The sequence below is a fragment of the Streptomyces brasiliensis genome, from assembly GCF_014647875.1.
Classification (GTDB): Bacteria; Actinomycetota; Actinomycetes; order Streptomycetales; family Streptomycetaceae; genus Streptomyces; species Streptomyces brasiliensis.
Genome location: NZ_BMQA01000023.1, coordinates 1 through 112,488 on the forward strand (window position 1 = coordinate 1; position 112,488 = coordinate 112,488).

The 112,488-nt window shown below is 71.0% G+C and carries 103 protein-coding genes, 5 pseudogenes and 1 riboswitch (1 of these 109 only partly in view); of the genes and pseudogenes, 65 read left to right on the forward strand and 43 right to left on the reverse strand.

Features of this window, described 5'->3' with window-relative positions; genetic code table 11:
* The 4 genes from IEZ19_RS28355 to IEZ19_RS28370 all read left to right on the forward strand — a co-directional run.
* Positions 1-1,291, forward strand: a 1,291-nt coding sequence (locus IEZ19_RS28355; protein ID WP_189314159.1) for an FAD-binding protein, incomplete at its 5' end; no start/stop codon positions are given.
* Between the two features lie 112 nt (positions 1,292-1,403).
* Complete coding sequence (locus IEZ19_RS28360; RefSeq protein WP_189314160.1) at positions 1,404-2,150, forward strand: SDR family oxidoreductase; 747 nt, start codon at positions 1,404-1,406, stop codon at positions 2,148-2,150.
* Between the two features lie 92 nt (positions 2,151-2,242).
* On the forward strand, positions 2,243-2,890 hold the full coding sequence (locus tag IEZ19_RS28365) for a YceI family protein (RefSeq protein ID WP_189314161.1): 648 nt from the start codon (positions 2,243-2,245) through the stop codon (positions 2,888-2,890).
* Positions 2,887-3,069, forward strand: coding sequence for a hypothetical protein (locus IEZ19_RS28370; protein WP_189314162.1), 183 nt, complete (start codon positions 2,887-2,889; stop codon positions 3,067-3,069). The genes IEZ19_RS28365 and IEZ19_RS28370 overlap by 4 nt, the downstream gene beginning before the upstream one ends.
* A gap of 69 nt (positions 3,070-3,138) precedes the next feature.
* Here the strand turns inward: IEZ19_RS28370 and IEZ19_RS28375 are convergent.
* A pseudogene (locus IEZ19_RS28375) lies at positions 3,139-3,321 on the reverse strand (ketol-acid reductoisomerase); the annotation flags it as partial.
* A gap of 195 nt (positions 3,322-3,516) precedes the next feature.
* On the opposite strand from IEZ19_RS28375, the gene IEZ19_RS28380 reads away from it, so the two are divergent.
* Positions 3,517-4,131: an alpha/beta fold hydrolase gene (locus tag IEZ19_RS28380; protein WP_229840895.1), complete on the forward strand. Its 615-nt coding sequence runs from the start codon at positions 3,517-3,519 to the stop codon at positions 4,129-4,131.
* Positions 4,132-4,173: 42 nt separating this feature from the next.
* Positions 4,174-4,440: an alpha/beta fold hydrolase gene (locus tag IEZ19_RS51070; protein ID WP_229840897.1), complete on the forward strand. Its 267-nt coding sequence runs from the start codon at positions 4,174-4,176 to the stop codon at positions 4,438-4,440.
* Positions 4,441-5,311: 871 nt separating this feature from the next.
* Here IEZ19_RS51070 and IEZ19_RS28385 read toward each other — a convergent pair.
* The gene (locus IEZ19_RS28385; RefSeq protein WP_189314163.1) at positions 5,312-8,080 is read right to left on the reverse strand and encodes a helix-turn-helix transcriptional regulator; all 2,769 of its coding nucleotides are present in this window, start codon (positions 8,078-8,080) and stop codon (positions 5,312-5,314) included.
* A 526-nt stretch (positions 8,081-8,606) separates the two neighbouring features.
* Here IEZ19_RS28385 and IEZ19_RS28390 point away from each other — a divergent pair.
* Genes IEZ19_RS28390 through IEZ19_RS28405 form a run of 4 tightly spaced genes read left to right on the forward strand, consistent with a single transcriptional unit; the run spans position 8,607 to position 11,971 of the window.
* The gene (locus tag IEZ19_RS28390; RefSeq protein ID WP_229840900.1) at positions 8,607-9,236 is read left to right on the forward strand and encodes a DUF6230 family protein; all 630 of its coding nucleotides are present in this window, start codon (positions 8,607-8,609) and stop codon (positions 9,234-9,236) included.
* 24 nt (positions 9,237-9,260) lie between these two features.
* On the forward strand, positions 9,261-9,515 hold the full coding sequence (locus IEZ19_RS28395) for a hypothetical protein (protein ID WP_189314164.1): 255 nt from the start codon (positions 9,261-9,263) through the stop codon (positions 9,513-9,515).
* A 12-nt stretch (positions 9,516-9,527) separates the two neighbouring features.
* Positions 9,528-10,469, forward strand: coding sequence for an oxygenase MpaB family protein (locus tag IEZ19_RS28400; protein WP_189314165.1), 942 nt, complete (start codon positions 9,528-9,530; stop codon positions 10,467-10,469).
* Complete coding sequence (locus IEZ19_RS28405; RefSeq protein ID WP_189314166.1) at positions 10,466-11,971, forward strand: aldehyde dehydrogenase family protein; 1,506 nt, start codon at positions 10,466-10,468, stop codon at positions 11,969-11,971. Before IEZ19_RS28400 ends, IEZ19_RS28405 begins: the two co-directional genes overlap by 4 nt.
* Positions 11,972-11,998: 27 nt before the next feature.
* On the opposite strand, the gene IEZ19_RS28410 is transcribed toward IEZ19_RS28405, so the two are convergent.
* Positions 11,999-12,625: a TetR/AcrR family transcriptional regulator gene (locus IEZ19_RS28410; protein WP_189314167.1), complete on the reverse strand. Its 627-nt coding sequence runs from the start codon at positions 12,623-12,625 to the stop codon at positions 11,999-12,001.
* Between the two features lie 128 nt (positions 12,626-12,753).
* On the opposite strand from IEZ19_RS28410, the gene IEZ19_RS28415 reads away from it, so the two are divergent.
* Positions 12,754-13,893, forward strand: a complete 1,140-nt coding sequence (locus tag IEZ19_RS28415; RefSeq protein ID WP_189314168.1) for an acyl-CoA dehydrogenase family protein — start codon at positions 12,754-12,756, stop codon at positions 13,891-13,893.
* Positions 13,894-14,036: 143 nt separating this feature from the next.
* On the opposite strand, the gene IEZ19_RS28420 is transcribed toward IEZ19_RS28415, so the two are convergent.
* The 6 genes from IEZ19_RS28420 to IEZ19_RS28445 form a co-directional block, all read right to left on the reverse strand.
* Positions 14,037-15,869 (reverse strand): AMP-dependent synthetase/ligase, encoded by a 1,833-nt coding sequence (locus tag IEZ19_RS28420; protein WP_189314169.1) that lies wholly within the window; start codon positions 15,867-15,869, stop codon positions 14,037-14,039.
* 157 nt (positions 15,870-16,026) lie between these two features.
* Positions 16,027-18,303, reverse strand: coding sequence for a 3-hydroxyacyl-CoA dehydrogenase NAD-binding domain-containing protein (locus IEZ19_RS28425; protein WP_189314170.1), 2,277 nt, complete (start codon positions 18,301-18,303; stop codon positions 16,027-16,029).
* Positions 18,304-18,352: 49 nt separating this feature from the next.
* Positions 18,353-19,567 carry an acetyl-CoA C-acetyltransferase gene (locus tag IEZ19_RS28430; protein ID WP_189314171.1) on the reverse strand — a complete coding sequence of 405 codons (1,215 nt, stop codon included), beginning with the start codon at positions 19,565-19,567 and terminating at the stop codon, positions 18,353-18,355.
* 76 nt (positions 19,568-19,643) lie between these two features.
* On the reverse strand, positions 19,644-20,786 hold the full coding sequence (locus IEZ19_RS28435) for an acyl-CoA dehydrogenase family protein (protein WP_189314260.1): 1,143 nt from the start codon (positions 20,784-20,786) through the stop codon (positions 19,644-19,646).
* Positions 20,787-20,788: 2 nt separating this feature from the next.
* On the reverse strand, positions 20,789-21,814 hold the full coding sequence (locus IEZ19_RS28440; protein ID WP_189314172.1) for an LLM class F420-dependent oxidoreductase: 1,026 nt from the start codon (positions 21,812-21,814) through the stop codon (positions 20,789-20,791).
* Positions 21,814-22,968, reverse strand: coding sequence for a CaiB/BaiF CoA transferase family protein (locus IEZ19_RS28445; protein WP_189314173.1), 1,155 nt, complete (start codon positions 22,966-22,968; stop codon positions 21,814-21,816). The genes IEZ19_RS28440 and IEZ19_RS28445 overlap by 1 nt, the downstream gene beginning before the upstream one ends.
* A gap of 262 nt (positions 22,969-23,230) precedes the next feature.
* Between IEZ19_RS28445 and IEZ19_RS28450 the strand changes: the two genes are divergently transcribed.
* The 4 genes from IEZ19_RS28450 to IEZ19_RS28465 all read left to right on the forward strand — a co-directional run bounded on the left by IEZ19_RS28450 (position 23,231) and on the right by IEZ19_RS28465 (position 27,269).
* Positions 23,231-23,968, forward strand: coding sequence for a TetR/AcrR family transcriptional regulator (locus IEZ19_RS28450; protein WP_189314174.1), 738 nt, complete (start codon positions 23,231-23,233; stop codon positions 23,966-23,968).
* Between the two features lie 81 nt (positions 23,969-24,049).
* Positions 24,050-24,559 (forward strand): DUF4334 domain-containing protein, encoded by a 510-nt coding sequence (locus tag IEZ19_RS28455; protein WP_189314175.1) that lies wholly within the window; start codon positions 24,050-24,052, stop codon positions 24,557-24,559.
* Positions 24,556-25,647 carry an NAD(P)-dependent alcohol dehydrogenase gene (locus IEZ19_RS28460; protein WP_189314176.1) on the forward strand — a complete coding sequence of 364 codons (1,092 nt, stop codon included), beginning with the start codon at positions 24,556-24,558 and terminating at the stop codon, positions 25,645-25,647. Before IEZ19_RS28455 ends, IEZ19_RS28460 begins: the two co-directional genes overlap by 4 nt.
* Before the next feature lie 458 nt (positions 25,648-26,105).
* Positions 26,106-27,269 (forward strand): TetR/AcrR family transcriptional regulator, encoded by a 1,164-nt coding sequence (locus IEZ19_RS28465; protein WP_189314177.1) that lies wholly within the window; start codon positions 26,106-26,108, stop codon positions 27,267-27,269.
* Between the two features lie 127 nt (positions 27,270-27,396).
* Here IEZ19_RS28465 and IEZ19_RS28470 read toward each other — a convergent pair whose 3' ends face one another.
* The 3 genes from IEZ19_RS28470 to IEZ19_RS28480 all read right to left on the reverse strand — a co-directional run bounded on the left by IEZ19_RS28470 (position 27,397) and on the right by IEZ19_RS28480 (position 30,691).
* Positions 27,397-28,605, reverse strand: a complete 1,209-nt coding sequence (locus IEZ19_RS28470) for an oxygenase MpaB family protein (RefSeq protein WP_189314178.1) — start codon at positions 28,603-28,605, stop codon at positions 27,397-27,399.
* Between the two features lie 667 nt (positions 28,606-29,272).
* The gene (locus tag IEZ19_RS28475) at positions 29,273-29,944 is read right to left on the reverse strand and encodes a flavin reductase family protein (protein ID WP_189314179.1); all 672 of its coding nucleotides are present in this window, start codon (positions 29,942-29,944) and stop codon (positions 29,273-29,275) included.
* 48 nt (positions 29,945-29,992) lie between these two features.
* The gene (locus tag IEZ19_RS28480; RefSeq protein ID WP_189314180.1) at positions 29,993-30,691 is read right to left on the reverse strand and encodes an SDR family NAD(P)-dependent oxidoreductase; all 699 of its coding nucleotides are present in this window, start codon (positions 30,689-30,691) and stop codon (positions 29,993-29,995) included.
* 88 nt (positions 30,692-30,779) lie between these two features.
* On the opposite strand from IEZ19_RS28480, the gene IEZ19_RS28485 reads away from it, so the two are divergent.
* The gene (locus IEZ19_RS28485) at positions 30,780-31,664 is read left to right on the forward strand and encodes a helix-turn-helix transcriptional regulator (protein ID WP_189314181.1); all 885 of its coding nucleotides are present in this window, start codon (positions 30,780-30,782) and stop codon (positions 31,662-31,664) included.
* Positions 31,665-32,066: 402 nt separating this feature from the next.
* Here the strand turns inward: IEZ19_RS28485 and IEZ19_RS28490 are convergent, their stop codons facing one another.
* On the reverse strand, positions 32,067-33,707 hold the full coding sequence (locus IEZ19_RS28490) for a fucose isomerase (RefSeq protein WP_189314182.1): 1,641 nt from the start codon (positions 33,705-33,707) through the stop codon (positions 32,067-32,069).
* Positions 33,708-33,933: 226 nt separating this feature from the next.
* The gene (locus IEZ19_RS28495; RefSeq protein ID WP_189314183.1) at positions 33,934-35,412 is read right to left on the reverse strand and encodes an FGGY-family carbohydrate kinase; all 1,479 of its coding nucleotides are present in this window, start codon (positions 35,410-35,412) and stop codon (positions 33,934-33,936) included.
* Between the two features lie 301 nt (positions 35,413-35,713).
* On the opposite strand from IEZ19_RS28495, the gene IEZ19_RS28500 reads away from it, so the two are divergent.
* The 4 genes from IEZ19_RS28500 to IEZ19_RS28515 are packed head-to-tail and all read left to right on the forward strand — an operon-like array spanning position 35,714 to position 40,040.
* Positions 35,714-36,760 carry a glycoside hydrolase family 172 protein gene (locus IEZ19_RS28500; RefSeq protein WP_229840904.1) on the forward strand — a complete coding sequence of 349 codons (1,047 nt, stop codon included), beginning with the start codon at positions 35,714-35,716 and terminating at the stop codon, positions 36,758-36,760.
* A 43-nt stretch (positions 36,761-36,803) separates the two neighbouring features.
* Positions 36,804-38,228, forward strand: coding sequence for an ABC transporter substrate-binding protein (locus IEZ19_RS28505; protein ID WP_189314185.1), 1,425 nt, complete (start codon positions 36,804-36,806; stop codon positions 38,226-38,228).
* Positions 38,225-39,190 (forward strand): carbohydrate ABC transporter permease, encoded by a 966-nt coding sequence (locus IEZ19_RS28510; RefSeq protein ID WP_189314186.1) that lies wholly within the window; start codon positions 38,225-38,227, stop codon positions 39,188-39,190. The genes IEZ19_RS28505 and IEZ19_RS28510 overlap by 4 nt, the downstream gene beginning before the upstream one ends.
* A complete protein-coding gene (locus IEZ19_RS28515; protein ID WP_229840907.1) occupies positions 39,180-40,040 on the forward strand; it encodes a carbohydrate ABC transporter permease in 861 nt (286 codons plus the stop codon). Before IEZ19_RS28510 ends, IEZ19_RS28515 begins: the two co-directional genes overlap by 11 nt.
* 67 nt (positions 40,041-40,107) lie before the next feature.
* Here IEZ19_RS28515 and IEZ19_RS28520 read toward each other — a convergent pair whose 3' ends face one another.
* The 4 genes from IEZ19_RS28520 to IEZ19_RS28535 all read right to left on the reverse strand — a co-directional run bounded on the left by IEZ19_RS28520 (position 40,108) and on the right by IEZ19_RS28535 (position 46,316).
* Positions 40,108-41,118 (reverse strand): LacI family DNA-binding transcriptional regulator, encoded by a 1,011-nt coding sequence (locus IEZ19_RS28520; protein WP_189314187.1) that lies wholly within the window; start codon positions 41,116-41,118, stop codon positions 40,108-40,110.
* 159 nt (positions 41,119-41,277) lie between these two features.
* Positions 41,278-43,668, reverse strand: coding sequence for an ATP-binding cassette domain-containing protein (locus IEZ19_RS28525; protein ID WP_189314188.1), 2,391 nt, complete (start codon positions 43,666-43,668; stop codon positions 41,278-41,280).
* Positions 43,669-43,994: 326 nt separating this feature from the next.
* Positions 43,995-45,509 carry a glycerol kinase GlpK gene (gene glpK / locus IEZ19_RS28530; protein WP_189314189.1) on the reverse strand — a complete coding sequence of 505 codons (1,515 nt, stop codon included), beginning with the start codon at positions 45,507-45,509 and terminating at the stop codon, positions 43,995-43,997.
* A 39-nt stretch (positions 45,510-45,548) separates the two neighbouring features.
* A complete protein-coding gene (locus tag IEZ19_RS28535; RefSeq protein ID WP_189314190.1) occupies positions 45,549-46,316 on the reverse strand; it encodes an IclR family transcriptional regulator in 768 nt (255 codons plus the stop codon).
* Positions 46,317-46,543: 227 nt separating this feature from the next.
* Between IEZ19_RS28535 and IEZ19_RS28540 the strand changes: the two genes are divergently transcribed.
* Entirely contained in the window at positions 46,544-46,933 is a 390-nt protein-coding gene (locus tag IEZ19_RS28540; protein ID WP_308429014.1) for an ATP-binding protein, read from the forward strand.
* Here the strand turns inward: IEZ19_RS28540 and IEZ19_RS28545 are convergent.
* The 5 genes and pseudogenes from IEZ19_RS28545 to IEZ19_RS28565 all read right to left on the reverse strand — a co-directional run bounded on the left by IEZ19_RS28545 (position 46,902) and on the right by IEZ19_RS28565 (position 54,408).
* Complete coding sequence (locus IEZ19_RS28545; RefSeq protein WP_189314192.1) at positions 46,902-48,251, reverse strand: PP2C family protein-serine/threonine phosphatase; 1,350 nt, start codon at positions 48,249-48,251, stop codon at positions 46,902-46,904. The two genes, IEZ19_RS28540 and IEZ19_RS28545, sit on opposite strands and share 32 nt — an antisense overlap.
* A 126-nt stretch (positions 48,252-48,377) precedes the next feature.
* A pseudogene (locus IEZ19_RS28550) lies at positions 48,378-49,137 on the reverse strand (IclR family transcriptional regulator).
* Between the two features lie 67 nt (positions 49,138-49,204).
* A complete protein-coding gene (locus tag IEZ19_RS28555) occupies positions 49,205-51,676 on the reverse strand; it encodes a SpoIIE family protein phosphatase (protein ID WP_189314193.1) in 2,472 nt (823 codons plus the stop codon).
* Between the two features lie 81 nt (positions 51,677-51,757).
* Positions 51,758-53,830 (reverse strand): SpoIIE family protein phosphatase, encoded by a 2,073-nt coding sequence (locus IEZ19_RS28560; RefSeq protein ID WP_189314194.1) that lies wholly within the window; start codon positions 53,828-53,830, stop codon positions 51,758-51,760.
* A gap of 149 nt (positions 53,831-53,979) precedes the next feature.
* Positions 53,980-54,408, reverse strand: coding sequence for a MarR family winged helix-turn-helix transcriptional regulator (locus IEZ19_RS28565; protein ID WP_189314195.1), 429 nt, complete (start codon positions 54,406-54,408; stop codon positions 53,980-53,982).
* Positions 54,409-54,474: 66 nt separating this feature from the next.
* On the opposite strand from IEZ19_RS28565, the pseudogene IEZ19_RS53605 reads away from it, so the two are divergent.
* From IEZ19_RS53605 to IEZ19_RS28585, 4 genes and pseudogenes are all read left to right on the forward strand, one after another.
* Positions 54,475-54,885: pseudogene (locus IEZ19_RS53605) on the forward strand (PaaI family thioesterase); the annotation flags it as partial.
* Between the two features lie 63 nt (positions 54,886-54,948).
* A complete protein-coding gene (locus IEZ19_RS53610; RefSeq protein WP_189314262.1) occupies positions 54,949-55,299 on the forward strand; it encodes a VOC family protein in 351 nt (116 codons plus the stop codon).
* Between the two features lie 103 nt (positions 55,300-55,402).
* Complete coding sequence (locus tag IEZ19_RS28580; protein ID WP_189314196.1) at positions 55,403-55,762, forward strand: DUF779 domain-containing protein; 360 nt, start codon at positions 55,403-55,405, stop codon at positions 55,760-55,762.
* Between the two features lie 75 nt (positions 55,763-55,837).
* The gene (locus tag IEZ19_RS28585; RefSeq protein ID WP_229840921.1) at positions 55,838-57,073 is read left to right on the forward strand and encodes a phosphodiester glycosidase family protein; all 1,236 of its coding nucleotides are present in this window, start codon (positions 55,838-55,840) and stop codon (positions 57,071-57,073) included.
* A gap of 2 nt (positions 57,074-57,075) precedes the next feature.
* Here the strand turns inward: IEZ19_RS28585 and IEZ19_RS28590 are convergent, their stop codons facing one another.
* From IEZ19_RS28590 to IEZ19_RS28615, 6 genes are all read right to left on the reverse strand, one after another.
* Positions 57,076-57,270, reverse strand: a complete 195-nt coding sequence (locus tag IEZ19_RS28590) for a hypothetical protein (protein ID WP_189314197.1) — start codon at positions 57,268-57,270, stop codon at positions 57,076-57,078.
* A 113-nt stretch (positions 57,271-57,383) separates the two neighbouring features.
* Positions 57,384-58,244: a phosphatidylinositol-specific phospholipase C/glycerophosphodiester phosphodiesterase family protein gene (locus IEZ19_RS28595; protein WP_189314198.1), complete on the reverse strand. Its 861-nt coding sequence runs from the start codon at positions 58,242-58,244 to the stop codon at positions 57,384-57,386.
* 181 nt (positions 58,245-58,425) lie between these two features.
* Positions 58,426-59,508, reverse strand: a complete 1,083-nt coding sequence (locus IEZ19_RS28600) for an acyl-CoA dehydrogenase family protein (RefSeq protein WP_189314199.1) — start codon at positions 59,506-59,508, stop codon at positions 58,426-58,428.
* Complete coding sequence (locus tag IEZ19_RS28605; protein WP_189314200.1) at positions 59,505-60,686, reverse strand: acyl-CoA dehydrogenase family protein; 1,182 nt, start codon at positions 60,684-60,686, stop codon at positions 59,505-59,507. The genes IEZ19_RS28600 and IEZ19_RS28605 overlap by 4 nt, the downstream gene beginning before the upstream one ends.
* A complete protein-coding gene (locus tag IEZ19_RS28610; RefSeq protein WP_189314201.1) occupies positions 60,683-61,651 on the reverse strand; it encodes an NADPH:quinone oxidoreductase family protein in 969 nt (322 codons plus the stop codon). The genes IEZ19_RS28605 and IEZ19_RS28610 overlap by 4 nt, the downstream gene beginning before the upstream one ends.
* Positions 61,652-61,736: 85 nt before the next feature.
* On the reverse strand, positions 61,737-62,309 hold the full coding sequence (locus IEZ19_RS28615) for a helix-turn-helix domain-containing protein (RefSeq protein WP_189314202.1): 573 nt from the start codon (positions 62,307-62,309) through the stop codon (positions 61,737-61,739).
* A gap of 79 nt (positions 62,310-62,388) precedes the next feature.
* Here IEZ19_RS28615 and IEZ19_RS28620 point away from each other — a divergent pair, with 79 nt between their 5' ends.
* The 8 genes from IEZ19_RS28620 to IEZ19_RS28655 all read left to right on the forward strand — a co-directional run bounded on the left by IEZ19_RS28620 (position 62,389) and on the right by IEZ19_RS28655 (position 70,132).
* A complete protein-coding gene (locus tag IEZ19_RS28620) occupies positions 62,389-63,327 on the forward strand; it encodes an NAD(P)/FAD-dependent oxidoreductase (RefSeq protein WP_189314203.1) in 939 nt (312 codons plus the stop codon).
* A gap of 29 nt (positions 63,328-63,356) precedes the next feature.
* Positions 63,357-64,895: an ATP-dependent DNA ligase gene (locus IEZ19_RS28625; protein WP_189314204.1), complete on the forward strand. Its 1,539-nt coding sequence runs from the start codon at positions 63,357-63,359 to the stop codon at positions 64,893-64,895.
* The gene (locus tag IEZ19_RS28630; protein WP_189314205.1) at positions 64,892-65,356 is read left to right on the forward strand and encodes an NUDIX hydrolase; all 465 of its coding nucleotides are present in this window, start codon (positions 64,892-64,894) and stop codon (positions 65,354-65,356) included. Before IEZ19_RS28625 ends, IEZ19_RS28630 begins: the two co-directional genes overlap by 4 nt.
* Before the next feature lie 75 nt (positions 65,357-65,431).
* Positions 65,432-66,817 carry an NADP-dependent succinic semialdehyde dehydrogenase gene (locus IEZ19_RS28635; protein WP_189314206.1) on the forward strand — a complete coding sequence of 462 codons (1,386 nt, stop codon included), beginning with the start codon at positions 65,432-65,434 and terminating at the stop codon, positions 66,815-66,817.
* Between the two features lie 24 nt (positions 66,818-66,841).
* Complete coding sequence (locus IEZ19_RS28640; protein ID WP_189314207.1) at positions 66,842-67,075, forward strand: DUF6213 family protein; 234 nt, start codon at positions 66,842-66,844, stop codon at positions 67,073-67,075.
* A gap of 253 nt (positions 67,076-67,328) precedes the next feature.
* Positions 67,329-68,381, forward strand: coding sequence for a type III polyketide synthase (locus IEZ19_RS28645; protein ID WP_189314208.1), 1,053 nt, complete (start codon positions 67,329-67,331; stop codon positions 68,379-68,381).
* 7 nt (positions 68,382-68,388) lie between these two features.
* Positions 68,389-69,603 carry a cytochrome P450 gene (locus tag IEZ19_RS28650; protein ID WP_189314209.1) on the forward strand — a complete coding sequence of 405 codons (1,215 nt, stop codon included), beginning with the start codon at positions 68,389-68,391 and terminating at the stop codon, positions 69,601-69,603.
* A 7-nt stretch (positions 69,604-69,610) separates the two neighbouring features.
* Positions 69,611-70,132 carry a cupin domain-containing protein gene (locus IEZ19_RS28655; protein WP_189314210.1) on the forward strand — a complete coding sequence of 174 codons (522 nt, stop codon included), beginning with the start codon at positions 69,611-69,613 and terminating at the stop codon, positions 70,130-70,132.
* Positions 70,133-70,241: 109 nt separating this feature from the next.
* Here IEZ19_RS28655 and IEZ19_RS28660 read toward each other — a convergent pair whose 3' ends face one another.
* A complete protein-coding gene (locus tag IEZ19_RS28660; protein ID WP_189314211.1) occupies positions 70,242-71,504 on the reverse strand; it encodes an acyl-CoA dehydrogenase family protein in 1,263 nt (420 codons plus the stop codon).
* A gap of 171 nt (positions 71,505-71,675) precedes the next feature.
* Here IEZ19_RS28660 and IEZ19_RS28665 point away from each other — a divergent pair, with 171 nt between their 5' ends.
* On the forward strand, positions 71,676-72,317 hold the full coding sequence (locus tag IEZ19_RS28665; protein ID WP_189314212.1) for a TetR/AcrR family transcriptional regulator: 642 nt from the start codon (positions 71,676-71,678) through the stop codon (positions 72,315-72,317).
* A gap of 94 nt (positions 72,318-72,411) precedes the next feature.
* Here IEZ19_RS28665 and def read toward each other — a convergent pair whose 3' ends face one another.
* A complete protein-coding gene (gene def / locus IEZ19_RS28670; protein WP_189314213.1) occupies positions 72,412-72,951 on the reverse strand; it encodes a peptide deformylase in 540 nt (179 codons plus the stop codon).
* 150 nt (positions 72,952-73,101) lie between these two features.
* Between def and IEZ19_RS28675 the strand changes: the two genes are divergently transcribed.
* The 5 genes from IEZ19_RS28675 to IEZ19_RS28695 all read left to right on the forward strand — a co-directional run bounded on the left by IEZ19_RS28675 (position 73,102) and on the right by IEZ19_RS28695 (position 77,735).
* Positions 73,102-74,340: a Mur ligase family protein gene (locus tag IEZ19_RS28675; RefSeq protein ID WP_189314214.1), complete on the forward strand. Its 1,239-nt coding sequence runs from the start codon at positions 73,102-73,104 to the stop codon at positions 74,338-74,340.
* A gap of 20 nt (positions 74,341-74,360) precedes the next feature.
* Entirely contained in the window at positions 74,361-75,089 is a 729-nt protein-coding gene (locus IEZ19_RS28680) for a type 1 glutamine amidotransferase (protein ID WP_189314215.1), read from the forward strand.
* A 213-nt stretch (positions 75,090-75,302) separates the two neighbouring features.
* Positions 75,303-76,328 (forward strand): 6-phosphofructokinase, encoded by a 1,026-nt coding sequence (locus tag IEZ19_RS28685; RefSeq protein WP_189314216.1) that lies wholly within the window; start codon positions 75,303-75,305, stop codon positions 76,326-76,328.
* A gap of 184 nt (positions 76,329-76,512) precedes the next feature.
* A complete protein-coding gene (locus IEZ19_RS28690; protein WP_189314217.1) occupies positions 76,513-77,463 on the forward strand; it encodes a cytochrome c oxidase assembly protein in 951 nt (316 codons plus the stop codon).
* A gap of 77 nt (positions 77,464-77,540) precedes the next feature.
* Positions 77,541-77,735 (forward strand): hypothetical protein, encoded by a 195-nt coding sequence (locus tag IEZ19_RS28695; protein WP_189314266.1) that lies wholly within the window; start codon positions 77,541-77,543, stop codon positions 77,733-77,735.
* A 3-nt stretch (positions 77,736-77,738) separates the two neighbouring features.
* Here the strand turns inward: IEZ19_RS28695 and IEZ19_RS28700 are convergent, their stop codons facing one another.
* The 4 genes from IEZ19_RS28700 to IEZ19_RS28715 are packed head-to-tail and all read right to left on the reverse strand — an operon-like array spanning position 77,739 to position 81,820.
* Positions 77,739-78,944, reverse strand: a complete 1,206-nt coding sequence (locus IEZ19_RS28700; RefSeq protein ID WP_189314218.1) for a sensor histidine kinase — start codon at positions 78,942-78,944, stop codon at positions 77,739-77,741.
* Positions 78,945-78,981: 37 nt separating this feature from the next.
* Positions 78,982-80,694: a sodium/solute symporter gene (locus tag IEZ19_RS28705; RefSeq protein WP_189314219.1), complete on the reverse strand. Its 1,713-nt coding sequence runs from the start codon at positions 80,692-80,694 to the stop codon at positions 78,982-78,984.
* Between the two features lie 5 nt (positions 80,695-80,699).
* Positions 80,700-81,053, reverse strand: coding sequence for a hypothetical protein (locus tag IEZ19_RS28710; protein ID WP_189314220.1), 354 nt, complete (start codon positions 81,051-81,053; stop codon positions 80,700-80,702).
* A gap of 11 nt (positions 81,054-81,064) precedes the next feature.
* Positions 81,065-81,820 carry a LytR/AlgR family response regulator transcription factor gene (locus IEZ19_RS28715; protein ID WP_189314221.1) on the reverse strand — a complete coding sequence of 252 codons (756 nt, stop codon included), beginning with the start codon at positions 81,818-81,820 and terminating at the stop codon, positions 81,065-81,067.
* A gap of 77 nt (positions 81,821-81,897) precedes the next feature.
* Here IEZ19_RS28715 and IEZ19_RS28720 point away from each other — a divergent pair, with 77 nt between their 5' ends.
* The 6 genes from IEZ19_RS28720 (at position 81,898) to IEZ19_RS28745 (ending at position 87,119) form a co-directional block, all read left to right on the forward strand.
* Positions 81,898-82,383: an Lrp/AsnC family transcriptional regulator gene (locus IEZ19_RS28720; protein ID WP_189314222.1), complete on the forward strand. Its 486-nt coding sequence runs from the start codon at positions 81,898-81,900 to the stop codon at positions 82,381-82,383.
* Positions 82,384-82,537: 154 nt separating this feature from the next.
* Positions 82,538-83,347, forward strand: a complete 810-nt coding sequence (gene ddaH, locus IEZ19_RS28725) for a dimethylargininase (protein WP_189314223.1) — start codon at positions 82,538-82,540, stop codon at positions 83,345-83,347.
* On the forward strand, positions 83,347-84,573 hold the full coding sequence (rocD, locus tag IEZ19_RS28730; protein WP_189314224.1) for an ornithine--oxo-acid transaminase: 1,227 nt from the start codon (positions 83,347-83,349) through the stop codon (positions 84,571-84,573). Before ddaH ends, rocD begins: the two co-directional genes overlap by 1 nt.
* A gap of 20 nt (positions 84,574-84,593) precedes the next feature.
* Positions 84,594-85,148 (forward strand): GNAT family N-acetyltransferase, encoded by a 555-nt coding sequence (locus IEZ19_RS28735; RefSeq protein WP_189314225.1) that lies wholly within the window; start codon positions 84,594-84,596, stop codon positions 85,146-85,148.
* Positions 85,149-85,306: 158 nt separating this feature from the next.
* On the forward strand, positions 85,307-86,032 hold the full coding sequence (locus IEZ19_RS28740; RefSeq protein WP_189314226.1) for a lysophospholipid acyltransferase family protein: 726 nt from the start codon (positions 85,307-85,309) through the stop codon (positions 86,030-86,032).
* Positions 86,033-86,102: 70 nt separating this feature from the next.
* Complete coding sequence (locus IEZ19_RS28745; protein WP_189314264.1) at positions 86,103-87,119, forward strand: NAD-dependent epimerase/dehydratase family protein; 1,017 nt, start codon at positions 86,103-86,105, stop codon at positions 87,117-87,119.
* A gap of 60 nt (positions 87,120-87,179) precedes the next feature.
* On the opposite strand, the gene IEZ19_RS28750 is transcribed toward IEZ19_RS28745, so the two are convergent.
* The 4 genes and pseudogenes from IEZ19_RS28750 to IEZ19_RS28765 all read right to left on the reverse strand — a co-directional run bounded on the left by IEZ19_RS28750 (position 87,180) and on the right by IEZ19_RS28765 (position 90,844).
* A complete protein-coding gene (locus tag IEZ19_RS28750) occupies positions 87,180-88,775 on the reverse strand; it encodes an alpha/beta hydrolase (RefSeq protein WP_189314227.1) in 1,596 nt (531 codons plus the stop codon).
* A 132-nt stretch (positions 88,776-88,907) separates the two neighbouring features.
* Positions 88,908-89,667: pseudogene (locus IEZ19_RS28755) on the reverse strand (urease accessory protein UreD).
* A pseudogene (ureG, locus tag IEZ19_RS28760) lies at positions 89,664-90,341 on the reverse strand (urease accessory protein UreG). Before ureG ends, IEZ19_RS28755 begins: the two co-directional pseudogenes overlap by 4 nt.
* Before the next feature lie 227 nt (positions 90,342-90,568).
* Positions 90,569-90,844 carry a type II toxin-antitoxin system Phd/YefM family antitoxin gene (locus IEZ19_RS28765; protein WP_189314228.1) on the reverse strand — a complete coding sequence of 92 codons (276 nt, stop codon included), beginning with the start codon at positions 90,842-90,844 and terminating at the stop codon, positions 90,569-90,571.
* A gap of 106 nt (positions 90,845-90,950) precedes the next feature.
* On the opposite strand from IEZ19_RS28765, the gene IEZ19_RS28770 reads away from it, so the two are divergent.
* From IEZ19_RS28770 to IEZ19_RS28780, 3 genes are all read left to right on the forward strand, one after another.
* On the forward strand, positions 90,951-91,586 hold the full coding sequence (locus IEZ19_RS28770) for an ATP-dependent Clp protease proteolytic subunit (RefSeq protein WP_189314229.1): 636 nt from the start codon (positions 90,951-90,953) through the stop codon (positions 91,584-91,586).
* 7 nt (positions 91,587-91,593) lie between these two features.
* Positions 91,594-91,905: a hypothetical protein gene (locus tag IEZ19_RS28775; protein WP_189314230.1), complete on the forward strand. Its 312-nt coding sequence runs from the start codon at positions 91,594-91,596 to the stop codon at positions 91,903-91,905.
* Positions 91,906-92,274: 369 nt separating this feature from the next.
* Positions 92,275-92,468: riboswitch (cyclic di-AMP (ydaO/yuaA leader) on the forward strand.
* A 3-nt stretch (positions 92,469-92,471) separates the two neighbouring features.
* A complete protein-coding gene (locus tag IEZ19_RS28780) occupies positions 92,472-92,945 on the forward strand; it encodes a C40 family peptidase (RefSeq protein ID WP_189314231.1) in 474 nt (157 codons plus the stop codon).
* Between the two features lie 71 nt (positions 92,946-93,016).
* Here the strand turns inward: IEZ19_RS28780 and IEZ19_RS28785 are convergent, their stop codons facing one another.
* Positions 93,017-93,475: an ATP-binding protein gene (locus tag IEZ19_RS28785; protein ID WP_189314232.1), complete on the reverse strand. Its 459-nt coding sequence runs from the start codon at positions 93,473-93,475 to the stop codon at positions 93,017-93,019.
* A 223-nt stretch (positions 93,476-93,698) separates the two neighbouring features.
* Between IEZ19_RS28785 and IEZ19_RS28790 the strand changes: the two genes are divergently transcribed.
* Both IEZ19_RS28790 and IEZ19_RS28795 read left to right on the forward strand, forming a co-directional pair.
* On the forward strand, positions 93,699-94,568 hold the full coding sequence (locus tag IEZ19_RS28790; protein WP_189314233.1) for a helix-turn-helix domain-containing protein: 870 nt from the start codon (positions 93,699-93,701) through the stop codon (positions 94,566-94,568).
* A gap of 9 nt (positions 94,569-94,577) precedes the next feature.
* A complete protein-coding gene (locus IEZ19_RS28795; protein ID WP_189314234.1) occupies positions 94,578-94,802 on the forward strand; it encodes a DUF397 domain-containing protein in 225 nt (74 codons plus the stop codon).
* Positions 94,803-94,876: 74 nt separating this feature from the next.
* Here IEZ19_RS28795 and IEZ19_RS28800 read toward each other — a convergent pair whose 3' ends face one another.
* Complete coding sequence (locus IEZ19_RS28800; protein WP_189314235.1) at positions 94,877-96,004, reverse strand: 8-amino-7-oxononanoate synthase; 1,128 nt, start codon at positions 96,002-96,004, stop codon at positions 94,877-94,879.
* Between the two features lie 147 nt (positions 96,005-96,151).
* Between IEZ19_RS28800 and bioB the strand changes: the two genes are divergently transcribed.
* From bioB to IEZ19_RS28825, 5 genes are all read left to right on the forward strand, one after another.
* A complete protein-coding gene (gene bioB / locus IEZ19_RS28805) occupies positions 96,152-97,297 on the forward strand; it encodes a biotin synthase BioB (RefSeq protein ID WP_189314236.1) in 1,146 nt (381 codons plus the stop codon).
* Complete coding sequence (locus IEZ19_RS28810; RefSeq protein WP_189314237.1) at positions 97,290-98,570, forward strand: adenosylmethionine--8-amino-7-oxononanoate transaminase; 1,281 nt, start codon at positions 97,290-97,292, stop codon at positions 98,568-98,570. Before bioB ends, IEZ19_RS28810 begins: the two co-directional genes overlap by 8 nt.
* Before the next feature lies 1 nt (position 98,571).
* Entirely contained in the window at positions 98,572-99,288 is a 717-nt protein-coding gene (gene bioD / locus IEZ19_RS28815) for a dethiobiotin synthase (RefSeq protein WP_189314238.1), read from the forward strand.
* Positions 99,289-99,397: 109 nt separating this feature from the next.
* Positions 99,398-100,162 (forward strand): alpha/beta fold hydrolase, encoded by a 765-nt coding sequence (locus IEZ19_RS28820; protein ID WP_189314239.1) that lies wholly within the window; start codon positions 99,398-99,400, stop codon positions 100,160-100,162.
* Between the two features lie 97 nt (positions 100,163-100,259).
* Positions 100,260-100,961, forward strand: a complete 702-nt coding sequence (locus IEZ19_RS28825) for a class I SAM-dependent methyltransferase (protein ID WP_189314240.1) — start codon at positions 100,260-100,262, stop codon at positions 100,959-100,961.
* Here IEZ19_RS28825 and IEZ19_RS28830 read toward each other — a convergent pair whose 3' ends face one another.
* Positions 100,962-101,336, reverse strand: a complete 375-nt coding sequence (locus tag IEZ19_RS28830) for a fic family toxin-antitoxin system, toxin component (protein ID WP_189314241.1) — start codon at positions 101,334-101,336, stop codon at positions 100,962-100,964.
* A gap of 4 nt (positions 101,337-101,340) precedes the next feature.
* Positions 101,341-101,631 (reverse strand): toxin-antitoxin system HicB family antitoxin, encoded by a 291-nt coding sequence (locus IEZ19_RS28835; protein WP_229840924.1) that lies wholly within the window; start codon positions 101,629-101,631, stop codon positions 101,341-101,343.
* A 208-nt stretch (positions 101,632-101,839) separates the two neighbouring features.
* Between IEZ19_RS28835 and IEZ19_RS28840 the strand changes: the two genes are divergently transcribed.
* The 10 genes from IEZ19_RS28840 to mug all read left to right on the forward strand — a co-directional run.
* The gene (locus tag IEZ19_RS28840) at positions 101,840-102,682 is read left to right on the forward strand and encodes an ABC transporter ATP-binding protein (protein ID WP_229840927.1); all 843 of its coding nucleotides are present in this window, start codon (positions 101,840-101,842) and stop codon (positions 102,680-102,682) included.
* Positions 102,676-105,243, forward strand: coding sequence for an ABC transporter permease (locus tag IEZ19_RS28845; RefSeq protein WP_189314242.1), 2,568 nt, complete (start codon positions 102,676-102,678; stop codon positions 105,241-105,243). The genes IEZ19_RS28840 and IEZ19_RS28845 overlap by 7 nt, the downstream gene beginning before the upstream one ends.
* A gap of 46 nt (positions 105,244-105,289) precedes the next feature.
* The gene (locus IEZ19_RS28850) at positions 105,290-106,177 is read left to right on the forward strand and encodes an LLM class F420-dependent oxidoreductase (protein WP_189314243.1); all 888 of its coding nucleotides are present in this window, start codon (positions 105,290-105,292) and stop codon (positions 106,175-106,177) included.
* A gap of 70 nt (positions 106,178-106,247) precedes the next feature.
* Positions 106,248-106,673 carry a GNAT family N-acetyltransferase gene (locus IEZ19_RS28855; RefSeq protein WP_189314244.1) on the forward strand — a complete coding sequence of 142 codons (426 nt, stop codon included), beginning with the start codon at positions 106,248-106,250 and terminating at the stop codon, positions 106,671-106,673.
* 171 nt (positions 106,674-106,844) lie between these two features.
* The gene (locus IEZ19_RS28860) at positions 106,845-108,185 is read left to right on the forward strand and encodes a hemolysin family protein (protein WP_189314245.1); all 1,341 of its coding nucleotides are present in this window, start codon (positions 106,845-106,847) and stop codon (positions 108,183-108,185) included.
* Complete coding sequence (locus IEZ19_RS28865) at positions 108,182-109,195, forward strand: hemolysin family protein (protein ID WP_189314246.1); 1,014 nt, start codon at positions 108,182-108,184, stop codon at positions 109,193-109,195. The genes IEZ19_RS28860 and IEZ19_RS28865 overlap by 4 nt, the downstream gene beginning before the upstream one ends.
* A 101-nt stretch (positions 109,196-109,296) precedes the next feature.
* The gene (locus IEZ19_RS28870; protein WP_189314247.1) at positions 109,297-110,079 is read left to right on the forward strand and encodes an SGNH/GDSL hydrolase family protein; all 783 of its coding nucleotides are present in this window, start codon (positions 109,297-109,299) and stop codon (positions 110,077-110,079) included.
* 10 nt (positions 110,080-110,089) lie between these two features.
* Positions 110,090-110,455, forward strand: coding sequence for a DUF4326 domain-containing protein (locus IEZ19_RS28875; protein ID WP_189314248.1), 366 nt, complete (start codon positions 110,090-110,092; stop codon positions 110,453-110,455).
* Between the two features lie 59 nt (positions 110,456-110,514).
* On the forward strand, positions 110,515-111,957 hold the full coding sequence (gene purB, locus IEZ19_RS28880; RefSeq protein ID WP_189314249.1) for an adenylosuccinate lyase: 1,443 nt from the start codon (positions 110,515-110,517) through the stop codon (positions 111,955-111,957).
* Positions 111,954-112,488 carry the 5' portion of a G/U mismatch-specific DNA glycosylase gene (mug, locus tag IEZ19_RS28885; RefSeq protein ID WP_189314265.1) on the forward strand. Its footprint extends 38 nt past the window's final position, so 535 of the gene's 573 nt are visible here — the first part of the coding sequence; it begins with the start codon at positions 111,954-111,956; the stop codon falls past the right edge of the window. The genes purB and mug overlap by 4 nt, the downstream gene beginning before the upstream one ends.

The following is a 112,488-nucleotide window of genomic DNA, read 5'->3' on the forward strand; positions in this document are numbered from 1 at the left end:
ACGCGCCACACAGCTCGACATCCCGGTACTCGACGGCCTCTACATCACCCGACTCCTGGTACACGACGGCACCGTGTTCGGGGCCTACGGCTTCGACCTCACCAACGGCACACGCCACATCATCCACGCCGACGCCGTCATTCTCGCCGCCGGCGGCCACACCCGCATCTGGCGGCGCACATCCTCCCGACGCGACGAGAACACCGGCGACTCGTTCCGCCTGGCCGTGGAAGCCGGAGCCCGGCTGCGCGACGCCGAACTCGTGCAGTTCCACCCGTCCGGAATCATCGAGCCGGAGAACGCCGCCGGCACCCTCGTCAGCGAAGCCGCACGCGGCGAAGGCGGCATCCTGCGCAACGCCCTCGGCGAACGGTTCATGACACGCTACGACCCCCAACGCATGGAACTGTCCACCCGCGACCGCGTCGCCCTCGCCTCCTACACCGAGATCAAAGAAGGACGCGGCACACCCAAGGGCGGCGTGTGGCTCGACGTCTCCCACCTGCCCCGGCAGACGATCACGACACGACTCCCCCGCGTCTACCAGACCCTCCTCGACCTACAGATGCTGGACATCAGCCGCGAGCCCATCGAGATCGCACCCACCGCGCACTACTCGATGGGCGGGGTCTGGGTCAGGCCCGAGGACCACAGCACCGACGTCCACGGCCTGTACGCCATCGGTGAAGCCTCCAGCGGACTGCACGGCGCCAACCGCCTCGGCGGCAACAGCCTCATCGAGCTGCTGGTCTACGGCCGCATCACCGCCCAAGCAGCCGCCGCCTACACACAGTCCCTCACCGCGCAACCACGATCGGCAGCCGCACTGACACACGCCCGCGCCGAGATCGACGACCTCCTCTCGGCAGACGGGCCGGAAAACGTCCGCGCCCTGCAACGCGCCATCCGCAACACCATGACCGAACACGCCGGCGTCGTACGCGACGAAGCAGGCCTGCGCACCGGACTCGCCGAACTCGCCGCCATCGACAAGCGCATGCAGGACATCGGCGTCCACCCGGACATCGCCGGCTACCAGGACCTCGCCCACGCCTTCGACCTCAAGTCCGCCGCCCTCGCAGCCCGGGCCACACTCGAAGCGGCACTCGAACGGCGCGAAACACGAGGCTGCCACAACCGCAGCGACCACCCACACCAAGACCCCGCCCTCCAGGTCAATCTCGTGTGGTCCCCCACCACAGGCATCACCCACGAAAGCATTCCGCCGATCCCGGACGAGATTTCCTCACTCATGGCGGAGATCTCGACGGAAGGGAAACTCGTCGAGTGACGCGTGCACGTGCCTCGCCGAGGAATTCCCCAGTTTTCCCGCGAGCACGTGTCACAGAAAAAGCCGTTGCTCTGTCTCTTCCAGTGCAGTCGAAATTCGAAAGGACTCCATCATGAAGGTTGTTGTGATCGGCGGAACCGGGCTCATCGGCTCAAAGGTGGTCGAGAAGCTCAACGCGCACGGACACGAGGCGGTCCCGGCCGCCCCCAATACCGGCGTCAACACCCTGACCGGCGAGGGTCTGCCGGAGGTCCTGAAGGGCGCGTCGGTCGTGGTCGACGTGTCCAACTCGCCCTCGTTCGCGGACGACGACGTCATGAGCTTCTTCCGCACCTCGACCACCAACCTCCTCAAGGCGGAGGCCGAGGCCGGCGTCACGCATCACGTGGCCCTGTCCGTGGTCGGCACCGAGCGCTTGCAGGAGAGCGGGTACTTCCGCGCCAAGCAGGCCCAGGAGGAGCTGATCAAGGCGTCCGGCATCCCGTACACCATCGTCCACGCGACCCAGTTCTTCGAGTTCGCGAAGGGGCTCGCAGACGGAGTCACCGAGGGCGACACCGTGCGCCTGCCCGCCGCCAAGATCCAGCCCATAGTCTCCGACGACGTGGCTGCGGCCGTCGGCCGCACCTCGGTCGGCGCGCCGACCAACGGCGTGCTGGAGGTCGGCGGCCCCGAGGCGTTCCAGCTCGAGGAATTCATCCGCATGGGACTCGCCGCCAAGAACGATCCCCGCAAGATCGTCACGGACCCGCACGCCCGGTACTGGGGTGCCGAGTTGGAGGAGAACACTCTCCTGCCCGGTCCCGGCGCGCACATCGCCGAGACCCGGTTCGCCGACTGGCTCGCGCAGCAGCAGTAAGTCTGCGAGCGGTGGCCCTTGCCCTCTCCGGCAGGGCCACCGCCAACTCCGGCCCCGGGTCCGCCCGTACCGCACGAAGGAGGCGGCTCGCCATGCTCAGGAACCGCAAGAACATCACTGTTCGGACCGCCGACCCCTACAAACCACCGACCGGCGTCTACACCGTCGACCCGGCACGCAGCACCATCGGGTTTTCCGTCCGACACGCCGTGATCACGAATGTGCGGGGAAAGTTCACCGCGTTCGAAGGACTCCTCAAGCTCGACGGGCCCCGCTCCGCTCGATCCGCGGCCTACCTGAGTGTCCAGACCGGTAGCCTGGACACGGGCATGCGCGACCGCGACGCGCAACTCACCGGCCCGGATCTCCTCGACTCGGCGACGTTCCCGCTGATGGCCTTCCGTTCCGCAGCCATCGTCGACAGCGGTGAGGACCAGTTCCGTATGTCAGGGTATCTACAGATCAAGGATGTCGAACTGCCCCTTCACATCGACCTCGAGTTCGGTGGGGCGACCTGGGACGCCAACGGGCAGCACCGTGTCGGCTTCCAGGGCACGACCACGCTGCGGCGTTCCGACTGGGGGCTCGACTGGAACGCACCGCTGGAAACAGGGAGCGTTCTGATCAGCGACAAAGTGAAGCTGATCCTCGACATTTCCGCCGTTCAGCCGGCACGCACGGGAGCCGTATGGCCGGCAGACGCAGGTCGGCGCACGATTCCGAAGGGGGGCATGCGATGACTCAGGCCACCGAGGACCGATTCGACATCACGGCTACCATCAAGTCTCTGGCCGCCGAGGCAACGGACCTGAAAACCCGTGTGGTTGAGCTGCGCAAATCACTCGACGATCTCAACGAGCGGATACGTGGCATTTCCAGCGCGCTGGATCAACAACTTGAAGCGAGCACTCACCCATGAATTGACAGAACCAGTCCGACGACATTGGCCGATCGATCACAACGCTGGAAAGCCTGCGCACACACAGGCCGTCCTGATGACACGGGCGCGGGTGCCGCCGATGCTCTTCGCGTACGACAGCGCGAACGCGTTGCCGGTCGCGTCCTGTTCCACCGCTACAGGACAGGGCACGCCGCGGCCCTCCTCGTACTGGCGACGCACCAGGCGGCCCGGGCCCTTCGGGGCGACCACGCACACATTCACGCCGGCCGGGTTCACCGCTGCGGCATCGGTGGCGGCACACGACGTCTGCCTCGAAGTAAACTCCGGCTGCACGCAAAGGTATTCGGTTCCTGCCAGACAGTGTGACATGGACGGAAAAACAGTGTATGAAGCGTGACACAATGTCTTGAGTCGCTCCTTCGGCTGGCGCACCATCTGGGAGTTGTGAACGCCACAAGCGAGCCAATGGCCCTGCCATCCCCTGCCGAAGACCCCGGGTCGCCCCTGTCACCCGGCACGCACACGATCGCCGTCCCGCACGGCACGGCTCTCATCGACCAGCGCTACCACGTCGCCGGCAGCGGGCCTGTGTGCCTTGCTCACTCCGGAGGGCCGGGCATCGGCTGGGAATATCTGCGCATGCCCGAGCTCGAGCGGAGCATGACCATGGTCTACATCGAGCCCGTGGGCACCGGTGCGTCCGGCCGGCTGGCCGAGCCACGCGACTACAACCTGGCCACGTACACCCAATTTCTGCATGCGGTGATCGAGCATCTGGCGCTGCCGGACATCGTGCTGCTCGGCCATTCACACGGTGGGTTCGTGGCCCAACGGTACGCTCTTGATCACCCCGAGCGCGTGGCCTCCCTGATCCTCTACGACACCTCCCCGGTGACCGGCGAGAGCTTCTGGTCGGCCGCGGTCACCGACTTGGAACGGTTCGCGCAGCGCCATGTCGCCGATCATCCCGAGGTGGCCACCTACGTCGCCGGTCTCACCACCCGGCTCGACCGGTACGACGACGAGGGCAAGACGGCGGTGCTGCGCACGATCGCTCCGGCGTACTTCCACGACTACTGAGGTCGCGAGGACGATTTCGTCGCGGGACGCGAATCCCTGCACATGTACGCGGCACCGGCATGGGGCGAAGGTCCGCCTTTCGACGTCCGCGACGAACTGTCCGCCGTCACCGCTCCCACGCTGGTGCTGGTCGGAGAGGACGACTTCATCTGCGGACCGCGCTGGGCACGGATGATCCACGAAGGGATCCCCGGCTCACGGCTCGTGGTCCTCGACAGGACGGGTCATCTCGGCCACCTGGAGCACCCTGAGGAATTCGCCATGGCAGTCGTCGAGTTCCTGGCCTCGGCATCCGGGAGCGCCCAGTGAAGTGACGCGACACCCGGGCGGACGGCGACGAGGCGCCGTTGGCGTGTCACACCTTCCCCGGGCTGTCCGGTCGATCGGGGTGAACATCCGCCCTCCGGCGAAAGGGTTCCCCTCATGAAGGTCGTGGTCATCGACACCAACGGGTTCCTCGGCCCCGAGATCGTCACCGGGGTCGAGGAACACGGCCACGAGCCCGTCCTGGTCTCCGCCGCCTCCGGAGTCGACACGCTCATCGGTGAGGGCCCTCCGAGGCTCTCACCGGTGCAGCCGTCGTCATCGACCTCTCGGGCCCGCCGTCGTACGAGGACGGGATATCCGCTCAGGACGACGGGTTCCACATCGATGACAGAGCCGCCATGGAAGGTCTGTGCCGCTCCACGGCGAACCTTCTCGCGACAGAGGCCGCAGTGGGCGTGCGACCATGTCGCTCTGTCCGTCGTCGGTGTCGAACGTCTGCAGGACAGCGGTTGCTTCCGCGCATTGCTCGCTCGGGAAGACCTGATCCGACGGTCTTCGGTGCCCTACTCCGTCATCCGTGCCACACAGTTCTTCGAGTCCGCCGGCGGTATCGCGGACACCGCGACACACGACTGGAACATCTGGGTGGCGCCCGTCCGGATCAGGCCGGTGCTCTCCAGCGAAGTCGCCGCGCTCCTGGCCCACACCGCTGCTTTCCGCCCCCTTTTCGGCACCATGGAGATCGCAGGGCCCGACGAATTCGGACTCGACACCTTCATCCGTGCCACCCTGAGACCGCAGCCCATGACGCCCGCCGCGTGTCCACCGACGCCGGCAGCCCTTGTTTCGGTGGCGGCCTTCGCCACGGCGACCTCCTCCCGGGCCCCGACACCCACATCCCGCCCATCCTGGGCTACGCAGGAGCCGCCGTGCCCTCGAGCAGTGTTGCGCGGAGCTGCTTGCGGGATGCGATGCCGAGCTTCGCGAACACTTTCCGCAGATGCCACTCGACGGTGTGCGGGCTGAGGAAGAGCTGTGCACCGATCTCGGGATTCGTCAGCCCGTCGCCGGCCAGGCGTGCGATCTGCGCTTCCCGCGGTGTCAGCGTCTCGCCCGTGCTGAGCACACGCTTGCGTACCGTCTCTCCGATCGCCTCGAGCTCGCGTCGTGCGCGCTCCGCGAACGCCTCGGCTCCGATCCGGCTCAGCGTCTCGTAGGCGGTGCTCAGCTGTGCGCGTGCTTCGACGCGGCGGTTCTCACGACGCAGCCACTCGCCGTACAGGAGCCGAGCGCGGGCGAGCATCGCCCCCACCTGCGCGGCCTCAAGCCGCTCGATCGCCTCCCGGTACAGCGCGTCGGCAGCCTCGCCGTCGCTGATCAGGGCACGTGCGCCCGCCGAGATACCCAGCGCCCAGTCGGTGCCACTGGCCTGTGCCATCCCGGCGAGCCGGTCGGTGGCCTCGGCAGCGATCTCCTGCTTTCCGCTACGGGCGGCGGCCTCGACGAGTTCGACCAGCGACGCGCTGGACAGTCCCAGCTCCTGTGGGTGCTCGCAGCCTTGCTCGGCCGCCGCGTAGGCCTCCTCGTACCGGCCGAGGCCGTTGTACAGAACCGCCAGCGCCCACTGGGTGGCGGTCAGCACCTTTCCCTCGCCTCGAAGGGCGCCGTCGCTGGTGACCGCGTCGACCGCCTGACGTGTCGCGGCCTCCCGCCCCCTCCACGACTCGATCACCAGGGCTCCGTACTGCGCCATGAAGCGACTGCCCGTCGCCTCACCGATGGTCACAGCTTCCACGGCCAGCGAGTCCGCGCCGGCGAGGTCGCCGGCGAAGACCCGGTTCGACAGGCGCAGGAGGAGAGCCGACGGCAGTACCGAAAGGGCCCCCGTCTCGCGTGCCAGATCGACAAGGTTCGCGGAGAGCACGCTGTAGCTTTCGAAGTCCCACACGTTGTGGGCCATACGGCAGGCGAACGGGAGCCAGCCGAGGCCCTCTTCGGAGGAGATGCTCTCGCTTCGGAAGGCGGTCAGCGCCCGCCGCAGCATCGGCGCGCCCGCGGAGTAGCTGTCGGCGGTGGCCGCGGCCAAGCCGTCCAGCAGCAGACCGGTGCGCCCGGGCCGCGGCGACCGCGGCGCGGTGCGTACGGCCCGGGCGATCTCCTCGATGCCGGGGCCGCTGGGCAGCCGGCCCGCGGTAAGAGCCGCGTAGAACGCGTCACGGTAGGTCTCCCGAGCGGCCTCGGCATCGAGCGGCTCGAGCTGCCGGGCCGCCTTGAGCAGCAGTGGCACGGCTGCGCCGGCGCTCCTGGCTCCGAAGGTGATCTGCCCGCGCAACAGACTCGACTGGGCACGTTCGAGGTCGTCGAGGGCGCTGAGCTCCGCCACGGCCAACAGCTCCAGCGCGGCGTCGAACGCACCCGCCTGATACTTGGCCCGCGCCGCCGCCAGGGCTCTGGTCCCGCGGCGCGACGGATCGGGGGTCAACTCGGCCGCTCGCTCCAGGAATGCCGCCGCCGCCGCGATTCCGCCCCGCGCCCACGCCCGGCCGGCCGAACGCTCCAGCTCGCCGGCCACCGTCTCGTCCGGTCCCGCCGCGGCGCGTGCAAGGTGCCATGCCCGGCGATCGGGATCGGACCGGGCATCCGTCACCTCGGCCAAAGCTCTGTGGACTTCCCGGCGCTCCGGCAGGGCCGCCGCGTGGTAGATCGCCGTGCGCACCAGCGGATGCCGGAACCGCACCCGGGTGCCCAGCTTCAGCAGGCCCGCCGTCAGGGCCGGGGAGGCCGCATCGGTCGAGATGCCGAGCTTCTCCGCCGCACGTCTCAACAAGGAGACGTCACCGATCGGCTCGGCAGCTGCCAGCAGCAGCAGTCGCCGTGTCACCGGCGGAAGCGCCCGCACCCGCAGGATGAAGCTGTGCTGGAGCCGGCTCGCCAGCGGCCTCGGTCCGGGTGAGGCGAACCCGCCGGCGAGATCGGCCGCGGACGATGTGCGGGGCAACTCCAACAGGGCGAGCGGGTTGCCCCGGGCCTCGGCGAGGATCCGGCTGCGGATGCGCTCGTCGAATCTGCCAGGGATCGCCGACTCCAGCAGCGCGCGAGCGTCGGGTTCCCTCAGGCCCTCCACCACCAGCTCAGGAAGCCCCTGAAGGATGCGCTCGCCGTCCGGCTCGCGCACGGCGAAGAACAGTCCGACCTGTTCCGCCATCAGGCGTCGTGCGACAAACCCGAGGATCTGCGCCGAGACGTGGTCGAGCCACTGGGCGTCGTCGACGAGGCAGATCAGCGGCGTCTGCTGAGCCACGTCGGCGAGCAGGCTGAGCACCGCGAGACCGACGAGAAAGCGGTCTGGTGGCGTTCCCGCACTCATGCCGAACGCGGTCTCGATCGCGGCACGTTGGGGATCCGGCAGACGGTCGAGCTGATCCAGGAACGGGGCACACAGCTGGTGGAGGCCGCCGAAGGCCAGCTCCATCTCGGACTCGGCGCCCGCCGCTCTCACGATCCGGCAGCCGTGCGCCTGGCCCGAGAGGTACTCCAGCAATGCCGTCTTGCCGATGCCGGCCTCGCCGCGCAGCACCACAACCGCGCTGTGCCCCGCCCGCACAGCCGCCAGGTGCCGGTGCAACACCTCACATTCGCTCTGCCGTCCCCGCAGGTGGGACTGCGGATCCCTGCTTGTCATAGGCACCCCCGGGATCGAGCGTATACAGGGGCTCCCTGAACACAAAACGAGCCTCTGTCGCTCATGGCGCCGGCTCCGCCGTTCCCCACCGTCACCGGACTGGGTCGCTCCTCCCCGGAAGGTCCGCCCTCTCTCACCGGGACGCAGCTGTTCGTCGGTGGCTGAGGTCACTCTGGACTCTCTCCGTCCAGAGCGGCGGTCCGAGCGTGAGCAGAGCTGTCGGCTCTCCCGCCGTCGATCTCGATCCCGCGCACGACAAGCGCGGTCGAGTGCCGTGACCGTCTCGCGCCGATGCGCAGTTCCTTCCCAGCGTCTCGGCAGACGCGCCGTCAGGCCGGACCACCCCGGCGCGACGCCCGAACCCTCGGACGTTTGGCCAACCTCCGCGTGCTGCAAGTGGGTTGATTGTCCGGACGGGTGTGAAGAGCGGTCATGGCGCCTCCGTTTCTCGGTTGCGGCCGGAGTATTGACGCGCTTATGAAACAAGTCAATAGTTTTTGTATCTTCGACTCTCAGGGGGCTCGTCATGGAACCCAGAACAGCCGCCGGTTCCACCACGGCCCGCTCAGGAGAGCACCGTACGCACTGGAAGCTCGGCGCCGTCGTGTTCGTCCCCTGCACCATGGCCGTCGTGGCGCTGGGCATCGCCGATCGTCCCGGGGGCGGTCGCCGCCTCTTTCCCGGTCTCGGGGGCCGCCTTCAAGGTCTCCGCCGGCGAGGTGACCGCGGAGGGTGTGTCGTCCTTCCCGTCCTCCCCCGGGGCGCGGCGGACGTGAAGCCCGTACTGCCGGCGGCCGTCAAGACCGGTACGCTCACCGGCTCCTGCGCCCCGGCCAAGCAGAAGGTTCCGCTCACCGGCGAGATCTCCCTGCTGGTGCGCCCGGGCAGCGACAAGCCGCTCAAGGACGGCAACCTGGTGGTGAACTCCGTCGGTCCGACCGGTGGCGGAGGCGCCGTGACCGGCGTGGAAGCCGGCCGCGACGCCTCCACTCTCACGGCCGCCGGCGTGACCCGGCCCAAGGACACCTTCTCCGTCCGGGCCAGGAGCGCCGTCACCCACGACCTGCGCAGCACCGCGTACTCCGCCAGCGGCGGCACGCTGACGCCGGACGAGCTGGAGATCGAGATCAGCCGTTCCGGCAAGCAGTGCTGCTGATGGCGACGAAGGGCGGACTCAGCCGTGTTCAGCTTGCTGTTCTCTCAGGTCGACATCTACGTCACCCGGCTCACCGGCGCCATCGTCGTCCCGAACCCGGACGTCAGCTCTCCGCGAATCTGCCCGGGCGCCGACGTCCTCCCCGCCGATCTCCCGATCGCCGTGCAGCTTCCCGAGCTGGGGGTGAGCACGCTGGAGGCCGGCCAGGTGCTGGTCGACGCTGCGACCGTCCATCGACCTGACCGCGCGCACCGTGAGCCGGTAGCGCGAACCCGATAGGAGAGATCGCCCATGGGCCGCTACAGCCGGCTCCGCCGCATCCGGCAGATGGATCCCCGGCAGGACTTCGAGCAGATCTACCGGTGGATCACCCACTACGAGTTCCCCCGCGACTACCTCCACGGGACGTCGATCGCCTTCCTGCGCGACTACGGCGTCCCGCGCATCTCCCGGCTCCTGGACCGCACCCAGGAGTTCGAGCGGGCCGGTCAGAAGCGGTACGACGACACGGTGCTGATCGCCTACGAGATGGTCCGCGAGGGAATGGACTCGGAGCACGGCCGGGCCGCCGCCCGTCATCTCAACCGTATCCACGGCCGCTACCGCATACCGAACGAGGACTTCCTCTACGTCCTGGCCACCACGGTGGTCGGGCCGAAACGGTGGATCGACCGGTACGGCTGGCGGCGGCTGTCCGAGCAGGAGACCGAGAGCCTGGCGCTGGTGGGCCGCCGGATGGGCGAGCTGATGGGCATCACCGGCGTGCCCGGCACCTACGCCGCCTTCGAGCGCCTCCACGACGACTACGAGCGGGAGATGTTCGCCTACGACCCCGCCAACCGGAGGGTGGCCGCGGCCACCCTGCGCGTCCTCGCCTCCTGGTATCCGGCCCCGGTGCGGCGGCTGGCGGCCCGGGTCCCGCTCGCCATTCTGGACGAACCGCTGCTGAAGGCGCTCGGCTTCCGCCCGGAACCCCGCTGGCTGCAGGCGGTGACCCACCGCGCGCTGCGTACGCGGGCCGCGCTGATCCGTCTGCTGCCGGGCCGGCCGGAACGGTTCCCGCGGAACCCCAAGGCGCGCACCTACCCCTTCGGCTGGACCCTCGACGACCTCGGCCCGCACTGGGCCCATTCCCGGCCGCTGGTCCCGCTGAATGACGACACACCGACGGAACGGGTTGCCGTCCCGGAGCAGCCCGCCACCCCGCACGTTGCTCACCAGGAGCCCCGATGACCGACACCACCCCCGACATCGCACCCCGCACCGCGACGTTCACCACCCACTCCCCGGCGAACGGCGAGCCGCTCGCCGAGCACCCGGTGGACGGTCCCGAGCAGGTCTCCCGCGCCGTGGCCCGGGCCCGGACCTCCCAGTCGGGCTGGGCGGCGCTGCCCGCGGCCCGGCGCCGTGACCATCTGCTGCGCTGGAAGCGGGCCCTCGCCTCCGACCTGGACACCGTCGCCCGGACCATCGCCGAGGAGACCGGCAAGCCGGCCGGTGACGCCGCGCTGGAGGTCGTCCTCACCCTGGAACACCTGGGCTGGGCCGCCCGCAACGCCGAACGCGTGCTGCGCCGGCGCCGGGTGGGCACCGGACTGTTCACCGTCCACCAACGGGCCTCGCTGGTGCACCGGCCGCTGGGCGTGGTCGGCGTGATCGGGCCCTGGAACTACCCCTGCTACACCCCGATGGGCTCCGTCGGATACGCATTGGCGGCCGGGAACGCCGTGGTCTTCAAGCCGTCCGAGCTGACCCCGGGCACCGGCGTCCTGCTCGCCGAGCTGTTCGACTCGGCCGTGCCCGCACACGCCGGACTGCTCACCACCGTCACCGGCGCCGCGGCAACCGGAGAGGCACTGGCCCGCTCCGGGGTCGACAAGCTGGCGTTCACCGGCTCGCCCGGAACGGCGCGCAAGGTGATGGCGGTGTGCGCCGAGACGCTGACGCCGTTCCTCGCCGAGTGCGGCGGAAAGGACGCCGTGATCGTCACCGCGGACGCGGACCTGGACGCCGCCGCCGACGCGATCGTGTGGGGCGCTCTGAGCAACGCCGGACAGACCTGTGCGGGCGTCGAACGCGTCTACGCCGTGCGCGAGATCCATGCGGCACTGTGCGAACGGGTGGTGAAACGCGCCAGGACGCTGCGCCCGGGTGCCGAAAGCGACGCAGCCTACGGTCCGATGACCCTGCCGGGCCAGATCGGGATCGTCGAGCGGCATGTGACCGGAGCGGTGTCGTCGGGCGCACGAGCCCTGCTGGGCGGCCCGGAGTCCGTCCAGTCGCCGTACGTCGCGCCCGTCGTACTGACCGATGTGCCGGAGGACGCGGCGGCGATGAGGGAGGAGACCTTCGGGCCGGTCGTCGCGATCAACCCCGTGGCCGACGTGGACGAGGCGGTGGCCCGGGCCAACGACTCGCGGTACGCCCTGGGGGCCGCGGTGTTCTGCCGGAACCGGCGCGCCGGAGCGGCGATCGCGGCGCGGCTGCGCGCCGGGGCGGTGTCGGTGAACTCGGTGCTGGGCTTCGCGGCCGTGCCGGCGCTGCCGTTCGGCGGTTCGCAGGACTCCGGCTTCGGGCGGATCCACGGCGAGGAGGGGCTGCGGGCCTTCACCTCCGTGCAGTCGACGACGGTGCAGCGGTTCACCCCGCCGATCGCGCTGACTTCCTTCGAGGTACCGGCCGCCGCCCGGGAGCGCGCGGTGCGGCTGGCCCGGGCGCTGCACCTGCGGCACTGAACCGCCGGGCGGCGCTCCGCCGGCCGGTCAGGCGTCCAGCAGGGGGGCCAGGTAGCGGCCGGCGAAGGCCCGGGCCTGGTCCTCGTCCTCCATCTCGATGCAGCTGGCGGGGTTGAGCAGGAAGGAGACAGCCACCCGCACCATGAGCTCGGCGACCGGCCGTGGGTCCTCGTCGGGGCGGCCCTCGGCCTGCTGCGCACGGCGCAGATGCCCCGTCAGGTACTCGACCGTGGCGAAGAGCGAGGAGCCGCCATGCACGGTCAGATAGGGCAGCACCACCTCGGGTTCGAGGCGCAGCAGGCCGCCGAAGAGCGGATGTGCGCGGGTGTGGCGCAGGGCGACCACAAAGCCCTCGACGACCCGTTCCTCCATGGTCGGCAGCGCCGCCACCGCCGAGTCCAGCCGTTGGAAGAACCGGCTGAGCTCACGCAGCAGGGTGTGCTCGACCAGCTTGTCCTTGTTCTGGAAGCGCCGGTAGACGGTGACCCTGGAGACGCCGGCCCGTTTGGCGACGTCGTCCACGGAGGAGCGGCGCAGACCGAAGACGGTGAACTGCTCCAGCGCGGCGTCGAGGATTTGCCGCGCCATCCGGTCCTCCGTCTCGGGCTGGGCGAGTGCCCGGGCGAGCAGCGAGTCGTTCGCGTCAGTCTTCATGGCGCTGCTCACGATACCGGTGCACCCCTCCAGAGCGACTATGAAACATTTATTATATCTTTGTAACCTTGGCTCTCACTCGACACGATCCGAGCCGCCGTCCGGCGCCCGGACCTCCGGAGGACCCGATGGGCAGTCGTCTCACCGAAGAACAGGCCGCGTTCGCCGCGGCCGTCCGTGATTTCGCCAAGCGCGAGTGCGGTACCCGCGAGCAGCGTGACGCGCTGACCGGAGGGGGCCGAGAGGCCCACCACCCCGAGATGTACGGCAGGCTCGCCGAGCTGGGCTGGCTCGGGGTGTGTCTGCCCGAGGAGTACGGGGGCGCCGGCGGTGGGCTGGCCGACGCGTGTCTGTTCCTGGAGGAGACCTCGTACGGGATGGTCCCGGCCGGCGGTTTCATCACCACCGTCATCGCCGCCAAGGCGTACGAACGGTTCGGCACCGAGCGGCAGCGGCACGAGGTGCTGTCCGGCGCCGTGCGCGGCGACGTCCTGTCCATCGCCATGTCGGAGCCGGGGGCCGGGTCGGACGTCGGCGCGCTGCGCTGCCAGGCCCGGCAGGCGGCCGACGGCGCCTGGGTGATCGACGGTCAGAAGACCTGGATCTCCAACGCGCACTGCGCGAAGAGCATTCTGCTGGTGGCCCGCACCGGCGAGGACAAGCACGGCGGGCTGACCATGTTCCATCTGCCCGCCGGCGCCCCGGGCGTGGAGGTGCGGGGCATCGAGACCATGGGCGGCCGGGAGGTCAACGACGTGTTCCTCACCGGCGTCCGGCTGCCGGCGGACGCGGTCGTGGGCCAGGTGAACAACGGCTGGCGGCAGTTGATGGCCGGGCTGAACTACGAACGGCTCTTCCTGGCCGCGAACATGCTGGGCCTGGCGCGCCGCGCCTTCGACGACGCCGTCGCCTACGTCCGCGAACGCGAACAGTTCGGGCGGCCCGTCGGCTCCTTCCAGGCGCTGCGGCACCGGGTCGCCGACCTCGCCACCGAGATCGAGTGCACCCGGCTGCTCGTGCGTGAGGTGGCCCTGGACTGCGACGCGCAGCCGGACAAGCTGTTCCCGCGGGAGGCGTCCATGGCCAAGCTGAAGGCCACCGAGACCGCCAAGCGGGCCGCCCTGGAAGGCATGCAGATGATGGGCGGCTACGGATACACCACCGAGTTCGACATGGAGCGCCATCTGCGGGCGGCGGTCGTCTCCACGGTCTACGGCGGAACCAGCGAGATCCAGCGGGAGGTGATCGGCAAGACCTACGGCCTCTGAGCCGGCCCGGACACGAGGCGGCCGCCCACCCCCGACCGGGGTGGGCGGCCGCTTTCCCAGCGCGGGAAGCGCGGGGCGTCGCGTATGCGGGGAGCGCGAAATCCTTTCGTACGGCGGGGAGCGCGGAGGAGCGCGGCCCCGGCTCAGTCCTGGTAGAGCCCGGACAGCGCGTCGGCGTACTTGTCCCGGATGACCCGGCGCCGCATCTTCAGCGAGGGCGTCAGCTCGCCGGTCGCCGGACCCCACTCCTCGGCCAGCAGTTCGTACCGCTTGACCTGCTCGGTGCGGTTGAGCCGGGAGTTGGCGGCGGCCACCGCACGCTCCGCCTCGGCGCGGACGGCGGGATGTCGCGCCAGCCCGGCGAGTCCGCCGTCCGCCTCGACGCCGTTGGCCGCGGCCCAGGCGGGGGCGGCCTCCGCGTCGAGCACCAGCAGGGCGACGAGGTAGGAGCGCCCGTCGCCGTGCACCAGCGCCTGGCCGATCAGCGGGTGCTCCTTGAGCGCGTTCTCCACCAGGGCCGGCGAGACGTTCTTGCCCGTGGAGGTGATGATCATCTCCTTCTTCCGGTCGGTGAGCCAGAGATAGCCGTCCTCGTCCGTCCGGCCGATGTCGCCGGTGGCCAGCCAGCCGTCGGCGTCCAGGGCGGACCGCACCGATCCGTCGGTCTGGAGGTACCCGGAGAAGACCGACGACCCTCGCACCTCGATCTCGCCGTCCTCGGCGAGCCGGACCTCCACGGACTCCACGGGGCGTCCCACCGAGCCGAGCCGGAAGCCGGTCCGCGGGCTGTTGGTGGTGGCCACGCCGGTGGTCTCGGTCAGCCCCCAGGCGTCCATGATCACGATGCCGAACCCGGCCCAGAAGTTCACCACGTCGACCGGCATGGGCGCCGACGCGCTGGCCGCCCAGGTCACCCGGTCCAGTCCGCCCGCGGCCAGCAGCGGCAGCAGCACCGCCTGGCGGGCGCGGGCGTAGCGCTCCTCGAGCTCGGCGGGCGGCGTCTCGCCCCGCTCGCGGTACCCGACGTGCTCGCGGGCCACCGCGGACGCCTCGTCGATGACCGCCCGCTGCTCGGCCGGCATCAGGGAGAGGACGGCCCGCACGGCGGCGCACAGCTTCTCCCAGATCCGCGGCACGCCGAAGAACTGCGCGGGGCGCACCTTGCGCACGACCTCGCCCACGCCCGTGGGGTCGGCGCAGAGGTACACGTGCGAGACCCGGTGGCAGGGCAGGTAGATGCCCAGCATCCGCTCGGCGATATGGGCGAACGGCAGGTAGCAGATGTGCTCGACGTGCGGCGGCAGCTCCACCACGGCGTCCAGCGCAAGGGCGTTGGCCATCACCTGGCGGTGGGTGAGGACGACGCCCTTGGGCTCCCCGGTGGTGCCGGAGGTGTAGACGACGGTCAGCGGGTCGTCGGGGCGCGCGGCGTCCAGCTCCTTGGCGAACTGCTCCGGTACCGGCTCGCGGAGCAGGGCGGCGTACGGGAAGTGGCTGCCCTCGGCGCCCGCCTCGGCCACCACCAGCCGCCCCAGCGGGGTGTCGGCGTCGGACAGCAGCGGCTCCCAGACCTCCACCTGCGCCGTCCCCTCCACGACGGCGACACGGGCCCGGCAGTTGCGGGCGATGTGGGTGATCTGCTCGGGGGCCGCGGTGCCGTAGACGCTGACCGGGATGGCCCCGAGGCGGACGAGCGCCAGGTCGGACAGCCAGTGTTCGGGCCGGTTGGCCATCATCAGCAGCACATGGTCGCCGCGGCCGACGCCGAGCGCCGCGTAACCGGCCGCCAGTCTCTCGGTGTGCTCGTGGATCTCCGCCCAGGTGAGCTTCGTCCAGTCGCCGTTCCCGTCCGCCGGCCGCCAGGAGAGGCCGGGGAGTTCGGGGTAATCACGGGCGTTGCGGGCCAGCAGCTGCGGCAGGGTCCGGTCGGCCGGGGCGTCGGGCAGTTCGCCGGTGGTGCGGGGCGCTGAAGTCATCTGGGCCTCCTTGCGGGTCGGAAGGGAACGTCCGGGGAGACCGGGGCGGTGGGGCGCCCCGGCAGGCGTGCCGGGAGGAGCGCGGAGGAAGTGCGGAGGGCTGCCGTGGGCCGGCCGCGCGGAACGGACGACCCGGCCCACGGTGGCCGGTCGGTGCTCAGGAGGTGCGGGTACGGGCCGAGGGCGCCGCGGACCCCCGGATGGGATCGGAGTCCGTGAAGGTCTCGCCCTGCCCGGCCTTGCGCAGCAGCAGCTCGGGCGGGGCGAAGCGCTCGCCGTGCTTCCCGGCCAGCTCCCGCGCCCGGGCCACGAAGCCGGGCAACCCGACACCTGCCCCGGCGACGCCGTCGTAGCCGTTGATGTACTGGAGCACGCCGCCGGTCCACGGCGGGAAGCCGATGCCGAGCAGCGAGCCGATGTTGGCGTCCGCCACCGAGACCAGCACGCCCTCCTCCAGGCAGCGCACCGAGTCCAGCGCCTCCACGAAGAGCATCCTCTCCACCAGCTCGGTCAGCTCGGCGGGCTGCTTCGCGGGGTCCGTGAAGTGCTCGCGCAGGCCCGGCCACAGCCCGGCCCGCTTGCCGTCCACGTAGTCGTAGAAACCCGCGCCGCCTGAGCGCCCCGGGCGGCCGAACTCGTCGATCATGCGGTCCACGACGGCGTCCGCGGGGTGCGGCTCCCAGTTGTGCCCCGCCTCCTCGGCCGCGCGGCGGCTCTCCTCGCGGATCTTGCGCGGGAGGGTGAGGGTGAGCTCGTCCATCAGGTTGAGGACCTTGGCCGGGTAGCCGGCCTGCGCCGCGGCCTGCTCGACGGAGGCGGGGTCGATGCCCTCGCCCACCATGGCGACGCCCTCGTTGATGAAGTGGCCGATGACCCGGGAGGTGAAGAAGCCGCGCGAGTCGTTGACCACGATCGGCGTCTTGCGGATCTGCCGCACCAGGTCGAAGGCGCGCGCCAGGGCCTCGTCCCCGGTCTTCTCCCCCTTGATGATCTCCACCAGCGGCATCTTGTCGACCGGGGAGAAGAAGTGCAGGCCGATGAAGTCCTGTGGTCGCTCGACGCCCTTGGCGAGGCCGGTGATGGGCAGGGTGGAGGTGTTGGAGCACAGCAGGGGGTACCCCCGGACGGAGTTTGGGGGAGCGTCGGGGGCGACGACGTCCTGGATCTCCTGGAAGACCTTGTGCTTGAGTCCGGTGTCCTCGAAGACGGCCTCGATCACCGCGTCGCACCCGGCCAGGTCGTGGACCTCGGCGGTCGGGGTGATACGGGCCAGCAGGGCGTCCGCCTTTCCCTGCGTGGTGCGGCCGCGCGCGACGGCCTTGGCGCACAGCTTCTCGGAGTAGGCCCTGCCCTTGGCGGCCGCCTCGGCGGACACGTCCTTGAGAACGACCTCGATGCCCGCCCTGGCGCAGGAGTAGGCGATGCCCGCGCCCATCATGCCCGCGCCCAGCACGGCGACCTTGGTCACCTTGTGCGGCTCGACCCCCTTCGGGCGGCTGGCCCCGGAGTTGACCGCCTGGAGGTCGAAGAAGAACGCCTGGATCATGTTCTTGGTGATCTGCCCGGTGACGAGTTCGGTCAGATACTCGGCTTCCACGACGAAGGACGTGTCCACGTCGACCTGGGCGCTCTCCACGGCCGCAGCGAGGATGTTGCGCGGCGCCGGGTAGGGGGCGCCGCCCGTCTTCTTCTTCAACAGCGCGGGGAAAGCCGGGAGTTGGGCGGCGAGCTTCGGGGTCGAGGGTGTGCCCCCTGGGATGCGGTAGCCCGGGGCGTCCCACCGCTGGGCGGACTCTGGGTTGGCGTCCACGAACGCCCGTGCCCTGGCAAGGAGTTCGCCCTGATCGGCGGCGATCTCGTCGACCAGGCCCGCCTCCAGGGCGCGCGCCGGTCCGTACTGGGTGCCTTCCAGAAGCACCTTCTGCAGGGCGTCCGCGACGCCGAACATCCGGACGGTGCGGGTCACTCCCCCGCCTCCGGGCAGCAGGCCCAGGGTGACTTCGGGAAGCCCGACGCGGACGGCCGGGGTGTCCAGCACCACGCGGTGGTGGCAGGCCAGGGCAATCTCGTAACCGCCGCCCAGAGCCGCGCCGTTGATCGCGGCGACGACCGGCTTGCCCAGGGTCTCCAGGATGCGCAGCGAGCGCTTGACCCGCATGCCGGCCTCGAAGGACGCCTTCGCGGTCTCGGGGGTGACGGAGATCAGGTCGCGCAGGTCGCCGCCGGCGAAGAAGCTCTTCTTGGCGGAGGCGATGATGACGCCCCGGATGTCGTCACGGCGTCCCGCGAGCTGCGCCGCGACGGCGTCCAGCGAGTCGATGAACGCGGCGTTCATGGTGTTGGCGGACTGGCTCGGGTCGTCGAGGACGAGGGTGACGACGTGGTCGTCGGACTCCTCCCAGCGGATGGTGGAGGGTCGTGCGGTGGGGCCCATGGCTGAGGTCTCCTGTGAAGGTGAACGGCTGCGCAGGTGGACGGTGCGGTCAGAAGCGTTCGACGACGGTGGCGATGCCCATACCGCCGCCGACGCACAGGGTCGCCAGCCCGTACCGCAGGTCGCGGCGCTCCAGTTCGTCCACGAGGGTGCCGAGGATCATGGCGCCGGTGGCCCCGAGCGGGTGGCCCATGGCGATGGCCCCGCCGTTGACGTTGACCTTGTCCGGGGAAAGCCCCATGTCCTTGACGTACCGTAGGACGACCGCGGCGAAGGCCTCGTTGATCTCGACCAGGTCGAGGTCCTCGACGGTCAGCCCGGCCTTGGCGAGCGCCTTGCGGGAGGCGGGGGCGGGCCCGGTCAGCATGATGGTGGGCTCGGCGCCCGAGACGGCGGCGGAGACGATCCGGGCACGCGGGGTCAGGCCGTGACGCTCGCCGGCCTCCTTGCTGCCGATGGCGACCAGGGCGGCGCCGTCGACGATGCCGGAGGAGTTGCCCGCGTGGTGGACGTGGTCGATCTTCTCCACCCAGTGGTACTTCTGCAGGGCGACGGCGTCGAAGCCGGCCAGCTCGCCGGTCTGTGCGAAGGAGGGCTTGAGCGCCGCCAGGCTCTCGGCGGTGGTGCCGGGCCGGATGTGCTCGTCGCGGTCGAGGACGAGCAGCCCGTTGCGGTCCCGGACGGGGACGACGGACCTGTCGAAGCGGCCGTCCTTCCAGGCCGCGGTGGCCCGCTCCTGGGAGAGAGCCGCGTAGGCGTCCACGTCGTGGCGGGTGAAGCCCTCCAGGGTGGCGATGAGGTCGGCGCCGATGCCCTGCGGGACGAAGCCGGTGTCGTGGTTGGTGCGCGGGTCCAGCGCCCAGGCTCCGCCGTCGCTGCCCATCGGGACGCGGGACATGGACTCCACGCCGCCTGCCAGGACCAGGTCTTCCCATCCTGAACGGACCTTCATGGCAGCCATGTTGACGGCTTCGAGACCTGAGGCGCAGAAGCGGTTCTCCTGGACACCGGCCACGGTGTCCGGCAGTCCGGCGACGATGGCGGCGGTGCGGGCGATGTCGGCGCCCTGGTCACCGACAGGGCCGACCACGCCGAGGACGATGTCGTCGATCGCTGCCGGGTCGAGGTCCGGGAAGCGGCGGAGGGTCTCGTGGATCAGGCCGACGACCAGGTCGATCGGCTTGGTGCCGTGCAGGGCCCCGTTCGCCTTGCCGCGACCGCGCGGGGTGCGGATCGCGTCGTACACGTACGCTTCGGTGCTCACCTTGGGTGCCTTCCATGTCGGGTCGTGAGAAGCCGCGCATGCAGCACAGGTGCCGATGTGGGCAGTTGGACGTGGCTCAACCGAGGAGGGAGCGGCCGATGATCTCCTTCATGATCTCGGTGGTGCCGCCGTAGATGGTCTGGATGCGGCCGTCGAGGAACGCCCGGGCTACCCGGAACTCGTTCATGTAGCCGTAGCCGCCGTGGAGTTGCAGACATCGGTCGACGACCCGCTTCTGCAGTTCGGTGGCCCACCACTTGGCCATCGAGGCGTGCACGGCGTCGAGCCGGCCCTGGCTGTGCTCGGTGATGCAGCGGTCCAGGAAGGTCCGGGTGACCGCGGCCTCGGTGGCCATCTCGGCGATCTCGAAGCGGATGTGCTGGAGCTTCGCCAGCGGCCGTCCGAACGCCTCGCGCTCCTTCACGTACCGCGTGGTGACGTCCAGGATCTCCTCGGCCGCGGCGGCGGCGCCGACCGCGATGGCCAGCCGCTCCTGGGCGAGGTTGCCCATCAGGTAGGTGAAGGCGTGGTTCTCCTCCCCCAGCAGGTTGTCCTTGGGGACGCGCACCTCGTTGAAGAACAACTCGGCGGTGTCCTGCGCCTTCTGGCCGATCTTGTCGAGGTTGCGGCCGCGTTCGAAGCCGTCCATGCCGCGCTCGACGACGAGCAGGCTCTGCCCTCCGCTGCCGCCCTCGGGCGTGGTGCGGGCCACCACGACGACGAGGTCGGCGAGGATGCCGTTGGAGATGAAGGTCTTCGCGCCGTTGAGCAGGTAGTGGTCGCCCTGGTCGGTGGCGGTGGTCCGGATGCCCTGCAGGTCGGAACCGGCTCCGGGTTCCGTCATGGCGATCGCGGTGACGATGTCGCCGGAGACGAACCCGGGCAGCCAGCGCCGCTTCTGCTCCTCGGTGGCGAGCCGGGTCAGGTACGGGCCGACGATGTCGTTGTGCAGGCTCAGGGCCAGTCCGGAGGCGCCGGCCCGGGCGAACTCCTCGATGAGCACGGCGCTGTACCGGAAGTCCTCGGTCCCCCCGCCGCCGTACTCCTCGCCGACGGCCAGGCCCAGCAGGCCCTGGCGACCCGCCGAGCGCCACACCTCGCGGTCGACGACGCCCTCCTTCTCCCACCGTTCGTGGTGCGGGGCCACCTCCTTGGCCAGGAAGGTCCGCACGGTCTTGCGGAAGGCCTCGTGGTCGGGGCCGTACAGGTCTCGCTCCATTGTCACAACCAACTCCTCACGCGCTCGATCAGCCGAGCGGGATCGGGATCGACCGGAGTGACGTTGAGCATCGTCACGCCCGCCTCGCGGAAGACCTCGACACGGTCGCGGACATAGCCCTCCGGGCCGGCCAGGCAGATCTGTTCCAGCAGTTCGGCCGGCACGGCGGCCTCGGCGTCCTTCTTGCGGCCCGCGAGGTAGTGCTCCTGGATGGTGGCCGCGGCGGCCTCGTAGCCGTAGGCGCAGACCAGGTCGTGGTAGAAGTTGCGGCCGGGTGCCCCCATGCCGCCGACGTACAGGGCGACGGTGGGGCGCATCAGGTCGCGGACCGCGTCGGCGCCGTCGCCGATGGCGAGCAGGCCGCCCGCCACGACCGACAGCGGACCGAGCGCGGGGTCGCGCTTGGCGGCGCCCTCGGCCAGGGACCGGCCCCACACCTTGGCGGCGTGTTCCGGCGCGTAGAGGAACGGCAGCCAGCCGTCGGCGAGTTCGGCGGTCATCCGGACGTTGGCCGGGCCGAGCGCGGCGACGTACACGGGGATGGCGTCGCGGACCGGATGGGTGAGCAGCTTCAGGGGCTTGCCGTGGGTGCCGCCCTTCTCGGGCGGCAGGGGCAGGTCGGTGATGCCGTGGTGCTCGATCACCTCGCGCCGCCAGATCCGCCGCGACAGCTCGATCACCTCGCGGGTACGGCCCAGCGGGCGGTCGTAGCGCCGGCCGTGCCAGCCCTCGACGACCTGCGGTCCGGAGGCGCCGACGCCGAGGAGGGCGCGGCCGCCGGTCAGGGCGTCGAGTCCGGCCGCGGTCTGGGCGATCAGCGCGGGGGTGCGCGAGTAGACGTTCAGGATGGCCGAGCCGATCCGCATTCGCTCGGTCTTCGCGGCCAGGTATCCCATGATCGTCGCGGAGTCGAAGCCGTAGGCCTCGGCCACCCAGACGGCGTCGAGTCCCGCGGACTCCAGGGCGGCGGCCTGGTCCGCGGCGGCGCGCGGGTCGCCCGCGTACGTCAGGGGCGAGGACAGTTCCATCAGCGGTGGTCCTTCAGCAGTTCGGGCATGTCCCAGTCGCGGGCCACCTCGGCGGTGTGCGCGCCGGGGACGGCCGGAGGCAGGCGGAGGGTGCCGGGGGTGGCGGAGAAGCGGTGCGCGGGAGCGGGCTGGGTGATGCCGTACGCCTCGGTGTAGGTGCCGCGCCCGGTCAGGTGCGGGTGGCCGGCCGCCTCGCGCAGCGAGAGCACGGGGGCGACGCAGGCGTCGGTGCCTTCGAAGACGGCCGTCCACTCGTCGCGGGACGCGGTCCCGAACCGCGCGGTGAACCGGGCTCGCAACTCCGGCCAGTTGCGCGGGTCCGCGCGGTCCGGCAGGTCGTCCCCGTCCAGGCCCAGCAGGGAGACGAACGCGGTGTAGAACTGCGGCTCCAGGGCGCCGACCGCCATCCAGCCGCCGTCGCCGGTCTCGTAGACGCAGTAGTACGGGCAGCCGCCGTCGAGGAGGTTGCGTCCGCGGGCGTCCCGCCAGGTCCCCTCGGCGAGCATGCCCCAGAAGAGTGCGGTGAGGTGGGCCGTGCCGTCGACGATCGCGGCGTCCACCACCTGGCCGCGGCCGGTGGCGCGGGCGGTGAGCAGCGCCGCGAGGAGACCGGTGGTCAGGTAGAGCGAGCCGCCGGCGTAGTCGCCGAGCAGGTTGACGGGGACGGCGGGCGGTCCGTCCGGCGCGCCGACCATGGAGAGGGCGCCCGCCATGGCGATGTAGCCGATGTCGTGTCCGGCCAGGGGCGCGAGCGGCCCCTGCTGGCCCCAACCGGTCATCCGGCCGTACACCAGCGCGGGGTTGACGGCCATGCACTCCTCGGGGCCGACCCCGAGGCGCTCCGCGACACCCGGGCGGTATCCCTCCACCAGGATCTCCGCGCGCGCCGCCAACTCCCGTACGGTCTCGGGTCCTTCGGGCGACTTGAGGTCGACCAGGACCGAGCGCTTGTTGCGGTTGGTCACGTCGTACGCGGGGTCGCCGCCGAGCGGCGCGGGTCCGGGGCGGTCGACGCGCACCACGTCGGCGCCCAGATCGGCGAGCAGCATCGCGGCGAACGGGCCGGGGCCGATGCCCGCCAGCTCGACCACGCGCACTCCGTCCAGCGGCCCGGCGCTGCCGCGGCCCTGTGAGTCAGGGGGGTGGTGGCTCATGGGTTCCTCTCTCGGTGAACGGCGGACTCGCCGCCGCTCGACCGGGACCTTACTGAGCGTTCGTTAAGAACGTAGGAGCGTGCAGTTGATCGGTCAACTCCCTGATTGCCAGGAGTTTTTGGCGATACTCGTCAGGGAAGGGAGACGGAGACCGACACCGGTCGCGGCGATTCCCTGATCGATCGCTAAGTATTCGGGAGGAGAAAATCCGGACTCACGGCCGTACGATGTCGCCCGTCGACGCGCGTTCCGAGGAGAGTCGTTGAGCACCGAGCCGAGCCAGGACACCACGGCCCCAGCGCAGCACTGGCGCTCCTACGGGCCGCTCGACCTGCACCCGATCCTGGTGCACGCCATGGAGGCCTTCAACGAGCAGGGCTACCACGGCACTTCGGTCCGGGACATCGCCGGCCGGGTCGGCGTCACCGTACCCGCGCTGTACTACCACTACGAGAACAAGCAGGCCCTGCTCGCCACCCTGCTCGAGACGTCCATCAGGGACGTCCTGGACCGCTGTCGGGCGGCGGCCGCGGAGGCCGCGGACGATCCGCTGGCGAGGTTCTGCGGCATGGTCGAGTCGATCGTGCTCTACATGGCCCACCGCCGGCGCCTGGCCTTCCTGGACACCGAGATCCGCAGCCTGGAGCCGCAGAACCGGGCCCGCTACGTGGCCCTGCGCGACTATCTCCAGCACATGCTGCTGGACACGGTCGAAGCGGGCCGCGCCGAGGGCGTGTTCACCACGCCGATCCCGGCCGACGCCGTCCGCTCGGTCCTCATCATGTGCCAGGGGGTCGCCAACTGGTTCCGCCCCGACGGCCCGCTCACCGCGGAGGAGGTCGCCGAACGCCATGTACTGCTGAGCCTCGGCACCGTGGGGCACCCCGGCGCGCTCACCGGGGCAGCGACACTCCCGTTCCCCCGGCGGGCTCCCCTCCGGCACCCCTCTCCCGCGCGGCCCTCCACCCCCCAGGGCTCGGCCCCGCACGCCTCCCGGTGACGCGGGCGGGCAGAGGTTCCGTGCTCCTGCCGCACTTCCGAACCGTCTCCACGGTTTTCAGCATCGACGAGAGGACACCGTATGGACCCGCTCGAGGCTCGTGCCCGCTTCCGGGCGCTCCGCGAGACGGAGGGCCCGGTCAAGGCAGCCGAACTCGACGACATCTGGGCCGGGTTGGACACCGTCCGGCCCGAGGAGATCCTCGGCGAGTGGAAGGGTGGCGAGTTCCACACCGGCCACCCCCTCAACGGCAAGCTGGCAAAGGCGGGTTGGTACGGCAAGACGTTCACCGCCGTGCACGACGCCAAGCCGCTGATCTGCCGGGACGCGACGGGCGAGCTGTACTCCAACCGCGAGCTCGGCAAGGGCGAGGCCAGCCTGTGGACCGTCGAGTTCCGCGGGGAGTCGACGGCCACGATGGTCTACGACGGCCAGCCGGTCCTCGACCACTTCAAGCGGGTCGACGACACCACCCTCATGGGGATCATGAACGTCAAGGGCGTCCCCGCCGACGGCCCCTTCTTCTACTTCTTCCTCGAGCGCATCGCCGAGGCCACCCACGGGATGCACCGGTCCGGAGAAGGCTCGTGAGGCGCGTCCGCGCCGCGGTCACCCAGGCGCCGGGCGCACCGTTCACCGTCCGGGACGTGGAGCTCGAGGACCCACGGCCGCGCGAGGTGCTGGTCAGGATGACCGCGGTCGGGGTGTGCCACACGGACCTGGGGATGCAGGCCACCTGGCCCCGGCAGCTCACCCCCATGGTCTTCGGCCACGAGGGCGCCGGCCGGGTCGAGGCGGTGGGCGCAGAGGTGACCGGCGTCGCACCGGGGGACCACGTCTGCCTCACGTTCGCCAGTTGCGGCGCGTGCCGGCAGTGCGCGGCGGGCCACCCGGCGTACTGCCGTGCCGCGCGGGCCCTCAACTTCTCCGGCGGACGCGGCGACGGCACCACTGCGCTTCAGATCGACGGCGCCCCGCTCCACGGCGGCTTCTTCGGACAGTCCAGCTTCGCCACGTACGCCGTCGTCCACGAACGGGGAGTGGTCAAGGTGCCCTCCGGCCTGCCTGCCGCGGTCACGGCGCCGCTGGGCTGCGGAGGGCAGACGGGCGCGGGGACCGTGCTCAACCGACTGCGCCCCGAACCGGGCACCTCACTCGTGGTCCTCGGGGCCGGCGGGGTCGGGCTGAGTGCGCTGATGGCCGCGGTGGCCGTGGGCTGCGACCCGGTGGTGGCCGTCGACCCGGGCGCCTCCCGGCGAGCCCTGGCCGTCGAACTCGGCGCCAAGGCGGCCCTGGCCCCGGGCGACGGTCTGGTGGCGGCGCTGCGCGACCTCACCAGTGGTGGGGCGCACCAGGTCGTCGACACCACGGGCCGTCCGGAGATGCTCCACCATGCCGTCGGGGCGCTGCGCCCGCGTGGCGAACTCGCCCTCCTCGCCCTCGGCGGTGAGGTGACGTTCGACGTGAAGAGCCTGATCGCCAAGGGGGTTCGCGTCCACGGGGTGATCGAGGGCGACTCCGACCCCGCCCGCTTCATCCCCGAACTGGTCGCTCTGCACCGGCGCGGCCTCTTCCCGGTGGACCAACTGGTCACCACGTTCCCCTTCGAGGACATCGACGCCGCCGTGACCGCCATGCGCGACGGCAGCGCGGTCAAGCCGGTCCTCACCTTCACCTGACCGGACGCCACCGGGCCGGCCGCCCCGGCCCGGCGCGTCGCCCCACGGATGCCCCGTGATGCCCACCGGGTCCGCGTCCCAGGCCACGTCGGTGCCGCTCGTCGACGGTGCGCGACGACGCCATGGATCTCCCGGGTGTCGTCCGCCGGCTCCCTGCGGGACACGGCGAAGGCGGGGCAGGCGCGGAAGAACCGTCACGACGAGAGAGGCACGGCGTCCGCCGGGTTCGTGTGCCGGCTCGTCACGACCGGCTCGTCGGCCAGGATGCCGTCCACCCTCACCGAGACCGGATTGGGGTCGCCCCACCCACTCATGCCTCGCCGGCGCCACCCGGACGACATGGGAAGTGATTCGGGATTCGCGTCCCGTGCAGTCCGCGCCGTCGTAGCCCAAGACCTTCGAGCGACGTGTGATTGACTACTCCGCATGGCCCCGTCTCCGTATCCGCCCGTTCGGCCGTGACCGCCGATCCGACCACGGCTACTCGGCCCCGCAACCGCAAGCAGCTCATCGTCGAGGCGGCTGGCCGAGTCTTCAGCGAGCGCGGCTACCACAGGGCGTCCATGGAGGAGATCGCCGCCGGCGTGGGCATCACCGCGGCGGCCCTGTACCGGCACTTCCCGAACAAGTACGCGCTCTTCGCCGAGTGCGCCGACGTCATGGCGGACCGGCTTGTCGCCGCGCTCGACGAGGTGCCGCCCGGAGCAACTCTGAGGGATGTGCTCACCGCCGTCACCCGGGTCACCGTCGCGCATCGCGCGTCGGGCGGCGTGTACCGATGGGAGGCCCGGTACCTCAACCGTGAGGACCGCCGGCATCTCAGGGCGAAGTTCGGGCACCTCGTCGGGCGGGTCGACGAGGCGGTGCAGCGCGAGTACTCGCTGCCTGACGAGGGCCTGCGGGCCGTGGCAGCCCTCGGTGCGATCGGGTCCATCACGATGCATCACACCTCTATCGCTCAACGCCGGGTCGAGGAACTGTTGTTGGCATCCGCGCTCCGCGTGGCCGCGACCGATCCCGCGGCGGCCCGACGGGGCGCACGCCCCGTCGAGCTGCCCGCCCAGCCGGTGCCGCGCACCCGACGCGCGGAGATCCTCGCGGCCGCCATCCCGCTGTTCGCACGGGACGGGTTCACCAGTGTCACGAACGGACAGATCGCGGAGGCGGTGGGGCTGGCACCGTCCGCGCTCTACCGTCACTACCCCGGCAAGGTCGACATCCTGGCGGCGGCGTGCCTTCAGGCGGCGGGACTGCTGGCCCAGGGGGTGGACCAGAGTCTTCATGAGGTGGCCGGCCCGCACGACGCCATCGTCGCGCTGGCGGCGACGTACGTGGCCTACAGCTTCGAGTACACCGCGCTCAACAGCGTTGCCGAAGCCGAGTTCGCCGGTTTGCCGGACGACCTGCGGCGGCCCCTGGTCCTCGCACAGCGTGAACACATCGCCGTCTGGGAGCAGCAGTTGCGGCTGGCCCGTCCGGAGCTGGACCCGCGCCAGACCCGGGTGCTGGTGCACGCGGGGTTCGGCGTGGCGGTCGAGGCCGGACGCAGACTGCGGTGGCAGGACAGCCATGACCACCGTGACGCAGTGACCGCTCTGGTCGTGGGTGCCCTGGGCCTGTGAACGGGCACCGGCACCAAGCACGCGATGAGACGCCGCGCCGCCGAGCGCCTCGCGTGGAAGTCACCCAGGTGCCCGCCCCTCGGCGCACCTGCCGCGGGACGGGCACCGGTGGGATCGGACCGGCAGCTCAGCCGGCCGGCCTGTTGCCGGTGGGGATCGTGATGGGGGTGGTGGTCGCGGAGGAGCCCTTGTTGAGGAACAGCATGGCCAGGGCGCGCACGAACTGGTCAATCATGTAGAAGGCGCCGGGGACGACGGGGGACAGCCCCTCGCGGAACAGGATGTAGGCCGGCCATGCGGTGCGGACCAGGGCCGCTGCCGCGTAGTCGCGTTTCAGTCCCAGCCAGTCGCCGATCTCGTCGCTGAGGACGTAGCGCACGAACTCGTTCAGGAACCCGCGGGTGACGCCGAGATCGACCTGTGCGGTCAGACCGAGCAGATCCTCGGCCAGATCGATGCCCTCGGTCGTCGGGGCGAGGATCGGGGTGAGCACCTGCGCCGACTGCGCTTCCGCGGCCGCCCAGGTCTGGGGAATGTACTCGTCCGGCACACCGAGCAGGTGAAGAGCGACCTGCCACGAATGCAGAAAGGCCTCCTGGTCCGCGGCCGGGAACGGGACCTTCCAGTCGAGCAGCCTCCTGCGCACGTAGGTTCCCAGGCTGTGGAAGGTGACCAGGATGTCGGCGGCGCTGATCGGGATGGCCTCGTCGGTGACCGCCTTCCACTGCGGCGATTGCGGCAGCAGGTGACGCACCGCGGCGTGCACCAGCCGCGTCTTGTTGGCGGTGACGACGAACTGTCCCGTCGGCTCGAAGGCTCCCAACTGGGACAGGTCGTAGCCGAACGTGAACGTCTTGGCCGCGCGGTCCTGCATGTTGGCGCCACCCGCGGACCAGTAGACGCTTCTGGCCTCACGCGGGATCACGGTGCTCATGATTCCGCTGCCGAGGCCATACAGCATGAACAGGTAGGTGTCCCTGCGCCGGTTGAAGTCGGCTGCGCGGGCCAGCTTGGCGGGGTCGGCCCAGGAGGGCAGCTTGTTGACCTGCTGCAGATGTGCGGTGAGGTCGGCCGGCAGGCCGCTGGGCAGCGGGTCACCGTTGTTCACCCACCCCTTTATCACGGTGTTGACCGACGGAACCTGGCCGTTGTCGATCAGCGCAGCCATCAGAGGATCCACTGCGCTGTCCCAGACGTACTCCGGATCGGCACCCGTGCCGGTTCCGGCCACCGAGCCCGCCGACGACCACGACCACGCCTTGGCGCTGTCCACCACGCTTACGAGACCGAGCGCGACACCGAGGGACAGGACTCTGCGCCTGTTCAGATTTTGCATTGACTTACCCGCTTCCCTGAGGATCAGACGGTGCTATGCATCGCTTGCGGCATGCCAGTTGCGCCAACATCACGCTTCGGATCCTGCTCAGTGATGTGATTTCTCGTTAACATAGCGAGGTGTGTCACCGTCGGCAATGGTGGTGACCGAGGGGTCGTTGCCGACGCTGGTCCCCGGCCCGTACGCCGGAGAAGCCCCCATGGCCACGGAGCAGGATCAGGGCCCGGCGCCTTCGACCACTGGGGCGTCGAGTTCTCGACCCGCGTGGGTGACCGACGAGTTGATCGCGCAATGGTGTGAGTGGGTGCGTCGGTACGGGACAAGACTTGCGATGTGCGGAGCCACACGGGAGGCGATGGTGTCCGCCGATGCCCGCCGGCCTCAGCCTCACGTGGGCATGGGTCCTACGCGACTGTCAGCGAAGCAGGCACGCTGCGGCCCGCCTCCAGCGGTTCTGCACCAGGATCCGGACCATTCCCGGACCAGTGGTCCGCCATCGGCCGCGAGACTGGCTCTCTTCGCCGGTCAGCGCGCGATCGCGGTACCACCAGCGGACGGAGAACCTCCTGGTGCCGTACTCGCCGAAGAAATCGGGCTTCTTCTGGAGGCCGGGACAGGGGCGCGTGACGGATCTTTTCACCCGTCACGCGCCGGGCTCGGTGCGGGATCAGGCCACGCTGGTCGCCACAGAGTGCCTTGGGCGGCGCGGGGTCTGGCTGCGGTAGGTGTGGCCGAGTTCCGGGCCGAGTCCGAAGTAGTGGCGGAAGTTGTAGATGAGCGGGCTCCAGGCAGCGGGGTCGACGTGGTCCGTGCCGGGCACGACGATGCGCGGGTCGACGTGGACCTTCCGCACGACGGTCTCGGCGATGACGAAGTCCCCGGAGACGTCCGGCTGCACCCGCTCGGCGCGGGCCTCCAGCTGGATCGGGCATTCGGCGACGCGCGGAGGCCGGACCACCTCGGAGGGGCTCTCGCACAGACCGGCCGCGCCGAACTTGTCCGGCTCGAACCGGCAGCCCACCGCCTTGGTGGCGGGCACCGGATCCCGTCCGGTCAGCGGCGCCAGTCGCTCCACCGCCTGCCACTGGTCCGGGGCGGGCAGATTGATCACAAGATCGGGCCGGCGGCCCAGGTTCCGCGCCGTCTGCCCGTCGCGGCCCAGTCCCAGCACCACCGTTTGCCCGAGCGCCCACGCCGAGGAGATCGGGGCGAGATTGAAGGTGCCGTCATCGTTCTCCGTCGACAGGAGCACCACGGGTGTCCCGAAGTACAGGATGCTCGGCTCGATCACTATGTGGCGAGTGGGCTCCGGTGCGGTGCCACGTGGTTCGGTGCGCATGCTTCGGAGCCTAGGATCCGGACAGTTCGGCTCGGACCGAAGCGTTGTTCAGGGCCGGTCGATCGGACCATGGCGGTCGATGAAGCGTCCCGAGCCGGCGTCGGACGATTCGGTCGCCAGGCGGACGATCGCGTCGGTGCCCTCGGTGACCGTCTGGGGGCCGCTGTGACCGTTGAGATCGGTCGCCGTATAGCCGGGGTCGGCGGCATTGACGCGGATGTCCTTGAGCGCCTTGGCGTACTGCGTGGTCAGCATCGTGAGGGCGGCCTTGGAGGCGGTGTAGAGGGGCGCGACCACCGAGGACTCGGCCCGCGACGGGTCGTGGGTGATGGCGAGCGATCCCATCCCGCTGCTGACGTTGACGATGACCGGATCCGCGGACCGGCGCAGCAGCGGCAGGAAGGCGGTGGTCGTCCGGACCACGCCGAAGAGGTTGACGTCGAAGACGGCGAGAGCGTCCGCGCCGGTCAGGTCGCTGGGATCGCCGTGGGGACCGTGGACACCGGCGTTGTTGATCAGGACGTCGATCAGGCCTTCGTGTTCGGCGACGTCGGCCGCCGCCGCGGCCACGGAGGCGTCGTCTGTGACGTCGATGGTGACGAATCGCGCGCCCAGCGTGGCGGCGGCCGCGGCGCCCCGCTCCGGATCGCGGGCCCCCACGAGCACGGTGTGACCGAGTTCGATGAGGCGGCGGGCGGTCTCGTGACCGAGTCCCTTGCTGGCTCCCGTGATGAACGTGATGGTCATGCGTCGATCGTCCGCGACGCGCCGGAGCTGCTCCAGGGACGGTTCGGCCGTAGGAAACGAAGTACCACCCTCGACGGGATGGGGGAGGATGGACGACATGGCAACGAAGGACGGCGTCGGACTGGGCCCGACGATCCGCGCCTGGCGGGAGCGGTTGTCACCGTCGTCCGTCGGGCTGCCGGAAGGCGGCCGGGCACGCCGGGCGGCCGGGCTGCGCCGCGAGGAACTCGCCGAACGTGCCGGTGTGTCGGTCGACTACGTGGTCCGCCTGGAGCAGGGCCGGGCAACGACGCCTTCCGCGCAGGTGGTCGCCTCCCTCGCGCACGCCCTGCAGTTGGCCACCACCGAGCGCGACCATCTCTACCGCATGGCCGGACTGGTCCCGCCGCTCGACGGGCCGATCCCCGATCGCGTCCCACCTGGCGTTCACCGTGTGCTGAACCGGCTCGGCGATGTTGCGGTCGCCGTGTTCGCCGCGGACTGGCAGATGATCTGGTGGAACCCCGGGTGGGCTGCGCTTCTCGGCGACCCGTCGAACTCGCCGCAGGAACTGCGCAACTTCGCCCGTGAGAGGTTCCCGGTCGGCTCCGAGCGCGTACGCATCTCCCTGTGGCCGGTGTTCGTCGAGGACAGCGCCGGCTCGGACCTCGCCATCGTGTCCGACCTGCGCCGCGCGACCGGCCGCTTCCCCCACGACACACGCCTGACGGAGCTGATCCGGGACCTGACCGCGGGCAATGAGACCTTCGCCCGGCTGTGGGCGAGCGGTACCGTGGCCGCGCACCGCGAGGATCACAAGACGATCGAGCACCCGACGGTCGGTCCCGTCGACGTGGACTGCGATGTCCTGACCGACGGCGAGTCCGAGTTCAAGATCGTGATCCTGAGCGCGCCGCCCCGCAGCGCGAACGAGGACAGATTCCGGCTCGCGCTGTCCGCCGTCTCCGACAGCACGGCCGTGCCCGCCCACTGACCACGGCCCGGATCTGGTGGCATCTGCGAGGGGTCCGGGCCGCTGGGGACTGTCACGCGCGGTCGGGGGCCGTGCCGCCGGTCAGGAGGCGGGCGCCCGCGTCGGCGGTTCCCGAGACCACTTCGCCGACCTTCTTGCGTGCTGCTTGTTCACCAGCGGTCAGACCTACCCGCCGGTCTCCAGTCCGGGGCCGGCCGAAAGCGCCGCCATGGCCGAGGCTGGGCGGCGGCCGAACTCCTCGGCGATCGAGGTGGGGTCTGGACGGAGAACTCGCCGACGCCCTCGCCCCGTTGGTCCGGTACGGCGTCTGGTCCCGGCGGCGCTGTCAGGGGCGGCACTCGTGCGCACCGCCCTGGGAGCCGGCCCGGGCGCGATCGACGCCCGACAAGCCGGCCGGTCCGGTCACGGCTCCAGCGTCACGTCCCCGCACAGGTGCACCTCGACGCCGAGTTCGGCGAAGAACGCGGCCTTGGCGCGCAGTGCCTTGTCGGCGGTCACCGCGTCGGGGGCGTAGGCCACGTTGAGGTGGTTGGCGCGGTGGCGGGCCATGAACTGGTCGCGGGTGACGCCGTGCAGGACCGCGTGCATGATCGGCCACTGGTGGTTGGTGGCATCCAGCCGGCGCCGGGTCTCCTCCTCGGGCAGCTCGATCGAGGTGGCCCGGCCGAGGTCGACGTGGAGCCGGCCGTCCATCAGGAACACGCGCGACCAGACGATCTCGCCCGGCTTGGAGACACCGCTGAGCGTGCCGCCGCCGAGCGGGAAGAACATCGGGGGCTGGCGCATGCTGTACGACTTGTCGTAGCCGCCGTTGTGCGAGGCGGGCACCGAGCCGGAGATCTCGAAGACCCAGACGAACCGGCCGTCGTACTCCTCACCCCAGCGGATGTCGTGCAGCGTGGTGGCCGGGTCGAGGCCCATCGCCGTCCAGATGCGGTTCGTGACAAGGGAGTCGACGGCGACGCCCTCGTCCACCTCGTTGAAGTGGGGCAGCGGCGCGCCCGCGTAGAGCTCACGGGCGCCGTCACGGCTGAGCACCGGCGGGCGCTGGACGTTGTTGAGCAGTCCCTCGGCGAGGTCGCTGGCCGGGACGGTGTCCTTCAGGCCCTGCTGGTACTGGATGCCGACCGCGTCGAGTCCGAAGTCGTCGGCGATGCGCAGCGCGGCTATGTACATCTTGAACTGGCTGAGCAGCTGCGCGTCGGTCAGTTCGGTGGCCTCGTCGGTGCCGGTGTGGAAGGCCATGCCTGCGTGGTCGAGCCAGACGCGGACCGCCCGGGCCTCCTCTTCGGAGACCTTCTTCATCTCGGCGACCAGGGCGCTCTGCGACAGGCGCTCCTTGTAGATACCGAGAGGGTTGAGGAACTCGTCGTCGATGATGGCGTTGTACATGCCCATGCAGCCCTCGTCGAAGACGCCGATGATCGCCTTCTCCTCGCGCAGCCGGCGGGCGAGGGCCACGCCCAGTTCGGTCTCCGGGTCCCGCGGCAGGGGCGGCAGGGGCCGGACGTGGCCGGTGTCGTGGGTGAGGGTGCCCGTCTCCAGCCAGGTGCGCAGGCCCTCGCGCGCCCACTCGTCGGTGAAGTCGGCGCTCCACAGAACGGAGTAGTCGCGTCCCGCCTTGGTGAGACTGCCGGCGAGGTTGAGCAGGCCGACCAGGCCCGGAAACTCACCGCTCCAGTTGGCCACGACCAGGATCGGGCCCTCGTGACTGCGCAGACCGGCGAGGACGTGGTGGCTGTACTGCCAGACGGCCTCGACGACGATCAGCGGGGCGTCCTTGGGCAGGGTCTTGAAGACCTCGATGCCGGCGCGCTGGCTGTCGATGAAGCCGTGGCCCTTGGCCTCGTCGACCGCGTGACCGCGGCGCAGCTTCCAGCCGAGGTCCGTCACGGCCGCGGCGAGGTCGCTCTCCAGCCTCTCCTGGGTGTGCCAGCAGGTGACGTTGGCGGCAGGGCGCAGGTCGCCGCTGGCCACGGTGTAGACGGTGTGCGGCTCGGCGGCCGGCGGCCGGTTGAGCTCGGGCAGGGAGTACGTGGTCATGCGGTCTCCGTAGGTTGTGCGTTCGGCCCCGGAGCGGGGCCACTGTGTCGAGCAGTGGGTGAATCCGGTGTGACGGGCCTCGGCGCAGGCCGGTGCCGGCCGCCGACGAGCGGGCGGCGACCGGCCGTCGCCGAGCAGGTGGAGGCGGCCGTCCCGCGGGCAGGTGGAGGCGGCCGTCCCGCGGGCAGGTGGAGGCGGCCGTCCGCGGGCACGTACGAGGTGCCCGTCAGCGCTCCTGCAGTGCCGCCAGGGCATGGACGACGTCCGCGCTGTCCGGGTACAGCCGCCGGTAGAGGGCGTACGACGCGTCGTAGCGCTCGGTGTGTGCTGCGCCTGGCGTCACCGTCTCGCGCACCGGGTTCCAGTCGTCGATGGACGCGTCCCCGACGAGCTGGGCGGCCAGCAGCGCACCGCCGTAGCTGGCGCCGATGGTGGTGGTGCGCAGTTCCTGCGGGCGGCCGGTGATGTCGGAGACGATCTGCGTCCACAGGGAGCCCTGGGTGCCGCCGCCGACGGCGACCACGCGACGGATGTCGCCGCCGGCCTCCTCGATGACCTCGATGTTGTGGCGGACCCCGAACCCGGTGGCCTCCAGGGCGGCCCGGTAGAGGTCGCCGCGGGTGTGGGAGAGGGTCAGCCCGGCGATCACTCCGCGGGCGTCCGGGTCCATGACCGGGGTGCGCTCGCCGGAGAAGTACGGCAGCATCAGCAGGCCGTTGGCGCCCGGGCCGGACTCGGCGGCCAGGCGGGTGAGCTCGGCGTGGTCGGTGCCGTCGAACAGGTCGCGCAGCCAGTTGGTCACCGCACCGGAGGTGGCCATGCCGCCCGCCAGGTTCCGGGTCCCGGGCAGCGCGCCGACCGTTCCCCACAGGGACGGGCTGGTGAGCGGCTTGGGCACGGTGTGGATCAGGAACATGGTGGTGCCATACATGAGCATCAGGTCGCCGGTGTGCTGGGCGCCCACGCTCAGGGCCTCGGCCCAGGCGTCGATGGTGCCGGTGGTCACCGGGATACCGGCCGGCAGTCCGGTCTCCCGGGCGGCCTCGGCGGTGAGGGTGCCGGCCGCCTCGCCGGACCAGCGCAGCGGCGGCAGGTCGATGCCGGGGGCGACTTCGGCGGCCCAGGGGGCGTACCACTCGCCGGCGAGAGTGTCGTACAGCGGGGTGCACTGGCTGGCCGAGTGGTGGTCCAGGACGTAGGTGCCCGTCAGCTTTCCGACCAGCCAGGAGCTCGGCATGTAGAGACGGCGGGCGCGGGCGTAGAGCTCGGGCTCCTCGTCGGCGATCCAGGCGATCTTCGGGCCGGCGGCCTGGGTGGTGAGTGCGGAGCCGCAGCGGCGGATGATCTCGTCGGCGCCTAGCCGCGCCTCGATGCGCTCGATCTGCCGGACCGAGCGGGTGTCCACGCCATAGAGGACGGCGGGCCGCAGCGGGGTGTCGTCCTCGTCGGTCAGCAGCACGCAGGGGCCCATGCCGCTCACTCCGACGGCGACCACGCAGGTGTCGCCCGCCGCGGTCAACTCCCGGGTCAGCTCGGTGAACTCGCGCCACCACACGGAGGCGTCCATCTCGAAGCGGCCGGGGCCGGGGCGTGCGGGGGTGTGTTCCCGTACGGCCGAGCGGATCAGGGAACCGTCCAGACCGACGAGGACTCCCTTGCTGCTCGAGGTGCCGATGTCCACACCGATGACTGCGTTGCGAAGCATGGCGAGCACGCTGGCAGAAATCGATTTCAACGTCAAGGGAGCGCGCAAAAGTTGCCGTTTTCCCCAAGATTCGCCGTATCCGATCAGTGCTTGTCCGCCACGAAAGCAGCCGTCGGTCCCACCCCTTGACACGCCCGGGGACCGCACCTACCTTCCGGTGAAATGGATTTCAAAGGTGTTTCACCGGCATGACGACGGCACCCCCACCACCGGCATGACGGTGCGACCCGCACCCCACCCACGAGGGCACGACACGATGACGACCTTTGGACTCGACGGCATCTCCCGCAGGACGCGTGCCGTGAGTCGTTCCATCAGCGCCGAGAACGTCACCGGCACCAAGTCCGGCGGAGGCCGCGCCACGGAGGGCACCGGAGCGGTGGCGGCGAGCCGGCTGGGACCGGGCTGGAAGATCTCCCCCAGCATCGACATCGCCCCCGGTGCGACGGCGGTGCTCGCCGACATCGCGGGCCCGGGCACCGTCCGCCACCTGTGGTGCACGACCGACCCGCACCGGGCCTGGCGCGGCACGCTCCTGCGCATGTACTGGGAGGACGAGGAGGAGCCGGCCGTCGAGGTCCCGCTCGGCGACTTCTTCTGCAACGGCTGGAACACCTTCAGCCAGGTCTCGTCCGTGCCCGTCGCGGTGAACCCCAACGGCGGCTTCAATGCGTACTGGCCGATGCCGTTCCGCCGCAGGGCACGCATCACCCTGGAGAACCTGACCGCCGAGAAGGTCACGCTCTATTACCAGGTGGACTACGAGCTGGACGAAGTCACGGACGACGCCTCCTACTTCCACGCCCAGTGGCGCCGCAGCCACCCGGTGCCGTTCGGCGAGGTCCACACCCTGCTCGACGGCGTCATCGGCGCCGGCAGCTATGTAGGCACCTATCTCGCCTGGGGCGTCAACAGCCCGGGCTGGTGGGGCGAGGGCGAGCTGAAGTTCTTCCTCGACGGCGACGGGGAGTTCCCGACGATCTGCGGGACCGGCACCGAGGACTACTTCGGCGGCGCCTGGAACTTCGACGTCCCCGGCCAGGGCTACACCGCCTACACCACTCCCTACCTGGGCCTGAACCAGATCCTGCGCCCGGACGGGCTGTACCGCAGCCAGCAGCGGTTCGGGATGTACCGCTGGCACGTCCTGGACCCCGTGCGCTTCGCCCAGGACCTTCGCGTCACCGTGCAGAGCCTCGGCATCGGCCCGGGCCAGGGCAACGGCCTGCCGCACCGCTACCGGCACACCAGTGACGACATCGCGAGCACGTCGCTGTTCTACCTGGACGCCCCGTCTTCCGCGTCCCGTCCGGCCACGCCGGACCTGCTGACGCTCGAAGTCGACTGACCCACTTCTCCCAGCCCCATCCCACTCCGACAGGAGCGCACGCATGCTCCAGCACGGCAACGACGCCGAGCGTCCCCCCAGAGCGCACGGCACCTCAGGCCGCGACTCCAACACCTCAGGCCCCGGTCTCCCCTCCGGCACCTCACGCCGCCGCTTCCTCACCGCGGTCGCGGGCGCCGGAGCGGCCGCGGCGTCCCCGGCCCTGCTCACCGGTTGCGGCACGGCCCAGGCGAAGGGCGGCAACCTCCAGTTCTGGAACTTCTACGGACCGCAGCGCTCGCCCGACCCGGCGATCAACGCGCAGTCCAAGTGGTTCGTCGACATGGTCGCCAAGTGGAACGCCACCCACAAGACGCAGATCGACCTCGTCTACCTGCCGCAGCCCACCTACCTCAACGGATTCAAGCTGCCGTCCGCCTTCGCCACCGGCGAGGGCCCTGACATCTTCCTCCTCTCCCCCGGCGACTTCCTGCGCTACTACAACGGCGGCGTGCTGGCCGACCTCACTCCGCACATGGAGAAGGAGGCCATCGACGACTTCGGCTCCGCGCTCGACAGCCGCAGGGTCGACGGCAAGGTCTACGCCCTGCCCATGGAGATCGAGCCGCTGGCCATGTTCTACGCCCAGGACGTCTGGGAGAAGGCCGGCCTGTCCGAGGCCGACATCCCCACCACCTGGGACCAGATGCTGGACATCGGCGACAAGCTGCGCACCAAGACCCGGGCCGGCCTGGTCTTCGAGACCCAGCCCGGCTACTACCAGAACTTCACCTGGTACCCGTGGATGTGGCAGGGCGGCGGCGATGTCCTGGACCACCAGGGCAAGGTCATCTTCGACTCCAGGGCCACCCGCCAGGCCCTCGCGCTGTGGCAGGACGCCGTACGCCACGGCATCGCCCCGCGCACCGTGCCCGCCGCGGGCGATGTGATCGGCGGCTTCAAGGGCGGCAACGTCGCCCTGTGGCAGCAGGGCATCTGGAACGTCTCCAGCTTCAAGGCGTTCGCGCCCAAGTACCGCTACGGCGTCTTCAGGCTGCCGGTGCCGCCGGGCGGCAAGTACGTCACCACCCTGGGCGGCTGGTCCTTCTGCGCCAACGCGCAGGGCCGCAACCCCGAGGCGGCGGCAGAGTTCTGCGTCTGGGCGCTGGGGTCCATGAAGGACGATTCCATCGACCGGATGGTCGACTGGTGCGTCGGCGCAAAGTCCGACGTGGCGCCTCGCGCCACCGCCCTGGAGCGCGGAGCCGCCAAGGGCGGTTACGACTCCGAGATCATGAAGAAGTTCAAGGACGACATCTTCCCGGGCGGCCGTGCCGAACCGCGCTACCCCCCGGTCGTCTACAAGGCGATCTCCGACGCCGTCCAGGGCACCATGCTCGCCGGCCGCGGGGTTGCCGGCGAGGCGGAGAGAGCCGCCCAGTCCATCGCGGCCTACACCAAGAGCTACAAGGGGGCGAGCCTGGTATGAGCAGCGTCGCCGCACAGGAGAACCGCCGGGCCACCGTGGCCACGACGCGGACGCCCGCCTCGTCCGACAGGCCGAGGCTCAGCCGCAAACACCGCGAGTGGCTGGCCGCCGGCCTGTTCCTCGCCCCCGACGTGCTCGGGCTGCTGATCTTCGTCGCCATCCCGATGGTGTTCTCCATCGTGCTGAGCTTCTTCCAGGTCAGCGGCTTCGGCAGCTACGAGTGGATAGGTCTCGGCAACTACCGGCGGATGATGAACGACCCGCTGTTCTGGGACTCGATGAAGATCACCGGCGAGTACGTCGTGATCCTCGTGCCCGTCCTGTTCTGCGTGAGCCTCGGCCTCGGCCTGCTGGTCAAGCAGAAGCTGCCCGGAATGGGCGCCTACCGCACCGCGCTCTTCCTGCCGTACGTCATCAGCCTCGTGGTGGTCGGCGTGCTGTGGAAGTTCATGCTCGACGAGCAGACCGGTGTGGTGAACCGGGCCATGCGGGCGGCCGGGTTCGACGGCAAGTCCTGGCTCGGCAGCCCGTCCCTGGCCCTCGGCTGCCTCATCGCGGTCACGGTGTGGGTCATGATGGGCTACTACATGATCATCTTCCTGGCGGGCCTGCAGGAGATCCCCAAAGAGTTCTACGAGGCCGCGAAGCTCGACGGCGCGGGACCGTGGACCACCTTCCGCACCATCACCTGGCCGCTGCTGCGCCCCACCAGCTTCTTCGTCCTGCTGATGTCGACGGTCGCCGCCATCACCGGCGGACTCGACCTGATCTTCGTCCTGACCAACGGCGGCCCCGCCAACGGCACCTCGCTGGCGATCTTCTACATCTACCAACAGGCCTTCGGATTCGGGGAGTACGGCTATGCGTCGGCCATGGGCTCGTTCCTGGTACTGATCATGGTCGTCCTCTCCGCGGTCATCTTCAAGCTCACGAGAGGCGGGAGGTTCGACGATGGCGAGTGACGCCATGGCGCGCCGGGCCCACACGAGCGCAGGCCGGCGCCGGCCGCTCTCCTCACGCACCGGACTGACGGTCCTGGCCGTCGTCCTGTCGCTGATCAGCGTCTTCCCCGTGGTGTGGATGGTCACGTCGTCCTTCAAGACGCGTGCCACCGTCACCGACGGGAACCTGATCCCGCGGGAATTCACCTTCCAGAACTTCGTCTACGTCTTCACCGAGGTGCCGTTCGGGCGCTATCTGTGGAACAGCTTCTTCATCTCCGCCGTGATCACCGTGGCGGCCCTGTTCTTCCACTCGATGGCCGCCTACGCGTTGGCACGGCTGCGCTTTCCCGGCCGCGAGAAGGTGTTCGGTGCGATCTTCGCAACCCTCCTGGTCACCATCCCGGTCGTGCTGATCCCGCTGTTCCTGGTGGCCCGCCAGCTGGGCCTGCTCGACAGCTACGCCGGCCTGATCATCCCGGCGATCTTCAACGCGTTCGGCATCTTCCTGCTGCGGCAGTTCTACCTGGGCCTGCCCAAGGAACTGGAGGAGGCGGCGATCGTCGACGGCTGCGGCCACTGGCGGGTCTACTGGAACATCGTCCTGCCGATGTCCCGGCCGATCCTCTCGGCCCTGGCGATCTTCTTCTTCCTCGCCAACTGGAACGCCTTCGTCTGGCCGCTGGTGGCCACCAACAACCAGGACCTCACGGTGATCCAGCTCGGCATCGCCTCGTTCCAGACGCAGTACACCTCCAACTGGAACTACATCCTGGCGGCGGCGACGGTGGCCGCGCTGCCCATGCTGGTGCTGTTCTTCGTCTTCCAGCGGCAGATCGTGGAGTCGATCAAGACGTCCGGCCTCAAGTGACGCCGTGACGACGGAAGGGGCGCCGCAGGAGTGCGGCGCCCCTTCCGTCGTCCGGTGTCCCGGTGCGTCAGCCCTCGACGGGCCCCGCCGTACTCTCCCGGACCTGGAGCTTGGTGCGCAGCACCACGGTCTGCAGCGGCGACGTGGTGCCGTCGATGCGCTGCAGCAGCAACTCCGCGGCGGTGCGCCCCAGATCGTACGAGGGCAGTTCCACGGCCGTCAGCGACGGCCGCACGAGCGACGCCCAGGGCACGTCGCCGAAGGAGAGCACACCGACACCCGGCGGGGTGCGGCCGACCTCTTCGAGGGCGTCGAGGGCTCCGATGGTCATGAGGTTGTTGGCGACGAAGACGGCATCGGGCGGCTCGGGCATCGCCAGGAGGTCACGCATCGCCGAACGGCCCCCCTCGACCCGGAAGTCGGCGTGCCGTACGTAGATGTCGCCGGCCGTGGCCGCCTCGTCCCGTGCCCCTCTCAGCGCCGCACGGTAGCCGGCCAGGCGTTCTTCGGAGGTGGAGGCGCCCTCGGGCCCGGTGATGCAGGCGATCCTGCGGTAGCCGGCCCGCAGCAGATGGCGGGTGGCCACCTCACCGCCGTGCCGGTCGTCGACCGAGACCGCGTCCACCTCGGCGTCGCCCGGCCGGCGGTCGACGGCGACCACAGGCACACCCCGGGCGACCAGCGGCCCCAGATCCGTCTCGTCCTGGGACGCCGCCGCCACGATCACGCCCGCCATCTGCTCACCGAGCGCCACCTCCAGGTAGCGGCGCTCCTTGTCGGTGTCCTCGTCGGAGTTGCACAGGACGACCGAGAGGCTGGTGCGCTGCGCGGCGTCCTCGACGCCGCGGGCGAGGGAGGTGAAGAACGGGTTCTCGATGTCCGGGATGATGAGGGCGATGACACTGGACCGCTGGGTGCGCAGCGAGCGCGCCAGCCGGTTGGGCGCGAACCCGAGGGCTGCTGCCGCCTGTTGTACCGACAGAACCCGTTCCGGCGTGACGTTGCCGCCGTTGAAGACACGCGAGACGGTTGCCGGAGAAACTCCCGCGGCTCGCGCCACGTCCTGGATCGTCACCACCTGGGTCCGCGTCCTTTCACCATGTTGTGCCCCACACCCTACCCGCCGCTGAAATGGATTTCATCCAGTTCTTTCGCGCAGTCCGGCGGCATCCGGGCACAGTGAGGCGCCGAGGCCACGTGCGGCCCCGGCGGGTCTGGAGGACGCTGGGCGGCCCCGTCAGGCGGTGACGTACTCCGCGAGGTGTTCGCCGGTGAGCGTGGAGCGGGCCGCGACCAGGTCGGCCGGTGTGCCCTCGAAGACGATGCGGCCGCCGTCGTGGCCCGCGCCGGGGCCGAGGTCGATGATCCAGTCGGCGTGCGCCATGACCGCCTGGTGGTGCTCGACGACGATGACCGACTTGCCCGAGTCGACGAGCCGGTCGAGCAGGCCCAGCAACTGCTCGACGTCGGCGAGGTGGAGGCCGGCGGTCGGCTCGTCGAGGACGTACACACCGCCCTTGTCGGCCATGTGCGTGGCCAGCTTGAGGCGCTGCCGCTCGCCGCCCGAGAGGGTGGTCAGCGGCTGGCCGAGAGTGAGGTAGCCGAGCCCGACGTCGGCGAGGCGGCCGAGGATGCGGTGCGCGGCCGGCGTGCGCGCCTCACCGGCGCCGAAGAACGCCTCGGCCTCGGTGACCGACATCGCCAGCACCTCGCTGATGTCGCGGCCGCCGAGGTGGTGGTCGAGGACGGAGGCCTGGAACCGCTTGCCCTCGCACTCCTCGCACGTGGTGGCGACGCCGGCCATCATCGCCAGGTCGGTGTAGATGACGCCCGCGCCGTTGCAGGTCGGGCAGGCGCCCTCGGAGTTGGCGCTGAACAGGGCCGGCTTCACGCCGTTGGCCTTGGCGAACGCCTTGCGGATCGGGTCGAGCAGTCCGGTGTACGTCGCCGGGTTGCTCCGGCGCGAGCCGCGGATCGCTCCCTGGTCGACCGACACCACACCGGCGCCGGCCGGGATCGATCCGTGCACGAGCGAGCTCTTGCCGGAGCCGGCGACACCGGTGACGACGGCGAGCACGCCGAGCGGGATGTCCACGTCGACGCCCTGGAGGTTGTGCGTCGTCGCGCCGCGGATCGGCAGGGTGCCCGTGGGCTTGCGCACCGTCTCCTTGAGACGGGCCCGGTCGTCGAAATGGCGGCCCGTGATGGTGTCCGTGGCTCGCAGCCCCTCGACGGTGCCCTCGTAGCAGACGGTGCCGCCCGCCGTACCGGCGCCGGGACCGAGGTCGACGACGTGGTCGGCGATCGCGATCACTTCCGGCTTGTGCTCCACGACGAGCACGGTGTTGCCCTTGTCCCGCAGGCGCAGCAGCAGGTTGTTCATGCGCCGGATGTCATGGGGGTGCAGGCCGGTGGTGGGCTCGTCGAAGACGTAGGTGACGTCGGTGAGGGAGGAGCCGAGGTGCCGGATCATCTTGACGCGCTGCGCCTCGCCGCCCGACAGCGTGCCCGACGGCCGCTCCAGCGAGAGGTAGCCGAGACCGATCTCCACGAACGAGTCGAGCGTGTGCCGCAGCGCGGTGAGCAGCGGCGCCACCGACGGCTCGGCGAGGTCACGGACCCATACGGCGAGATCGCTGATCTGCATCGCGCAGGCGTCGGCGATGCTGATCCCCTCGATCTTCGAGGACCGGGCGGCCTCGGCGAGCCGGGTGCCGTCGCACTCGGGGCAGACGGAGAACGTCGTCGCCCGCTCGACGAAGGCGCGGATGTGCGGCTGCAGGGAGTCGATGTCCTTGGACAGCATCGACTTCTGGATCTTCGGGATCAGCCCCTCGTACGTCAGGTTGATGCCCTCGACCTTGATCTTGGTCGGCTCCTTGTGGAGGAGGTCGTGCAGTTCCCTCTTGGTGTACTTGCGGATCGGCTTGTCCGGGTCGAAGAAACCGCTGCCCTTGAAGATGCGGCCGAACCAGCCGTCCATGCTGTAGCCGGGGATCGTGAGCGCGCCCTCGCTGAGCGACTTGCTGTCGTCGTACAGCTGGGCCAGGTCGATGTCGGTGACCGAGCCCCGGCCCTCGCAGCGCGGGCACATGCCGCCGGTGATGCTGAACTGTCGCCGCTCCTTCACGGTCTGGCCGCCCCGCTCCACGGTGACCGCACCCGCGCCGCTGATCGAGGCGACGTTGAAGGAGAACGCCTTGGGCGAGCCGATGTGCGGCCTGCCGAGGCGGCTGAAGAGGATACGGAGCATGGCGTTGGCGTCGGTGGCGGTGCCGACCGTGGATCGCGGGTCGCCGCCCATCCGCTGCTGGTCGACGGTGATCGCGGTCGTCAGCCCGTCGAGGACGTCGACGTCGGGGCGTGCCAGCGTCGGCATGAAGCCCTGCACGAAGGCGCTGTACGTCTCGTTGATCAGCCGCTGGGACTCCGCCGCGATCGTGTTGAACACCAGGGAGCTCTTGCCCGAGCCGGAGACACCGGTGAACACCGTCAGCCTGCGCTTCGGGATCTCGATGCTGACGTCCTTGAGGTTGTTCTCACGCGCGCCGTGCACGCGGATCACCTCGTGGCTGTCGGCGACGTGCGGCGCGGACGTCTGCGTCTCCGTGCTCGTGGCCATGCTCATCGTGTCTCCATCCGTGAGTGCGGGGCCGCGGCCACACGCCGCCTGCGGCCGGGGCGTCGTACCGGCCGACGGCCGTCGCGCATAGTAGCCCGCACCCGGGCAGCTCGCGGTAGCGCCGGAATCGCCGTTCAGGCGGCTCGGGTGCATGCCGGGGGCCACGCTACGTGGGACCCACGGCCGGGCGCTTCTCGATTCCTGATCGATCCGGAGCCGGCCCCGTGATCGCGACCTGACGCCCGTCCGACTAGTTTGTCGGGATGTCCTGACAAATGGATTGACAGCCCCCACAGCCGCCATGAAGGAACTCGCCGTGCAGGAACACCGATTCAGCGGGATCCCGGTGGTCTGATCCAGCCCAGGGACCGTTCGACGGCGCGCTGCCAGTTGTCGTACTCCTCCTCCCTGTGTGCGGAGTCCATGTCGGGCAGCCACTGCGCGGCCCGGTGCCAGTTGCGGCGCAGGACCTCCAGGTCCGACCAGTAGCCGGCGGCCAGGCCGGCCGCGTAGGCGGCGCCGAGGGAGACCGTCTCGGCGACCATGGGCCGGACCACCGGCACGCCGAGCACGTCGGCCACGAACTGCATCAGCAGGTTGTCCGCCGTCATGCCGCCGTCCACCTTCAGCTCCTTCAGGGGCACCGAGGAGTCGGCGTTCATGGCGTCGACGACCTCACGCGTCTGCCAGCCGGTGGCCTCCAGGACGGCCCGGGCCAGATGTCCGCTGGTGATGTACGAGGTGAGCCCGACGATGACGCCGCGCGCGTCGCTGCGCCAGCGGGGCGCGAACAGACCGGAGAAGGCGGGGACGATGTAGCAGCCGCCGTTGTCCTCGACCGTGCGCGCGAGGGTCTCGATCTCCGGCGCGCTGCTGATCAGCCCCAGCCGGTCGCGAAACCACTGCACCAGGGAGCCGGTGACGGCGATGGAGCCCTCCAGGGCGTAGACCGTCGGCTGGTCGTCGATCTTGTAGGCCACGGTGGTGAGGAGTCCGTGCCGGGAGCGCACCATCTCGTTGCCGGTGTTGAGCAGGAGGAAGCTGCCCGTCCCGTAGGTGCACTTCGCCTCGCCCGGGGAGAAGCAGGTCTGGCCGAACAGGGCGGCCTGCTGGTCGCCGAGGGCTGCCGTGATGCGGACGCCGGGCAGGAGCGTGCGGGCCTCGCCGTAGGTCTCGGCGGAGGAGCGGATCTCGGGCAGCATCGGGCGGGGCACTCCGAAGAAGTCCAGCAGCTCGGTGTCCCAGGTGAGGGTGCGGATGTTCATCAGCATGGTGCGGCTGGCGTTGGTGGGGTCGGTGATGTGCAGGCCGCCGTCCGCGCCGCCGGTGAGGTTCCAGATCAGCCAGCTCTCGATCGTGCCGAACAGCACCTCGCCGTCCTGGGCGCGCTGCCGCAGGCCGTCGTCGTGGTCGAACAGCCAGCGGATGCGCAGCGCGGAGAAGTAGGTGGACGGGGGCAGTCCGCACCGCTCGAGGAAGAACTCGTCGCCGGGCCGTTCCCTCAGGTCGTCGACGAGCGGTGCCGTGCGGGTGTCCTGCCAGACGATCGCACGGCCCACCGGAGTGCCGGTCCGCCGGTCCCACAGGACCGTCGTCTCGCGCTGGTTGGCGATGCCGATGGCGGCGACCTCGTCGGCGGCGACACCGCCGTCGGACAGGGCCTCGGGCACCACGCGCCGCAGATTGCGCCAGATCTCCAGGGCGTCGTGCTCGACCCAGCCGGGTCTGGGAAAGTGCTGCTGGTGCTCCCGCTGGGCGACCGTCACCAGTCGTCCCTGATGGTCGAACAGAATGCATCGGGTGGAGTTGGTGCCCTGATCGATGGACATTACATACCGTTCAACCATGATCGGATCTGCCTTCCGACGTCTGGACCGGGCGACGGGTCACCAGCGGGCCGCCCCCAGGTCTCTGGAGATCGCCCGCGCGGCCTCCCGGAGCAGGGTGATCAGGCTCGGCCTCGGGCGCCCCTGACCGTCGCAGATCCGCTCCACCGGGCCCGACAGCCCGATGGCGCCCACCACGAGGCCGCCCAGTCCCCGGATCGGCGAGGCGAGACCGGCCTCGCCCATGCTCATCTCCTGGATCTCGGCGGCCCAGCCCAGCTCCCGGATCTCGGTGAGCGCCCGGCCCAGTTGCTCCGCGGTGGTCAGGGTGTGCCGGGTGTACGTCTCCAGGCCGGCCTCCAGCGCGGCTTCCAAGGGTGCGGCTCCGAAGGCCAGCAGCACCTTGCCGAGCGAGGAGGCGTGCAGGGGCAGCAGTGAGCCCACGTCCAGGGTCTGCAGCGTGTCGTCCGGCCGGAACACGTGGTGCACGACGAGGACCTTGCCCTCCAGCGGGGTGCCGAGGCGGACCGCCTCCCCGCTGCGGGCGGCCAGGGCGTCGGCCCAGTTGATGGAGCGCGACCGCAGTTCGTTGACGTCCAGGTAACTGGTGCCGAGGTGCAGCAGGGCGGCTCCGAGCTGGTACTTGCCGGTCGCCGCGTCCTGCTCCACGAAGTCCACGTGCTGGAGGGTGCGCAGAATGCCGTGGGCGGTGCCTTTCGCCAGTCCGAGCGAGGCCGCCACTTCGCCCAGCCCCAGTCGGCGGGGCCCGCCGGCGAGGAGCCGCAGGATCGCCGCCGCCCGTTCGATCGACTGGACCGGTCCGGCCATAGAACGAGCGTAGTGCCGCGTCTTCAGGTCCGCCGTACGTGCAGGTCGGCAGGTCACAGGGGGTGGTGGGCCGCCGTTCGGTAATGCCGACCACGATTCATTGACCCTCCTCGCCGGGCTCCATAGCGTGCGTTGTGGCCCGGCGCCGTTCGCCGAGTCCCGGCGACCGGTCGACGGCGTTCCCCCCAGGAGACGAGATGGCTCTACCGCTCAATACGACGCCTCGGGTGGCAGTGGAACAGGTGTGGCCGCTGCCGCACATCGACGAGGCCGTCTCGGTCGTACGCCGCCGTGTGCAGGCGGTTCTCGCCGACTGGCGCGTGTGCGAGCAGATCCTCGACGACGCGCTCCTGGTGGCTTCGGAGCTGCTCACGAACGCGGTCATCCACGCCCTGCCCCCGGCGGACCTGCGGCTGACCTGGGAGGGCAACGACGGGCTCGGCATCCTCCGGGTCGAGGTCACCGACGCGGGACGTGCCCTGGGTCAGTCACCCGAAGGGATCGACCCCGACGAACACGGCCGGGGCGAGCAGATCGTCCACGCGTTGGCGACGCGGCACGGCATCCACGTCCACGCGGGCGGCGTCACCCGATGGGCGGTTCTCGTCGCGGCATGAGACGCCGCGGCATGAAGGTGTACGGCTCGACGGCGGAGAAGGCGGCATGGGGCAGCCCCGGGTCCACCGCGCTCTCGGTCGGCCAGGTGCTGTTCCCGGTGGCGGGCCGGACAGGAGGGACCGGAGGGGGCTCGGACTCCGGTTCGGGAGCGGTCTGCGCGGGAAGCCCGCGTTCGGCGGGGCCGGGCTTGTGCAGCAGGAGGAGCGCCGCGTCGTCGTGCAGCCGGCCGCCGACGTGTGCCAGCAGTTCGTCGTGGAGCGCGTCGAGGATGCGGGACGGCTCGTCGGACAGGTGACGGGCCAGCCCTGCGGCCAGCGGATAGAACTCGCTGGCGCGGTTGCGGGCCTCGGTGACGCCGTCCGTGTAGAGCAGCAGCCGGTCCCCGTCGTCGAAGGGCAGCACCTGCAGGCCGGGGACCCCGCTCGACAGGGCGCTGAGTCCCAGGGGCGGGGCCGGATCGGTCGACTCCACCGCCATGACGGTGCCGGAGCCGCGGACGAGCAGTGGCGGGGCGTGTCCGCAGTTGACCACTTCCAGACGGTCGGGCCGCGGGTATCCGGCGACCACGGCTGTCACGAAGTCGTCGTGTCCGAGGTTGCGGGCCAGGCTCCGCTCGATCCTGCGGACGACGGCGAGGAGATCGGGCTCGTCGTAGGCGGCCTCGCGGAACACACCGAGCACGAGCGCGGCGGTCTCGACGGCCGCGAGTCCCTTGCCGCGCACATCACCGACGATCAGCCTGATCCCGTACGGCGTGGGCACGAGGGCGTAGAGATCCCCGCCGATCCGGGCCTCCGCGGCCGCGGCGCTGTAGAGCACGGCCACCCGGAACGGTCCGACCCGCTCGGGCACCGGCTTGAGGAGTGCGTGCTGGGCGGCCTCCGCGACCGACCGCACGGCAGCGAGCACCCGTTCCCGACGGCCGCGCAGCGTGCTGGCCAGGGCACTCGCCAGCGTGACGGCCAGCAGGGCGGAGAGCACCGCCGCCAGCTCGCGGCTCGACACGCCGTCCTGGACGCCGATCATCCAGCCCAGCCCGGCGGCGAGGAGGCCCACGCCGAGGACTCCGCGCGCCCCGTTGGTGGTGGCGGCCAGCGCGGGCCCCGCCACCAGGAGCGGCGTCCAGTGCGTCCCGGGGCCGTCGAAGTGATCGACGAGCACGATCGCGGCGACGATCAGCACGGGCAGGACGGGCGCTCCGGCGGCCAGCTGCGCTGCCCCACGGCGGTGGGCGCGCGCTCCGAGACCGGCCACCAGGTTCCTGATCAGCCGCATCGGCCGCCGTCGGCTGCCATGAAGGTCTCGGGCCTGACGCATGTGTCTTCCGCAGTCCTCTCCTGTGGGCGAGATGCGAACGCGAGATCCATAACAAAGGACCTCTCTCCCCTATGTCCCTTTTATCCAGGAAATACGTTCGAGTTGGGCGTCACAAGGACACGAATATCAGATAGTGAGCGACAGACGCCTGCTCACCCGGCTCGCGGTCGGGAGCAGCCGCGCCCGGATCTCCTCGAGCCGGGCCGCCCGGTCCACCGGCAGCGACACGCCGAGCGAACCGAGTGTGTCCCCGTTGTAGACGGGGACGGCGACGTAGACGGTGCCCAGGGCGTACTCCTCCAGGTCTGTCACGGCGGGGGCCACGGGTGACGAGTCGATCCGCCGGAGCAGCTCGGGTGGATCGGTGATGGTCCGGGGCGTGAGGTCGGCGAGGTGGTGCCGGGAGAGGTAGTCCTTGCGGGCGTCCGCGTCCATTTCGCGCAGCACGGACTTCCCCAGCGCGGTGGCGTGGGCCGTGTCCTCGAAGCCCACCCACAGGTCGACCCTGGGGGTCCGGGGACCGTCGACGATCTCGGCGACCCGGATCTCGCCGTCCTCGTAGAAGGTCAGGTAGGCGGCGGTCGCGAGCTCGTCCCGCAGCGCGGCGAGCGTGGGCCGGACCCGGCTGAGCAGTGCCTGCCCACGGCCGGTGGCCCGCAGCGTCTGGAGTTTGTCGCCGAGGACGAACCCGCCGTCGTCCAGCTTCCGTACGTATCCGTCGTGCGCCAGCGTGCGCAGCAGGTGGTAGGCGGTTGGCCAGGGGCAGGCCCGTCTCCCGTGCCAGCTGCTTGGCCGGCGCGCCGTTCTCGTGCGCGCTCACCGCCTCCAGCAGGCGGAAGGCCCGCTGTACGGAGCTGATGAGCGTGGGGCCGTCGGCAACACCCATATGACCAGCGTGCGCCGGGCACCGGGAGTCAGCAAGACACACCCGGCCGGTCCGGGCCGGCGTGGGCTCAGGGCGGCTCGGGGATCTCCTGTTCGGCCCAGATGACCTTCCCGCCGCCCTCGTAGCGGGCGCCCCAGCGGTGGGCGAGCTGGGCCACCAGGAACAGGCCTCGGCCGCCCTCGTCGGTGCTGCGGGCGTGCCGCAGACGCGGCGCCGTGCTGCTGGCGTCGGCGACCTCGCAGGTCAGCCGGGAGTCGTGGATCACCCGCAGCCGGATGGGCGGCGTGGCGTAGCGGATCGCGTTGGTGACCAGTTCGCTCACGATGAGTTCCGTCGTCATCGCCAGTTCCGGGCAGCCCCAGGCCACCACCTGTTCGGTCGCCCGGGTCCGCAGATCGGCGACGGCAGCGGGATCCACGGGCACGTCCCAGGAGACGACGCGGTCCGGGCCGAGCACGTGGGTGCGCGCCAGCAGGAGCGCGATGTCGTCGGGCTGCGGCACGGGTATGAGCTGCCGTACGGCGGCGGCGCACCGCTCGTCGAGGTCACGGCCGGGCCGGGCCAGCAGCGCGCCGAGCCGGGCCAGCCCCGTCTCCATGTCGTGGTCGGGTCCCTCGACGAGGCCGTTCGTGTAGAGGCCGAGCAGACTGTCCTCGGCGAGCTCGATCTCGGCGGCCTCGAACGGCACCCCGCCGAGCCCCAGCGGTGGTCCCGCGGGCAACTCCGGGAAGGAGACCCGGCCGTCCGGGGCGACGACGATGGGCGGCGGATGCCCGGCGCGGGCCATCGTGCAGCGCCGGGTGACGGGATCGTAGACGGCGTACAGGCAGGTCGCCCCGAGGAACGACGTGGCGGACTCGCCGGGGTCCGGGGTGCCGGACGCCCCCTCGCTCAGCCGCAGGACGAGGTCGTCGAGGTGGGCCAGCAGTTCATCGGGCGGCATCTCCATGTCGGCCAGGGTCTGTACGGCCGTACGCAGCCGGCCCATGGTCGCGGCGGCGGCGATGCCGTGGCCGACCACGTCGCCGACGACGAGGCCCACCCGGGCACCGGACAGCGGAATCACGTCGAACCAGTCGCCGCCGACCCCACCCGTCGCGTCCGCCGGGAGATACGAGGAGGCCACCTCCAGCGCCGTACCGCCCGACAGGGCGTGGGGCAGCAGGCTGCGCTGCAGGGTGATCGCGGCCGTGTGTTCCCGGGTGTAGCGGCGGGCGTTGTCGACGCAGAGCGCGGCCCGCGCCACCAGTTCCCGGGCGAGGAGGACGTCGTCCTGCTGGAAGGCGGCGGGATTGGCCGACCGCATGAACGTGGTCAGACCGAGAACGGTGTTCCGCGCCCGCATCGGCACGGCTATGAGGGAGTGCAGGCCGAACTCGCGGATGCCGGGCGCACGGTCGTGCCGTCCAGCCTCCCACGCCCTGTCGTCCGGGTCCATGATCGGAATGAAGATCGGGTCCGAGTCGATGAGTCTGGTCACATCGTGGGGCGGCGGCACGAAGTCCACCAGGTCGCCGACCTGCGCCACCGCCTCCGGGCTGCCCTCCCGCACCGACATCAGGCCGGCCCGGCGCATCAACGGCTGCGCGGACGGGGGTCCGGCGTCCGACAGCCAGGTTCCCTGTCCCTCGGAGCTGAGGACGGGCTCCAGCAGGTCGACGGCCACGAAGTCCGCGAACCGGGGCACGGCGAAGTCGGCGAGTTCCTGTGCCGTCCGCAGCACGTCCAGGGTGCTGCCGACACTGCTCCCGGCCTCGTTGACCAGGGCCAGGAGCCGTCGGGCGTGCCACCGCTCGGTGACGTCGGTGACCAGGTAGCAGACCCCCGTGACCCTGTTGTCGGCGTCCACCAGCGGGAAGAACGACGACGCGTAGGCGTGCTCATGGTGCGGGTCGGCCCAGCTCCAGCCCGCGTACTCGTAGTCGGCGACCGGGAGGCCGGTGGCCATGACCTTGCGCATCAGGCCCTCGAGGGTCTCCCCCTGCAGTCCGGGCAGCAGTTCGCTGATCCGGTGTCCGAGCCGCTGCTCGCGGGGCACACCGCCGAAGCTCTCCAGTGTGTCGTTCAGCCAGACGTAGCGCAGGTTGGTGTCCATCACGGCCATGCCGACCGGCGCGCGGGTCAGGAAGCCGTCCAGGATCGACCGGGGCGCCTCCCACTGCGGCCGCTGCTCGCGCATCGAGACGAGGAAGCACTCGTCGTCGCCGATGCGGAAGGCGGCCGACACGCGCAGGCCGGCGTCGACGCGGTGGCCGTCGCGGTGCCGTAGCAGGACCCGGCCGCTCCAGCCCTGGCCCGTGCGGCACCGCTCGGCGATGCCGGCCACGCGCCGCGGGTGTCCGGGCAGCGCCAGCAGGCCTGCGGCGGAGCCGCCGACGAGCTCCTGCGCGGTGTATCCGAGGAGGGCCTCGGCGCCGCGGGTCCAGCCGATCACCGTGCCGTCGGCGCGGACGACGGCCGCCGCGTCGTTGGACGCGTCGAAATTCTCGCGCGGTCCTTCGGGGGGAGGCGCGTCGGATCCATTTCGCCCAAATGCCATCAAACCCATCCTCTCCCCCCACCATAAGTTGCTGCGCGTCCTTCCGGCGGACGCAGCGAGCGGACACAGGGCCGGAACCGGCTAGCCGGTGGCGAGCGTGCGGGCGACGAGCAGGGTGGCGTCGTCGTGCCCCTCGGGGACGCGCAGCGCGTCGAGGAGCCGGTCGCAGGTCTCCTCCAGAGACCGGTCGGGCACGGCCAGCAGCCGCAGGAGGACGTCGAGGCGTTCGTCGATGGGGTCGTGACGGGTCTCGATCAGGCCGTCGGTGTACAGGACGAGCAGATCGCCGGGGGCCAGGTCGACGGTGGCGCTGAGGAAGGCGACACCACCGACGCCGAGCGGCACGCCGGTGGGCAGTTTGAGCAGCTGCGGGGCCTTGCCGGCGCGCACCAGGACGGGCGGCAGATGTCCGGCGTTGGCCAGGTGGCACTCGCCGCACCGGGGGTCGTAGACGGCGTACAGGCAGGTCGCGATGTACTGCTCGAGGCCGCTGACGGTCTGGTCGAGGTGCTGGAGCACCTGCGCGGGGTCGAAGTCCAGGTCGGCGAGGGTGCGGGCGGCGGTGCGCAGCCGTCCCATGGTGGTGGCGGCGGCGATGCCGCTGCCCATGACGTCCCCGACGACCAGTACGGTCCGCCCGTCGCCGAGGGCGATGGTGTCGAACCAGTCGCCGCCGACCTCGCTCGCGGCGTGCGCGGGGCGATAGCGGGAGGCCACCTCAAGGCCCGTGAGCCGGGGTGGGTCGTCGGGCAGCAGGCTGCGCTGGAGGGTGACCGCGGTGTTGCGCACGCTCTGGAACCAGCGGGCGTTGTCGATGCTGACCGCGGCCCGAGCGGCCAGCTCACCGGCCAGGACGACGTCGTCCTGGCCGAAGGGCAGCGGATTGCGCGCCCGCTTGAGGTCGAACGCCCCGAGCACCTCGCCACGCGCGATCAGGGGGACCGCCAGATAGGAGTGCACACCGGCGCGCGCCAGCAGGGCAGCGGCCTCGGGGGAGCGGGCGATGCGGGCCAGATCGCGCTCGGTGACGTGCTCCACCAGGACGGGCCGCGCGGTCCGGACGCACTGCGTGACCAGCCGGTCGGCGGCATAAGTGGCCAGCTCACCGGGCGGGTCGGCGGCCCGGGTGGCCTCGGTGGGATGGGCGGAAACAAGGGCGAGGGCGCGGAAGAGCGCCGGTCCGTGGGTCTGCGCGCGGCTCTGGAGGGCCAGTACCGAGTCGAGTACCTCGACCGCCACGACGTCGGCGAGTCCGGGGACGGCGACCTCGGCGAGTTCACGGGCGGTCTGGTTCACGTCCAGGGTGGTGCCGACCCGGGCGGACGCCTCGGCGACGAGGGCGAGGCGCTTGCTCGCCCGCTCGGCCTCCAGAGCCGCGTGGTGCCGCTCGGTGACGTCGACGATGGATCCGGCGACGCCGAGCACCCGGCCGCCGGGGTCCTCCAGCCGGAAGTACGACACCGACCAGGCGTGGTCGTGGTCGGGATCCGCAGGTGTACGGCCCACGGTGTGCAGGTCGAGCTGAGGGCGCCCGGTCTCCAGCACCTGACTCAGGGCGCCCTCGATCCAGTCCGCGTCCAGGCCCGGCAGGATCTCGCGGAGGGTGCGGCCGCGATGTGCGTCGGCCGGGAGGCCGTTGATCCTCTCCAGCGCCCGGTTGACGGTGAGGTAGCGCAGCTCGGTGTCCTTGATCGACAGACCGATGGGCGACTGGGACACCAGGCGTTCGGACAGCGCGAGGTCGGTCTCGACGCGCTGGAGGGTGTTGTGGTCGGCGGCGATGCCCAGGGCGTAGACGTCCCCCAGGTTGTCGAGCAGCCGCATGTTGCGGAACTCCAGCATCCGGGTGCTGCCGTCCTTGTGCCGGATGGGGAAGGCGCCGGCCCAGCTCGCGCCGCTCAGCATGACCTGGGCGAACAGGTCCCGCACCAGGTCGAAGTGCTGCTCGTGGACGAAGAGCCGGGCCGCGTACTTCCCGAGCGCCTCGCCCGCGGTGTAGCCGAACAGGTCCTCCGCCTGGGAGCTCCAGAACACGATCCGGCCGTCGGCGTCCAGCACCACGGCGGCGACGCCGAGGACGTCGAGCAGCCCGTACCGGTCGGTCGACCCCGCGTGCCGCAGGACGCCGTCGGCCCGGAAGGATTCGGTCGCCATGCCGCTCCTCCCTCCCTCCGTCCGTCGGCGGGTGCCACCTCGAGGCCCGCGGCGCGCGGCACCTGGTGGTGCCCTCCGTGCACGTGGCTCCATGGTCCCTCGTCGGGCACCGTCCACGCACCCTTGGGCCTTTACGGCGCGCGGAGGCCCTACGACTCCCAGATGGCCAGGCGGCGCAGCGCCTCCGCGGTCCGCAGGAACCCGTCATCCCCGAGCAGGTCCCGCAGTTCGGTGTTGAAGTGGTCGACCTCGGGCTGGGCGGCGTCCAGCGCGGCGCCCCCGGCGTCGGTCAACTCCAGGACCATGGCCCGGTGTTCACGGGGATGCGGGGACCTGACCAGCAATCCGGCCTGGACCAGCCGCCGGACGAGCCCGGTGACCGCGGACTCGCGCAGCCCGAGGGTGCGGGCCAGCTCGCCCTGGGTCAGGCCCGGCCGGTCGCGCACCGCGTACAGCGCGCCGAGCTGGGCCGTGGTGACCCCCGAGGCGGCCAGACAGCGCCGGTCGGCCGCGGTGCGCAGCTGGTGCGCCGCGCGCTGGAGCAGGAAGAACAGGCGCTGGTCGGAGGGCTCGGACATGGGCCGATCTTGACAGACGGCAGGGGTGGCCGCCACCCTCACTTCAGTAGTGAAGTGAGGTCGCTCATGACTGACGTCCTGGACCTGGACATCGCCCGGAAGACCCTGGCGGCGCAGCCCTTCAGCGTGCTCCTCGGTGCGCGGCTGACAGCCTTCGGCGGCGGTGAGGCCACTCTGGAGCTGGACATCCGCGAAGAACTGCTCCAGCACTACGGCTTCCTGCACGGCGGCGTGCTCGGTTACGCCGCCGACAACACCCTGACCTTCGCGGCGGGCTCGATCCTCGGTCCGCGGCTGATCACGGCCGGGTACAGCATCGACTACGTGCGCCCGGCGGCCGGCGAGGTCCTGCGTGCCCACGCCCATGTGGTCCGCGCCGGACGCACCCTCGCCGTGTGCCGCTGCGACCTGTCCACGACCGACGCCGCCGGCACGGAGAAACTGTGCGCGGTGGCCCAGGGCACCATCGCGGTGGCGGACCACGCGAAGGGCTGGTCTGAGCGCCGTCCAGCGCGTCCGGCCGACCAGCGGAGCCGCGAGATGTCCGTACGCCGCGTCGTCCCCGACCTCCGGGCGACCGACCTGCCGCAGAGCACGGAGTTCTACGAGGCGCTGGGCCTGCGCGAGGTCATGGACCTCGGCTGGATCGCGACCCTGGCCTCCCCCGGCAACCCCACCGCGCAACTGAGCCTGATGACCGCCGACCGCACGGCTCCCGTCGCACCGGACCTGAGCATCGAGGTCGAGGACGTGGACGCGGCGTACGAGGCGATGCGGACCCGCGGAGCGGACATCGTGCACCCGCTCACCGACGAGGCCTGGGGCGTACGCCGCTTCTTCGTCCGCGACCCCGATGGCCGCGTGGTGAACGTGCTGAGCCATCGCCGATAGCACGCGCCGGCCTTCTTCATGCCGTACGTGACGCATGGTGGACGCGCCTGCTGATGACCCGTGAGACTGGTCCCGACCGCTGCACAGGCTCAGGACGGTGACCATGGAGCAGGTAATTCCGCGTGTCGAACTCACCCCGCGGGCGGCCGAACTCGTGCGTCGGCTGCGGGAGTCGCACGGTCCGCTGATGTTTCATCAGTCCGGCGGGTGCTGTGACGGCAGCGCGCCCATGTGTTATCCGGACGGCGAGTTCCGGACCGGCGGTTCGGACGTGCTGCTGGCCGAGTTGCAGGTCGAGGGCGTCGAGGAGCCGGTGACGTTCTGGATGTCACGGAGTCAGTACGAGGTCTGGAGTCATACGCGGCTGATCGTCGACGTCGTACCGGGACGCGGTAGCGGATTCTCGCTGGAGGCGCCGGAAGGGGTGCGTTTCCTCACCCGTTCTCGTGTGGTCGACGGCTAGCCACCCCTCCGGACACCGCCGTCTGATGCACTTCCCCTGAGTCCTGAAGCACTTGACGAGACATCAGGGGGAGAAGTGACGCGTCGTCATGGACGGTTCGCGGGCAGATCGGCACTGACGGTACTCACGGCGCTCGGCATGCTGGCCGGTGCGGCCCTGGTGGGGGCGGCACCGGCCGGCGCCGTCCAGGCCGGCACCGCCGTCGCACCGGGCGTCCGCTACGAGGAGTTCGACGTCCAGGGGGCCAAGGGCCTCACCCACGTCCATCTGCTGCGCGTCGATCTGAGCGATCCGCACGTCCGCCTCGACCTGCTGTACCCGGGGACCGTGGCGGCACGCGCCCCCGTCTCCCGGCTTGCCGACTCGGCCGGCGCGGTCGCGGGCGTCAACGGCGACTTCTTCGACATCGACGAGACCCAGCACCCGGGCGTCGAGGCGACCGGCGCGACGGTCGGTCCGGCGATCGCGCACGGCGTCGCGCTCAAGTACGCGGTGCCGAAGGGGCAGCGGTTCGGACCCGGGCTGCCGCCCGGCACGGACACGCGGGAGGTCTTCGGCGTGGGCGCCGACCGGCGGGCCCGCCTGGATCACCTGGCCCTGCTCGGTTCGGTCCGCACCCCCGGGGGGCCCCTGACGCTGGGCGGGCTCAACCAGTACGCGCTGCCGGAGAATTCGGTCGGCGCGTTCACCTCGCAGTGGGGTTCGGTCTCGCGGGTGCGCGCGACCTGCGGCACCGACACGAACCGCGCGGCCCCGTGCAGCACGGACACCTACGAGGTGACGGTCCGCGCCGGCCGCGTCGTCTCGGCCTCCGACACCCCCGGCGGCGGTGCCATCGCCCCCGGCACCACGGTCCTGGTCGGCCGCGAGGCGGGCGCGCAGCAACTGCGGAAGCTGTCCAAGGGCGAACCGGTGACGGTACGGCACCGGCTGGTGGCGTCCGCCTCGAAGACCGCGTACCGCTTCGCCCTCGGCGGCTGCCCGGTGCTGCGCGGTGGACAGCCGCTCGCCGGTCTCGACGGCAAGACCGCGGCGGTACGCACCGCCGTGGGCATCGCGGACGGCGGACGGCGCCTGCTGCTGCTCGCCGTGGACGGCGGCCCCGCCTACCGCACCGGTCTGACGATCGCCGAAGTAGCCGACGAGATGCGGGCGTTGGGGTCTCAGGACGCGTTCAGCCTGGACGGCGGCGGTTCCACGACGCTGGTCGCCCGGCAGCCGGGAGCGAACACGGTGAGCGTGCGCAACCACCCGAGCGGCGGCGCCGAGCGCCCCGTGCCCAACGGCATCGGCGTCTTCTCGACGCCCTGAACTCAGGGCCGCAGCTTGCTCACGAGGTCCGCGGTCGCGGTCAGCCCGCTCTGGATGGTCGGCCCCATGGTCGTGCCGGCCAGATAGAACCCGAGCAGCATGCAGATCAAGGCGTGGGAGATCTTCAGCGCGCCGTTGCGCATGAAGATCACGGCAATGATCAGGAGCAGCAGCACCACTGAGATGGACACGGCCATCACGAACCTCCTCCGCCACGCCCATTTCGCGGCGTTCGGCCGCAAGTGTGGCGTAGCGGAGGAGTCGTCCGGGCGGCTGACACGTCCCCCGATCGAGTGGTGTCCGCTGTTGACTACGCCGAGGCGTGGGCGTCCAGGAAGGCCTCCAGGCCCGCGAGGTCGTCGGTGTTGAAGTAGTCGACGCCGGCGGCGAGGAGTTCGGTCCACAGTGCGTCCCGCGCCGGGCCCGCCGCGTCCGGGGTGGCCCAGAAACGAACCTGCTGCCCGTTCTCGTGCGCGGCCCGGATGATGGTCCGCAGCTTCTGCCGCTCGGCGTCCGGGAAGGCGCCTGTGCCCTGCCAGGTGAAGTTGAGCGTCCAGTTGTCGCTGATCAGCGGCACGAAGGACACGGGCGCCGAGGTGCCGAGGTCGCTGAGCCGGCCGTCGTAGAAGGCCCGGCGGACGGTCTGCGCCTCCATGGGGACACGGGCTGCCCGGTCGCCGGAGATCACCGCCGTGACCGGGCCCGGGTGCACGCGTCCGTGGGCGTAGGTCGTGAACAGGTGCGGGTAGCGCCTGAGGTGGCGGTCGAGTTCGGTGTACGTCGACGAGCCCTCGGTCTTGATGTCGATGAGGAGCTGCAGAGGTCTGCGCCAACCCCGGTAGGCCGAACCGTGGTTGGCCCGGACTCGAGCGGCCAGCGGGTCCAGATAGAGGGACTCGAGGGTGCGGGTCGGGTCGAGGTCGGTGGCGTCGTGGGAGATGAGGAGCTGGTCGCCGACGAGGAAGATGTCGGCCTCGACGCTGCCGAACCGGTGGTCGAGGGCGTCGAACAGCGGGCGCGGATGGTCGTAGTCGTTGTGCGCGTGGGCGCGCCACAGCGGGCTCGGGCCGTGGTGACCGCCCGCCCACGCCGAGGTGGCGGGCAGCGCGACCGCGCCCGCGAGGGCGGCGCCGAGGGTGGTGAGGGCTCTGCGACGGGTGGTGAGGGCCATGCTCTGCCTCCCTTGTAGGGCCTATGGGACCGAAGGGAGTATGCGTGCGATCCGGGCCCAAGATGCCCGTTCGTGCGGGGAGTCGGCCGGACCGCCGTCGTGCGTTCACTTCACGGCGGCAGCGCGCGGAGAAGCCCGCCCCAGGTGGGACGGGCTTCTCCCGGCGTCGTTCAGATGTACGTCAGGGGGCCTGGAGGTCCACCAGTTCGGCCAGGTTCTCGCGGTGGGCTCCCGCTGTGCCGTAGGCGATCGAGTCGGCTTTGGCCCGCTTGAGGTACAGATGGATCGGGTGCTCCCAGGTCATCCCGATCCCGGCGTGCAGTTGCAGCGCCTCCTCGGCGGCGTGCACGGCGACGGGCCCGGCATAGGCCTGCGCGACGGCCACCGTCACGGCGGTGTCCGTACCCGTGGCGAGCGCGTCGGCGGCGGCACGGGCGGCGGCCCGGAGGTTCACGACCTCCAGCCACAGCTGGGCGAGCCGGTGCTTGAGTGCCTGGAAGCCGCCGACGGGACGGTTGAACTGCTTGCGCTCCTTGAGGTACCGCACCGTCTCCGTCAACGCCCACTCGGCGAGCCCGAGTTGCTCGGAGGCAAGCAGCCCGGCCCCGGCGCGCAGGCCACGGCGCACGGCGGGTGCGGCTTCGCCGAGGCGAGTGCCCGCGGCTCCGTCGAGGACGACGGTGGCGACCGGCCGGGTGAGGTCCAGGGACACCTGCGGGACGACGGTCGCCGCGGAGGCGTCGACCGCGTACAGTCCGCCGTCGTCCGCGGGCACGAGCAGCACGTCGGCCACGGCCGCGTCCGCGATCCCCGTCACCTCGCCGTGCAGCGTGCCGCCTTCCAGGCGGACCCTCTTGAAGGCGGCGCCGGGAGCGGTGTGCAGGCCGACCGCGAGCGCGCCGATCGCCGTCGCCTCCGCCAACCGGCTCAGCAGGTCGTCCGCTCCGCAGGCCAGCACCGCCTCGGTGGCGACCACGGCGCTCGCCAGATACGGCACGGGTGCGACCGCCCGTCCCAACTCCTCCAGGACGACGGCGACTTCGCGGTGCGTGGCGCCCTGGCCGCCGTGTTCCTCGGGCACCAGCAGACCGGCCAGGCCCATGCCCTCGGTGAGTGCCTTCCACAGCGACACGTCGTGCGGGGCGTCCGACTCGGTGCGGGCGATCACGGACGCCGGGGCGCAGCGGTCCGTGAGCAGGTCGCGGACGGCGGCGCGGAGCGCCTCTTCCTCCTCCGAGTAGAGAAGATCGGGCTGCGTCGTCATCGGGCCAGGTCCTTCCATGCGACGTCCTTGTCGGTGCGCGGCTCGGCCGGCAGGCCCAGGACGCGTTCCGCGACGATGTTCAGCAGGACCTCGCTGGTCCCGCCCTCGATGCTGTTGCCCTTGGCGCGCAGATAGCGGTAACCGGCGTCGCGGCCGGTGAAGTCGACCAGCTCGGGGCGGCGCATGGTCCAGTCGTCGTACAACAAGCCTTCCTTGCCGAGGAGTTCGACCTCCAGTCCGCTGATCTCCTGGTTGAGGCGGGCGAACGCGAGCTTCGTCCCCGAGCCCTCGGGGCCGGGCTGGCCCGCGACGAGCTGCTGGCGCAGCCGCTCGGCGGTGAGGCGCGAGACCTCGGACTCCACCCACAGTTTCAGCAGGCGCTGGTGCAGGTCGTGGGTGCGCAGCTCGGGGCGTTCCCGCCAGGTCCTGGCGACCGGGCCGATCATGCCGCCCTCGCGGGGCAGCCGCATCCCGCCGATGGAGACGCGCTCGTTCATCAGCGTGGTCTGCGCGACCCGCCAGCCGTCGCCCACCTCACCGAGGCGGCGCGCGTCGGGGATGCGGACGTCGGTGAGGAAGACCTCGTTGAACTCGGCCTCGCCGGTGATCTGGCGCAGCGGCCGCACTTCGACGCCCGGGTCGGTCATGTCGCAGATGAAGTAGGTGATGCCCTGGTGCTTGGGCACGTCCGGGTCGGTGCGGGCGATGAGGATGGCCCAGCGGGCGAGATGGGCGCTGGAGGTCCACACCTTCTGTCCGTCGACCACCCACGAGTCGCCCTCCCGGACCGCCCGCGTGCCCAGCGCGGCCAGGTCGGACCCGGCGCCGGGCTCGCTGAACAGCTGGCACCAGACCTCCTCGCCCGTCCACAGCGGCCGCAGGAACCGCTGCTTCTGCTCCTCGGTGCCGTAGCGCAGGATCGTCGGCGCGGCCATGCCGAGGCCGATGCCGATGCGCCGGGGGTCGTTGTCGGGGGCGCCCGCGGCCTCCAGCTCGGCGTCCACGACGGCCTGGAGGGTGCGCGGGGCGCCGAGCCCGCCGAGGCCCTCCGGGTAGTGCACCCACGCCAGGCCCGCGTCGAAGCGGGCCCGGAGGAAGGCCGGCCGGTCGGTGTCGGGGGGCGGGTACGCGGCCAGCAAGTCCGCCGTACGGCGCTTCAGTTCGGCTGCGTCGGTCATGCGAGGGCCCCGTTCGGTACGACGGCGACGCGGCCGGTGGTGACGCCGTCGCCGACCCGCTGCACTGCTGCGGCGGCGCCGTCGAGCGGGACCCGCTCGCTCACCAGCGGCTTGATCGCGCCCCGGGCGGCCAGGTCGGTGAGCTGCTCGTGGCAGCGCTGGACCAGCTTCGGGTTCTTGGTGTTGTACAGCCCCCAGTGCAGGCCGAGGATCGAGTAGTTCTTCACCAGGGCGTGATTGAGCCCGGGGCTCGGGATCGTGCCGCCGGCGAAGCCGACGACCACGATCCGGCCCTCGAAGGCGACGGTCTTGGCGGACTGCGTGTACGCCTCGCCGCCGACCGGGTCGTAGATCACGTCGGCGCCCCGGCCGCCGGTGGCCTCCTTCACCGCGGCAACGACGTCCTCGGCGCGCCGGTCGATCACCACGTCGCAGCCCAGCTCACGCGCGACGGCGGCCTTGTCGGCGCCGCCCACGACACCGATGACCGTGGCCCCGGCGGCCTTGCCGAGCTGCACGGCCGCGCTGCCGACCCCGCCGGCGGCGGCGTGCACGAGCAGGGTCTCGCCGGCTTCGAGGTGCGCCCGGCGGTGCAGGCCGAACCAGCCCGTCTGGTAGCCGATGTGCAGCGCGGCGGCCTCGGCGTCGTCGAGGGAGTCGGGCGCGGGCAGCACGGACGCGGCGTCCGCGACGGCGTACTCGGCGAAACCGCCGTACGGCAGCGCCGGGTTTGCGATCACTCGGCGCCCGTCCTCGGTCTCGCCGCAGATCTCCAGGCCCGGGGTGAACGGCAGCGGCGGCCGGACCTGGTACTGGCCCCGGCACATCAGCACGTCCGGGAAGTTGATGTTCGCGGCACGCACCCTCAGCAGCACCTGACCCTCGCCGGGCGTGGGCCGCTCCACCTCCTGGAGCCGCATCACCTCGCTCGGCTCGCCGTTCTCGTGCACTTGCCATGCCTGCATGCGGTGCCTCCACGGGACTGCTTCGTCTGACCGGGTCGATCGCACACTAAGCGGTCGCTTGCCGATCAGGGAACAGCCGGACGCATCACGAACGGCTCGGCCGCGCCCGTACGTGCATCCGCTCGCCCTGCGGTCCGAACAGGCTCAGGAACTCCGCCGGCCCCTCCCCCGTCGACCCGAACCAGTGCGGCACCCGGGTGTCGAACTCGGCGGCCTCCCCCGCAGTCAGCACCACGTCGTGCTCGCCGAGCACGAGCCGGACCTTCCCGGAGAGGACGTACAGCCACTCGTACCCCTCGTGCGTGCGCGGCTCCGGTTCCGACCGCCGCTGCGGCAGGAGCACCTTGAACGCCTGGAGGCCGCCGGGCTGGCGGGTCAGCGGCAGATAGGTGCGCCCGTGCCGCACGATCGGCTTGGCCCGCACCCGCGGATCGCCCACCGGCGGCGCGCCGACCAGTTCGTCCAGGGGCACCTGATGGGCCTGCGCGATCGGCAGCAGCAGCTCCAGGCTGGGTCTGCGCAGTCCGGACTCCAGTCGCGAGAGGGTGCTGACGGAGATGCCGGTCGCCTCGGACAGCCCCGCCAGGGTCACCTCCCGCTCCTTGCGGATGCGCCGCAGCCGCGGGCCCACCTCCGCGAGAACGTCGTCTGCACTCATACCGGTATTGCAGGATCGGCAAAGACGTTTGTCAATCCCGCATCCTCGGAGCGACCGTCTCCCCCCGGAGGTGGTCACCATGACCGAGAACACCGCGACCTACGAAGTGGTCGTCGTCGGAGGCGGGGCGGCCGGGCTGTCCGCCGCGCTGGTGCTGGGCCGGGCCCGGCGACGCACCCTGGTCGTCGACGCGGGCGAGCCGCGCAACGCGCCCGCCGCGCACATGCAGGGCTATCTGTCGCGGGACGGGATGCCGCCCGCCGAGTTCCTCGCCGCCGGGCGCGAGGAGATCGCGCGGTACGGCGTCGAGCTGGTCCGGGACCGGGCGGTGGACGTGGCCCGGGACGGCGGTTTCACGGTCCGCCTCGCCTCGGGAGGGTCCGTGCACTCCCGGCAGCTGGTCGTGGCGACCGGTCTGAAGGACGAGCTGCCGGCGGTGCCGGGCGTCGCCGAGCGCTTCGGCCGGGATGTGGTGCACTGCCCGTACTGCCACGGCTGGGAGGTGCGGGACCGGGCGTTCGGCGTGCTCGCCACGTCACCGATGAGCGTGCACCAGGCGCTGATGGTCACCCAGTGGTCCAAGGACGTGACGCTCTTCCTGCACGAGGTCGCGGAGGCCGACCTGGCCGACGACGACCTGCGCAGGCTGGCGGCGGCCGGCGTCCGGGTCGTGCCGAGCGCCGTCGTGGGCCTGGACGTCGACGGCGACCGGCTGACCGGGGTGCGGCTGGCGGCCGGGAGGGCGTACGAGCGCGAGGTGCTGTTCGTGGCGCCGCGCGCGGTGCCGCAGACGGATCTCCTCGCCCGGCTGGGTGCGGAGATGAAGGAGACCCCCTTCGGCACCTATCCGGTGATCGACGAGCGGGGCCTGACGACCGTCCCGGGGCTGTGGGCGGCGGGCAACGCGAGCGGATTCGCGGAGCAGGTGGTCAACGCGGCCAGCCGGGGCTACCGCGCCGGTGCCGCGATCAACGGCGAGCTGCTCTTCGCGGACCTCGACGCGGCGATCCGGGTGTAGACCCCGCGACTCCGTTGCACCATGGCTGCATGCTGCTGAGCCGGCTCGCCGACGTGTCCGGGGAGGTCGCCGCCGCGTCGGCGCGCTCCCGCAAGACCGCACTGCTCGCCGAGTTGTTCCGGGAAGCTGAGCCGGACGACGTGCCGATCGTCATCCCGTATCTGGCCGGACGGCTGCCGCAGGGGCGGCTCGGCGTCGGCTGGAAGGTGCTGAGCAATCGGGTCCCTCCGGCGGCGGAGTCGTCGCTCACCGTGCGCGAGGTGGACGCCCGACTCACGGAACTGGGCAAGCTGTCCGGGCCGGGCTCGCAGGCCGAACGGGCGCGTCTGGTGGGCGAGTTGATGGGCGCGGCCACCGAGGGCGAGCAACGCTTCCTGTTCGGTCTGATCACCGGCGAGGTGCGCCAGGGCGCCCTGGACGCGGTCGCCGTGGAGGGCCTCGCGCAGGCCACCGGTGCGGTCGCCGCGGACGTACGGCGTGCGGTGATGCTCGCAGGTTCGCTGCAGACGGTCGCGCAGGCGCTGCTCGCGGACGGGTCCGCGGCGCTCGACCGGTTCCGGCTCACCGTCGGCCGCCCGGTCCTGCCGATGCTGGCGCAGACCGCCTCCTCCGTCGCGGAGGCGGTCGGCAGACTGGGTGCCTGCGCGGTCGAGGAGAAGCTGGACGGCATCCGCGTCCAGGTCCACCGGGACGGCGACATGGTGCGCATCCACACCCGCACCCTCGACGACATCACCGACCGGCTGCCCGAAGTGACGTCCGCGGCACTGGAGTTGGCGGGTGAGCGGTTCATTCTGGACGGTGAGGTGCTGTCCTTCGGCGCAGACGGCCGGCCGCGCTCGTTCCAGGAGACCGCCGGGCGCGTCGGCTCCCGCGTGGACGTGGCGAAGGCCGCCCAGGAGGTCCCCGTCTCCCCCGTCTTCTTCGACGCGCTCTCCATCGACGGCCGCGATCTGCTCGACCTGCCCTTCGATGCCCGGCACGCGGAGCTGGCCCGGCTGGTGCCCGAGCCGATGCGGGTGCGCCGGACGCTGGTGGCCGGCGGGGAGGACATCGCCGAGGCCGAGGGATTCCTCGCGGTCACCCTCGCGCGCGGTCACGAGGGAGTGGTGGTGAAGGCCCTGGACGCCCCGTACAGCGCGGGCCGGCGTGGTGCCGCGTGGCTGAAGGTCAAGCCCGTCCACACCCTCGACCTGGTCGTCCTCGCCGCGGAATGGGGGCACGGGCGGCGCACCGGCAGACTCTCCAACCTGCATCTGGGCGCCCGCAACCCGGACGGCACCTTCGCCATGCTGGGCAAGACGTTCAAGGGCCTGACGGACGCGCTGCTCACCTGGCAGACCGAGCGGCTCCAGGAGCTGGCCGTGGAGGACGACGGCTGGGTGGTGACCGTACGCCCCGAACTCGTCGTCGAGATCGCCTACGACGGCCTGCAGCGCTCCTCCCGCTACCCGGCCGGCGTCACCCTCCGCTTCGCCCGCGTCGTCCGCTACCGCGAGGACAAGGCGGCGCAGGAGGCGGACACGGTCGAGACCCTGCTGGCCGCGCACCCGGAGGTGCGGCCGTGACGGAGAGGCACAGCGCGGGTCTCCTGCTGTTCCGGCGCACCGAGGACGGCCTGGAGGTGCTGCTCGGCCACATGGGCGGCCCCTTCTTCGCGAAGAAGGACACGGGGGCGTGGACCATGCCCAAGGGCGAGTACGGGAGCGACGAGACGGCCTGGGACGCGGCCCGGCGCGAGTTCCGCGAGGAGCTGGGCGTGCCGCCGCCGGACGGACGGGCCGTACCGCTGGGCGAGGTGAAGCAGACGGGCGGCAAGATCGTCACGGCGTGGGCGGTCGAGGCGGACCTGGACCCGGCGGCGATCACCCCCGGCACGTTCGAGATGGAGTGGCCGCCGAGGTCCGGGAAGACCCAGCAGTTCCCGGAACTGGACCGCGTCCGGTGGTTCGGCCTGGACCGGGCGGCGGACGTGATCGTCCGGGCCCAGACCGCGTTTCTCGACCGGCTGGCCGAGCACCCGGGCTGAACGAATGCTCACACGTTGCGGTCCCCGGCGTCGCGCGCGAAGGTCGTTACAAGCCCGCTCCCAGGGAGGTCAGCCATGCCCATCGCGACGGTGAACCCGGCGACCGGCGAGACGCTCAAGACGTACGAGGCCATGGGCGACGAGGAGATCGAGCGCCGGCTCCAGCTGGCCGAAGCCACCTTCCGAACGTACCGGGCGAGCAACTTCGTCGACCGTGCCCGTCTGCTGATCCAGGCGGCGAACCTCCTGGACGAGGACCGGCAGGACATCGCGCGGACGATGACGACCGAGATGGGCAAGCCGATCCGGCAGGCCCACGCGGAGGCCGCCAAGTGCGCCAAGGCAATGCGCTGGTACGCCGAGCACGCCGAGGAACTGCTGGCCGACGAGGAGCCCGCGGAGGCCGACGTACGGGACTCCGGCGCGTCACGCGTCCGGGTCCGCTACCGGCCGCTCGGGCCGGTGCTCGCGGTGATGCCGTGGAACTTCCCGCTGTGGCAGGTGATCCGGTTCGCGGCACCGGCCCTGATGGCGGGCAACGTGGGCCTGCTCAAGCACGCCTCGAACGTCCCGCAGACCGCGCTCTACCTGGAGGATCTGTTCCACCGCGCGGGCTACACCGAGGGCTGTTTCCAGACCCTGCTGATCGGCTCCGGCGCGGTCGGCGGGATCCTGCTGGACGAGCGCGTCCGGGCGGCCACCCTCACAGGCAGCGAACCCGCGGGACGCGAGGTCGCTTCCACGGCCGGCCAGATGATCAAAAAGACGGTGCTGGAGCTGGGCGGCAGCGACCCGTACGTCGTCATGCCGTCCGCCGACCTGAACCGGGCAGCGCAGATCGCCGTGACCGCGCGCGTCCAGAACAACGGGCAGTCGTGCATCGCCGCCAAGCGGTTCATCGTGCACACGGACGTGTACGACGCCTTCGCCGAGCGCTTCGTCGAGGGCATGAAGGCGCTGAAGGTCGGCGACCCGCAGCTGGCGGACACCGACGTCGGCCCGCTGGCCAGCGAGCGGGGACGGACCGACCTGGAGGAACTGGTCGACGACGCCACGCGCAGCGGCGCGCACGTGCTGTGCGGCGGCAAGCGCCCGGACTGGCCCGGCTGGTACTACCCGCCGACCGTCCTGTCCGGCATCACCCGCGAGATGCGGATCCACCGTGAGGAGGCGTTCGGTCCGGTGGCCACGCTGTACCGGGCCGGCGACCTGGACGAGGCCGTGCTCATCGCCAACGACTCGCCGTTCGGACTCAGTTCGAACGTGTGGACCCGGGACGAGGCCGAGGTGGACCGGTTCGTCCGGGACCTGGAGGCGGGCAGTGTGTACTTCAACGGGATGACCGCGTCGCACCCGGCGTTCCCGTTCGGCGGGGTCAAGCGGTCCGGGTACGGGCGTGAGCTGTCCGGGCACGGGATCCGCGAGTTCTGCAACATCACCACGGTGTGGCACGGCGCGTGAGGTTTCCGCGGCTACGATCCGTCTGTGAACCGCGAAGTGACACTCCCTCTGATCGTCGACGACCGCGGGACCTTGCAGGTGGCCGCGGCCGACGTGAGCAAGCTGCTCCGTACGGTGGGGGGGCGGTGGCTGACCCTGGTCGAGGCGGGGGAGGACGGGCTCGACGAGGACACGGTCGCTGCGCTGACCATCGAGTTGGCGAAGCTGGCCGATCGTATTGATGTGGCGTGCATTGCTCATAGCAGCGGGGCGCCGTAGGGGTCTTGCGCGTTGCCGGGTGCGGGTCGCTCTGAGGCTGGTCACGCCCCCGCCACGGAGCCGCAGATCGATACGGCCCCCGCGCCCCTCCGGGGCGCCTTGCGGTCCCCCGGGCTCGATGGCGCCCCTTACCCTCCATCCCCGGTTCGGAGTAGTCCCGCGCGAGATCGCCGCCCTGTCGGGTGAGTCTGAATGGACCACCTTCTGACCGGCGGGCGAAGGCCTGCCGGAAGGCAGAAAGCAGGGACGGCTCATGGCTACTTTGTGCAGACCCTCGGTGTCCGTACCGGAGCACGTGATCACGATGGAGGAGACGCTGGAGCTGGCGCGTACGCACCACGCGGACAACCCGCACCTGCCACTCGCTCTCCGGCTGATCGAGAACACCGGAGTACACACCCGGCACATCGTGCAGCCCATCGAGGAGACCCTGAAACACCCCGGCTTCGAGGAGCGCAACAAGCTCTACGAGTCGGAGGCCAAGGCCCGGGTCCCCGAGGTGATCCAGCGAGCGCTCGACGACGCGGAGCTTCTGACATCCGACATCGATGTCATCATCTACGTGTCGTGCACGGGCTTCATGATGCCGTCGCTGACCGCGTGGCTGATCAACGAGATGGACTTCCCGAGCACCACCCGGCAGCTGCCCATCGCCCAGCTGGGCTGCGCGGCCGGCGGGGCGGCCATCAACCGGGCGCACGACTTCTGCACGGCCTACCCGGAGGCCAACGCCCTCATCGTGGCCTGCGAGTTCTGCTCGCTGTGCTACCAGCCCACCGACCTCGGCGTCGGCTCGCTCCTGTCCAACGGCCTGTTCGGCGACGGCATCGCCGCGGCCGTGGTGCGCGGCCGGGGCGGCACGGGCGTCCAGCTGGAACGCAACGGGTCGTATCTGATCCCCAAGACCGAGGACTGGATCGCGTACGACGTCCGGGCCACCGGCTTCCACTTCCTGCTGGACAAGCGGGTGCCCGCCACGATGGAACCGCTCGCCCCGGCGCTCAAGGACCTCGCCGGCACGCACGGCTGGGACGCGACCGACCTGGACTTCTACATCATTCACGCGGGCGGTCCCCGAATACTCGACGACCTCAGCAAGTTCCTGAAGGTCGAGCCGTACGCCTTCCGGTTCAGCCGGGCGACGCTCACCGAGTACGGCAACATCGCCAGCGCCGTCGTCCTGGACGCGCTGCGCCGGCTCTTCGACGAGGGCGGCGCCGAGGACCGGGCGCGCGGCCTCCTCGCCGGCTTCGGTCCCGGCATCACCGCCGAGATGACCGTCGGCAGCTGGACCCAGGGGAGCTGAGGGCGCCATGACGGACGAGACGCTCACCGAGACGGTGCCCCCCGCCCGGCACTGGCCGGCGCTCGATCTGACCGGGGTCGACTTCGACCCCGTGCTGACCGAGCTGATGCGCGAGGACCCGGTCACCCGCGTCCGGCTGCCCAACGGCGAGGGCTGGGCCTGGCTGGTCACCCGGTACGACGACGTACGGATGGTGGCCAACGACCCCCGCTTCAGCCGCGAGGCGGTCATGGACCACCCGGTCACCCGGCTCGCCCCGCACTTCATCCCGCAGCGCGGCGCGGTCGGCTTCCTGGACCCGCCCGACCACACCCGGCTGCGCCGTTCGGTCGCCACCGCGTTCACCGCGAACGGTGTGGAGCGGGTCCGGGACAAGGCCCGCGGCATGCTGGACGAGCTGGTCGACGAACTCCTCGAGGACGGCCCGCCCGCCGATCTCACCAGTGCGGTGCTCGGCCCGTTCCCCATCTCGGTGATCTGCGAGCTGATGGGGGTGCCGGCCGTCGACCGGCACAGCATGCACTCCTGGACTCAGCTGATCCTTTCGTCCTCGCACGGCAGACCGGTCAGCGAGAAGGCCAGGAACGAGATGGGCGCCTACTTCTCCGACCTCATCGGCCTGCGCGAGGGCAGCAGGGGCGAGGATGTCACCTCGCTGCTCGGCGCCGCCGTGGGCCACGGCGAGGTGACACTCGAGCAGGCGGTCGGACTGGCCGTCCTCCTGCAGATCGGCGGCGAGGCGGTCACCAACAACAGCGGGCAGATGTTCTATCTGCTGCTGACCCGCCCGGACCTGGTGCGACGGCTGCGCGCCGAACCGGAGATCAGGCCGAAGGCCATCGACGAACTGCTGCGCTACATCCCGCACCGCAACGCGGTCGGACTGTCCCGGATCGCCATGGAGGACGTGGACGTCGGGGGCGTGCGGATCCGCGCGGGCGACGCGATCTATGTGTCGTACCTGGCCGCCAACCGTGACCCGGACGTCTTCCCCGACCCGGAGAGGATCGACTTCGACCGCAGCCCCAACGCGCACGTGGCGTTCGGCTTCGGCCCGCACTACTGCCCCGGCGGCATGCTGGCCCGACTCGAGGCGGAGCTGCTGCTGGATGCCCTGCTCGACCGGGTGCCCGGCCTGCGGCTCGCGGTACCGCCGGAACAAGTGCCCTTCAGGAAGGGCGCGTTGATCCGCGGGCCCGAGTCCCTGCCCGTGACCTGGTGAGGCGACGATGACAGCGACGGAGGGCCTGCTCGTACCGCCCGGCCACGGCCGGGTCGTCCAGACTCCGGCCCAGCGCGTGACGTTCAAGGTGACGGGCACGCACTCGCGGACGGCGTCCACGTTCGAGGTGGAGGTCCCGCCCGGCTTCGACGTCGGCGCTCATGTCCACACGCGCAGCGAGGAGTTGTTCTACGTGCTCGACGGCGAGCTGGACGTCCTCGCCTTCGAGCCCCGGGTCCGAACCCCCGACAACTGGCAGCGCTGGGAGTCGAGTTCCGGCACCAGGGTGGTACGGGCGGCACCGGGCACGGTGATCGTCGTGCCCCCCGGCTGCCCCCACGCCTTCGCGAACCCGACGGACACCCCGGCACGGATGTTCTTCCAGGCGTCCCCGCCCCCGGACCACGAGCGCTACTTCGAGGAGCTGCTCGAGATCCTGGGCGTAGGGGGCCCACCGGACCACGAGGCGATCGAGGACCTGCGCAAGCGCTACGACATCGAACAACTGACACCGCTGAAACACCGGTGAGTGCAACGCGCCCCGCAGGGGCGCGGGGCTGTGCCGATGTGCGGCTCCGCCGCGTGGGCGCGACGAGCCACGACGCACTCGTGGCCCAAGTCGCGCCCACGGACCGGCGCTACCGGATCGGCATTCCGGCGAGCGTACGGGCGATCACCAACCGCTGGATCTCGCTCGTACCCTCGAAGATCGTGTAGATCGCGGAGTCCCGGTGCATCCGCTCGACGGGATACTCCCGCGTGTAACCGTTGCCACCCAGAATCTGAACGGCCTGCGCGGTCACCTTCTTCGCGGTCTCGCTCGCGAACAGCTTGGACATCGACCCCTCGGCCGCGGTGAACGGCCTGCCGTTGATCGCCATCCACGAGGCCCGCCACACCAGCAGCCGCGCGGCGTCGATCGACGTCCGCATGTCCGCGAGCTGGAAAGCCACGCCCTGGTTGTCGATGATCGGCCGCCCGAACTGCTCACGGGTCCTGGCGTAGTCGAGGGCGACCTCGTAGGCGGCCCGGGCGGTGCCGACCGCCATGGCTCCAACGGCGGGCCGACTCGCCTCGAACGTCGCCATCGCCGCGTTCTTCACCCTCTCCGACTCTCGGCTTCGCTCGAGCGGGGGAACCCCCACACCACCGGCCTTGGCCCTCTCCCGGGCCCGGGCCAGGCGCTGGTCGAGCTTCTCCTTGCCGCCGAGCAGACAGGAGCCGGGCACGCGCACGTTGTCGAGGATGACCTCGGCGGTGTGCGAGGCGCGGATGCCGTGCTTCTTGAACTTCTGTCCCTGGGCGAGCCCGGGCGTGCCCGGCGGGACGATGAAGGAGGCGTGGCCCTTGGAACCGAGCTCCGGGTCGACCACGGCCACGACCACGTGGACGTTGGCGATGCCGCCGTTCGTCGCCCAGGTCTTCGTGCCGTCGATCACCCACTCGTCCTTGGCCTCGTCGTACACGGCACGCGTGCGCATGGAGGCCACGTCGGAGCCGGCGTCGGGCTCGGAGGAGCAGAACGCGGCGACCTTGACATCGTTGGCGTCGCCGTACATCTGCGGGATCCAGGTGCCGATCTGCTCCTCGGTGCCGTTGGCGAGGACGCCCACGGCGGCGAGGCCGGTGCCGACGATGGAGAGGGCGATGCCCGCGTCGCCCCAGAACAGCTCCTCCATGGCCATCGGTATGCCGAGGCCCGTAGGGTCGAAGTACTGCTGGGCGTAGAAGTCGAGCGAGTAGATGCCGATCTTGGCCGCCTCCTGGATGACCGGCCAGGGAGTCTCCTCACGCTCGTCCCATTCGGCGGCCGCGGGGCGGATCACATCCGCGGCGAAGCCGTGGAGCCAGTCCCGGACCTCCTTCTGTTCGTCGTTGAGCTCCATGGTGAACTCGGCCATGTCCCCTCCAGCGGCGGCGCGTGCCTGTTACTTGCGGTAACTCGCAGTGTGTTACCGACCGGTAGGAAAAGTCAACTCCCGACGGCCGGTCGGCATCCCGTTCGATGTCAGGGGTGGGGTCAGTGTTAGTTTGCGCAGGCGTCACCGAAACAGCACGGGTGGGGAGAGATCATGAACACCACGCAGCGGACCGATCAGCAGCGGTCCGCGGCCCGCCGACGACGCGAGCTGCTGGAGGCCGCGGACAGAGTGGTGCTGCGTGACGGTCCGCAGGCCTCGATGAACGCGATCGCCGCGGAAGCCGGCATCACCAAGCCGATCCTCTACCGGCACTTCGGGGACAAGGGCGGGCTTTACGCCGCCCTGGCCAAGCGGCACACGGACGCGCTGCTCAATTCGTTGCGGGCAGCGCTGGACGCTCCGGCGGAGCGGCGGGAGCGCGTCGAGTCCACGTTGGACACCTACCTGGCCGCGATCGAGGCACGGCCCCAGGTGTATCGATTCCTCATGCATCCGTCCGAGGGCTCCCAGAGCGACCAGGGGTTCGACGTCGGCAAACACAGTGTGCCGTTGCTCCGCAGGATGGGCGAGGAGTTGGCTCAGGTGATCGAGGACCGGCTGGATCTCGGGCCCGGTAGCCAGCAGCTCGCCCGGGTGTGGGGACACGGGATCGTCGGGATGATGCATGCGGCGGGTGACTGGTGGCTGGGTGAACGGCCTTGCTCGCGCGCTGAGTTGGTGAAGAGCTTGGCGGACCTTCTGTGGGGTCGGCTCGCTGCGGCGGGAGACCGGGTCGGGGGCCCGGGGTTCTGACGGTGCGTTTCGGGTGCGGGTGCGTCGTGGTTGATCGCGCCCACGCGCCGCAGCCGCACATCGATACGGCCTCGCGCCCCTTGGGCCGGCATCCTCAGCGGCACCAAGAGGATCGCGCCACCTGCCTCATGAGTCGTCTCCGACGCCAGCCGGTGAGCTGGTCGGCGTACAGCCTCCCCTCCAAGTGGTCGCACTCGTGCTGCAGACACCGGGCGAAGAACCCCGTGCCGTGGACGGTCACCGGCTCCCCCGTGACCGTGAATCCCTCGACCACCACGTGGTCGTACCGCTCCGTACCCGCCTCGAGCCCCGGCAGGGACAGGCAGCCCTCGGGGCCCCGGATCACCACGCCGTCCGCCTCCACCAGACGGGGGTTCACGACATGTCCCAGGTGACGTACGTCCTCGTCGTCGGGGCAGTCGTAGACGAACACCCGCAGCGGCTCGCCGATCTGGTTGGCCGCCAGACCCACCCCCTGCGCCGCGTACATCGTCGCGAACAAATCCTCCACGAGGGAAGCCAGATCGGGGCCGAAGTCGGTGACTTCGCGGCATCGCTCGCGCAGCGCCCCGCCGCCGAGCAGGGTGAGAGGCCGAACCCGCCCGCGGGCGCCCGGAATGGAACCGTGTCGCATGGCCGCAAGGGTACGGTTCGATCGGCCCACCCCCGCCGCGCAGGCGTGGGCCGCGATTCGGGTGTGCGAATGGATCTCGATAGGCTGACGTCCACACCACGTTGCCGGATGGCTCACGCGCGGCGCGTACGCAAGGAGGATCGAGAACTGATGGCAGGCAACTCGGACGCGCTCACGCCGCGGGCCAAGCTCGCAGTGACCGCGGGCAAGGCGGTCGCGGCGGCGTCGCGTGCCGCGGGGCGCGGCAGCGGATCGGTGATCGGTGGCCGCGTGGCTCTCAAGCTCGACCCCGACCTCCTCGCCCGGCTCGCCCAGAACCTGGACGTGACCCTGGTCTCCGCGACCAACGGCAAGACCACGACCACCCGGCTCATCGCCGAGGCGCTGCGCGCCGCGGGCCCGGTCGTGTCCAACGCGCTCGGGGCCAACATGCCGGCCGGCATCACCTCCGCGCTGGCGGGCGGCTCGGACGCCAAGTTCGGTGTCATCGAGGTCGACGAGAAGTACCTCGCCGGTGTGGCGCGGGACACCTCCCCGAAGTGCATCGCGCTGCTCAACCTCTCCCGCGACCAGCTCGACCGCGCCGCGGAGACCCGCATGCTCGCGGAGAACTGGCGCGAGGGCCTGGCCGGCTCCAAGGCCGTCGTCGTCGCCAACTGCGACGACCCGCTGGTGGTGTGGGCCGCGTCCTCCTCCCCCAATGTGATCTGGGTCGCCGCCGGCCAGATGTGGAAGGACGACGCCTGGTCCTGCCCGTCCTGCGGCGGTGTGATGCAGCGTCCCGGCGACGACTGGTTCTGCGGCGAGTGCGGGTTCCGCCGACCGACGCCGAGCTGGGCTCTGTCCGGGGACCACGTGCTGGATCCGCACGGCTCGGCCTGGCCGATCCACCTCCAGCTGCCGGGCCGCGCCAACAAGGCCAACGCCGCCAGCTCCGCGGCCGTCGCCGCCGTCTTCGGGGTGCCGCCGCAGGTCGCCCTGGAGCGCATGTACCAGGTGCAGGCGGTCGCCGGGCGCTATGACGTCGTCCAGTTCCAGGGCCGCGACCTGCGGCTGCTGCTCGCGAAGAACCCGGCGGGCTGGCTCGAGACGTTCTCCCTGATCGATCCGCCGCCCGCCCCGGTGATCCTTTCCGTGAACGCGCGCGGCGCCGACGGCACCGACACCTCCTGGTTGTGGGACGTCGACTACACGCGTCTGACCGGCCACCCGATCTTCGTCGTCGGTGACCGGAAGCTGGACCTCGCGGTGCGCCTCGAGGTGGCGAACCAGCAGTTCCAGGTCTGCGAGAACCTCGACCAGGCCGTGCAGCAGGCGCCGGCGGGCCGTATCGAGGTCATCGCGAACTACACCGCGTTCCAGGATCTGCGCCGCCGCGTCGGCAACTGACCACGAAGGGCGATCACTTCATGAGCGACAACCAACTGCGGCTGGTGTGGATCTACCCCGACCTGCTGAGCACCTACGGCGACCAGGGCAACGCCCTCGTGGTGGAGCGCCGGGCGCGGCAGCGCGGTCTGGACGTGGCCCGGCTCGACGTGCGCAGTGACCAGCCGATCCCGACCTCCGGCGACATCTATCTGATCGGCGGCGGCGAGGACCGCCCGCAGCGGCTCGCGGCCGAGCGGCTGCGCCGGGACGGTCATCTGTACCGGGCGGTGGAGAACGGCGCGATCGTCTTCTCCGTGTGCGCGGGCTACCAGATCCTCGGCCACGAGTTCATCAACGACCTCGGGCAGCGCGAGCCGGGCCTCGGCCTGCTCGACGTGACGACCGTGCGCGGCACGGCCGAGCGGTGTGTCGGCGACGTCCTCGCGGACATCGACCCGCGTCTCGGCCTGCCCCAGCTGACCGGCTTCGAGAACCACCAGGGTGTCACCCGGCTCGGCCCCACGGCCCGCCCCTTCGCCCAGGTCCGGCTGGGCCGCGGCAACGGCACGGGGGACGGCACGGAGGGCGCGTACAACGACACCGTGTTCGGTACGTACATGCACGGGCCCGTCCTCGCCCGCAACCCGCTGATCGCCGACCTGCTGCTGAAGCTGGCGCTCGACGTCAACGCGCTGCCGCCGATCGACGACCGCTGGTACGAGGCGCTCCGCAACGAGCGCATCGCGGCTGCTCAGCAGCCTGCGTGAGCGTGGGGTTCCAGAGGTACTGAAGGCACCTTCGAGCGCCTTCCGGCAGGTTGTTCCCGGGCCCGCCTGACGGCCGTTCCGCTCAGATGTGCGGACACGTCCAGCAGGCGGACGCCCAGTACGGAGCCACCACCTCACGCCGGTAGGGTGGCCGGGAGACGGGCGGACAGCGCGGTCCGGCCCCCGGCCCACGTCGAGAAGGTATTTCGGGCTATGCGCATTGGTGTCCTCACGTCCGGCGGCGACTGCCCCGGCCTGAACGCCGTCATCCGGTCCGTCGTGCACCGTGCCGTCGTCGACCACGGCGACGAGGTCATCGGTTTCCGGGACGGCTGGAAGGGCCTCCTGGAGTGCGACTACCTCAAGCTCGACCTCGACGCGGTGGGCGGCATCCTCGCCCGCGGCGGCACGATCCTCGGTTCCTCCCGCGTCCAGCCCTCCCATCTGCGGGACGGTGTGGATCGGGCCCGGGGCCATGTCGAGGAGCTGGGCCTGGACGCGATCATCCCGATCGGCGGTGAGGGCACGCTGAAGGCGGCCCGGCTGCTGTCGGACAGCGGTCTGCCCATCGTGGGCGTGCCGAAGACCATCGACAACGACATCGCCGTCACGGACGTCACCTTCGGCTTCGACACGGCCGTCGGTGTGGCGACCGATGCCCTCGACCGGCTCAAGACGACGGCCGAGTCGCACCAGCGCGTCCTCGTCGTGGAGGTCATGGGCCGCCACACCGGCTGGATTGCGCTGCACTCCGGCATGGCGGCCGGCGCGCACGCCATCGTCGTACCGGAACGGCCCTTCGATATCGAGGAGTTGGCGACGCGGGTCGGCGAGCGCTTCGAGGCGGGCAAGCGGTTCGCGATCGTCGTCGCGGCGGAGGGGGCCAAGCCGAGGCCCGGCACCATGGAGTTCGACGAGGGCGGCAAGGACGTCTACGGCCACGAGCGGTTCGCCGGGATCGCGCGGCAGCTGTCGATCGAGCTGGAGGAGCGGCTCGGCAAGGAGGCGCGGCCGGTGATCCTCGGGCATGTGCAGCGGGGTGGGACGCCGACGGCCTACGACCGGGTGCTGGCCACTCGGTTCGGGTGGCATGCGGTGGAGGCCGTGCACCGGGGCGAGTTCGGGCGGATGACCGCATTGCGGGGGACCGACATCGTGATGGTGTCGTTGGCCGAGGCCGTGGAGACGCTGAAGACGGTGCCGGCGGATCGTTATGCCGAAGCGGAGTGCGTGCTGTAGCCGTCCGGCGAGTGCGGGTTCGACGGGGGGTGCTCGCGCCCACGCGGCGGAGCCGCACATCGATACGGCCGCGCGCCCCTTCCGGGGCGCCGGTGCCGACCCCGGTCAAAGAGGCGGGCGGGCTCGGTTCTAATCTGTCTGGGGACAGAAAGCGCACAACCCCCACGAAACAGGAGCCTGCCGAATGGATCACAGCGGGCATGGCATGACCATGGATTTGCCGCCGTTCACTCTCGGGCGTGGGCTCGGGTGGTCGGCGGATCCGTTCTTCCTCGTCGCCTGTCTGCTGGGGCTCGGCCTGTACGCGTGGGGTGTCGTGCGGCTGCGGCGGCGCGGCGACGCGTGGCCCGTCGCGCGGAGCGTGTCGTACGTCGTCGGTGTGCTGACCATCGCGCTGGTGATGTGCACGAAGCTGAACGACTACGGCATGGTCATGTTCAGTGTGCACATGGTGCAGCACATGGTGATCAGCATGCTGTCGCCGATCCTGATCCTGCTGGGCGCACCCGTCACACTGGCGCTGCGTGCCCTGCCGGTCGCGGGCCGGGGCCGCAAGGGGCCGCGTGAGCTGCTGCTGGCGCTGCTGCACAGCCGGTACATGCGGGTCGTCACGCATCCCGGGTTCACGATCCCGATGTTCATCGCGAGTCTGTACGCGCTGTACTTCACCCCGCTGTTCGACTTCCTGATGGGATCGAAGGCCGGTCACGTCGCGATGATGGTGCACTTCCTGGCCGTGGGCGTGGTGTTCTTCTGGCCGATCATCGGGGTCGACCCCGGTCCGCACCGGCCGGGTCATCTGATGCGGATGCTGGAGCTGTTCGCGGGCATGCCGTTCCACGCGTTCTTCGGCATCGCGCTGATGATGGCGTCGACGCCGATGGTGGAGACGTTCAAGAACCCGCCCGCCTCCTTGGGCATCGACGCGCTCTCGGACCAGAGCGCGGCCGGCGGGATCGCCTGGGCGTTCAGCGAAGTTCCGTCCGTGCTGGTCCTGATCGCGCTGCTGTTCCAGTGGTACAGCTCCGAGCAACGCCAGGCCAGGCGCAAGGACCGGGCCGCCGACCGGGACGGCGACAAGGAGCTCGAGGCCTACAACGCGTACCTGGCCTCACTGAACGCCCGCGAGGGCTGACCTTCCGTAGCGGTCGCTCCGTCCCGCGTCCTCCCGCGTATGCCCTTCTGACACCGAACCGTGCACCATGGGGAGACATGCAGTTCGAGGAGGGTGTCGCGATGCCCGGTTCGACGAACGGTTCCACGAAGGCGATGGGGGTGCTCACCGTCGGCGGCCTCGTCGTGGTGACGGCCTACACGGTGGCGCTCGGCAGCAACGGCTGGCTGTGGTTCGGCTGGGTCGTGCTGGGACTGCTCACCCTGGCCATGGTGGTCACCCAGAGCCAGTGACGCTCACTCGGCCGCGAGGCGTCCGGCCGAGTGCACGCCCGGCTGGTACTTCGGCAGCCGGGCGGTGATCTTCATTCCCGCTCCTACGGCGGTCTCGATGACGAGTCCGTGGTCGTCGCCGTAGACCTGGCGGAGCCGGTCGTCGACGTTGGACAGGCCGATGCCGCCGGAGGGGCTGGTGCCGCCCGCGAGAATGCGGCGCAGCTGTTCGGGGTCCATGCCGACGCCGTCGTCCTCGATGACGACGAGGGCCTCGGCGCCCGCGTCCTGCGCGGTGATCTGGATGTGGCAGGCGCCGGACTTGCCCTCGAGGCCGTGTTTGACGGCGTTCTCGACGAGGGGCTGCAGGCACAGGAACGGCAGGGCGACCGGCAGCACCTCGGGCGCGATCTGCAGGGTGACGGCGAGGCGGTCGCCGAAGCGGGCGCGGACGAGCGCCAGGTAGTGGTCGATCGCGTGGAGTTCGTCGGCGAGGGTGGTGAAGTCGCCGTGCCTGCGGAACGAGTAGCGGGTGAAATCGGCGAACTCCAGCAGGAGCTCGCGGGCACGTTCGGGGTCGGTGCGGACGAATGAGGCGATCACCGCGAGCGAGTTGAAGATGAAATGCGGGGATATCTGGGCCCGCAGGGCCTTGATCTCGGCCTCGATGAGCCTGGTGCGGGACTGGTCGAGGTCGGCCAGTTCCAGCTGGACGCTCACCCAGCGGGCCACCTCGCCGGCCGCGCGGACGAGGACGGCGGACTCGCGCGGGGCACAGGCGACGAGCGCGCCGTGCACCCGGTCGTCGACGGTGAGCGGCGCGACCACGGCCCAGCGGACCGGGCAGTCCGGGGTCGCGCAGGTCAGCGGGAACGCCTCGCCGCGGCCGGTCTCCAGCGGGCCGGCGAGGCGTTCCATGATCTCGGTGCGGTGGTGTCCGCCGACGCCGTCCCAGACGAGGACCTCCTTCTCGTCGGTGAGGCACAGCGCGTCCGTGCCGAGCAGCGTGCGCAGCCGGCGGGCCGACTTGCGCGCCGTCTCCTCGGTGAGTCCGGCCCGCAGCGGGGGCGCGGCGAGGGTGGCGGTGTGCAGGGTCTGGAAGGTGGCGTGTTCGACGGGGGTGCCGAGTCCGGCAAGGCTCTCGGGGCGCGCGGTGCGCCGGCCGAGCCAGAATCCGGCGGCGAGCAGTGGGAGGACGGCGACGCACAGGCCCGCGACGAAGCCGCTCATGCACTCGCCCCGGTGAACGTGTGCCGCTCCGGTCGGTTCATGCCTTCGCCTCCGCCCGTACTTCCTCCGGCAGATGGAACCTGGCCAGGATCGCCGCCGTTCCGGGCGGGACCCGTGCCGCGGTGGCCAGGGACACCAGGATCATCGTCAGGAAGCCGAGCGGCACCGACCACAGCGCGGGCCAGGCGAGCAGGGCGTGCAGGGGGCCGGTGCCCGGGAAGCCCGCCATGGTCGCGGCGACGGCGACGAAGGCGGAACCGCCGCCCACCAGCATCCCCGTGGCGGCGCCCGGCGGGGTCAGCCTGCGCCACCAGATGCCGAGCACGAGCAGCGGGCAGAACGACGAGGCCGAGACGGCGAAGGCGAGCCCCACCGCGTCGGCCACGGGCAGCCCGCCCACCAGCACGCTGGCCGCCAGCGGTACGGCCATGGCGAGCACGGTGCCGAGCCGGAAGTGCCGTACGCCGCGCGACGGGAGGACGTCCTGGGTGAGCACGCCGGCCACCGCCATGGTCAGCCCCGACGTGGTGGACAGGAACGCGGCGAACGCGCCGCCGGAGACCAGCGCGCCGAGCAGGTCGCCGCCGAGGCCGCCGATCATGCGGTCGGGCAGCAGCAGGACGGCGGCGTCCGCGTCGCCGCTGATGGTGAGTTCGGGGGCGTAGAGGCGGCCCAGCGCGCCGTACACGGGCGGCAGCAGATAGAAGCCGCCGATCAGGGCGAGGACGGCGACGGTGGTGCGGCGGGCGGCGACGCCGTGCGGGCTGGTGTAGAAGCGGACGACGACGTGCGGCAGGCCCATCGTGCCGAGGAAGGTGGCGAGGATCAGTCCGTACGTGGCGTACAGCGGACGCTCCTCGCGGCCCGTGGCGAGCGAGGTGGACATACCGCCGTTGCTGCCCCGGTCGGCCACGGGGACGGCGCTGCCGGCGGCGAAGGTGAGGCGGGTGCCGCGCTCGATGTGGTGGGTGCCCGGCGGGAGGGAGACCTGGGCGGCGGCGTGCGGGCGGGCGTCGACGGTGCCGTTGACCGTGACGGTCAGCGGCCGCTCCAGCCTGAGGTCGACGGTGTCGTCGAAGCGGACGCTGCGCTGCTCGCGGAAGGTCGCCGGTTCGTCGAAGGCGTGGCGCGGCGCGCCGTCGCCCTGCCAGGCGAGGGCGAGGAAGAGGACCGGGACGAGGAGGGCGGTCAGCTTGAGCCAGTACTGGAAGGCCTGGACGAAGGTGATGCTGCGCATGCCGCCCGCGGCGACCGTGGCGACCACGACGACGGCCACGATGATCCCGCCGAGCGGATCGGGCGCACCGGTGAGGACCGCCAGGGTGAGCCCGGCGCCCTGGAGTTGGGGCAGCAGATAGAGCCAGCCGACACCGACGACGAAGGCCCCGGCGAGCCGCCGTACCGCCTGGGAGGCGAGGCGGGCCTCGGCGAAGTCGGGCAGGGTGTAGGCACCGGAGCGGCGCAGTGGGGCGGCGACGAAGAGGAGCAGCACGAGATAGCCGGCCGTGTAGCCGACCGGGTACCAGAGCATGTCGCGGCCCTGGACGAGGACCAGTCCCGCGATGCCGAGGAAGGAGGCGGCGGAGAGGTACTCGCCGCTGATGGCGGCCGCGTTGAGGCGGGGGCCGACGGTGCGGGAGGCTACGTAGAAGTCGGAGGTGGTGCGGGAGATGCGCAGCCCGAACGCGCCGACGAGGACGGTCGCGACGACGACGAGGGCGACGGCGGGGACGGCGTAGCTGGAGTTCACGGCCGTCAGCGGTCCTCGACGAGGCGGACGAAGTCACGTTCGTTGCGTTCGGCGCGGCGCACGTACCAGCGGGCGAGCAGGATCATCGGCGGGTAGAGGCAGAAGCCGAGCACCAGCCATTCGAGGCGGCGGGCGTCGGGGGTGGTGGCGAAGACCAGCGGGAGTGGGCCGACGAGGAGCACGAGGACCGCGAACACCGTGAGGGCGGCACGCAGTTGGCTGCGCATGAGGGAGCGGACGTAGGTGTGGCCGAGGGTGGTCTGCTCGTCGATCTCGGTGCGCGGCCGGTAGTAGCCGGAGGTCAGCCGGGTACGGCGGGGCGGTCCGGTGACGACGACGCGGCGCTCGGTGGGTTCCACTGCGGCCTCCCTTATCCGGCGGTCCGGCGCATCAGCAGGTCCCGCAGTTCACGGGCGTGGCGCCGGCTGACCTGGAGTTCCTCCCCGCCGACCAGGACGCTCACGGTTCCCGCGTCCAGGCGGAGTTCGCCGATGTGGCGCAGGGCCACGAGGTGGCGGCGGTGGATACGCACGAAACCGCGGGAGCGCCAGCGATCCTCGAGGGTGGACAGCGGGATGCGGATCAGATGGCTGCCGCGGTCGGTGTGCAGACGGGCGTAGTCGCCCTGGGCCTCGACATGGGTGATGTCGTCGACGGAGACGAAGCGGGTGACGCCGCCGAGTTCGACGGGTATGTGGTCGGGGTCGGGTTCGTGCACGGGTATCCGGGGGGCGGTGCCGCGCAGTTCGGCGGCCCGGCGCACGGCCTCACCCAGGCGTTCCTTGCGGACGGGTTTGAGGACGTAGTCGACGGCCTTGAGGTCGAAGGCGCGTACGGCGAAGTCCTCGTGGGCGGTGACGAACACGACGAGCGGGGGCCGGGCGAAGCCGGTGAGCAGCCGGGCCATCTCCAGGCCGTCGAGGCCGGGCATCTGGACGTCGAGGAAGACGACGTCGATGGCCTCGGGCCCGTCGGGTCCGGACTCCAGGGCGCGGGTGATGCGGCGCAGGGCCTCGGTCGCGTCCGAGGCACCCTCGACGCTGCCGACGCGCGGGTCGGCGTGCAGGAGGTAGAGCAGTTCCTCCAACGAGGGGCGTTCGTCGTCGACGGCGAGGGCGCGCAGCATGAACGTGGAGTCTAGGTGGAATCCGTACGGCTGGACATGTGCCGGGCGTGCACGTTCCCGCTGGATACAGTGCCGACATGAACAGCAGGACCGCCCCGTTCGACGAACTCGACCGGAAGATCATCATTGCGTTGATGGCGAACGCGAGGAGCAGCTTCGCCGAGATCGGCGCTGCGATCGGGCTGTCGGCAACCGCGGTCAAGCGGCGGGTGGACCGGCTGCGTGAGACGGGCGTGATCACCGGGTTCACGGCCACGGTGCAACCGTCGGCGCTGGGCTGGCGCACGGAGGCGTACGTGGAGGTGTACTGCGAGGGCGCGGCACCGCCCCGGCGGCTCGCGGAGGTGGTGCGCAATCATCCGGAGATCACGGCGGCTATGACGGTGACGGGCGGCGCGGACGCGCTGCTGCACGTGCGGGCGCGGGACGTGGAGCACTTCGAGGAGGTGCTGGAGCGGATCCGTGTCGAGCCGTTCATCCGCAAGACGATCAGCGTGATGGTGCTGTCCCACCTGCTGCCGGAGAGTCCGGAAGCGGGTGCCACGCAGGCGGCGCCGGAGTAAACCCGTACGGACGCATCATCGCTGCGTCATGCCTGATCACAACGCAGCATTCCTGCGCGGACACGCAGCTTTCGTCGCTTGTCGGGCGTATCCGTCGCTTCCTACCTTGGTGACACCCCCAGTCGACACCGCAGGAAAGCGGAGGAACACCTCTGTGTCCGACAGCCGTGTGCCGCGCTCCCGGCGCTTCCTCGTCTGTGAACCCAGACATTTCGCCGTGCAGTACGCGATCAATCCCTGGATGCATCCCGACACCCATGTCCACGTCGACCTGGCCCAGGAGCAGTGGCGGGCGCTGATCGACGCCTACCGGGCCCACAGCCACACGGTCGAGGCAGTGGAGCCGGTCCCCGGCCTGCCGGACATGGTCTTCGCCGCGAACTCGGCCGTCGTCGTCGGCGGCCGCGTCTTCGGCTCCCTCTTCCACGCGCCCGAGCGGCGCCCCGAGTCGACGCACTACGACCTGTGGTTCAAGGCGGCGGGCTTCGACGTCCACCGCCCCGAGTCGGTGAGCGAGGGCGAGGGCGACCTGGTGTGGACAGGCCGGTACGTGCTGGCCGGCACCGGGTTCCGCACGACCCGCGAGGCCCATCGCGAGGCGCAGGAGTTCTTCGGCCACCCGGTGATCAGCCTGACCCTGGTGGACCCGTACTTCTACCACCTGGACACGGCGCTGTTCGTCCTCGACGACACCAACATCGTGTACTACCCGGAGGCCTTCTCGCCCGGCAGCCGCGAGGTGCTCGCGCGCCTCTACCCGGACGCGGTGCTCGCGACCCGCGACGACGCGATGGCGTGGGGCCTGAACTCCGTCTCCGACGGACGCCACGTCTTCATCGCGCCGCAGGCCGAGGCCCTCGCCGCCCGCCTCTCCGACCACGGCTACGTCCCCGTCCCCGTCGACCTGTCGGAGCTCCACAAGGCCGGCGGTGGCATCAAGTGCTGCACCCAGGAGATCCGCTGATGACCGCACCCGCGCGCACCCGTACGTCCGCCGAGCTGATCGAGGCGGAGGAGCCGGTCCTCGCGCACAACTACCACCCGCTGCCCGTGGTGGTCGCTCGCGCCCAGGGCACCTGGGTGGAGGACGTCGAGGGCCGCCGCTACCTCGACATGCTGGCCGGCTACTCGGCCCTCAACTTCGGCCACCGCCACCCGGACCTGATCGAGGCCGCGCACCGTCAGCTGGACCGGCTGACGCTGACCTCGCGCGCCTTCCACAACGACAAGCTCGCCGAATTCGCCGAGCGGCTGGCCGCGTTGACCGGCCTGGACATGGTGCTGCCGATGAACACCGGCGCCGAGGCGGTGGAGAGCGGTATCAAGGTGGCCCGCAAGTGGGCGTACGACGTGAAGGGCGTCGCCGCCGACCGGGCGACCGTCGTGGTCGCGGCAGAGAACTTCCACGGCCGTACGACGACGATCGTCAGCTTCTCCACGGACGAGACGGCCCGCGCCGGCTTCGGCCCCTTCACGCCGGGCTTCCGGATCGTCCCGTACAACGACCTGGCCGCGCTGGAGGCGGCGGTCGACGAGACGACGGCGGCGGTGCTGATCGAGCCGATCCAGGGCGAGGCAGGCGTGATCATCCCGGACGAGGGCTACCTCACCGGGGTGCGCGAGCTGACCCGGCGCAAGGGCTGCCTGTTCATCGCGGACGAGATCCAGTCGGGCCTCGGCCGCACGGGCCGCACGCTAGCGGTCGAGCACGAGGGCGTCGTCCCGGACGTCCTGCTGCTGGGCAAGGCGCTGGGCGGCGGCATCGTGCCGGTGTCCGCTGTGGTGGGCCGGCGCGACGTGCTGGGTGTGCTGCGGCCGGGCGAGCACGGCTCGACGTTCGGCGGCAACCCGCTCGCCGCGGCGGTCGGCACGGCGGTGGTCGAGCTGCTGGAGACGGGTGAATTCCAGGGCCGGGCGGCCGAGTTGGGCGTGATCCTGCGGGACGGCTTGTCCGATCTGGTCGGCAAGGGTGTGGTCGGCTTCCGTTCGCGCGGGCTGTGGGCGGGCGTCGACGTCGATCCGGCGATCGGCACCGGCCGCGAGGTCAGCGAACGCCTCATGCGGGAGGGCGTCCTCGTCAAGGACACCCACGGCTCCACGATCCGGCTGGCTCCGCCGCTGACCATCACGGGCGAGGAACTCGGTTCGGCTCTCGGCGCGTTGGGGAAGGTGCTGACCGAGACGCGCTGAACCGACGGAGACCGCCGCACATGGAACTGGCCGCTGACCCGACCACGACCGCCCCCGCCCTGCTCCTGCGCCCGTGGCGGCCGTCCGACGCCGCCGCCCTGGTCGAGCTGGGCCGGGACGAGGCGATGCGCCGGTGGACGAGCGCCGCCGTGACGGACCTGGCGGGCGCGCGGCGGTGGGTGCGGGAGCAGATGAGCGGCTGGGAGTCCGGGGACCGTCTGGCGTTCGCGGTGGTGGAGACCACCACGGGCGCGGAGGGCCCCCGGCCGGCTGGGCACGTGGTGCTCAAACGCGGCGCGCCCGGCTCCGCCACCGCCGAGGTGGGGTACTGGACCGCCGCCCACGCGCGCGGGCGCGGGGTGGCGCCACGGGCGGTCGAGACGGTGACCGACTGGGCGTTCAGGGCCTTCGCCGCCGACGGACCGGCCCGCCTCCGGCTCCTGCACCAGATCGACAACACGGCGTCCTGCCGCGTGGCACACAAGTGCGGCTATGACCTCACTGCCGTACTGCCGGCGGCCCCACCAGACTTCCCCGGGGCAGGCCACCTCCACGAGAGGCAACGGCCGCAGTGAACCGGATCGGCTCGGCGGTTCGGGGCCACGACCGGCGGCAGGGACGGCGCGCAAGGTTACGACCTCCGGTTCCGGGACCTACACTGACCCCACCCCACGCAGGTGACCTGCGAGAACGCGACGGTTGAGCCGCCCGCCGAGCCGAGGAGCTACCCCTCTTGTTCTACTACCTGCTCAAATACGTGCTGTTGGGGCCCCTGCTCAGACTGGTGTTCCGGCCCCGGATCGAGGGGCTGGAGAACGTGCCCGCCTCGGGCGCGGCCATCGTCGCCGGGAACCATCTGTCCTTCTCGGACCACTTCCTGATGCCCGCGATCCTCAAGCGCCGCATCACGTTCCTCGCGAAGGCCGAGTACTTCACCGGGCCGGGTATCAAGGGCCGGCTGACCGCGTTCTTCTTCCGCAGCGCCGGGCAGATCCCCGTCGACCGCTCGGGCAAGGAGGCGGGTCAGGCCGCGATCCGCGAAGGGCTCAGGGTACTGCGCAAGGACGAATTGCTCGGCATCTACCCGGAGGGCACGCGCTCGCACGACGGCCGGCTCTACAAGGGCAAGGTCGGGGTCGCCGTGATGGCGCTGAAGGCGGGCGTCCCGGTCGTGCCCTGCGCGATGATCGGCACGTTCGAGGCCCAGCCGCCGGGCAAGGTCATCCCCAACATCCACCCGGTCGTCATCCGCTTCGGCAAGGCCCTCGACTTCTCCCGCTACGCCGGCATGGAGAACGAGAAGGCCGTCCTGCGGGCCGTCACCGACGAGATCATGTACGCCATCCTGACACTGTCCGAGCAGGAGTACGTCGACCAGTACGCGGCCGTCGCCAAGGCGGAGGCGGCCGAGGCCGAGGGTGCCAAGGAGCGCAGGTTCCCCCGGGCGCCGCTGAGCTGACCTCTGCTGTCGGCAGAGCCGCGGGCCGCAGGGCACCGATGCCTCGTACGGTCGCTCCATGAGACGTGCTGTGGTGATCGGAGCGACGGGCCAGCTCGGCCGGCCGACGGTGGACGCGCTGGCGCGGGACGGCTGGGAGGTCACGGCCGCGTCCCGGGGCGGCGGCCGGGACGAGGAGTGGCCCACGGACGTACGGGCGGCGCGGCTGGACCGCGCGGACGACGCGGCCCTGGCCGCCCTGGTCGGTGACGGCTGCGATCTCGTCGTCGACATGGTGGCCTACGGGCCCGAGCACGCACGGCAGTTGACCGGACTCGCCGACCGGATCGGGTCCGCCGTGGTGATCTCCAGTGCCTCGGTCTACGAGGACGACAAGGGACGCGGTTTCGACACCCAGGACGAACCCGACGGCTTCCCCCGGTATCCGGTGCCGATCCCGGAAGCCCAGCCGACTGTGGCCCCGGGCGAGGCGTCGTACAGCACCCGCAAGGCGGGCCTCGAACGTGAACTCCTGGGCGCGGGCGGCCGGTTGCCGACGACCCTGCTGCGGGCCGGTGCCGTGCACGGCCCGCACAGCCCGCTCCCGCGCGAGCTGTACTTCGTCAAACGGAACCTGGACGGCCGTGGGGCGCGTGTGCTCGCGTACGGCGGGGAGAGCCGGTTCCATCCGGTGAGCGCCCGCAACGTCGCCGAGCTGATCCGGCTGGCGGCGGCCCGCCCCGGAGCGCGGGTGCTCAACGCCGGGGATCCGCAGGCGCCGACGGTGGCGGAGATCGGGACGGCGATCGACGAGGTGATGGCCGTCCGGCCGGACACTGTCCTCGTGGACGGGCCACCGCCGGGCGCCTCCGTGGGCCTCTCGCCGTGGTCGGTACCGCTGCCGGTCGTCCTCGACATGACCGCGGCCACACGGGAGTTGGGCTATCGCCCGGTGGTGTCGTACGCCGAGAGCCTGCCCGGGACGGTCGACCGGCTGCGCTCCGACCTCGCCGTGCGGGACTGGCGCGAGTGCTTCCCGCGGCTCGCCGGGGTCTATCCCGACCTGTTCGACTACGCGGCGGAGGACGCCTGGCTGCGCGCCCGGTGAGCGAGAGGGGCGGCCGGGACAGGAATCCCGGCCGCCCCTCGGCGTCGCACGAAGGCGCTGCTACGGCTTGGGCGTGGCGTGCGGGGCGCAGGTCACGTCCGCGGCGTCCAGCTTCCCGGTGAGCAGGTAGGTGTCGACGCGGTCGTTGATGCAAGGGTTGACCAGACCGGTCACGCCGTGGGAGCCCGCGTCCTTCTCGGTGATCAGACGGGAGCCCTTGAAGCGCTTGTGCAGTTCGACGGCGCCGGCGTACGGGGTGGCGGCGTCACGGGTGGACTGCACGATGAGCACCGGCGGCAGGCCCTTGCCGGTCTTCACGTCGACCGGGGTCTGCTGCCGGACGGGCCAGCTCGCGCAGGGCAGGTTCATCCAGGCGTTGGCCCAGGTCATGAACGGGTAGTCCTTGTTGAGCCGGGTGTTGTCCCGGTCCCAACGCTGCCAGCTGGTGGGCCACTTGGCGTCGGTGCACTCGACGGCCGTGTAGACCGCGTTGCCGTTCTCCGAGGAGATGTTGCCCGCGGTGTCCGACAGGTCGGGGGACGCGGCGTCGACCAGCGCCTGGGTGTCGCCGGCGACGTACTTGCTGAACACCGTGGCGACCGGCACCCACGACGAGTCGTAGTACGGCGCGCTCTGGAAGAAGGAGATCAGCTCGGCCGGGCCGACGACCCCGCCGAGGGGACTCTTCTTCGCGGTGGCGCGCAGCTTGAGCCACTGGGCCTGGACGGCGTCGCGGGTGGTGCCGAGGTGGAAGGCGGCGTCGTTGGCGGCGACCCAGTCCTCCCAGTCCTTCCAGCGGCCCTCGAACGCGATGTCCTGGTTGAGGTTGGCCTCGTACCAGATGTTGTCGCGCGCCGGGTTGACCACACTGTCGACGACGAGGCGACGGATGTGGCCCGGGAAGAGGGTGCCGTAGACGGCGCCCAGGTAGGTGCCGTAGGAGACACCCAGGTAGTTGATCTTCTTCTCGCCGAGCGCGGCGCGGATGACGTCCAGGTCGCGGGCGGTGTTCGGCGTCGTCATCTGCGGCAGCATCTCGCCGCTGCGCTCGTAGCAGCCGTCCGCGTACTCGCGGGCCAGCTTGCGCTGTGCGCGCTTGTCGGCCTCGGAGTCCGGCACCGGGTCGGCCTTGGTCGCCTTGACGAACTCCTGCGGGTCGATGCAGGAGATCGGCGCGGAGTGGCCGACGCCGCGCGGGTCGAAGCCGACGAAGTCGTAGGCCTTCGCCACGTTGGCCCACACGGGGTTCTTGCCCGTGACCCGGGTCGGGAAGCGGAGGCCGGAGCCGCCGGGACCGCCGGGGTTGTAGATCAGCGCGCCCTGCCGCTCGGCCGTGGTGCCGGTGTTGCCGATGCGGTCGACGGCGAGCTTGATCTGCTTGCCGTACGGCTTCGCGTAGTCGAGCGGCACGCTGACCCAGCCGCACTGGATCGGCTTGGCCAGGCCCCAGTCGGCGGGGCAGTCCTGCCAGTCGACGCCCGCCTTCGCGGCCCGCTCGGCGGCGATCGCGGCGCCGCGGGCCTCGCGGTCCTGGCCGTGGCCGCCGTTGGCGCTGGCCGCGGGCGCCGACACGGCTCCGGCTATCAGGGTCGCCGTGACGAGCGCACCGGCCGAACCGAGCGCCAGCACACGGTTCTTGGGTCTGATGTCCCTCAAGTGGGCCCCTCCCCGTACATCGTTGCGAATGTCTCGGGGGATCCTCGCGGCTGTGAGCAGCCTGAGAACAGGGGTTGTTGACCTTCTTTGCCAATCCGATAACCGGAGGAACAGGTCCCGCTCAGCGGAGCGCTAACCCAGCAGCTCCAGCGCCTGGTCCAGCACCCGCCTGAGCCGCAGCCCGTCGGCCGCCACGGCACTCACCAAGACGGCGGGCCCGGCGAGCGAAACGAGCATCGCGCCCTCCCCCAGTATGCGGGCGCCGCGGCGCTGCCGCCACGAACTCCGGCCGAACGACGACGAGTTGCCCGACAGCGCGGTGCCCGTCGAGCACGGCGGGCCCGTCCCAGCCGCCCGGCGCGCCCGGCCCGCAGGCCAGCTCCTGGTGGAGCACGGTCCGCCCGGCCACCCGCACGATGAGACGGCTCGCGAGCCGCCCGGGTTCCTCCCCGGCGCGCCCCAGCACCTGCTCCTCGCGCAGCACGAGCCGCGCCGCGCTCCCCAGGTCGACGCGAGTGGCGACGCACAGCTCACTGCCCGCCGCGGAGATCAACTGCTCGGGCAGCCAGCGCAGTTCACCACCGTCGGCGACGGTGAGCCGGATGTCGTACCGCGCCTCCTCCTTCGTCTGTCCCGGCAGCGCGATGGTGGCGACCGCGGATCGAACGTCCAGCCGGGCGCCCTCGTCCACGTGCGCCTCCACGGCGAGGCGGTCACCCCCGTGCCGTCCGCTCATCGCCCCGACGAGCATCACGCGCGCCTCGGCGCCACTCGCCCGGGTGCGTCGCAGAGCGAGGGGTCCCTGACTCTCCAGGACGGGCAGCGCGGTGCCGCCGCACCCGTCCGGCCGGGCGGCGATCCGGGCGAGGGCGCGCACGCCGCCGGCGGTCATGCCGTCCACGCAGCAAACTGTGCCCGCACCCAGGCGGTGACCTCCGCGACTCCGTCCTGGCTTCTCAACGACTGGAACACAACGGGGAGTTCGGCCCGCTACGCTTTCGCGTTGGCGGCCATACGGCCCAGGTCCGAGCCGACGTACGGCGCGAGGTCGGTCTTGTTGACGACGAGCAGATCGGCGGTGGTCACGCCGGGCCCGCCCTTGCGCGGGATGTCGTCACCGCCGGCCACGTCGATCACGAAGATCTGCGCGTCGACCAGTCCCCTGGAGAAGGTGGCGGTGAGTTTGTCCCCGCCCGACTCCACGAGGACGAGATCCAGCGGCCCGGCCTCGTCCTCCAGGTCCTCGACGGCCTCGAGGTTGGCGGAGATGTCGTCCCGGATGGCGGTGTGCGGACAGGCTGCGGTCTCCACCGCCGTGATCCGCTCGGGCGGCAGCACGGCCTCCCGGAGCAGGAACACCGCGTCCTCCCGCGTGTAGATGTCGTTCGTGACGACGGCGAGGGACAGCTCGTCGCGCAGCGCCCGGCAGAGCGCGGCGACGGTGGCCGTCTTGCCCGAACCGACGGGGCCGCCGAGCCCGATGCGCAGGGCGCGCCGCGAGCCGTCGGGACGGCGGGCGTCGGCGCTGACGGCGGCGGGACCGTGGTGGGCGTGGTCGAGGTGCATGTACGGCTCCTGTCTCGACGGGGGTTGGAAGCCGTTCTCCGGTGCGGCGTCCGCTTCAGCCGGTCGGCGCGATCGGTCGGTGGCTGCCGCCGGGTGCCGGCACGACGCTGCCGCGCTCGGTGTCGTACCACGAGGGGTGTCCGCTCCGCAGCGGACAGTGACGCACGGTCTCGCGCGCGTCGGCCTTGTCGCGCCCTTCGGACCCTGAGCGCGCCCGCCTCTGCCGCCTACGCCCCGCCCGTCCCCCGATGCTCCGCCGCGATACCGAAACGGCGATGTTCCCGCGGCGCTGCCGTGGCCTCGTGGACGCCCGAGACCGAGCTGATCACCTGCTCGCCCTCGGGTTCCAGTTGCTCGAGGCGGTCGAGGTCGGTGGCGGAGACGAGGGCGACGAGAGGCTTGCCGTGCCGTGTCACGACGACGCGCTCACCGCCGTACACCACCCGGTTGATCAGGTCGGCGAGCTCAGCCCTGGCTTGCGTCACCGGAATCTCGTAGGCCATGCCCCCAGCTTACGGGGATCCCCCATTCCCGCATTCTGTACGTCCTGTACATTTTCTACAGAGAGCTCTCTGCTGGAGACGGCTCTGCCGCGAGGAGGGGTATGCCATGACCCGACCGTCCGCCCGCTATGTCCTGCCGGAGTTCACCGAGCGCACGAGCAGCGGTCACCGCACGCTCGATCCGTACTCGAAGCTGCTGGAGGAGCGGATCGTCTTCCTCGGTACACCGATCGACGACACGTCGGCCAACGACGTGATGGCGCAGTTCATGCACCTCGAACACCACGCCCCGGACCAGGACATCTCGCTGTACGTGAACTCCCCGGGCGGCTCGTTCAGCGCGATGACCGCGATCTACGACACGATGCAGTACGTCGGCTGCGACGTGGAGACGATCTGCCTGGGGCAGGCCGGCTCGTCGGCGGCGGTGCTGGTCGCGGCGGGGACGCCGGGCAAGCGGTTCGCGCTGCCGGGCGCGCGGATGGTGGTGCAGCAGCCGTCGCTGCCCGAGCCGGTGGAGGGCCAGCCGAGCGATCTCGTCATCCAGGCGGAGGAGTTGGCCCGCGTCCGCGCACTGCTGGAAGGAATGCTCGTCCGGCACACCGGACGCGGTACGGAGCAGGTCCACGAGGACCTCGAGAGGGATCTGATCCTGGACGCGCCGGGCGCGCTGGCGTACGGCCTGGTGGACGGCATCATCCCGAGCCGTAAAGCGTCCCGCCGTACGCCGGACGCGGGGTGAGCCGCCGATGCTGCCACCGGAGATCCCGCCGCTGCCCGCGCTGACGCGTGCCGAGGGCGAGTTGATCGACCGTTACCTCGAAGTCGTCGACCTGCTGGGCCGGATCAATCCGGCGGTCGACAAGGACACGTACCGCGGGCTGCGGGCGGCGCAGGCGCTGGTCCGCAAGGCGGTGGAGCTGCGCGACGCGCTGGCCGTGATGCATCAGCGGGGCGAGACGGAACTGCACGCGGCCACGCTGGCACGGGCGTTGCGGGTCCTGGACGGCGAACGCCGCACGGCGCGCGTGGCGCTGCCGCCGCCCGAGTGCGCGCGCTGACGCGGGCGTGGGGAACGGGAGTGCCCGCCCGCCCGTCCTGCGGACACCCCGGCCAGAGCCGAAACGGCCCAAACGACGTACCCCTGTTCGGCGTAGACGAGCGTTCTTTTTCGGCGCCCCGCGGGTTGCGCGACGGGCTGGTGCGAATGGCGCTGCAAGGTGCTCCCGTGCTGGTCCGAGGGTTCGTCAACACTTCGACGCCGCTCGAACACAGCGGTGTCCAACCCGAACGGACGAGTGGTGAGCAAAACCGTACACACCCGGTTCTATTGGGATTTTCGGACACATGTGAGCCAAGATCCCTGTCTGACGACAAGCCCCCGCCGCAGCGGCGGGGCGGTCCGGGCGGACGCCGAGTCCTGCCGCCGCCCGGACGACCGGTCGACGGCAGTGGATCGGCAGGAGTGGAGGACCCAGGCAAGACGGGTCGCCTGAACGGATGTTCGTTCATCTGAACGTTCGTTCCGAGCAGCCCTTGGGGTGAAGCCGCGACACCGCGGCCGGGCCACTTCGCCAGCCCGAATCCGACAGGTCATCCTTCACAGGCGGCTGACGAAGGGTTGCGCATGACTGCGCTCAATCGTGTCCCGTCGCTCATGGCCCGGGCCGGCACGGCCTCGGCGCTCACCATCGCCGCCGTGGGCGCCTCGATCGTGGTGCCGGGCGCGGCGGCCGACGCCGTCGCCGGGACGACTGGGACGAAGGCACTTCGGATCGCGGCCTCGAAGAAGGGCTCCCCGTACCAGTGGGGTGCCACCGGACCGCGCAGGTTCGACTGCTCAGGGCTCACGCTGTACTCGTTCAAGAAGGCAGGCAAGAAGCTGCCGCGGACGGCGGCCCAGCAGTACAACAAGACACGTCACATTTCCGCCACGAGGCGCAAGGTCGGTGACTTGGTGTTCTTCCACTATGGCTCGAGCGTCTACCACGTCGGCATCTATGCCGGGAAGGGAAGGATCTGGCACGCACCGAAGACCGGCGACGTAGTGAAGTTGCAGAAGATCTGGACTCGGAGCGTCTGGTACGGACGCGTGAAGTGACCTGACCGATGACACGGGCCACGGATACCTGGTCACGGCCTCGGCGACCGACCCAGCAGCAGCCGGAGCGTTCACGGCTCCTGCTGGGTCGCCGTCGTGACCGGCTGGGCCGTGACGGTCCAGGGAAGTTCGATGGAGACGGTCTTGCCGCCCTCACGGGTCGGGCGGACCCGCATCTTGCCGCCGCACTCCGCCGTGAGCCAGCGGATGATGACCATGCCGCGCCCGTTGTCCTGCTGGACGGCCGCGGGCAGTCTCTTGGGGAAGCGGGGATGACTGTCCGTGACGCCGATGAGCAGGTGTTCGTCGCGGATGAGCACCATGTCCACCGTGAAGGTGGGTGACTGCCCGAAGGTGTGCTGTACGGCGTTGGTGGCGAGTTCGGAGACGATGAGCCGGATCGTGTCGGCCACCTCCGTGTCCGACGGCAGGCCCCACTCCGCGAGGGTGCCCAGTACATAGGAGCGGGCCGCGGAGACCGAGGCGGGATCGCTCGGCAGAGTGACGGATGCTTCCAGATGGTCTGCCATGGCGATGTCGTCCCTTTCCCACGGGACCGCAGTCCGACACGGAGCGGATGGTTCGAGTACGGTCCCGGACTGGTGCTTCGTCGCCAGACTGCCATTACCGCGTCGGTCACGGGTGGCGATCCACCAAGATATGCATATATCTGTCGCTCGAAGCGGTGAACTCTGCGACGGCAGACCGTATTTGGGCGGCGCGCAAGGAGTAATGGCGAGTAAGGAGTAGCCCATGCAGCACGGTCCCGCGGTACGCCGCCGGAAGCTGGGCGCCGAACTGCGCACCCTGCGCAGCGGTGCGGGTCTCACGAGCGGTGAGGCGGCCCGGATAGTGGGCTGGCACCAGTCGAAGGTGAGCCGCATCGAGACGGGCGCCAGCGGCGTGAAGGCGGCCGATGTGCGCTTACTCCTGGACGCCTACGGTGTGGCGGACAGTCAACTCCGGGAGCTTCTCCTGGCGTTGGCGGTATCCGAGGACGCCTTCGGCCGGCATCACTGGTGGCACGCCTACCGCGGTGTGCTGCCGCCGGCCTACCGGGACTTCATCAGTCTGGAGTCGCAGGCGAGCGGGATGCGCACGCTGGAGACGCTGGTGGTGCCGGGGCTGCTGCAGACGCCGGAGTACGCGCGTGCGGTGACCCGGGCCGCGGTGAGCGGGGCGGACGACGCGCCGGACGACCGGCTGGACACCCTGGTGGAGGTGAGGCTGGCCCGGCAGGACGTGCTGCGGTCGAATCCGCCGCTGGAGCTGACCGCCGTACTGGACGAGGCGGTGCTGCGACGGGAGGTCGGCGGTCCGGACGTGATGACGCGGCAGCTGAATCGCCTGGTGGAGGCGGCGCAGCTGCCCCAAGTCCGGCTCCACGTACTGCCGTTCGCGGCTGGTGCGCACATCGGCATCACCGGGCCTTTCGTTATCTTCTCCTTTCCGAGCACATCTGATCTGGACGTGGTTGTTCTCGACCACTTGACGAGTAGCCTCTACCTCGAACGGAAAGAAGACCTCCAGGCCTACTCAGAGGCCTTCAACACCCTTCAGATCCACGCCCTTTCACCCGAGGACTCGTTGGATTACATCGCCGGGATAGCTGACGGCGCGTAAGGAGGCACCATGACTGCACTGCCTCGGAACGTACCTTCCAGTACCGATCTGCACGGTGTGCGGTGGCTGCGCAGCAGCTACAGCACAGGAGCGAACAACTGCGTGGAGACCGCCCGGCCGCACTCCGGTCCCTGGACCGGGCTGCTCGCCGTACGCGACTCCAAGGACCCGGCCGGACCCGCGCTGCTCTTCTCCCCCGAGAGCTGGGCGGGATTCGTGACCGCGCTTCGCTGATCCCCCACGGGCCGACCCGACCCAGTCCTACGGATCCGTTTCCGGCAGGCGACGCACGACCGTGTCACGCCGACTCATGGCCGCGCTTCGCCGATCACACGTACAGCGCGTTCGATCTCGGCACCGGAGAGGTCCGCTCGGGCGGTCAGCCTGAGCCGTGAGATGCCGTCGGGCACGGAAGGAGGACGAAAACAGCCCACGGCCAGGCCCGCCGTACGGCAGTCGGCCGCCCAGCGCACGGCCCTCTCCGGGGACGGGGCCCGCACGGAGACCACCGCGGCGTCCGGACGCACCGCCTCCAGACCCGCGGCGGTCAGGCGTGCGTGCAGTTCGCCGGCCACCTCGCGGGCTCGGGCCGCCCGCCCGGGCTCACGACTCAGCAGCCTCAGCGCCGCCAGGGCCGCGCCCGCCGCGGCGGGCGCGAGCCCCGTGTCGAAGATGAACGTCCGTGCCGCGTTCAGCAGATGGTCGATCACCCTGGCCGGGCCGAGCACGGCGCCGCCCTGACTGCCCAGCGACTTGGACAGCGTGACCGTGACGACCACGTCGTCGGCGCCCGCCAGCCCGGCCGCATGCGGCGCGCCCCGCCCCCCGTCGCCGAGGACACCGAGTCCGTGTGCGTCGTCGAGGACCAGCCCCGCGCCGTGCTCCCGGCACGCCTCGGCGAGCCCGGTGAGCGGCGTGGCGTCCCCGTCGACGGAGAACACCGTGTCGGAGACCGCGATCGCGGGTCCCTCGTGCATGACGAGCGCCTTGCGGACGGCGTCCGGGTCGGCGTGTCCGACGACCTGCGTGGTGCCGCGGGCCAGTCGGCAGCCGTCGATGAGGGAGGCGTGGTTGCCGGCGTCGGAGACGATCAGGGAACCGTGCGGGCCGAGGGCGGTGACGGCGGCGAGGTTGGCGGCGTATCCCGAGGAGAAGACCAGCGCCGCCTCGAAACCGCAGAAGGCGGCGAGTTCGCGTTCCAGTTCGGTGTGGAGTTCGGTCGTGCCGGTGACGAGCCGGGAGCCGGTCGAGCCGCCGCCCCAGGTCCGCGCCGCCGCTGCCGCGCCCTCGGTGACCTCGGGGTGGTGGGCGAGGCCCAGGTAGTCGTTGCTCGCCAGGTCGAGGAGCGGCCAGTCGGCGGGGCGGGGTCGCAGGGTCCGGACCAGTCCGGCGCGGCGGCGTTGCTCCGCCTGGTCGACGATCCAGCCGAACGCCATGGCTCCTCCGGGGATTTTGTAGGCAGTGGACAGACACTAGCCGGACAACTAGCCGCCCAGGGTGTGGCAATACCCACACGGCGAACCGTCTCCGTTGTGCAAACTCTCCTTTGCCCGAGGCGGTCACGTAGGACAGGATCGGACCTCATGGACCTGCTGAACACGCTGGTGGACAAGGGGCTTCGGCGCGAGCTGCCGACCCGCGAGGAAGCACTCGCCGTTCTGGCCACCTCCGACGACGACGTGCTCGATGTGGTGGCCGCGGCCGGCAAGGTGCGCCGGCACTGGTTCGGCCGGCGCGTGAAACTCAACTACCTGGTCAACCTCAAGTCCGGCTTGTGTCCCGAGGACTGCTCCTACTGCTCCCAGCGGCTGGGGTCGAAGGCCGACATCCTGAAGTACACCTGGCTCAAGCCCGACCAGGCCTCCGAGGCGGCCGCCGCGGGCCTGGCCGGCGGCGCCAAGCGGGTCTGCCTGGTGGCCAGCGGGCGCGGCCCGACGGACCGGGACGTGGACCGGGTCTCCGACACGATCAGGGCGATCAAGGACCGGAACGAAAGCGTCGAGGTGTGCGCCTGTCTCGGCCTGCTCTCCGACGGTCAGGCCGAACGGCTGCGCGAGGCGGGCGCCGACGCCTACAACCACAACCTCAACACGTCCGAGGGAACGTACGCGGACATCACGACGACGCACACCTACGCCGATCGGGTGGACACGGTCGAAAAGGCGCACGCGGCCGGTCTGTCGGCGTGTTCCGGTCTGATCGCGGGGATGGGCGAGAGCGACGAGGACCTGGTGGACGTGGTCTTCTCGCTGCGCGCGCTCGACCCCGACTCGGTGCCGGTGAACTTCCTGATCCCGTTCGAGGGCACGCCGCTCGCCAAGGAGTGGAACCTCACCCCGCAGCGCTGTCTGCGCATCCTGGCGATGGTCCGGTTCGTCTGCCCGGACGTCGAGGTGCGCATCGCCGGCGGCCGTGAGGTGCATCTGCGCACGATGCAGCCCCTCGCGCTGCACCTGGCCAACTCGATCTTCCTGGGCGACTACCTCACCAGCGAGGGCCAGGCGGGCAAGGCCGACCTGGAGATGATCGCCGACGCCGGGTTCGAGGTCGAGGGCGCCGACCAGGTGACGCTGCCCGAGCACCGGGCGGCCGCGGAGGCCGGGTGCGGGTCGCACGAGGGCGGTGGCGTCTGTGGTTCCGTCGCCGCGCAGCCGGTACAGGAGGCCCGTACGGACCTCGTCGCGGTGCGCCGCCGGGGCGCCGGAACCGACCTCGCGCCCAATGCCTGACCTGGGCGTGCCCGAGCTGCTGGAGCTCGACCGGCGGCACGTGTGGCATCCGTACGGCCCGATGCCCGGGCGCGTGGAACCGCTCGTCGTGGAGTCGGCGAGCGGGGTGCGGCTGCGGCTCGCGGACGGGTCGGGCGAACTCGTCGACGGGATGTCGTCGTGGTGGTCGGCGATCCACGGTTACAACCACCCGGTGCTCAACGAGGCCGCGCAGGGGCAGTTGGCGCGGATGAGCCACGTGATGTTCGGTGGGCTCACGCACGAGCCCGCCGTACGCCTGGCGAAGCTCCTTGTCGACATGTCGCCCGATGGTCTCGAGCATGTCTTCCTCGCCGACTCGGGCTCGGTGTCGGTCGAGGTCGCGGTCAAGATGTGCCTGCAGTACTGGCGCTCGCTCGGCCGCCCCGAGAAGCGGCGGCTGCTGACCTGGCGGGGCGGCTACCACGGCGACACGTGGCAGCCGATGTCCGTGTGCGACCCCGACGGCGGAATGCACGAGCTGTGGTCGGGGGTGCTGCCGCGCCAGGTGTTCGCGGACGTGCCGCCGGCCGCCTACGAGGAGTCGTACGCCGGGCATCTGCGCGCGATGGTCGAGCGGCACGCGGACGAACTGGCCGCCGTGATCGTCGAGCCGGTGGTGCAGGGCGCGGGCGGGATGCGCTTCCACTCCCCCGCCTATCTGCGAGTGCTGCGCGAGGCGTGCGACGCGCACGACGTGCTGCTGGTGTTCGACGAGATCGCCACCGGGTTCGGCCGCACCGGAGCGCTGTTCGCCGCGGACCACGCCTCGGTCACACCGGATGTGATGTGCGTGGGCAAGGCGCTGACGGGCGGTTATCTGACCATGGCGGCCACGTTGTGCACGCCGCGGGTGGCCGACGGGATCTCGCGGGGCGAGGTGCCGGTGCTGGCCCACGGTCCGACGTTCATGGGCAATCCGCTGGCGGCGGCCGTGGCCTGCGCGTCGGTGGAACTGCTGCTCGGGCAGGACTGGCTGTCCGAGGTGAAGCGGATCGAGACGGGCCTGCGGGACGGCCTCGCGCCCGCCGCCGGTCTGCCCGGTGTGCGGGACGTACGGGTTCTGGGCGCCATCGGAGTCGTCCAGCTCGACCACGAGGTGGACATGGCGGCCGCCACCCGGGCGGCCGTCCGAGAGGGCGTGTGGCTGCGGCCGTTCCGCGACCTCGTCTACACGATGCCGCCGTACGTCACCGGGGACGCGGACGTGGCACGGATCGCGCGCGCGGTGTGCGCGGCGGCGCGGGAGGGATGAGATGCCGGTCCTGGTGATCACGGGCACGGGCACGGAGGTCGGCAAGACGGTCACGACGGCCGCGGTGGCCGCCGCCGCGGTCGCGGCCGGCCGGTCGGTGGCCGTGCTGAAGGCGGCGCAGACGGGTGTGGGCCCGCACGAGCGCGGAGACGCCGACGAGGTCGCGCGGCTCGCGGGCACGGTGACGGCGGCCGAACTGGCCCGTTTTCCCGAGCCGTTGGCGCCGGGGACGGCGGCCCGCCGGGCGGGCCTGACGCCCGTGCACCCGCAGGACGTGGCGGAGGCGGCCGCCAAGCTGGCCACCGAGCACGATCTGGTGCTGGTCGAGGGCGCGGGCGGGCTGCTCGTACGGTTCGACGCGACAGGCGGAACGCTCGCGGACGCGGCCCGGCTGCTGAACGCACCGGTGCTGGTGGTCGCGTCGGCGGGCCTGGGCACGCTGAACACGACGGAACTGACGGCGCGTGAACTGCGCGCGCGGGAGCTGGGGTTGCTCGGCGTCGTGATCGGCAGCTGGCCCGGCTCACCCGATCTCGCCTCGCGGTGCAATGTGGCCGATCTGCCGGAGGTGGCCTGCGCTCCCCTGCTCGGCGCACTGCCCGCCGGCGCCGGGGCGCTGCAGCCCACCGGCTTCCGCAGGGCGGCGCCCGGTTGGCTCGCGCCGCGGCTGCACGGGACGTGGGACGCGGAGGCGTTCCGGGCACGGGAGGCACCCTGAGAGGAGGACTGTGTGCCCGTGCCGGTGCTCACGGCCTCCGCACCGATGAGTTCCGCGCGTCCCAGGGGTCTTCCTGGCCTACGACCTCCCCGGAACGGAAGTGCTGGCCATGCCTGACAGCTCCGCATACGCAAAGGTCAACGGCCTGGAGATGTACTACGAGAGCCACGGCCCCGGTCAGGACGACCGACCCCCGCTGGTACTGCTGCACGGCGGCGTCCTCACCGTCGGTCTGGCCTTCGGCGCCGTCCTGCCTGCTCTTTCCGCCGGCCGGCGCGTGGTGGCTCCCGAACTCCAGGCACACGGCCACACAGCCGACACCGACCGTGAGATGACGGTGCCGAATCTGGCCGCCGACGTGGTGGCGCTGCTCGACGAACTCGACATCGCGCGGGCCGACTTCCTCGGCTACAGCCTCGGCGGGCTCGCCGCGCTCGAGATCGCCGTCCGCCAACCTGAGCGTGTCGGGCGGCTGGTGCTCGCCGCCGCCCAGTACGACCAGGAGGGCATCCACGACGACGTCCGCGCCCCCGACTTCACCTCCCCTCGGCTGCCCAGCCAGGCCGACTTCCAGGAGATGGCCGACGCGTACGCGGCCACCGCCCCGCACCCCGAGCGCTTCCAGGACCTACTCGCCAAGTGCACGGCGGCGGCGAACGCGCCGCTGCCCTGGACCGCCGACGACCTGCGGGCGCTGCGGGCGCCCACGCTGTTGCTCATCGGCGACAGCGACTTCGTACGCGTCGAGCATGCCGCCGAGATGCAGCGGCTGATTCCCCAGGCACGGCTGGCCGTCCTGCCCGCCACCACGCACATGGCCCTCATGCGCCGAACGTCCCTGCTGCTGCCGCTTCTTGACGAGTTCCTCGACTGAAGCGGCGCTTTTCGGTTTTTTCCACCGTCGGCACGGGGGTGCGAGCGGCTCCCTCGGGGGAGAATCACGGTAGGTCCGTCGTGTCCGGGAGGTCGTCATGCGGCTGCTGTCCGCAGGCTCCGGCAAGGTGGCGCGGGATCCCGTGCACCACCCACTGTTCGCCCGCTACTACGCCCGTGTCAGTGTGAGCGCGGAGACGAAGCTGGGCATGGCCGGGATACGCGAGCGGCTGCTCGCCGGGCTGTCCGGACGGGTGATCGAGATCGGCGCGGGCAACGGTCTGAACTTCGCCCACTACCCGGACACGGTCGCGGAGGTCGTCGCGATCGAACCCGAGTCGCTGTTGCGGCAGTTGGCCGTCGAGTCCGCCCTGCGCTCGGAGGTGCCGGTCGATGTGGCGCCGGGTGTCGCGGAGGCGCTGCCGGTCAAGAGCGAGGCGTTCGACGCGGCCGTACTGTCGCTGGTGCTGTGCAGTGTGCGGGATGTGTCGCGTGCTCTCGGCGAGGTGCGGCGGGTGCTGCGGCCGGGCGGTCAGGTGCGGTTCTTCGAGCACGGCCGGGGCGGCGGCTCCGCGATGATGGTCGCTCAGCGCGCCCTGGACCGGACGGTGTGGCCCCTGCTGACCGGCGGCTGCCACGTGGCCCGCGACCCGATCGGGGCACTTCGGAATGCCGGGTTCGAACTGGGGCCGTACCGGCGGGTGTCGCTGCCGGAGAACGGCCCGGCGCTGCCCACCTCGTCGTGCGTGCTGGGCACGGCGTGGCGGCCCGGGGCCCCGGACCCGACGGCAGAGCGCTGATCACAGGGTCCACTGCCGCAGCTCGCGCGCGATGTCGTGCACCGAGGCCTCGCCGGTCTTGACCAGCCGGGCCAGATCGCGGACCTGCTCCGGCGAGATGATGACCTTGGCTCCACTGGCGACCAGATAGGCGTAGGCGACGGCGGAGGCGAACAGGGCGTTGGAGCGTTCCAGCGCCGGTACGTGGATCAGGAGCTGGAGCAGCGCGGCCGCCCGGGCGTGCGGAGTGTCGTAGACGGGGACGTCGAATATCTCGGCCTGGTGGCGGGCCACGGCGGCGACCAGGGCGCCCCAGTCGGTGATCTGCGGGTCGCCGGGCGTCTTGTCCTCGGCGAGCATGAGCAGCCAGGCGAGATCGATGGTGAGGTTGTTCAACGGATCAGTGCCGGCCTTCATCCGAAGCCGTCGCACGGCCTTCGGCCGAAGCCGTCGCACGCACCTCGCCCGAAGACGCCGTACGCCCTTCACCGAACTCTTCGGCGAACACGGACTCGTACTGCTTCATGAAGTCGGCGGCCGCCTCCACGAACGTACGGCCCGCTTCTCCGGTGTCCTGTCTGACCAGCTCTTCGATGTAGCGGTTGACGCTCATCCCGCGAGCAAGGGCGCGTTCGCGGGCAGCCTTGGCCGTGCCCTCGTCCACGCGCACGTTCAGCTGGGTCTTCGCCATGTCTCGAAGCTAGCGCTCGGACGCTAGCAACGGCAAGCCCTCCTGCGAGTCTCCGCCCACAGGTGGAGGGTGTCCCTTACACGGGTATCGGGGGCCCGACCTGTGGTGGAGACGGCCTCGACCCCAAGGGGGATACCAGCTGTGCGGCGCGTCACACTACCCTCGGGCGGGACGGGGAGTCGGGCGTGAAGCTGACCGGGGAGGGGCCTTGTCCACAACTGCTGCGGAGCACGCGCCGGGTGCGGCGCAGGCCGACGGGATCGCGGCCCGCGCACGCGGGCTGACCAAGGCATACGGCGCGGGCGAGACCGCGGTGCTCGCGCTGGACGCGGTGGACGTGGACATCGCGCGCGGCCGCTTCACCGCGGTGATGGGGCCCTCCGGCTCCGGGAAGTCCACGCTGATGCACTGTCTGGCCGGGCTCGACACCGTCTCGGCCGGTCAGGTGTGGCTCGGCGGCACCGAGATCACCGGGCTGAAGGACCGGGAGCTGACCCGGCTGCGGCGGGACCGGATCGGCTTCATGTTCCAGTCGTTCAACCTCATCCCGACGCTGAACGCGGCCGAGAACATCACCCTGCCCATGGACATCGCGGGCAAGAAGCCCGACGAGAAGTGGCTGGAACAGGTCATCGACACACTCGGGCTGCGGGACCGGCTGAAGCACCGTCCGGCGCAGCTGTCCGGCGGTCAGCAGCAGCGCGTCGCCTGCGCGCGGGCGCTGGCCTCCCGGCCGGAGCTGATCTTCGCCGACGAGCCGACCGGCAACCTCGACTCGCGCGCCGGGCTGGAGGTCCTCGGGTTCCTGCGGGACGCGGTGGACCAACTCGGTCAGAGCGTCGTCATGGTGACCCACGACCCGGGCGCCGCCGCCCACTCCGACCTGGTGCTCTTCCTCGCCGACGGGCGGATCGTGGACCGGATGGAGCGGCCGACGGCGGAGGCCGTCCTCGAGCGGATGAAGCGCTTCGACGGGGGGGCGCGGCCCCTTGGACAGCGCCGTGGACACCAACGGCGCGAACGCCGCCGAGGAGGCGTGAGCCGGTGCTGAAGGCCACCCTCAGGAGTTTCCTCGCCCACAAGGGGCGGCTGATGCTGTCCGCGCTGGCCGTCGTCCTGTCCGTGGCGTTCGTCGCGGGCAGCCTGATCTTCTCGGACACGGTGAGCCGTACCTTCGACCGGCTGTTCGCCTCCACCTCGGCCGATGTGACGGTGGAGCCGAAGGAGGACCTCACGTCGTCCGTGCCGACCGGCGCGGTCCAGTCGGTGCCCGCGTCGCTGAGGGACCGGATCGCGCAGGTCGACGGGGTCGCCGAGACGCACGCGGACGTGTCCGTCGAGAACATCGTGGTCGTCGACCGCCACAACGAGTCCGTCGGGCCGACGACCGGCGCACCGACGATCGCCACCTCCTGGTACGTCACCGGCCGCAGCCCGGTGAAGCTGACGTCGGGCAACGCGCCGCGCGGTGCGGGTGAGGCTCTGCTGGACGCGGACACCGCCGACAAGAAGCACGTCCGCATCGGTGACACGCTGACGGTGCAGGCGCAGCCCGGCACCTTCGAGGTGCGGATCGTGGGCATCGCCACGTTCACCACCACCAACCCGGGCGCGGCACTCGTCTTTCTGGATCCGGCGGTCGCCGGCGAGGAACTGCTCGGCTCCGCCGGCCGGGCCACCAGCATCTCGGTGGACGCGGCGCCGGGCGTGAGCGACGACGTGCTCAAGGCCCGGGTCGCCGAGGCGATCGGCACCGGGCCGTACGACCTCAAGACCGCCGACGAGCAGGCGAAGTCGGACGCCGCGGACCTCGGCGGCTTCCTCGACGTCATCAAGTACGTGATGCTCGGCTTCGCCGGGATCGCCGTCCTGGTCGGCGTGTTCCTGATCGTCAACACGTTCTCCATGCTGATCGCGCAGCGCACACGCGAACTCGGTCTGCTGCGTGCCCTGGGCGCCGACCGGCGGCAGGTGCGGCGGTCCGTGCTCACCGAGGCGGTCCTGCTCGGTGTGGTCGGCTCGACACTCGGACTGGCCGCCGGCATCGGTCTCGCGTTCGGTCTGATCCACCTCATGAGCGCGTTCGGGATGAACCTCAAGGCCACGGAGATGGTCATCGGCTGGCCGACGCCCGTCGCGTCGTACGTCGTCGGCGTGGGCGTCACCTTCGTCGCGGCTTATCTCCCGGCCCGGCGCGCGGCGACCGTCTCCCCCATGGCGGCGCTCGCCGACGCCGAGATCGCCGGTGTGGGGCGGCCGCTCAGGACCCGCGCGATCGTCGGTTCTCTCGTGGGGGCCGGCGGGGTGGCCGCGCTCGTCGGCTGCGCGGTCGCGACGAAGACGGCCTCGGCCGCCTCGCTGCTGGGCCTCGGTGTGGTCCTGACGCTCGTCGCGACGGTGATCGCCGGGCCCCTGCTGGTCCGGCCGGTGATCCGGGTGCTGGGCGGTGCGTTTCCCGCGCTGTTCGGCTCGATCGGCCGGATGAGCCAGCGCAACGCCCTGCGCAACCCGCGCCGCACGGGCGCCACCGCGGCCGCGCTCATGGTGGGCCTGGCGCTCGTCGGCGGAATGTCGGTGGCGAGCGCGTCCATGTCCCGGTCGTTCGACCAGCAGATCGACAAGACGCTGGGGGCCGACTTCGTGATCCAGAACGGCAACTTCCTGCCGTTCACGCAGGAGATCACCGACAAGGTGCGCGGCACGGAGGGCGTGGGCCTGGTCGTACGGCAGCGGTTCGCGCCCCTGGCCGTACGGCTGCCCGACGGGAAGCGGATCGAGACGACCGCCGCCGGGTACGACCCGCAGGTCGACGACGTGGCCCATGTGACCTACGCGGCCGGTGACACGGCGGCGGCGCTCGCGGACGGCGGTCTCGGCATGGACGTGGACTTCGCGAAGGACCACGGCGTGCGCGTGGGCAGTACGGTCCAGGTCGAGTTCCAGGGCGGCCGGACCGCCGAGATGACGGTGGGCGCCCTCACCGACCAGGGCGGCGGCGACGGATTCGGCATGCAGGGCGGGCTGTTCTTCGGCATCGCCACCGTCGAGAAGTACGTCCCCGGCGGCCAGGAGTCGTCGCTGTACGTCAACAGGGCCTCCGGCACCACCGCCGACCAGCTGCGCTCGCGACTGGAGAAGACACTCGAGGCGTATCCCCAGGTGCAGGTGCGCGACCAGGCCGACTACAAGAAGCTGGTCCACGACCAGATCGCGGTGCTGCTGTACCTGGTCTACGCGCTGCTCGGGCTGGCGATCGTCATCGCGGTGCTCGGCGTGGTCAACACGCTGGCGCTGTCGGTGGTGGAGCGCACCCGTGAGATCGGTCTGCTGCGCGCGATCGGACTCGCCCGGCGGCAGCTGCGGCGGATGATCCGGCTGGAGTCGGTGGTGATCGCGGTGTTCGGCGCGATCCTGGGGCTGGCGCTGGGCCTGGTGTGGGGCGTGTGCACACAGCAGGTCCTGGCGTTGCAGGGCATGACGGCGCTGGCGATCCCGTGGGGCACGATCGTCGCGGTCGTGATCGGGTCGGCGGTCGTGGGCATCGTCGCGGCGCTGTTGCCGGCGTTGCGTGCGTCGCGCATGAATGTGCTGGCGGCCATCGCGCACGAGTGATGGAATCGCGGGCGGGGCTCGATTCGCCTTCCACCGAGGAGAGTTCATGCCGCGTCCGTTCCGCTTCGGAGTCAGCCTGCTCACTCCCGCACCCGCGGCGGAATGGCGGGCCACGTGCCGGCGCGCCGAGGAACTCGGGTACGACGTGATCCTGGTGCCCGACCACCTCGGCATGCCGGCGCCGTTCCCGGCCCTGGTCGCGGCCGCCGAGGCGACGGAGCGTCCGCGTCTCGGCACGTTCGTGCTCAATGCCGGGTTCTGGAACCCGGCCCTGCTGGCCCGTGAGGTGGCCACGACTGACGCGCTGACCGGGGGCCGCCTCGAACTCGGGCTGGGCACGGGGTACGTACAGGCCGAGCACGACACGGCCGGTCTGCCCTACGGCTCGCCGCGCGAGCGCGTGGACCATCTGCGGCGCACGGTGGTCGAACTGGAGCGGCTGCTGGGGTCGGAGGAGCACCGGCCGCCCCCTGCACAGTCCCGGGTGCCGCTGCTGATCGGCGGAAACGGCGACCGGATGCTGCGCCTGACCGCCGAGCACGCCGACATCGCGGCCTTCACGGGGGCGCGGTCGGTGCCGGGGAGCACGACGGGCAAGCTGGAGCCGATCTCGGCCGCGGAACTCGACGAGCGCGTGGCCCGCTACCGGGACCTGGCCGCCGATCGTCCCGACCCGGCCGAACTGAACCTGCTCCTCCAGCTCGTCGCGGTCACCGACGACCCCGCGACCGTCCTCGAGCCGTTGTTGGAGCGTCAGCCGCACCTCACCCTCGAGGACGCGCTGGCCCTGCCCGTCGTCCTGGTGGGCACCCTGGACGAGATCGTCGGCCGGTTGCGGGCGCAGCGCGAGCGGTACGGGTTCTCGTATCTGACCGTGCTGGAGCCGTACATGGAGGAGTTCGCGCCGGTGCTGGCTCGGCTGCGGGACGAGTAGCCGGAAGGGGCGCCCGTCCGTATGGCGGAATTCCGGGCCGTCCCGGACGGTGCGTGATGTGCTCGCTCCCATGACCGAACTGCGCATACGGGCCGCCGGGCCCGAGGATCTCGACACCGTGCTTGATTTCTGGAAGACCGCCGCCGAGGGCACCAGCATCAGCGACGACCGGGACGGCGTGGAGCGACTCGTCGCGCGCGACCCCGAGGCGCTCATCCTGGCGGAACTGGACGGAGAGCTGGCCGGCACCGTGATCGCCGGCTTCGACGGCTGGCGCTGCCATCTGTACCGGCTCGCGGTGCATCCCGGGCGGCGGCGCCAGGGCATCGGCTCCGCGCTGCTGGCCGCCGCCGAGAAGCGTTTCGTACGGCTCGGCGGGCGGCGCGGCGACGCCATGGTGCTGGTCCGCAACGAGACCGCGCAGCATGCGTGGCGGGCCGCCGGGTACGCGGCCGAGGAGCACTGGCGGCGCTGGGTGAAGCCGCTCACCGACTGAACCGCTTTGCTCGTCCTTTACCATTGGAGGCGTTCGATTCCCCTTCGGTCCCTCGGGTCCTCCCCCGTCCTTCCGTGAAAGGTGTGAGCGTCCGCCCATGGGCGAGCCTCCCAGTACGCGAGATCGCGCGTTCCCGTCTGCCCTGTCCGACCATGGGACGGAGGTGACCCGATGACCGAAGTGCTCCTCCTGTTCGTGGCGGTGCTGCTCTCCGTCACGTGCGGTGCCTTCGTGGCCGCCGAGTTCTCGCTGACCACGGTGGAGCGCGGCGCACTGGAGCGGGCCGCCGAACGCGGCGAGCGCGGGGCGGCGGGCGCCCTCAAGGCCGTACGGAACCTGACGTTCCAGTTGTCCGGGGCGCAGCTCGGCATCACCGTGACCAACCTGGTCGTCGGCATGCTCTCCGAGCCGTCCATCGCCAAGTTGATCGCGGGGCCGCTGGAGTCGCTCGGGGTCTCGTCGTCGGTGGCGCGTTCGATCGCGCTGGTCATCGGTACGGCCCTGTCCACGGTGTTCCTGATGGTCGTCGGCGAGCTGGTACCCAAGAACTGGGCGATCTCCTCTCCCCTTGCCATGGCCAAGCGGGTGGGCAGCGCGCAGCGCTTGTTCAGCGCGGCCTTCCGGCCGTTCATCACGCATCTGAACAACACGGCGAACCGTGTGGTGCGCCGGTTCGGTGTGGAGCCCGCCGAGGAACTGGCCTCCGCGCGCAGTCCGCAGGAGCTGGCGGCGCTGGCCCGGCACTCCGCCAGGGAGGGCGCACTGGAGGAGGACACCGCCGAGCTGTTCGTGCGGACGCTGAACCTCGCCGATCTGATGGCGGAGAACGTCATGACCCCGCGCGTGCAGGTCGTCGCCCTGGACGCGCAGGCGACGTGCGAGGACGTGGCCAACGCGACCCGGGCGACCGGGCTGTCCCGGTTCCCGGTCTACCGCGGCAGCCTCGACTTGGTCGTCGGGATCGCCCACATCAAGGACGTCCTGGCCGTGCAGGCCGAGGACCGGCCCCGCACCAGCGTCGCGCAGGTGATGCGCGAGCCGCTGATGGTGCCCGAGTCACTGACCGTCGACCGGCTCCTGGACCGGCTCGGCGGCAAGCGCACGATGGCGGTCGTCATCGACGAGTACGGCGGTACGGCGGGTGTGGCGACCCTGGAGGACATCGTCGAGGAGGTCGTCGGCGAGGTGCGGGACGAGCACGACCCGCACGAGACGCCCGACCTGGCCCCGGCCGGCGCCGACGAGGAGGGCCGTGCGCTCTACTCGGCGGACGGCGCCGCCCGCACGGACCAGCTCGCGCGCGTGGGCCTCAGGGTCCCCGAGGGGCCGTACGAGACGCTGGCCGGCCTCGTCGCGACCGAGCTGGGCCGGATCCCCGCCGTCGGGGACGCCGTCGAGGTCGCCGGCTGGCGGCTCGACGTGGTGGACGCGTCCGGGCGCCGGGCGGCGCGGGTGCTGCTGCACGCGCCCCTCGACACCGAGGCCGCCGGCCACGAGGAGGGCGCGAAGTGACCGCCGTACAGCTGCTGATCGGCCTGGCGACGCTGGTCGCGAACGCCTTCTTCGTCGGCGCCGAGTTCGCCCTGATCTCGGTGCGCCGCTCCCAGATCGAGCCGCATGCCGAGGACGGCGACCGGCGCGCGAAGAGTGTGCTGTGGGGGCTGAAGCACGTGTCCGCGCTGCTGGCCGCCGCCCAGCTCGGCATCACGCTGTGCACGCTGGTGCTGGGTGTGGTCGCGGAACCGGCGATCGCGCACCTGCTGGAGCCGGTGTTCCACGCGCTGGGCGTGCCCACTAGTGCCGGGCACGTCGTGTCGTTCGTGATCGCGCTGAGCCTGGCGACGTATCTGCACATGCTGCTCGGCGAGATGGTGCCGAAGAACATCGCGCTCGCCGAGCCGGTGCGCAGCGCGCTGCTGCTGGGTCCGCCGCTGGTGGCGCTGTCCCGGGCGCTGCGCCCGGTGATCTTCACGGTCAACGCCTTCGCGAACGGCCTGCTCAAGCTGCTCAGGGTCGAGGTGAAGGGCGAGGTCACGGCGACGTTCTCGGACGCGGAGCTGGCGCAGATCGTGAAGGACGCCGGTGACGCGGGGCTGATCGACGACCGCGCCCTGGAGCGACTGCACGACGCCCTGGAGCTGGGCCGCCGCCCGGTGCGGGACGTGGTGGTCCCGCTGGAACGTGTCGAGTACGCGCGCGTGGGCATCACTCCGGAGCAGTTGGAGCAGCTGTCGGCGGAGTCGGGGTTCTCCCGCTTCCCCGTGGTCGACGAAGGCCGCCGGATCGTCGGCTATCTGCACGTCAAGGACGCGCTGGACGCCTCGCCCCGGGACATGCCGTTCCGGTTGCGGGACATACGGCCCATCGCGCGCGTGCGGGAGAACACACCCCTGGACGACGTCCTCACCGCTATGCGCGGCAGCCGCACCCACGTGGCGGCCGTCCTCGGTGACGACGGCCGACTGGCGGGGCTCGTGACGATGGAGGACGTCCTGCGGGAGCTGTTCGGACAGCGCGTCTGACGGGACGACGGGAGCTGTTCGGGCCGCGCGCCGAAGGGCCGTCGCGGGTGTGGAGGCCGACCGACCGGCGGGTATGCGTGCGGGATACCATCTCTGTCGCCATGCAGACGAATCCCACTCACAGCAGCCTGGTCGCGGTCGGCGACTCCTTCACCGAAGGCATGTCGGACCTGCTGCCCGACGGCACCTACCGCGGCTGGGCCGATCTCCTCGCGGCACGGATGGCCGCCCGCACCCCCGGGTTCCGGTACGCCAATCTCGCCGTGCGCGGCAAGCTCATCGGGCAGATCGTCGACGAGCAGGTCGACGTGGCGGCCGCCATGAGTCCCGACGTGATCACGCTGGTGGGCGGGCTGAACGACGCACTGCGGCCCAAGTGCGACATGGGACGGGTGAAGGGACTGCTGACGGAGGCGGTGGAGCGCCTTGCCCCGTCCTGCAAGCAGCTGGTGCTGATGCGCAGCCCCGGCCGGCAGGGCCCGGTCCTGGAGCGGTTCCGGCCGCGCATGGAGGAGCTGTTCGCCTGCGTCGACGAGCTGGCGGAGCGGCACGGCGCGCGGGTGGTGGACCTGTACGGCGCCCCCTCGCTGGGCGATCCGCGGCTGTGGGACGTGGACCGGCTGCATCTGACGGCCGAGGGGCACCGCCGGGTCGCCGAGGCGGTCTGGCAGACGCTCGGGTACGAGCCCGAGGACGCGGAGTGGCGCACGCCGATGCCGGCCACCGTGCCGCCCGGGTGGGTGACGCGGCGGGTGGCGGACGCGCGGTTCGCCAAGGAGCACCTGCTGCCCTGGATAGGGCGCCGGCTGACCGGCCGTTCGTCCGGGGACGGCCGCCCTCCCAAGCGCCCCGAGCTGCTGCCCTACGAGGGCCCGGCGGCGTAGCCTCCCTGTCATGGCCACCCGGGTGATCAACGTCAGGGGCCGGATCCACGACTTCGGCCCCCGGCTCGAGGACGCCCCGCCGGACGTCGTGTACGTCGGCCGGCGCTGGACGATGGGCGGCTGGGACCTCCCCCGGCACCCCCTCTACAACCCCTTCGCGTACGACACCCCGAAGAAGAAGCGGGACGGCACCCGGGCCGAGGTCATGGCGATGTACCGGGCGTATCTGCTGGAGCGGCCCGAGCTGCTCGAGCTGATCCCGGAGCTGCGCGGCAGGACGCTGGCCTGCTGGTGCGCGCCCGAGCCGTGCCACGCGGACGTGCTGGCGGAGCTGGCGGACACGGCCGAGGAGGACGGCGTGACCCGCGTCTCGTAGGTTCCGCCGAACGGGCCCATGGCGCTGGCCTGCACGAATCGCCAGTAGAATCCGTCTACGTGACTTCTGCTCCCGCCAAGCCCCGCATCCCGAACGTCCTCGCCGGACGCTACGCCTCCACCGAGCTCGCCACGCTCTGGTCGCCCGAGCAGAAGGTGAAGCTGGAGCGGCAGCTCTGGCTCGCCGTGCTGCGGGCCCAGAAGGACCTCGGGATCGAGGTGCCGGACGCGGCGATCGCCGACTACGAGCGTGTCCTCGACCAGGTCGACCTGACCTCCATCGCCGAGCGCGAGAAGGTCACCCGGCACGACGTGAAGGCGCGGATCGAGGAGTTCAACGCCCTCGCCGGGCACGAGCAGGTCCACAAGGGCATGACGTCCCGCGACCTCACGGAGAACGTAGAGCAGCTGCAGATCCGGCTCTCGCTGGAGCTCATGCGCGACCGTACCGTGGCCGTCCTGGCCCGCCTCGGCAGGCTGGCCGGCGAGTACGGCGAGCTGGTCATGGCCGGCCGCTCCCACAATGTCGCCGCGCAGGCCACCACCCTCGGCAAGCGCTTCGCGACCGCCACCGACGAACTGCTCGTCGCGTACGGCCGTCTCGAGGAGCTGCTCGGCCGCTACCCGCTGCGCGGCATCAAGGGCCCGGTCGGCACGGCCCAGGACATGCTCGACCTGCTCGGTGGCGACGCGGCGAAGCTCGCCGAGCTGGAGAACCGCATCGCCGGACACCTCGGCTTCTCGCAGGCGTTCACGTCGGTCGGCCAGGTCTACCCGCGCTCGCTGGACTACGAGGTGGTGACCGCGCTGGTGCAGCTGGCGGCGGCGCCGTCCTCGCTGGCCAAGACGATCCGGCTGATGGCCGGGCACGAGCTGGTCACCGAGGGCTTCAAGCCCGGCCAGGTCGGCTCCTCGGCGATGCCGCACAAGATGAACACCCGCTCCTGCGAGCGCGTCAACGGCCTGATGGTGATCCTGCGCGGCTACGCCTCGATGACCGGCGAGCTGGCGGGCGACCAGTGGAACGAGGGCGACGTCTCCTGCTCGGTGGTGCGCCGGGTGGCCCTCCCCGACGCCTTCTTCGCGCTGGACGGTCTGCTGGAGACCTTCCTGACCGTCCTCGACGAGTTCGGCGCCTTCCCCGCCGTCATCACGCGCGAACTGGACCGCTATCTGCCGTTCCTCGCCACGACCAAGGTGCTGATGGCCGCGGTGCGGGCCGGTGTCGGCCGCGAGGTCGCGCACGAGGCGATCAAGGAGAACGCCGTCGCCACCGCGCTCGCGATGCGCGAGCGGGGCGCCGAGCGCAACGACCTGCTCGACAAGCTCGCCGCTGACGAGCGCCTGCCGCTCGACCGTGCGCAGCTCGCCGAGCTGATGGCCGACAAGCTGTCCTTCACCGGCGCCGCCGCCGACCAGGTCGCCGTCGTCGTCGCCCGGATCGAGGAGCTCGTCAAGCAGCACCCGGCGGCCGCGGGCTACACCCCGGGGGCGATCCTCTGACCCGCTTCACCAAGGCGGACCTGGAGGCCGCCCGCGACCGTCTCGTCCCGGACGTGGTCGCGGACGGCCTCCGTGTTCTGTTCTGCGGCATCAATCCCGGCCTGATGACAGCGGCGACGGGCCATCACTTCGCCCGCCCCGGCAACCGCTTCTGGCCGGTGCTGCATCTGTCCGGGTTCACGCCCCGGCTCCTGAAGCCCGCGGAGCAGGGCGAGTTGCTGTCGTACGGGCTCGGCATCACGAACGTGGTGGGGCGGGCGACCGCGAGGGCCGACGAGTTGTCCGCGGCGGAGTACGTCGAGGGCGGCCAGCTGCTTTCGGCCAAGGTGACGCGCCTGCGGCCGAGGTGGCTGGCCGTGGTCGGGGTGACGGCCTACCGGGCGGCGTTCGGCGACCGCACGGCGGGGGTCGGGCCGCAGGAGCGGGTGATCGGGGAGACGCGGGTGTGGGTGCTGCCCAACCCCAGCGGGCTGAACGCGCACTGGACGGCGGCGACGATGGCGGAGGAGTTCGCACGGCTGCGGGCGGCTG

Bases quoted from the DNA above. Each gene is read 5' to 3' on its own strand.
- IEZ19_RS28555 (WP_189314193.1), bottom strand. From the start codon at position 51,676: ATGGCATTTGGGCGAAATGGATCCGACGCGCCTCCCCCCGAAGGACCG.
- bioB (WP_189314236.1), top strand. From the start codon at position 96,152: ATGGACCTGCTGAACACGCTGGTGGACAAGGGGCTTCGGCGCGAGCTG.
- IEZ19_RS28685 (WP_189314216.1), top strand. From the start codon at position 75,303: ATGCGCATTGGTGTCCTCACGTCCGGCGGCGACTGCCCCGGCCTGAAC.
- IEZ19_RS28700 (WP_189314218.1), bottom strand. From the start codon at position 78,944: ATGAGCGGCTTCGTCGCGGGCCTGTGCGTCGCCGTCCTCCCACTGCTC.
- IEZ19_RS28425 (WP_189314170.1), bottom strand. From the start codon at position 18,303: ATGGGCCCCACCGCACGACCCTCCACCATCCGCTGGGAGGAGTCCGAC.
- IEZ19_RS28695 (WP_189314266.1), top strand. From the start codon at position 77,541: ATGCAGTTCGAGGAGGGTGTCGCGATGCCCGGTTCGACGAACGGTTCC.
- IEZ19_RS28490 (WP_189314182.1), bottom strand. From the start codon at position 33,707: ATGACCACGTACTCCCTGCCCGAGCTCAACCGGCCGCCGGCCGCCGAG.
- IEZ19_RS28415 (WP_189314168.1), top strand. From the start codon at position 12,754: ATGGGCAGTCGTCTCACCGAAGAACAGGCCGCGTTCGCCGCGGCCGTC.
- IEZ19_RS28835 (WP_229840924.1), bottom strand. From the start codon at position 101,631: ATGGCGAAGACCCAGCTGAACGTGCGCGTGGACGAGGGCACGGCCAAG.
- rocD (WP_189314224.1), top strand. From the start codon at position 83,347: ATGACCGCACCCGCGCGCACCCGTACGTCCGCCGAGCTGATCGAGGCG.
- IEZ19_RS28535 (WP_189314190.1), bottom strand. From the start codon at position 46,316: ATGGCCGGACCGGTCCAGTCGATCGAACGGGCGGCGGCGATCCTGCGG.
- IEZ19_RS28390 (WP_229840900.1), top strand. From the start codon at position 8,607: ATGGAACCCAGAACAGCCGCCGGTTCCACCACGGCCCGCTCAGGAGAG.
- IEZ19_RS28590 (WP_189314197.1), bottom strand. From the start codon at position 57,270: ATGGCCGTGTCCATCTCAGTGGTGCTGCTGCTCCTGATCATTGCCGTG.
- IEZ19_RS28410 (WP_189314167.1), bottom strand. From the start codon at position 12,625: ATGAAGACTGACGCGAACGACTCGCTGCTCGCCCGGGCACTCGCCCAG.
- IEZ19_RS28735 (WP_189314225.1), top strand. From the start codon at position 84,594: ATGGAACTGGCCGCTGACCCGACCACGACCGCCCCCGCCCTGCTCCTG.
- IEZ19_RS28505 (WP_189314185.1), top strand. From the start codon at position 36,804: ATGCTCCAGCACGGCAACGACGCCGAGCGTCCCCCCAGAGCGCACGGC.
- IEZ19_RS28620 (WP_189314203.1), top strand. From the start codon at position 62,389: ATGACCGAGAACACCGCGACCTACGAAGTGGTCGTCGTCGGAGGCGGG.
- IEZ19_RS28655 (WP_189314210.1), top strand. From the start codon at position 69,611: ATGACAGCGACGGAGGGCCTGCTCGTACCGCCCGGCCACGGCCGGGTC.
- def (WP_189314213.1), bottom strand. From the start codon at position 72,951: ATGCGACACGGTTCCATTCCGGGCGCCCGCGGGCGGGTTCGGCCTCTC.
- IEZ19_RS28525 (WP_189314188.1), bottom strand. From the start codon at position 43,668: ATGAGCATGGCCACGAGCACGGAGACGCAGACGTCCGCGCCGCACGTC.
- IEZ19_RS28680 (WP_189314215.1), top strand. From the start codon at position 74,361: ATGAGCGACAACCAACTGCGGCTGGTGTGGATCTACCCCGACCTGCTG.
- IEZ19_RS28580 (WP_189314196.1), top strand. From the start codon at position 55,403: ATGGAGCAGGTAATTCCGCGTGTCGAACTCACCCCGCGGGCGGCCGAA.
- IEZ19_RS28645 (WP_189314208.1), top strand. From the start codon at position 67,329: ATGGCTACTTTGTGCAGACCCTCGGTGTCCGTACCGGAGCACGTGATC.
- IEZ19_RS28545 (WP_189314192.1), bottom strand. From the start codon at position 48,251: ATGCGTCAGGCCCGAGACCTTCATGGCAGCCGACGGCGGCCGATGCGG.
- IEZ19_RS28510 (WP_189314186.1), top strand. From the start codon at position 38,225: ATGAGCAGCGTCGCCGCACAGGAGAACCGCCGGGCCACCGTGGCCACG.
- IEZ19_RS28475 (WP_189314179.1), bottom strand. From the start codon at position 29,944: ATGCGCACCGAACCACGTGGCACCGCACCGGAGCCCACTCGCCACATA.
- IEZ19_RS28715 (WP_189314221.1), bottom strand. From the start codon at position 81,820: ATGCTGCGCGCCCTCGCCGTCGACGACGAACGCCCCTCGTTGGAGGAA.
- IEZ19_RS28775 (WP_189314230.1), top strand. From the start codon at position 91,594: ATGCTGCCACCGGAGATCCCGCCGCTGCCCGCGCTGACGCGTGCCGAG.
- IEZ19_RS28385 (WP_189314163.1), bottom strand. From the start codon at position 8,080: ATGACAAGCAGGGATCCGCAGTCCCACCTGCGGGGACGGCAGAGCGAA.
- IEZ19_RS28360 (WP_189314160.1), top strand. From the start codon at position 1,404: ATGAAGGTTGTTGTGATCGGCGGAACCGGGCTCATCGGCTCAAAGGTG.
- IEZ19_RS28635 (WP_189314206.1), top strand. From the start codon at position 65,432: ATGCCCATCGCGACGGTGAACCCGGCGACCGGCGAGACGCTCAAGACG.
- IEZ19_RS28370 (WP_189314162.1), top strand. From the start codon at position 2,887: ATGACTCAGGCCACCGAGGACCGATTCGACATCACGGCTACCATCAAG.
- IEZ19_RS28405 (WP_189314166.1), top strand. From the start codon at position 10,466: ATGACCGACACCACCCCCGACATCGCACCCCGCACCGCGACGTTCACC.
- IEZ19_RS28780 (WP_189314231.1), top strand. From the start codon at position 92,472: ATGACTGCGCTCAATCGTGTCCCGTCGCTCATGGCCCGGGCCGGCACG.
- IEZ19_RS28660 (WP_189314211.1), bottom strand. From the start codon at position 71,504: ATGGCCGAGTTCACCATGGAGCTCAACGACGAACAGAAGGAGGTCCGG.
- IEZ19_RS28595 (WP_189314198.1), bottom strand. From the start codon at position 58,244: ATGGCCCTCACCACCCGTCGCAGAGCCCTCACCACCCTCGGCGCCGCC.
- IEZ19_RS28820 (WP_189314239.1), top strand. From the start codon at position 99,398: ATGCCTGACAGCTCCGCATACGCAAAGGTCAACGGCCTGGAGATGTAC.
- bioD (WP_189314238.1), top strand. From the start codon at position 98,572: ATGCCGGTCCTGGTGATCACGGGCACGGGCACGGAGGTCGGCAAGACG.
- IEZ19_RS28665 (WP_189314212.1), top strand. From the start codon at position 71,676: ATGAACACCACGCAGCGGACCGATCAGCAGCGGTCCGCGGCCCGCCGA.
- IEZ19_RS28440 (WP_189314172.1), bottom strand. From the start codon at position 21,814: ATGGAACTGTCCTCGCCCCTGACGTACGCGGGCGACCCGCGCGCCGCC.
- IEZ19_RS28565 (WP_189314195.1), bottom strand. From the start codon at position 54,408: ATGTCCGAGCCCTCCGACCAGCGCCTGTTCTTCCTGCTCCAGCGCGCG.
- IEZ19_RS28675 (WP_189314214.1), top strand. From the start codon at position 73,102: ATGGCAGGCAACTCGGACGCGCTCACGCCGCGGGCCAAGCTCGCAGTG.
- IEZ19_RS28445 (WP_189314173.1), bottom strand. From the start codon at position 22,968: ATGAGCCACCACCCCCCTGACTCACAGGGCCGCGGCAGCGCCGGGCCG.
- IEZ19_RS28480 (WP_189314180.1), bottom strand. From the start codon at position 30,691: ATGACCATCACGTTCATCACGGGAGCCAGCAAGGGACTCGGTCACGAG.
- IEZ19_RS28860 (WP_189314245.1), top strand. From the start codon at position 106,845: ATGACCGAAGTGCTCCTCCTGTTCGTGGCGGTGCTGCTCTCCGTCACG.
- IEZ19_RS28875 (WP_189314248.1), top strand. From the start codon at position 110,090: ATGGCCACCCGGGTGATCAACGTCAGGGGCCGGATCCACGACTTCGGC.
- IEZ19_RS28560 (WP_189314194.1), bottom strand. From the start codon at position 53,830: ATGGCGACCGAATCCTTCCGGGCCGACGGCGTCCTGCGGCACGCGGGG.
- IEZ19_RS28810 (WP_189314237.1), top strand. From the start codon at position 97,290: ATGCCTGACCTGGGCGTGCCCGAGCTGCTGGAGCTCGACCGGCGGCAC.
- IEZ19_RS28600 (WP_189314199.1), bottom strand. From the start codon at position 59,508: ATGACGACGCAGCCCGATCTTCTCTACTCGGAGGAGGAAGAGGCGCTC.
- IEZ19_RS28650 (WP_189314209.1), top strand. From the start codon at position 68,389: ATGACGGACGAGACGCTCACCGAGACGGTGCCCCCCGCCCGGCACTGG.
- glpK (WP_189314189.1), bottom strand. From the start codon at position 45,509: ATGGTTGAACGGTATGTAATGTCCATCGATCAGGGCACCAACTCCACC.
- IEZ19_RS28610 (WP_189314201.1), bottom strand. From the start codon at position 61,651: ATGCAGGCATGGCAAGTGCACGAGAACGGCGAGCCGAGCGAGGTGATG.
- IEZ19_RS28795 (WP_189314234.1), top strand. From the start codon at position 94,578: ATGACTGCACTGCCTCGGAACGTACCTTCCAGTACCGATCTGCACGGT.
- IEZ19_RS28455 (WP_189314175.1), top strand. From the start codon at position 24,050: ATGGACCCGCTCGAGGCTCGTGCCCGCTTCCGGGCGCTCCGCGAGACG.
- IEZ19_RS28825 (WP_189314240.1), top strand. From the start codon at position 100,260: ATGCGGCTGCTGTCCGCAGGCTCCGGCAAGGTGGCGCGGGATCCCGTG.
- IEZ19_RS28470 (WP_189314178.1), bottom strand. From the start codon at position 28,605: ATGCAAAATCTGAACAGGCGCAGAGTCCTGTCCCTCGGTGTCGCGCTC.
- IEZ19_RS28800 (WP_189314235.1), bottom strand. From the start codon at position 96,004: ATGGCGTTCGGCTGGATCGTCGACCAGGCGGAGCAACGCCGCCGCGCC.
- IEZ19_RS28495 (WP_189314183.1), bottom strand. From the start codon at position 35,412: ATGCTTCGCAACGCAGTCATCGGTGTGGACATCGGCACCTCGAGCAGC.
- IEZ19_RS28435 (WP_189314260.1), bottom strand. From the start codon at position 20,786: ATGGAGCGAGACCTGTACGGCCCCGACCACGAGGCCTTCCGCAAGACC.
- IEZ19_RS28605 (WP_189314200.1), bottom strand. From the start codon at position 60,686: ATGACCGACGCAGCCGAACTGAAGCGCCGTACGGCGGACTTGCTGGCC.
- IEZ19_RS28785 (WP_189314232.1), bottom strand. From the start codon at position 93,475: ATGGCAGACCATCTGGAAGCATCCGTCACTCTGCCGAGCGATCCCGCC.
- IEZ19_RS28850 (WP_189314243.1), top strand. From the start codon at position 105,290: ATGCCGCGTCCGTTCCGCTTCGGAGTCAGCCTGCTCACTCCCGCACCC.
- IEZ19_RS28615 (WP_189314202.1), bottom strand. From the start codon at position 62,309: ATGAGTGCAGACGACGTTCTCGCGGAGGTGGGCCCGCGGCTGCGGCGC.
- IEZ19_RS28625 (WP_189314204.1), top strand. From the start codon at position 63,357: ATGCTGCTGAGCCGGCTCGCCGACGTGTCCGGGGAGGTCGCCGCCGCG.
- IEZ19_RS53610 (WP_189314262.1), top strand. From the start codon at position 54,949: ATGTCCGTACGCCGCGTCGTCCCCGACCTCCGGGCGACCGACCTGCCG.
- IEZ19_RS28790 (WP_189314233.1), top strand. From the start codon at position 93,699: ATGCAGCACGGTCCCGCGGTACGCCGCCGGAAGCTGGGCGCCGAACTG.
- IEZ19_RS28400 (WP_189314165.1), top strand. From the start codon at position 9,528: ATGGGCCGCTACAGCCGGCTCCGCCGCATCCGGCAGATGGATCCCCGG.
- IEZ19_RS28870 (WP_189314247.1), top strand. From the start codon at position 109,297: ATGCAGACGAATCCCACTCACAGCAGCCTGGTCGCGGTCGGCGACTCC.
- IEZ19_RS28690 (WP_189314217.1), top strand. From the start codon at position 76,513: ATGGATCACAGCGGGCATGGCATGACCATGGATTTGCCGCCGTTCACT.
- IEZ19_RS28365 (WP_189314161.1), top strand. From the start codon at position 2,243: ATGCTCAGGAACCGCAAGAACATCACTGTTCGGACCGCCGACCCCTAC.
- IEZ19_RS28420 (WP_189314169.1), bottom strand. From the start codon at position 15,869: ATGACTTCAGCGCCCCGCACCACCGGCGAACTGCCCGACGCCCCGGCC.
- IEZ19_RS28380 (WP_229840895.1), top strand. From the start codon at position 3,517: ATGGCCCTGCCATCCCCTGCCGAAGACCCCGGGTCGCCCCTGTCACCC.
- IEZ19_RS28765 (WP_189314228.1), bottom strand. From the start codon at position 90,844: ATGGCCTACGAGATTCCGGTGACGCAAGCCAGGGCTGAGCTCGCCGAC.
- IEZ19_RS28855 (WP_189314244.1), top strand. From the start codon at position 106,248: ATGACCGAACTGCGCATACGGGCCGCCGGGCCCGAGGATCTCGACACC.
- IEZ19_RS28515 (WP_229840907.1), top strand. From the start codon at position 39,180: ATGGCGAGTGACGCCATGGCGCGCCGGGCCCACACGAGCGCAGGCCGG.
- IEZ19_RS51070 (WP_229840897.1), top strand. From the start codon at position 4,174: ATGTACGCGGCACCGGCATGGGGCGAAGGTCCGCCTTTCGACGTCCGC.
- IEZ19_RS28485 (WP_189314181.1), top strand. From the start codon at position 30,780: ATGGACGACATGGCAACGAAGGACGGCGTCGGACTGGGCCCGACGATC.
- IEZ19_RS28770 (WP_189314229.1), top strand. From the start codon at position 90,951: ATGACCCGACCGTCCGCCCGCTATGTCCTGCCGGAGTTCACCGAGCGC.
- IEZ19_RS28720 (WP_189314222.1), top strand. From the start codon at position 81,898: ATGAACAGCAGGACCGCCCCGTTCGACGAACTCGACCGGAAGATCATC.